This is a genomic window from Pseudomonas sp. URMO17WK12:I7 (genome assembly GCF_003269045.1).
GTDB classification, from domain to species: domain Bacteria; phylum Pseudomonadota; class Gammaproteobacteria; order Pseudomonadales; family Pseudomonadaceae; genus Aquipseudomonas; species Aquipseudomonas putida_J.
Genome location: NZ_QLTL01000006.1, coordinates 55543 through 166324 on the forward strand (window position 1 = coordinate 55543; position 110782 = coordinate 166324).

The following is a 110782-nucleotide window of genomic DNA, read 5'->3' on the forward strand; positions in this document are numbered from 1 at the left end:
CATTCACGGCGAGCCGCACGCCGCCGACACGTTGCGACGGCGCATCAGCCTCGAACTCGGCTGGCAGGTTTGCGTGCCGGAGTATCAGGAAACCGTCGCCATCGACCCAGTGCGCTAGCCGGGCGCGGGAGGTGATTCATGAGTACGCAAGCCAGGGCGAAACTGCGGGCCTGGATGCACAGGCCCAGGGGCAGCTTGGGTTGGATCGTGGCCATCGTCGCTTTGCTCGTCGCCGCGTCCGTCTACCGCGCATTGAGCCCGAGCTGGCGCATGCCCATGCGCGATCCGGCGGTGCTGCTGAGCCTGCTGGCGTTGAGTGTCGCGCTGGGGTGGGCGGTGCAGCGGGGCTTCAAACGCACGGTTGGCAAGGCCATTTTCAACGGCCAGGAAACGGGTTGGCAGGCCAGGCTGGCGTTGCTGCGTTCAATCACCCGGGAATCGAACAGGTTGATGAGCGTGTTGCTGCTCCTGGTCCTGCTCGGTGCTGGCACCCTGTGGCTGGCGGGGCGCTCCGTGGCGCAGATCGTGGAAAATTGCACGGCCAACCTGCAGGCCCAGGTGGACGTCCCTGAAAATGACAAGCTCACTGCGCTGGTTGGCAAACCCGTATGCACCTGCCTGGCTCAGACCTTTCTGCAGCGCAATGGGGTGCTTCGCCTGGCCCTGTTCGAAACGCCCATGCAGGAAGTCAGCGGCCTGAAGGCGCTGACGCCCGCTGATGAGCAGCGTTGCCTCGCGCAGTTCGACCTGTTGCCCGAGGAGGGGCGTGCAGTTACGCCTTGAAGCGATCAGAGCCCCCATCGGATGCTGCAATGACAGGCGCCCACCGCGGCGCGGGAGGTGTTCCCATGTCCCATGATCTTGCCTTGCCAACCTTGTTCGCCGACCGTACCCAGGCTGGACGAAGCCTGGTCGAGCCACTGGCCCGCTACGCCGGCAGGCCCGACGTGATCGTGCTCGCATTGCCGCGGGGTGGCGTTCCGGTGGCCTACGAAGTCGCATCCGCCCTCAACGTACGCCTGGGCCTGCTGGTGGTGCGCAAGCTCGGCATGCCGTTTCACCCTGAGTTCGCCATGGGGGCGATAGCCAGCGGCGGCGTTACGGTCCTCAATGACGACATGCTGCGGGCCTACCCGGTAGAACCGGCGTTATTCGACGCCGTGGTTGCCAGGGAAACCGAGGAGCTGGCGCGGCGCGAACGGGCCTACCGGGGAGGGCGGCCAGCCCTGCAGCTCAAGAATCAGGTAGTGATTCTCATCGATGATGGCTTGGCGACCGGCGCCACGATGAGGGCGGCTATCCAAGCTGCGCGAGCCCAGTCACCGGCGCGGATCGTGGTGGCCGTGCCGGTCGCACCGCCAGAAACGCTCGAAGCCTTGTACGGTGAAGTGGATGAACTGGTGTGCCCGCTGGTGCCTGAGCAGATGGTGTCGGTTGGCTATTGGTATCGGGATTTTCCGCAAACTTCAGACGAAGAAGTCATGACGCTCATGGGGCAAGCCGATCAGCAAGCACTTTGCCGGAATGCACCCCATGACTGGGCACAGGGTTGAAGTTCGCACGCAGACGATGAAGCTGGCAGGCGTCGAGCTTCTGGCGGACGTGCGCGAGCCGGCCAATGCCCGTGCCTTGGTCGCAGGCGCCAACCCTGCACATCGTAGGTAGCCAGGACGCCCTGGTGCTTGAGCTCAATCGTCAGGTGGATCGCTTGCTGCGCTGTGAGCGGCATCTTGAAGGGGTGCCAGGCACTACGCATCTATTCGAAGAGCCTGGCACCCTGGCGAAGGCCGCTGCGCTTGCCGGTGACTGGTTTGTGAAATACCTGCAGCGCGCGTCCGCCTGAAGGGGCTTTGTCGAGGCTCATACCCCGAATGGATAGGTTTCGTCCTCAGGCTCAAGATGCTGTTGTTTCGGCAAGGGCAGGGCAGTGACCGGGCTTGTCTGCTCGAACCACAGCAGCGCATCGAACTGCTCGGCCAGCACGGCCTCGAAGTAATGGCTCAGCCGTTCGCTCTCGGGGCGATAGATGACGCCGATGGCGCGTTCGAGTAGCACCGTGGACAACACATGGCGCAACTCCTTGCGCTGTGGGTCGCGCCAGTCGCTCAGGCAAGCTGGCACGCCTGCGAGGCGGAACTGGTGCTCCCAGCTGTCGCTGCGCGAAGGACGGATTTGCTTGATCTGCATGTCACCGTCCCAGTCATCGGCGGCGGCCACCTGGCCGCAGTCGGTGGCCATGCCGATCAGCACTGCGTCGCGCCCGAAAGCGCTGCGGCAAAGCTGGCCGATGTTGAACTGGCCTTTCCAGCCCATTTCCGTGGCGCCGGCATTGCCGATATGGGAGTTGTGTGCCCAGACCACTGCCTTGGCGTGGGGACCACGGTGTTCCAGCAGCGCGCGCAAGGTATCGAACATGTGCCGGTCGCGCAGGTTCCAGGAAGCCGTCGAACCGCGGTAAATGGCGCGGTAATACTGCTCTGCGGCGATGATTACACGGGCGTTCTGTGTTGCGTTGAAGAAGGCTTCATCATTGCGGACAAGCCCTGACAATTGCTCGGCGAGCATGACATTCAACTGCTGGATCACCGGTTGCTCGCAGGGCATGACGCCACCGCGTTCGACAAAGTGCCCGTACAGCGCGGGGTCGTCCTGCCAAGGTGTCAGGCAGCCGTAGCGGCGACGGGCTTCATGGGCCAGATGCGGATCGACCCGGTCCAGATACGCCAGGACTTCATGGATGGAATTGCGCAGGCTGTAGACATCCAGGCCACGGAATTCCACGCGATGGTCGGCGGGCAGCCTGCGGTTGTGCCCGTGCAGCCATTGGGCGAAGGTTTTGACTTCGCTGTTGCGCCACATCCAGGTAGGAAAACGGCTGAAAATATGGCGTTTCCACGCCGCGTGCGCCAAGCCTCGGACGTACTGATCGACATGCCCGGCATCCGGCCAGTCGGCCTCGACGGCGACGATATTGAAGCCATGCTGTTCGATCAGGCGACGGGTGATCGCCGCCCGGGCGCGATAGAACTCGCTGCTGCCGTGGCTTGCCTCGCCCAGCAGGATGACCCGCGCGTCAGCGTAGCGGTCGAACAGGGCTGCGAATGCCGGTGTATCCAGGTCTGGCAAGGGTTCGGCGTATTGATGAAGCACCGGGGCAATATCGGCAGTGTCGACCTGATACTGCTTGCCGTAGAGTTTTTCCATCAATTTCTTCGAAGGGCCGTTCATGGGGACGCTTCCGTAGTCGGGCCGCCGCGCCTTGACCCGTCAGGGTGCGGCGGCCCGGGGTCAGATCAGGGAAAGCCGGTGAATGACTTGGCTGGGGTCATCCGGGTCAGCGGCGGTGGTGAACCCCGCCGCCTTGGCCAGGTCGCGCATCGCCTGGTTGGCTGCCGCATCGACCGAATACATCTGCCGCAACCCCTTGGCTCGGGCATGATCGATCAGGTGCTTGAGCAGCAGGCGGCCCAAACCATGGTGCTGCCAGCTGTCCATGACGGTAACGGCGCATTCGCACTCATCCTTGCCGCTAGCGGTGGCGTAGCGGGAAATGCCCACTTCCTGCAATTCGCCATCCACGTGGGCGAGAGCGACATAGGCCGCCTGGCGATCCTGGTCGACCTTCATCAGCTGGTCGAGCATTGCCTCAGCGGGCTCCCTGAACTGGCACAGGAAGCGGAAATGCCGCGATTCGGGCGACAGCCGTTCGATGAAGGCTTTTTCGCGTGCTCGGTCCTGGGCTTGCAAGGGCCTGATCAACACGTGAACGCCGTTTTCAAGGGCTTCGATCCAGTATTCACCCGAAGGTTTGGGGAACGAAGGCGTTGTGTGCAGACGGGAAGTTTCGGCGGGCGCCATGGCAATGTCCTCTATGTCGAATGAACAAGGAGGTTCAGTGTCGACAGTGGGCGCTGCGCTGACTTGACAGTTGTCAAATGCTTAACTGATGACCTGTCAAACCGATTGAAGAAGCTCCTCCGATTCAGGGATAGCCAACTGCTGCTGGCGTGCCTTGACGGGGACCACGAGCAAGCTGCATTTCAGGCTGCTTAATAGGTATTCCAGGGTCGCAAACTGCCAGGCGCGGTGAGGGCTGGTGATCACCACAGTGTCGTAGCCGCAGCGATTGGCGTATGCACAGAGGGTGTGCGCGCATGATCCGACGATCAACTGGTGATAGGCGTCAGGGATACCCAGTTGCGCGACGAAGCGTTTGAATGCGCTTGCGAGGGATTCATACGAGGGGATTTCCGCTAGGCTGTAGTGCTCGCTGTGACGCAGGAGGGCGGCCTGGTCATAAACGCAGAAGAGATGCATCTTCGCCTTGCGCGCGTGGGTTATGAGCCTCGTGGCTTCGACGACTGCGGCATTCGCGTCCCCGTCGTCCAGGTCTTCGCAGCTGGCGGGCGCTGCTACGAACAGCTTGGCTTGACTTGACTCTGAACGTTCCCGTGCGAACAACACGGGGCAGGGCGCAAGCCGCATCAGTTCGAGGCCGAAACTGACGCGCCCGTCGGCTTGAGCCTGCAGGATCATCAGGTCGGCGTCGCATGCCCTTGCCAGTTTGACCAATGCTCTGGCCGTGGGCTTGATTCGCCTGACCTCGGACTCCAGTTGGATGCCACTGTCGAGGAAGACCTTGGTCAGGCTTTTCTGTCGGCTCAGGGTATCAACGTGCCTGGCCTGCCCAGCGGGCGCGGGCTGGATGGCAAGGGTCACAGAGGCGCCGATTGCCATCGCCAGCTCCACCGCTTGTTCGATAGCCGGATCGTACCAATCTTCGTCCACTGCAATTACGAGCAATCTCTTGATTTGCATGATCTTTCACCTTTTAGCGGATAGCGCCCCGGCAAACAGTCGGGATTCAACGAAGTTTTCGACGCTTGAGCATGCGGGCGCGGGCAAGGGGTGGCTTGATGTTCATCAAGTTGCCTCGGGTGGCATCCAACCCTTGGTCGGACAGACCGCTAACGTTTTGTGAGGCCGCTAACTTAAATAGATGCCCGCCTGCAAAAAAGCGGAGGCATCGTCATGTCAGGCTCTGCAGAAATGGGGGCAAGGCCCCATGTGAAGTGCCTTGCGTGCTCGTTGAGCCGGCTCTGTCTGCCCGCCAGCCTCAGTGCCGACGAAGTGGACAAGCTGGAGCGGATTGTCCGCCGTAACCGGCCGTTGAAGCGGGGTGAATACCTGTTCAAGGCCAATGATCCCATGGAGCACGTGTTTGCCTTGCGCTCCGGGGCGATCAAGAATTTCCTGCTTGATGCCGACGGCACCGAACGGGTGACTGGCTTCATTCTGCCGGGGGAAATGCTGGGGCTGGACGCTATTGGTGCCAGTCATTATCGAAGCTTTGCCGTAGCCCTTGAAATATCGCTTGTCTGCTCCATCCGGCTGGACCAGCTGGTGGACCTCTCTGGCCAGATTCCGGGGTTACGCTATCAATTGCTGCACATGCTCAGCCTGGGGATCCAGGGCAAGGACGATCACCTGCGCTGCTGTCATGGGCGGGCCGACCAGCGGCTGGCGATCTTCCTGTTGGGCATGTCGGCGCGTTACCAGGCGCGAGGGTTGCGGGCGGACGTGTTCATGCTGCCCATGTCCCGAGGCGATATCGCCAACTACCTGGACCTCACGCTGGAAACGATCAGCCGACTGTTCAGCCGCTTCGTCCATTCAGGTTTCCTGCAATGCGCCGGGCGTGAGGTCAGGCTCATCGATATGCAAGGCTTGGTCAACCTGACACACCTGGAGGAACCCACTTGAGTGCGGCAAGCAATCGGTCATAGCGTTGTACAGGCCAGCGTTCGGGGTATGGCCTGACGCCGGCCGTGCGTGGTACATGATCCGTGCGTATCCAGATGCGCTGCGGCGCTACGCCTGTTTGCCAGCACAGCTGGGCCAGCTGGCGCGCTACCTGTGGCGGTGCGCAGCAGTAGACCGTGTCCGGGTGAAAGGTGGTCAGCAAGCGTCTGGTTTGCCACCAGCCACTGCTGATAACACGCGGCAGTAGCGACAGCGCCGACAGCCAAGTTTGACAATCGTCTGGCAGGAGTTCGGCGGCAATGCCGTCATGTGACAGCTGCAATTGCACCCAAGGCAGCCAGCAGCGAATCTCATCCAGCGCGCCCAGCAAGGGCAGCAGGCCATCGGCGCGACTGATGGCTAACAGCCTTGTACTTTGCAGGGGCAGCGGCCAGGCGCTGCCAAGCGGCCCGGAATAGTCGAACAGTTCCCCCAGTCGACCTAATGGCTGCGCACTCTGAATGCTGACGATAAATTGCCCAGCGACGCCAGGCAGGGTTACGTAGCTGCATGGCCAGCACTCGCTACCACGGCCGAGCATGCAGTACTGGCCTGCCATTGCCTCGCTGGACGGCTGGCGGCAAAGGGCCAGGCGCACGAATTGCTGGATGCCCGGCCCCGGCAACGTTTGCAGCAAGCGGACGCTGGCACCGCCCTCTTGGTTCATGGCTGCCTCGGACTGTAATTAAGTCTTGCTGATATCAGCCTAGGCCGTGGTCAATGCGGCATGTTGACCAGGATCAAACCGGCTGGCGGAAGGGGCGCCACGCTGTTGATAAAGGTCAAACGGGGGGCAGCCCCACGGCGCATGCTCGAGGCGTCTCCCTGGGAGGCATTACTCATTCGAGGAGGTCGCCATGTCAGAAGTTGCCAAAAAAGTGCCTGTTACCCCGGTCGCCACCCAGCCAGCCAAAGCTTCGCCGCCCAGCGTCGAACCTTCGGATCTGTGGCGCCCCTTCCAGCAATTGCGCCGTCAGATCGACAGCCTGTTCGAAGATTTCGGCCGTCGGCCGATGCGCATGCCGTTCAGCCACACACCGTTCGATCTCGAACCCTTCTGGCGGCGTGACTTGTTCACCCACGGTATGCCGGCCATGGATATCAGTGAGCTGGCCGAGGAGTACCGCATCAGCGCCGAGTTGCCTGGCGTGGAAGAAAAGGACATCGAGATCAAGCTCGCCAATGGCAACCTGGTGATCCGCGGCGAGAAACAGGAGGAAAAGGACGAAAAACGCAAGGAATATCACCTGTCCGAGCGCCATTACGGCAGCTTCGAACGGGTTTTCCAGTTGCCCCGCGAAGTTGACGCCGAGAAGATCAATGCCCAGTTCAGCAAAGGCGTGCTGCTGGTGCACCTGCCCAAGCGCGCCGAGGCCATCCATCCGGAAAAGGTGATTCCGATCAAGAACGGTAAATGATCTCACCCATATTCACTGCATCGAGGAGCAAGGACGCTCCGCCTGTGGAGGTAGAGCATGATGTCCATTGGCAAATACTGCAACCGTGACGTGGTCACTGCACCACCCGGTATTTCCATCTATGCCGCAGCGCGCATGATGAATCAGTACCATGTTGGCGACCTAGTGTTGGCCGAACATGTCGACCGCGAGCGTTGTCGGCCCATCGGCCTGATCACCGATCGCGATCTGGCGTTACGCATCATCGCGCGCAATCCACCGGATCAGGAAGACCTGCAGGCGGTCGATGTGCTGCCTCGGCCTCTGATCACCGCGAACCAGAACGAAGACTTGTTCGATGTCATCCTCAACATGCGGCGCGCCAATATCCGACGCATTCCGGTAGTCGATGACTTCGGCCTGCTGGTCGGAATCGCCACGGCCGACGACCTGGTGGGGCTTCTGTCCGACCACCTGCACGAACTGTCACTGCTGATCCGTCAACAGAGCCGGCGGGAGGAAGACCTGCGCGGCGAAGACCTTTGAGCGCACACCCGTGCGCGATGAAGACAGGAGGCTGGCATGAGTGATTTCCCCAGTGCCGAAGAAGTCGAAAGCCTGGACGCCTATTGGCGGGCGGCAAACTACCTCACCGTTGGCCAGATCTATCTGCAGGGTAATGCCTTGTTGACCAGGCCATTGACCTTGGCTGATGTCAAACCCCGATTGCTGGGCCACTGGGGGACTTCGCCGGGGCTCAATCTGATCTATACCCATCTGAACCGGTTGATTCGCCAGTACAGCCTCAATGTGCTGTTCGTCACGGGGCCCGGCCACGGCGGTCCCGCTCTGGTCGCCCAGGCGTACCTCGATGGTACCTACACCGAGCTCAACCCATCGGTCGAGCGCAACGCACTTGGCATGGCCCGGCTCTTTCAGCAGTTTTCCTGGCCTTATGGCATTGGCAGCCATGTCGGTCCCCATGTGCCTGGCTCCATTCACGAAGGGGGCGAACTGGGCTATTCGCTGGCCCATGCGTATGGTGCTGCCCTGGACAATCCGCAACTGATCGTGGCGTGCGTCATTGGTGATGGTGAGGCCGAAACCGGGCCACTGGCTGCGAGCTGGCACTGCAACAAGTTTCTCAACCCCGCCCGCGACGGCGCGGTGCTGCCCATTTTGCATCTGAACGGTTACAAGATCGCCAACCCCAGCGTGCTGTCGGCGATCAGCGAGGAGGAACTGACCAGCCTCATGTATGGCTACGGTTATGATCCCTATTTTGTCGAGGGTGACGAGCCCATGGACGTCCATCGAGCGTTGGCCAGGACGCTGGATGTCATCTACGAGAAGATCAGTCAGATCCAGCGCCTCGCGCGGCATGCCGAAGACCCGCAGGTGGTCGACAGGCCATTGTGGCCGGTCCTGATTCTTCGTACCCCCAAAGGGTGGACGGGGCCCAGGTACGTAGATGGGCAACGCGTAGAGGGCACCTGGCGGTCCCATCAGTTGCCGTTGGCGGACCTTGGCAAACCGTCGCACCTGATGCAGTTGCAACAATGGCTGGAAAGTTACCGTCCCCATGAGCTTTTTGACGCACAGGGTACGTTGGTGCCTGATCTGGCCGCGCTGACCCCGACTGGCCGGCGGCGCATGAGCGCGAGCCCGCATGCCAACGGCGGTCTTTTGTTGCGCTCACTGGATTTACCGCACTACGCCGATTACTGCGTGCCGATGTCGGGGCCGGGCCAGGTGCGGGCCGAGGCGACCAGAGTGCTGGGCGGTTATGTGCGCGATGTCATGAAGAACAGCCTAGCGTCGCAGAATTTTCGCCTGTTCGGTCCTGACGAAACGGCGTCCAACCGCCTGGATGCAGTGTTCGAGGTTACCGACAAGGTTTGGCTGGATGCTCAGGCCAGCGATGATGTACACCTTTCGGCACAGGGGCGGGTCATGGAGATCCTCAGTGAGCATATCTGCGAGGGCTGGCTGGAGGGGTATCTGCTGACGGGCCGCCATGGCCTGTTTTCCTGCTACGAAGCCTTCATCCATATCGTCGATTCGATGATCAACCAACATGCCAAATGGCTCAAGACAGCTGCCGAGGTACCGTGGCGCAAGCCGATCGCCTCATTGAATATCCTCCTGACTTCGCATGTCTGGCGGCAGGACCATAATGGTTTCTCGCACCAGGACCCGGGTTTACTCGACCTGCTGGCAAACAAAAAGGCCAATCTTGCGCGGATCTATCTGCCACCTGACGCCAATTGCCTGTTGTCGGTGGCTGAGCATTGTCTGCGCAGCCGTGGGTACATCAATGTGATCGTCGCCGGCAAGCAGATGGAGTGGCAATGGCTCGATGGCGAAGCGGCCGCCGTGCATTGCCAATCAGGTATCGGACGTTGGGGCTGGGCCTCCCACGATGACGAGATGCCCGAGGTGGTGCTTGCCTGCGCGGGCGATGTGCCGACACTGGAGGTGCTGGCGGCAGTTACACTGCTGCAGGAGCAGGCTCCTGACGTACGCGTGAGGGTGGTGAATGTCGTTGATCTCATGGCGTTGCAACTGTCACAACAGCATCCTCACGGGCTGTCCGACAGCGACTTCAATGGGCTGTTCACCGAAGATCGACCGGTCATCTTCGCCTTCCACGGCTATCCGGCGTTGATCCACCGCCTGATTTACAAGCGCGCCAATCCGCAACGTTTTCATGTGCGTGGCTTTCGCGAAGAGGGCGCAACCACCACGCCGTTCGACATGGCGGTCATCAACAACCTGGACCGCTACCAGTTGCTGCTCGATGTGTTCGAGCGCGTGTCACGCTTGCAGCCTCGGCTCGAGCAGGCCCGCGCCCGCTATTGGGCAATGATGGAGAAGCACAAGCTCTACCTCATCGAACATGGCGAAGACATGCCTGAAGTTGCGCAATGGCGATGGACTTCCCCCCCATGTGCTTGACCCAGCCTTACTTGGCCTTCCAGTATTTCTGCATTTCCAGGAACAGGAAGGACGCGGTCCAGGTGATCAGCACCAGGCCCGTCAAGGCCTGCAGGCCGGTGAGGTACTTGAGATGGCCGGTGGGAGCAATGTCGCCGAAGCCTATCGTGGTATAGGTGGTGAAGGAGAAATACACGCAGTCCAGAAAGCTCCCGTCGAAATTGCCGCTGAGCGTACCCCAGCCTGGGGCATGGGCCATCAGGTAATAGGCCAGGGCAAAGCACCACACCTCCACAGCGTGGGCCAGCAGTGCGCCGAATACGCCTGCCACGATGCGAAAACGGCTCCAGAGCTTGAGCCGAGGGAGCCAGTCGTTCAGGCGCAGCAGGCATTCGTAATGAATGATCACCACCAGGATCACCACCAGCATGTTGATCAGCGTGACAGAGAGCATCGTGGGTACCCTGGCCAGGATCGGCGGTTCATTTCGTGGCATCGACCAACACATAGGTGGCAGGCTCCCTGGCTTGCGGCAGCAGCGCGGGAAACTCCTCGGGGGTGATGGTCTCCTTCGCCAGCAACAGGCGCGCGCCTGTATCCAGATCGTGGCGGCGCTGCTCCAGCAACGACCGGGCGCGGTCATAGGCTTCTTCCAGCAAGCTGCGGATGGCCAGGTCGATCTCGCGCGCGGTCTGTTCGGAGTAGTCCTTGAGCGCCTGGTGTAGTACCGAGTCGCTCAGAAAGCCGGCTTGTTGCCGTTCCAGTACTGCCTGGCCCAACACCGGGTTCATGCCGAATCGGGTGACCAGTTGGCGGGCAATGTCGGTGGCGCGTCCCAGGTCGTCGGCGGCGCCCGTGGAGACCTGGCCGAACGCAAGGCTCTCGGCGGCGCGCCCGGCCATCAGCACCACCAGGCGGTCGCGCAGCATCTGCGCGCTGATCAGGAAGCGGTCGTCGGTCGGCCGCTGCAAGGTGTAACCCAGTGAACCTGCGGCGCGGGGAATGATCGACACCTTGTGGACCGGATCCATTGCCGGCAGGCTGCTGGCGGCCAGGGCATGCCCCATTTCGTGGTACGCCACCACCTGGCGTTCGTCGCTGCGCAACACGCTGCCCTTGCGCTCGACACCGGCCACCAGGCGCTCGACTGCAGCGGTAAAGTCCTGCAACTCGACCCACTGGCTGGAGCGCCGGGTAGCGACGATGGCCGCCTCGTTGACCAGGGTGGCCAGGTCGGCGCCCGTCAGGCCCGGGGTAATCTCGGCAATCCGCTCGCAGTCCAGGTCATTCTTGTAGATGATCTTGTGCAGGTGGACTTTCAGGATCGCCAGGCGGCCCTTGCGGTCGGGCCGGTCGATGAGAATCTGCCGGTCGAAGCGCCCGGCACGCAGCAGCGCCGGGTCCAGCACTTCCGGGCGATTGGTCGCGGCCAACAGCACCACGCCTTCACGTGGGTCGAAACCGTCGAGCTCGGCGAGCAACTGATTGAGGGTTTGTTCTTTCTCGTCATTGCCGCCAAAGCTGCCGACGCCGCGCATCTTGCCCAGGGCATCCAGCTCGTCGATGAAAATGATGCAAGGTGCGGCCTGGCGGGCCTGGTCGAAGAGGTCACGTACCCGTGCGGCACCCACGCCCACGAACATCTCCACGAACTCCGAGCCGGATATCGAGAAGAACGGCACCGCCGCTTCCCCGGCGATGGCCTTGGCGACCAGGGTCTTGCCGGTGCCGGGCGGGCCGACCAGCAACGTGCCTTTGGGTACATGGGCGCCAAGGCGTGCATACCACGCCTTGTTTTTCAGGAAGGCCACGATCTCGGTCAGCTCGCCCTTGACGTCGTCAATACCGGCCACGTCGGCGAAGGTCACCTGGGTGTCATGTTCGACATAAACCCGCGCGCGCGACTTGCCCACCCCCATCAACCCGCCCAGCCCCTGTTTCTGCCCCAGCCCGTGGAACAGGAAGTACCACAGCGCCAGCATCATCAGCAGCGGCATGAATGCGCCCAGCACGGTCGCCACCGTGCTGTCTTCGGCAACGCCGGTGAAGGCCACGCCCGAGCGCCCCAACTGCTCGCTCAGTGTCGGGTCGACGCGCACGGTGGAGAACACCGAATGGCCATCGATCGGCTCCTGCAGCCTGCCGAGGATACGGTCATGCTCGATATGCAGGTCGCTGACCTTCTGCTGATCGAGCAACTGCAGGAACTGGCTGTAAGGGATGGCTTGCACGGCCGGCTGGCTGAACAGGCCGAACTGCACGGCTGCGAGCACCGCCAGGCCGACTGCCAGTAAGTAGAGCTTCCAGGGCTGATCCTTGTTCATGGCCATCTCTCCTCGGCGCGGCGGCGCTAGGCGATCAACAGATAATCTTCGACCTTGCTGACGCCCGGCACCGACCAGGCCGCACGCTCGACCACTTCTCGCTCGCGCAGCAAGTGGACCTTGCCTTCCAGCTTGACCACGCCACCGTTGACCGTGACGCGGATGCCTTCGGCCTGGATTTCGGCGCTGCGCTTGAGAGCGTCTTCAATGTGGCGCTTGATATCGACCGCGTCGGCCCGGGCTTTGAGGGTGATGCGGTTGTGCACGCCGACCACGCCCGACAGGCGCCAGACCGCCTGTTCGATCACTTCCTTCTGGTATTGCCAATCGAGCTGGCCTTCCAGGGTCACCGTCCCTTTCTGCACGGTGACCTTGATGCCCTCCACGTTGGCGTCCGAGCTCCAGGCGATGATGTTCAGGGCACGGCTGGCAATGGTGTCGTCAGCGGTACCTTCGAGTTTGTTCAGGCGTACCTCTATTTCCTCGGCCAGGCCGCGCACGCCTTTCATGGCCTTGACCGTGCGCTCGGCACTGACTTTCTGGGCGTAGCTGTTGACGTGCCCGGAGAGGGTGACTACACCGTCCTGCACCGTCACACCGATGCTGGCAGCGTTGATATCGGGTTTGAATTCCAGCTCTTCGAGCACAAGGTCTCGCAAGTCAAGGTCGTTCATGATCGGCTCCGGTAGCGGACGGGGAGGGGCTGAAGTGCCCTGAGTACTTGTTTCTACACGTGTGCCCCACAGCGCGATTGATAAAGGTCAAACCCGGTGAACAGGCCGTTCGCGGTTGACAAATGTCAGGCTGCGGCGCACGCCGCAATCGATACTCAGCGTGTCTTGGGCATGCACGAGGGTATGGAAATGCGACGTTATGTGCTTTGCGGGTGGGCAAGCCTGCTGTTGATGACCGCGTCCGGCTGCACGGCGTGGCGCGCCGAGGAGTACGATGCGCGCCTGGAATCGGCGGAGAACAATGCCGCCACCGCGCGGTTGCGCGCCGATCAAGTGTGCTACCGCGTCGATCTGGTCGAGCAGACCGCCAACGAGGCGCTACGGCGGGCGACCCAGGCTCAGGTCGAGGTGCAGCAACTGCGCCAGCAGGCCCGGCGCAAGTAGCCTGCCATGCCTCGTCGATGGCTCGACCCCGCACTGTTGGTGGTCTGCCTGCTGGCCTTGCTGACTGGCGGTATGGCCTATGCGGCACAGCGACCTGCCTGGGCCGCGCTGATCTGGGCAACTGGTGGCCTGGTCATGGCCGGGGTCCTGGCGGTAGAAATGCTCAGGCGCCTGGCCAGAGGTGAGGCAGGTATCGACCTGATCGCCTTGCTGTCGATCACTGCCGCCCTGGCCTTGGAGAACATGCTGGTGGCTACGGTGGTTGCACTGATGCTGGCCACCGGACGAGCCCTCGAGGCATTCAGCGTGCGGCATGCCGAGCGCGAACTGCGCGCGCTGATCGACCGAGCGCCGCAACGTGCATGGGTCCAGGAACAAGACGGGCTGCACGAGGTTGCGGTGGATCAGGTCAGGCCAGGTCAGACCGTGCTGGTACGCCTGGGTGAAATCGTGCCAGTGGACGGGCGGCTGCAGAGTCCCCAGGCCACCCTGGACGAGGCGGCACTGACCGGGGAGTCGTTACCCGTCACTCGCCATTGCGGCGAGCCGGTGTCCAGCGGGGTGTGCAACGTCGGCGCGCCGTTGTTGCTGCTGGCCACGCAGACTGCGGCGCAAAGCACCTATGCTGGCATCGTGCGCCTGGCCGAGGCGGCACGCCAGTCACGGGCACCCTTCGTGCGCCTGGCTGACCGCTACGCGTTGGCCTTCATCCCCCTGACGTTGCTGATCGCCGCGCTCGCTTGGTGGGCCAGTGGCGACCCGCAACGCGTCCTGGCGGTGCTGGTGGTCGCCACGCCCTGCCCGCTGATATTGGCGGTGCCGATTGCTGTGCTGTCGGGCATCTCGCGAGCTGCTCGGCGTAGCATTCTGGTGCGCGATGGCGCGGTACTGGAGGCGCTCGCCGGGATCCGCCAGGTCTTTCTCGACAAGACCGGTACATTGACCAGCGGTCATGCCCGGTTGCAATCGATCGAGCTTAACGGGGAGGGCGCTCCGCTGCAGATCTTGCAGTGGGCCGCGTCGTTGGCCCAGGCCTCCACCCATCCGATCGCCCGGGCTATTGTCGACGCGGCCCTTGCGCGGGGCCTGACCCTGGCGGCGCCGCAACAGGTGCAGGAGGCTCCAGGCCAAGGCTTGGCCGGCCAGGTACAAGGCAAAGCCGTGCGCTTGGGACTGCTGGCATTCGTGCAGCAGGGCAGGGATGCGGGCCACTGGGCACAGGCATGCTTGCAGCAGTTGGACTATCTGGCCAGCAGTGGCAGTTTCGTGGCCGTGGACGGCGAATTGAAAGCGATGCTCCGGCTGGCCGACGATGTGCGTCGGGAAACACCCCAGACCCTGCGCCGGCTTCGCGCGCGCGGGATCGAGCAAATTGTCATGCTGACTGGCGATCGCCCCCAGACGGCGCAAATGATCGCGCTGACGGCGGGTATCGATGCGCTTCACTCTGGCCTCTCACCGCAGGATAAGGTCCGCCTGGTTCAGGAAGGTTGCCGAAGAGGCCCCACGCTGATGGTCGGGGATGGCATCAATGATGCGCCTGCACTGGCTGCCGCCGATGTCGGGGTTGCCATGGGCGCGTCGGGCGTGACTGCCTCGGCGCAGTCAGCCGGCGTGGTCCTGCTGGTCGACAGGCTGGATCGTTTGATCGAAGCGCTCGACATCGCCCGGCACGCCGTGCACATCGCCCGGCAAGGCGTGTGGGTGGGCATGAGCCTCTCGCTGCTGGCCATGCTGTTCGCTGCTGCCGGCTACCTGCCTGCGGTGATGGGGGCGGTACTGCAGGAAGGCATCGACCTGTTGATCATCCTCAACGCCCTTCGCGCCCTCGGTCCGGTTACGGGCGATGGCCGCAACGGGTTGCCGGCCGTGAGTCTGCAGCACATGCAGGACGAGCATCGGCAACTGGACGGGTTGTTGACCGAACTGAGCCAGATGGCGCGGGACTTTGCCAGCCGCCCTGCGCAGCAGGCGCGGGCCGACCTCCGGCACCTAGTCGCCGCCCTGCATGAATTGCTGGAACGCCATGAGCGGGACGATGAGCAGCGGCTGTACCCGCTTTTGAGCCGTTACATGGGGGGCGAGGACCCCCTGTCGGCGCTCAGCCATACCCACCGGGAAATGTTCAGGCTGATCCATGTGCTGACACGCATGAACGAGGATTTCGCCCAGGCCGCCGCCACCCCGAGCGCCGACGAAATCCAGCACCAGCTCATACGGCTGGATACCCTGGCGAAACTGCATTTCGACCAGGAAGACGCCTTGTATCGGTACCTCGATAAACATTGAGCAATGCTGCAGGCGTTCGCACGATTGATAAAAATCAAGCGCCAAGGGCGGTCTGAGCCGGATGCTGGCAGTACCAGTCAATCACGCTGCCCTGCACGGGAGCCGAACATCATGCCGCACAGCAAAATCCTCTTTCGATCAACGGCACGGGAGAAGATCCTCAGTGGCGCTACCCAGCTCGCCGATGCCGTGCGCGTCACTTTGGGCCCCAAGTCGAAGTCGGTGCTGATGCAGAGTACCTGGGGTCGCCCGACGGTCTGCAATGACGGCGTGTCCATCGCCAAGCGCGTTGACTTGCAGGACCCTGAGGAGAACCTCGGTGCCCAGATGTTGCGCCAGGCCGCCGAGCGTACGGCGGAGGCGGTCGGCGATGGTACGAGCACGGCGACGGTACTGGCCCAGGCAATCCTTGCCGATGGCGTCAGAAACGTGGTGGCCGGGGCCAGCGCCATCGATCTCAAACGCGGACTGGACAAGGGCCTGGTGTTGGTTCAAGCGGCATTGCTGGCGCAGTCACGCCCGGTCGACACGACCCGGGAAAAAGCCCAGGTGGCCACATTGTCCGCCCACAATGACCCCTTGATCGGCCAACTGGTCGCCGACGCCCTGGAAAAGGTCGGTGTGGAAGGTGTGGTGAGCGTGGAGGAATCCAAGACCACCGAAACCGTGGTCGATATCATGGATGGCATGCGTTTCGACAGGGGGTACGTGTCCCCGTACTTTGTCACCGACACTGAAAAGATGCAGGTCGAACTCACCGATCCGTGTGTACTGCTGTGTGATCACAAGATCGGTGCGCTGGCCGACCTGCTGCCACTGCTTGAACAGGTGGCCAAGAGCGGCCAGCCGTTGATGGTGATTGCCGAGGACATCGATGGCGAAGCCTTGACCACGCTGGTGGTCAATCAGATTCGCGGTGTATTGCGCGCCGTGGCGGTGAAGGCTCCCGGGTATGGTGATCGGCGCAAGGAAATGCTCCAGGACATTGCCGTACTCACCGGTGCCACGGTGGTTTCGGCTGAACTGGGCGTCAATCTCGACCACCTGCAACTGTCCCAGCTGGGCCAGGTGCACCGTGCAGTGGTGCTCAGAGACAGCACCGCACTGGTCGGCGGTAAGGGTACGCGAGAGGCCGTGGCTGATCGTGTCGCACAAATCCGTGCGCAGATCGCATCCAGCACCAGTGATTACGATCGGGAGAAGCTTCAGGAGCGTCTGGCCAGGCTTGCCGGTGGGGTGGCGGTCATCCGCGTGGGCGCACCTTCCGAAGCCGAGATGAAAGCGCGCAAGGACGCCCTGGATGACGCCTTGGCGGCTACCCGCGCAGCGATTGCCGAGGGCATCGTGCCCGGTGGTGGCCTTGCTTTGCTCAAGGCTGTACCGGCATTGCTTGCCGAGGAGCTCAACCAGGAAGGCGACACGCGCACGGGGCTGCAGATCCTGCGCCGGGCACTGGAGTCGCCAGCACGGACGATCGCTGAAAATTCCGCCGTGGATGCTGGCGTCGTAGTAGCTCGCATGCTAGCCGAAACGGGCAGCATCGGCTTCGATGCCGCATCCAACACGTACGTCGACATGTACGAGGCGGGCATCATCGACCCTACGAAAGTGGTGCGCGTCGCACTTGAAAATGCGGTCTCGGTCGCCAGCATTTTGCTGCTGACCGAAGCCACCATGACCGATATCCCGGAAAAGAGCGCACCGCTGATGCAACCCCCGATACCTGAGTGATCAGGCCGGCCTACCGTTGGAGGCAATCATGAGTCACTATCAACGCCTGTTGCTGATCATGCGCCCAATGCTGCACCAGGCGGTCGCCCTGGAGCAGGCCGTTGCATTGGCAAGGTCTGCATCGGCCAGCCTGCACATCGTCGCCTTGCTCGAATCATTGGACAAACTCTGGTTGCTGGAGTCCGGTAAGCATCAAACGGAGCGGGAGGCTTACCGGCAGGCTCAGCAGGAACAGTTGGAAGCCCAGGCAAATGTGCTGCGTGCCTCTGGCGTGCAGGTGACGACCGAGGTGGCCTGGAGCAACGACCTGCAGGATGACATTCTGCAGCACGTGCTGGAGATGCAACCGGACCTGCTGCTCAAGCAGGTCGAGCATGAACCTGCGCTGAAGCGCGCTTTCTTCATGCCGCTTGACTGGCAACTGTTGCGCCACTGTCCGGTCCCGGTCTACTTGCTCGGTGCCAGCCGGCCAGCGTTGCCACGCCAGGTCGTGGCGGCGGTGGACGTGGCTGATACCTCGGATGAGGGGCAAGCCCGAAATGACAGTATCGTCCAGCAGGCCAGTGCCTTGGCCTTGCAGACGGGGGCGCAACTGGACCTCCTGCACGCCTGCGATCTGTCGATGGCCTATATGGGCGATATGGGGTATGCCGCCTGGGCCATCGGGGACATCGCCGGGCCTTTGCGCCAAGCGTTGGAGGATGATTTCAAAAAACTGGCCGATCGCTTCGGAGCGCCACCGGAACGCCGCCACTTCGTGCTGGGCCGTCCGGTCGCGGTGCTCAGCGAATACATCGACTCACAGCCGGTAGACGTGCTGGTCATGGGGCGGCCCATCGCACGGGGACTGGACCGTCTGTTCGGCAGCACCACCGAGCATGTGTTGTACCAGGTGCCTTGCAATATCCTGGTGGTGTAGGGCTGTACGGCTGACCACGTCACGGCATGAGCCGTTGAGCGACCAGGGCGCTGGTGTCGACGATGTCCAACTGAGCCCGGCAACCGGCGGGCAGGCGAAAGGGCGTGATGCTGTCGGCGACCAGGATGCGTTCGAACATCCCGCTTTCGAACAGCGCTCCTGCGGTGGTGAACAGACCGTGGGTGGCGGCAGCCAGAATGCGGGATGCGCCAGCGCCATGGCAGGCTTGTGCGGCCCGCAACAGTGTCTGGCCGGTACTGATGATGTCGTCAAACAGCACGACCGTGGTGCCAGCCACATTACCCACCAGGCACTCCCCGCTGAGCTGCGTGTGTTGCCGGTGCTTTTCCACCATGGCCATGGCGACCGGGCGCGCGAGCAGTTGGGCCAGTGCCTGGCGAAACTGTTCGGCACGCTTGATGCCGCCCATGTCCGGCGACACCACCGTGATAACCTGAGCAGCCAGCAGCGGCGCCAGGCGCTGGGCGAACAGCTGCGCGCAGGCCAGGTTCCAGGCCGGGATCCGGTAGGCGTTGTCGAATGCGCTGGGGTTATGCACATCCAACGCCACCACCCGGTCGATGCCGCAGCTTTCCATCAGGCGAGCCACGTGGCGGGTAATGGTCGAGTCCTGAAATTCCACCTTGCGGTCCTTGCGGCCGTAGCACAGATAGGGCGTCACCGCTGTCACCTGGCTGGCGCCGGCGTCCTTGAGCGCGCCACAGAAGAACAGCAGCCGGCACAGTTTGTCGTGAGCGCTGTGGTGCGTGTCACCGTAAAGCGAGTGGAACACGACGGCGTTTCGCCCCTCGACCGGGTCCATGGGCCAGCACTTGTGCTCGCCGTCCTCATAGTCTCGCTCTTCATGTGCCGACAGCGTGACGCCCAGGCGTCGGGCAACGGCATTGCCGTAGCCCTCGCTGCCTTGCAATGCAAACATCAATGGCGCTGTGGTATTCATTGGCGGTGCTCCCTCGATCGTTATCGTCAACATAAGCGGCGTGGCAGCGCTGGGTTTGACGATTATCAAGTGCAGCGTGGCCCATGGACGGACACTGTGCAGGTCAGCGCATGCCAAGGGCTGCGATTTTCACAATCCGTATAGCGAGTACGCCGATGGACAAGTACCAGAAAAGCCACAAGGACAAATTGTTCAAAACCCGTCCCTTCGACCCCTACGCCATACCCCTTCGCCCAGGCGGCAGTGCGCTTTGCCCGCAATGTGGCGCGGTCTATCACGAGGGTGAATGGCACCCGCACGGAGCTAACGGCCTCGGGCCACTGGGGTCGACTGTATGCCCCGCTTGTCGACGCTTTGAAGACCATGCTGCGGCGGGCCAGGTGCGCGTGTCGGGCCGTTTCGTCACGACCCATGAGCAGGAGATTCGCCAGCTCATGCAGCATGCCGAGCAGCAAGAGCGCCAGACCCACGTGCTCGAGCGGTTGATCGCCATCGACTGCAAGGACGACGAACTGTTGGCGACCACCACGGGCACGCACCTGGCCAATCGTATTGGACATGAACTGGAAGCCGCTTATGACGGCGTCTGCAGCTATCGCTACAGCGACAGTGAGCGCTACCTGAGCGTCGATTGGCATCGCGATTGAGACGGGCTGCCGGTTTGCAGGGCACGGAGCATTGCAAACCGGCGGCCAATCAGCCATGGATTGCCAGGATGCTCGTATGCACCTTGTACAAGGTCTGCTCGGTGGTACTGCCGATGACCTTGGCCAAGCCTTCATGGTAAAGGGTGCCCATGACAACCACATCGAAGCCATGCTGGTTGGCGTATTCGCTGATGACACTCCGGGCAGCCCCGCGTATCAGGTGCAAATGGTCCGGCTTGATGCCGTAGTGGGCCGCGAAGCGGGTCAGGCGTTCCCGCGCTCTACCTGTCACTTCTTCGATCACCTCATCGGTCCATGCCACCGGTGCGGCGGCGTAGGCCATGAAGCTAGGGCTCGGTTCATAGGCCTGGAGCACATGCAGTTGTGCCTTGCAGCGCTGCGCCAGCACCTGTGCAGCTTGCAGGACATGGTCGTTGCACTTGTGCACCGCCGCGTCGTGCTCGACCAGGTCCACGGCCGCCAGCACCCGCGCAGGCAGTGCCGCGTCAGCCTGAGCGACCAAGTGCAACGGAATCGGGCAACGGCGCAGCAACTGCCAGTCCAGCGGCGTGAGAAGGGCACGGCTGACGACGGTTTCGTGGCGGATGTCCTTGATCAGCATTTCCACGCGGTGTAACTGCGCCAGGCGGATCAGGTCCTTGAGTGGATCATCGTCATCCAGCGTTTCGGCATAGGCGGTAATGCCCTGCTTGGCAAGCGCCTGTGCCTGCTCATTCAGCCATGCCTTGCGATGCTCGGCGTCTTGTTTGCGGGCACTGCTGCGCAGTACCTGGTCAAGGGTGGTCAGGCGTGATGGCAGTTGGCTCAGCACCACCAAGTGCAAGGTGGCGCCTGTGGCCTTGGCCAACGCTTGCGCGCGCGCCAAGGCTGGTGAGGGGTGCAGGTCCGGATGGCAGATGAGTAGCAGTCGCGTCAAAGCGTTCATGATGGCCTCCGCAGCGATGGCCGTCGCAATGACGGCTCACGGGCTTACGCGTAGGGTGGCGCGATGGCGCCTGGGGGCCTTGATTTTTATCAAGAACGAACCGGCAACTGCTTCGATAATGACAAACGTACGCTAACCAACAGCCGCGCCGGGAGGTGCCCGATGAACCCGTATCGCCGGATCCTGTTGATCATGACTGAGGTTCAGGCCAATGCCGCGCTGTCCCGGGCTATGGCCTTGGCTGAGGCATCTGGTGCTGCCCTGCACGTGCTGGGTATCCATGAACCGGGCGAGCTACGCCTGCGCCACGAGTTGCAGACAACCCCGCTGCCTTCCGTTTCCTTCATGCACTTCAGCACAGAGCTCAAGGCGCTACTGGACGAACAGCGGGCGAGGGGGGCACGCCCAGGTTTCGAGGCCGTGGAAACCGCCAATCCCCGTGACCAGGTGCCGGCCTGTATCACCCGCTACGCGCCAGACCTGGTGATCAAGGGCTGCCCGGGCTGCTCCCTGACCGACCAGCTGGCCCCGACCTCGCTTGACCAAGTGCTGTTGCATGCGAGCGAGGTGCCGCTGATGTTCGTACCGGCCAATGCCCCGGCCCTGCCAGGTAACGTGCTGGTCGCGGTGGATGTCTCCCATCCCTCGCCACTCAATGACGCGCTGGTGATGGCAGGTCAGCAACTGGCGACGCAATGCCAGGGCCAGTTGCACCTGCTGTCGGCTTACGACCTGCCAATCGCCATGCTGGCCAACCCAGACCTCGCCGGCCCCTGGGCGGACGAAGTGCGCGAATCGCTGCAGTTGCCGTTCGATGCGTTGGCCGATGCCCATGGCATCGCCCACAGCCATCGGTTCTTCAGCGAAGGTGCGCCGTTGCGCGTCATCAAGTCCCATATCGCTACGCTGGGGGCCGATGTGGTGGTGGTCGGCGCCGTGCAGGCCAGAGGATGGGCCAAGCTGATCGGCGATACCACCGAGCGGCTGGTCAGCCATGCGCCGTGCAGCATCCTGACGATCAAGCCCGCACGTGACAGTTGAATCAGGCGGTATCGCCTGTTCGGCCACGGCGCACCACCTCCACGCAGAATTGCGCTTCGTACGGAGGCACATGGCATTCGACGATATCCTGCGTCGCGACCTGTAGGTGAATGCCGACGATATCGGCACGCACCGGTTGGCGGCAGACGTGGCGGTCGACGAGCACTGCGCTGATGAGATGGCGCGCACCCAGTTCGGCGAGGTAGGCGCAGGTACGCAGCAGAGAGTGCCCTTCGTAGAGCACGTCGTCGACCACCAGCAAGGTGGTGCCGGCAAGGTCCAGCTTGGCGAGCTCAGGGTTCTCGGTGAGTTGAGTATGGGCATGCAGGAGGCTGAGGTCATCCGCGTAGCGCTTGACCTTGATCGGGTAGAGCGGCAATGGCGCAGCACCGGTCAGGGCTTGCAGGTGCAGTTGCAGGCGCTGCGCCAGCGGCTCACCACGCCGCTGAATGCCTACCAGCGCCACTGCGGACACAGGCAGACGTGCCAAGGCCTGGCGGGCCATCGAGCGCAGCACAGTGTCCAGATCGTGTTCGTCATACAGGCGGACCCTAGATGCAGCGGTGCGATTCATGGCGTTTTTCCTCTGCTGGATAACACTGTTCGGGAGCTTACCCGGACGCCCTGAGGTGGGCTTGATAAAAGCCAAGTGATAGCTCGCCGAGTCACTGCCAAGTGCGTGAGTTTCCCGGTTCTGATCCAGGTCAAACAGGCGGCTCGAATGCGCGTTACGTTCTGGATGATTGCTTTCGAGGCTGAGCCCTGAATATCCATGAAGCGATTTGCGAGCGACGTTCGACCCGTGCGTTCACCGCCGAGCCTGTCGAGCAGCATCTGATTGTTCGCCTGCTTTGCAACTTTGTCATTGGTTGACAGCACTGCGTTGAGCAACGGGTAAATGTGGAGTGTCTGGAAAGCCCGCGATGCTATTGAGAGAGCATGATGGACAACAGCAAGCTTGACACCGTCGCCGTTCCCGCCATCGCCGCCAGGGGCCTGGGCAAGTGGTTTGGCGATGACGCCGCTCGGGTCAAAGCGGTCGACGACGTGACGTTCAGCGTGCGGTTCGGCGAAATGGTCTACATCGTCGGGCCTTCCGGCAGCGGCAAGACCACGCTGTTGAGCATGCTCTGCGGCATTCTGCGCCCCGACACTGGCAGCGTCGTCATCAATGGCCAGGACATCTGGGCCCTGGATGCTGACCGCTTGGCCGAATTGCGGCTGCAGTAGTTCGGTTTCGTTGCACTTCAAACGGCCCGGGAAGTGCTGGGCATTGTCGGGCTTGCCGAGCGTGCTGAACTGACGCCCGCCAAACTGTCTGGCGGCGAACAACAACGGGTGGCGATTGCACGGGCGATGGTGGGCCAGCCTGGCCTGCTCATTCTGGACGAGCCAACGGCATCGCTTGACGGTGACACCGGCAAACTCATCATCGCCTTCGTCAGGGAGCACGTGCTCAGCCCACGCTGCTGCGTACTGATCGTCACCCATGACACCCGCATCGAGCGCTATGCCGATCGAATCGTGCACATGGAGGATGGCCGGGTCATGGACGGCGATCCAGTGCGGCCGTGAAATGGCCCTGGCTGTTGGCATTGGCCACGCTGGGTGGAGTGGCCGGATTGATCGCAGCATTCCTATTCGCCCGCACGCCTCACCCGTTGCCACCTGCGTTCCCGCCCGCCAGCAGCAGCTTCCAGGCGGCCATCTATGTCGATCCTACGAAAAAAATAACTTCCCTTCTTTCGCGCTAGCTTGAGCGAGGTCTCGCTCATAGACCCTTCGATCGAAACGCTGGCCACCCTCACTCAAAAAGCTCCAAAGCCCGCTGCCTGCTTCAATCGCGGTGGCGAGCAGCATCCTCAACGTGCACTTTTTATCATTCACATGCGATAAGCCGTGATTATTAAGCCTTAGATTTCACTTGAAATTCCCTTTTCATAGGAACAAAATCCCTACGTAATTACATAGTACGTATTATGTTACGAAATCGTAGGAGCAAACATGGCCCGGGGCGGTATCAACAAGGCAGTAGTGCAGCAGGCGCGGCAAGTGCTGATTGCCCGGGGTGAGTACCCCAGCATCGATGCAGTACGTATCGAGTTGGGCAATACAGGTTCGAAGACGACTATTCATCGCTATCTGAAAGAACTGGAAGGGCATAAGCCTGTTGCCCTGCAAGGCCAGGCTGCGCTCAGCGATTCGCTGACCAGGCTGGTATCGCAATTGGCTGCACAGGTACAGGAGGAGGGGGACGCACGGGTCGAGCAGGCCGAAGCCGTGTTCCACGAACAGCGCGAGCAGCTGGAGGCGCAGTTGCAACTGGCACAGCAGGCACTGGCAGCCGCTCACCAGCAACAGCAGATCCAGGCTGCTGCGTTGGCTGCCGAATCGGAGCGCCTGGCGACCGCCCTGAACTCGCTTCAGGCCGAGCAGTTGCGCAGCGCCAGCTTGAACCAGTCACTGGGTGAATTGCAGGTGCGTCTGAACGACAAGGATGAACAGGTGCGCTCGCTGGAAGACAAGCATCGCCATGCCCGTGAAGCACTGGAGCATTACCGCAGCGCCAGCCGCGAACAGCGCGAGCAGGACCAGCGCCGCCACGAAGCGCAGACCCAACAGTTGCAAGTGGAGCTGCGCCAGCTGCAACAGGGCCTGATCGTCAAGCAGGACGAGCTGACCCGCCTGCACCGCGACAATGAGCGAATGCTCGGCGAGCACCGCCAGGTCAGCGGCGAATGCAAGGCATTGAACGAACTGGTCGAGCAGCGCGACGCGCAAATCCAGGGTTTGCGCACGATTCTCGCGCAAGCCCAGGGCGCCAGCGATGAGATGCGTCGGCAGCTGCAGGCGCAAACGCAAATCCTGGAAGACAAACGAGGCCTGTGTGCCGAGCAGGGCAGGCAGTTGCAGCACCTGCAGGACGAACTGTTGAAACGCGACGACGCACTGCAGGCCTGTCGCGCACAGCTCGCTGCAAGCAATTGAATCAAACTTCCCGAGGTATCTGCGTTCTTCCATAGACACTCCCGGGAGAGCGCAACATGAACAAGCCAGAGCAACATCGACAGGGGCCACATTCTTCAGAGCAGGCCAACCGGAAGGATGACCTCGGATTCGACCCTGACTCACCGGACCTGAACGATCCGCAAGTCGATCCGCAAGGGCCGGCGAAGCCGCCAAGGGACGATGAGAAGGCCAAGAGCAAGCACTGATGCGGGCTGCCCCATCGCCGCTAGGCCGGCGATGGGGTGCTGCACCTCAACTCTCCAGTTGCTTGGCTGCCTCGACTCCGGCCGATGACAGCTTGACCGGATAGCTCATGCTGATCTGGTGATCAGCGTCAACCGCCACAGCGCCGTCCTGGATCAGGCCGTGTTCCTGCAGCGTCTTGAGCATGCCGGCCACGGCCTTTTCGCCGCGGTAGTTGTCCAGCAACTCCTTGCCCAGCCCTTGTGGGTGGGCGTGTAGCAGTCGGGTGAGGATTTCGCTTCGCAATGCATCGTTAGTCATGTGTGGCCTCGTGTCGTGGGTCGGTCACTTGCCGTGGGTGGCCTGGAGTGCCTTGGCCTGCTCCAGGTGATGTTCCAGGGTCGGCAGGGTTTCGCTGGCAAAGGCTTTCAGCTCAGGCTTGTCTGAGGAAGCCGCTTCCTTCTTGAACAGCTCCACGGCTTTCTCGTGGGCGTCGACCTGGTTGTTGACGTACGACTTGTCGAACGACTCGTCGCGCCATTCGAGGATCATCTTCTTCACTTTATCGGTCAGTGCGGCCTCGTCCGGCACGCTTATATCCAGTTTGCGGGCGATGTCGCCGAGTTTCTGGTTGGCCTTGGTGTGGTCGGTGACCATCTGCTGGGCGAAGGTCTTGATCTCCGCATTCTGGCTTTTTTCCATGGCCAGGTTGCCGGTGACCGTCTCGGCGATCCCGGCCTCTGTGGCGGCCTCGACAAAATCATCGGAAGTGGCGGCCAGTGCCTGCAGCGATGCCATGCCCAGTACCAGCGACAACCCGGCGCGTTTGATGAACAGATTGCTCATGCCTGACTCCTTGTAACCGTTGGCGCGACCTCAGTGTCGCGTACGGTTGAGCCGGGTCCGGCGGCAAAGGTTTCGTTTTTCTTGTCGCCGGGCGACCACCGTGAGGCACCTCGGCGCTGAACTATAGTCATAGGTGGCATACGCTTGAGGGCAAGGACTTCCATGGGTGCGGCCAGAAAGCAGGACGAGGACGCGCTGTTCACAGTGAGCGGCGAGGGGCGTGCCGTGGCGCTGTTCCGCTTGGTGCTGTCGTTCATGGCCGTGGTGATGCTGGTGTTCGTGCTGGTCGAAGGCTGGCGTACCTGGCGTGACTACCGGCTCGCTTTCAGCGCTGCTGAAAACATGGTCACCAACCTGGCCAGGGCTACCAGCCAGCATGCCGAAGATGCCATACGCCAGGTGGATGCAATTACCGCAGCACTGGCCGAGCGCCTGGAGGGTGACGGCTTCGACCACCTGGACCGCCGCCGCTTGCATGCACTGCTGGCCCAGCAGATGGCGATCATGCCGCAGCTGCACGGTTTGTTCGTCTACGGGCCGGACGGCAGTTGGCTCGTGACCGATCGCGACGCGATCCCGCCCAATGCGAACAATGCTGACCGCGACTACTTCATCTTTCACCGTAACCATACCGATCGCAGCGTGCACATCGGCTCGGTTGTGCGCAGCCGCACCACCGGTGACCTGGTCATCCCCATCTCGCGCCGGCTCGACAACCGCGATGGCAGCTTCGCCGGGGTGTTGCTCGGTACCATCAAGGTTGACTGGTTCGTGCGCTACTACGGCAATTTCAAGATCGATGAACGAGGCGCGTTGGTACTGGCCAAGCGCGATGGCACCATTCTGGTCCGACGGCCGTTCGTGGCGAAGGTGGTGGGGCGCAGCCTGGCCAACAGCGAAGTGTTCCGCAATCACCTGCCTTATACCAACGAAGGCCTGGCCGAAGCGGTGGCGGTGATAGACGGCACCCCGCGCCTGTATGCCTACCGGGCATTGTCGAGCTACCCTCTGGTGGTGGAGGCGGGCTTGTCACGGGAATCGATCATCGCGCCCTGGCGGCACGATGTGATCAAATCGGTCGCGGTACTGTTGCTGCTACTGGTCGGCCTGGCCGCGTTCGGGTGGGTGGTGCTGCGCCAGGTGCGCGAGCGCATCGCCATCGAGCGGGCGCTGCACCAGGCGCACCAGACCCTCAAGTCGCTGGCAATGACTGACAGCCTGACCGGGCTCGGCAATCGCCGGCGCCTGGATGCGGTGTTCGAGGCCGAGTTCAAGCGGGCCCGGCGCCAGGGCTACCCGATCGCGCTGGTGATGCTCGACCTGGATTACTTCAAGCTGTACAACGATCGCTATGGTCATCCCGCCGGGGATCAGTGCCTGCGGCGCTTTAGCGAGTTGTTGAAAACGGCACTTAAGCGCCCGGCAGACCTGGCGGTACGCTACGGCGGCGAAGAGTTCACCTTGTTGCTACCTGACACCGATGAGCCTGGCGCCGAGCTGGTCGTCGAGGACATCATGCAGGCACTGCTTCGGCAGGCAATCGTGCATGCCGCGAGCCCGTTGGGGCGGGTGTCGACCAGCGCCGGGATTGCCGTAGGCCATCCGTCGCGTGATGCCATCACACCGGAAAGCCTGATGGCGGCGGCCGACGCTGCGTTGTACCAGGCCAAGCGGCAAGGGCGCGACGGTTACACGGTGGCAGCGGCCATGGCGGAACGTACCGAGTGAGCGGTCAGGCCAACGGCAGGCGCATTGCGCAGCGCCCTGTTAAACCATGCGCGCGCTCTGTGGCCAGAATGCCCTGCAACCTTGCCCCGAGTTGCGGTTGATCGAGCACTTCGAAGCCGTATCGCGCATAGAAGGGACCATTCCAGGGCACTTGCGCAAAGGTGGTCAAGGTTACCTCCTGCGCCCCCTGATGCCGCGCTTGGGCACACGCCCGGTCCAGCAATTGCCTGCCGATGCCTTGCCCTTGTGAAGCCAAGCGAACCGAAAGCTCGTGAATGTGCAATGCCTGGCCTTCCAGGCGCAGGCACACAAAGCCCAGGACCTGCCCCTGGTCATCCTCGGCCAACCAGCTGCCTTGGCAGTCTATGAAGGCCTTGTGCGCCTTTTCGTCCAGCCCCTCGGCACGTGCCAGCCAGGCCAGATCGGGCAGCCGCGCGAACGCGTGTGCGGCGGATCGCTCGACGGCAATCAGCTCGGCGATGTCATCGGGCTGGGCGGGGCGTATGCGCATTGAATGTCCTCCATGGGCTGGCAATAGTCTGCGGCGAGATGAGTGGGGGTTGCAATGAGCTTGTTATAACGTAACATTTATTGTTTCCAAGCCACGCGAGACTGCCTTGATGACTGAAGAGGAACTGCTGCGTCAGGCGCCTGCAGCCTACATGAACGAGGTTCAACAGCAATTTTTCCGCACCCTGTTGCTTGGCCAGCGCTTCGACCTGCAAGCCCGTATCGATGTGGACTTCCAAGGCTTGCGCGAGCAGGAAGTGCACAGCGACCCGGCCGACATCGGCAGCGCCGAAGAGGAACGGCAGTGGCGGCTGCGCTCACTGGAGCGGGAGAAGAAGCTGCTCGACAAGATCGACCAGGCGCTGGAGCGCCTGGCCCGTGGCGAATATGGCTGGTGCGAGGAAACCGGCGAGCCGATCGGCCTGCGCCGCCTGCTGCTGCGCCCCACGGCAACGCTGTGCATCGAAGCCAAGGAGCGCCAGGAACAGAAGGAGCGCCACCTGCGCGATGAGCGTTAGTCCGCTGCCAGTACCTGTGGCTGCAACTGCCAGCGAACCGAGCTTACGCCTTTTTCCAGGCTCACCCGGCTGACCAGGCGTTCCAGTTGCGCAGGGGCCTGCGGGTTGCCGAGCAGTTCGGCGCGCACTTCCAGGCGTGCCGGGTTGGCCAGGTCCTCGCTGTGCAGCGATTGCAGGCGCAGCTGCGGGTCGCCCAGGCTGTGAAGCATGAGGCTGCGTACCTGGATTTCATCCTCGGCACGGCAGATGATGCGCACTTCGTAGTGCTGTTCGACCTCGTTGGCCGGCAGGACTTCCTGGCGATCAAGACGCTGGGCAATGTCGCGCAGCAGGATGTTGGCACACAGCACCATCAAGCTGCCCAGGGCCGCTTCCAGCAACAGCCCGAGGCTGCACAGCACGCCGACGGCAGCGGTGCACCAGAGGGTCGCGGCGGTGTTCAGGCCGCGCACGTTGAAACCGTCGCGCATGATGACCCCGCCACCGAGAAAACCGATACCCGACACCACGTAAGCGGCAACCCGGGAGGCGTCGGTAGGGGCCATGCCCGGTACTGCCTGGGTCATCAGCACGAACAGGCAGGCACCGGTGCTGACCAGCGCGTTGGTGCGCAGCCCGGTAAGGCGCTGGCGCAGTTGGCGCTCGGCACCGATCAGGGCGCCCAGCAGCAGGGCAATGCCGACGCGCAGCAGAAAAACTTTCCAATCCATAGCAAACCTCTTTCACGGGCACACGCCCGCACGGTTGAATAACCAGAAAATGCGCAGGACCACGAAAGGGAAAGCGGGGGACAGCCTTCAAAGGCTGGGGAAATCCACCGTCTGGCTAATGGCGAGACAGTGGCAGGCAACTGCCGGACTAGCTCGCCGTGTGGGCCTGTCGCAAGCGACTGGGGCTACTGTCCAAAGCAGGGCTCCTGTTAAGGGATGCGAAATTGCGGGGCGGACGTTACGCCGCCAGCTACACCGGGTCAAGGGCAAAAACATGACAAGGGATTCATCCGGAAATGCCCTACACCCTGTGACGCTGCATGGAAATAAACGTGGGTAATCGGTACCCTTGCGCCATTCTTCGCCATACCCCGGACCGTTACATGCTGTTCAATCTCGCAGTGCTGCTCGGCACCCTGGTGGCCATGGAAGGTGTCGGCACGCTGGCTCACAAGTACATCATGCATGGCTGGGGCTGGTGGCTGCACCGATCACACCATGAGCCGCAGCTGGGCATGCTGGAAACCAACGACCTGTACCTGGTGGCGCTGGGCCTGATTGCCACGGCGCTGGTCGCCCTGGGCAAGGCCGGGCATGCGCCATTGCAGTGGGTGGGGGCTGGCGTGGCCGGGTATGGGGTGCTTTACGTGCTGGCCCACGACGGCTTCTTTCACCGGCACTGGCCGCGCAGGCCGCGGCCGGTCAACCGTTACCTCAAGCGCCTGCACCGCGCCCATCAGCTGCATCACGCCGTGAAAGGGCGCACGGGCAGCGTCTCGTTCGGCTTCTTCTACGCTCCGCCGCTGAAGGTACTCAAGCGCCAGTTGCAGGCGCGGTTGCCACGCGACCGCGGCTGACCCACCAGCCAAAACCGGCTGCGGTGAAGAACATGATCAGGCTGTATAGCGCGGCTGGCACGGCCATGGTGGCGTTGTTCAGCAGCGATGGGCTCAGCGCCAGGGCGATGGCCAGTGTGCCGTTGTGGATGCCGATTTCCATACCGATGGCGATGGCCTGCCGCTTGGGGATGCTCAGCAGGCGTGGTACCCAGTAGCCGAGCACCAGGCTGATCAGGTTGAACAGCAAGGCTGCCAGGCCCACCACCGGGGCATATTCGACGACGGTCTGCCAGTCCTTGGCCAGGGCCAGGACAATGGTGAATACCAGGAACAGTGCCGCCACCAGCTTCATCGGTTTTTCCATGCCGGTGGCAAAGCGTGGTGCCCAGCGGCGGATCAGCATGCCCAGGGCCACTGGCAGCAAGACGATGGCGAACACCTGCATCACTTTGGCAAATTGCAGCGGGATGGCTTGGTCCGACGCCATGAACCAGGCCAGGGACAGGTTCACCAGCAGCGGCATGGTCAGGATCGCGATCAACGAGTTGACCGCTGTCAGGGTGATGTTCAGCGCCACATCACCGTGGGCCAGGTGGCTGAACAGGTTGGCGGTGGTGCCGCCGGGGGAGGCTGCCAGCAACATCAGGCCGACGGCCAGCGCCGATTCCAGGCCAAACCCATTGGCGATCAGGAAGCAGATCAGTGGCAACAGCAGGATCTGGCAACACAGGCCGATCACCACCGGTTTTGGGTATTTCACCACGCGGGCGAAGTCGGCCAGCGTCAGGGACAACCCGAGACCGAGCATGATGAAGCCCAAAGCCAGGGGGAGAAACGCAGTCAGCAAGGGTGAGGCGGTCATGGGCAGGCACTCGGGCAAAGGATGCAAGCAGTCTAGGCCGGCCCTACGGACTGGCTAATTGCAATGCGCCAGCACTTGGTAACTGTTTGTTACCGGATTCCCGCCAAACCTTGGCGTACAGCGCTGCCATGCCGCATTGCGACAGGCGCCCGGTCGCAGTAGCATTCCCGCTTTTGCCGAGGATTCGCCTGTCATGCCGTTCCAGCAAGGTCTGCTTGCCACCCCAGTGCCGGCCCATGCCCGTCATCTGTTCTTCGCCCTGCAGTCGCCCGAGGCGCTGCCAGCCGTACTGGATGCACTGCTGCCGCAGGTCGATGGCCAGAACCTGATCCTGGGTATCGGCGCGCCGCTGGTGAAAGCCTTTGGCCGCGACATTCCTGGCCTGCGTGCCTTCCCGCAGCTGGATGCTGCCGTGGAAAACCCTAGCACCCAACACGCCCTTTGGCTGTGGCTGCGCGGCAGCGAGCGTGGCGACCTGTTGCTTCAGGCCCAGGCACTGGAACAGGCATTGGCCCCGGCACTGCGCCTGGCTGACAGTGTCGATGGCTTCCTGCACCGTGGTGGTCACGATTTGACCGGTTACGAAGATGGTACCGAGAACCCGGTGGACCTGGACGCTGTGCAAGCTGCCATTCTTGCCGGCGAACAACCAGGCCTGGCAGGTTCCAGCTTCGCCGCTTTCCAGCTGTGGAAGCACGACCTGGCGTATTTCAATTCACTGCCCCAGGCCGATCAGGACAACATCATGGGCCGCCGCCTGAGCGATAACGAAGAGCTAGACGACGCCCCAGAGTCGGCCCACGTCAAGCGCACCGCCCAGGAAAGCTTCGAGCCGGAAGCCTTCATGGTGCGCCGTTCGGTCGCCTGGGCCGATAGCCGTGGCGCCGGCCTGGCCTTCGTCGCCCTGGGCCACAGCTTCGATGCCTTCGAGGTGCAGCTGCGGCGCATGAGCGGCCTGGAAGACGGCATCATCGACGGTCTCTACCGCTTCAGCCGGCCGCTGACCGGCGGCTACTACTGGTGCCCACCGATGGCCGAGGTGGGTGTAGACCTGAGCGCGCTGCTGCAGGGCTGATCACTTAACATCCAGATACAGAAACACCGGTCAGTGCAGGGTAGAGCGGCTAGCCTTGAAAGTTTCCGACTGATGACGGGAGCTTTGCCATGTACAAGCGTCGCGAAGTCCTACGCGCTGGTGCGACTTTAGGCCTTGTGGCCGTCAGCCCCTGGCTGCATGCCGCTGGCTCCGCCGGGTTGCTGACGCGCAAGGTGCCGTCCACGGGCGAGGCCTTGCCGGTGATCGGCGCGGGCACATCCGGCAGTTTCGAGGTGGAGGCCGGTTCCGCCGAATACCAGCAGCTCAAAAGGGTGCTCAAGGCGTTCTTCGACGGTGGCGGCAAAGTCATCGACACCTCGCCCAATTATGGCGGTGCCGACAGCATCCTCGGGCAGTTGCTGGAGGAGGGCGGGTGGCACCGGCAATGCTTCATCGCCACCAAGATCGCCGCCGATAGCCGGGCCGATGCCCAAGCGCAGTGGGCCGGCACACTCAAAAGCCTGCGTACCGACAAGGTCGACCTGCTGCAGATCCACAACTTGCGCGACTGGCAGACGCAATTGCCCTATGCCCGTGAGCTCAAGCAGCAGGGCAAGGCCCGTTATGTCGGTATCACCCATTACCTGAACAGCGGCCACCAGGATGTGGCGCGCATCGTGCGCAGCGAACCGCTGGACTTCATCCAGATCAACTATTCGGTGAATGCCCCACAAGCAGCGCACGAACTGCTGCCCTTGTGCCAGGACAAGGGCGTCGCGGTGCTGATCAACCGTGCCTTCGACGACGGCCGGCTGTTTGCCAGGGTAAAAGACCAGGCCTTGCCGGCGTGGGCCGCCGAGGCCGGTATAGGCAGCTGGGCGCAGCTGTTTCTCAAGTTCGCCATCAGCCACCCGGCGGTGACTACGGTCATCCCCGCGACCGGGCGCCCGGAACGCCAGCTCGACCAGCTCAAGGCCGGGCATGAACCGCTGCTCAGCCAGGCGCAGCAACAAGCGCTGATCAAGCAGTTCGCCTGAGGCGATGAGCAACTGGCGCAGACGCCTCGATCAGGGGCTGAACATCCAGCCCGGCGAGGGCCCTGCGGTGCTCGCCGGTTTGCTGCTGTTCTATCTGCTGTTCACTGGCTACTTCATGCTGCGCCCGGTGCGCGAAACCATGGGCGTGGCAGGCGGCGTGGAAAACCTGCAATGGCTATTCACCGGCACATTCATCGCTACCCTGGCCTGCCTGCCACTGTTCGGCTGGCTAGCCTCCAAGGTGCCTCGCCGGCACATTCTGCCTTGGACCTATGGCTTCTTCGCCAGCAACCTGTTGCTGTTCGCGGCGTTGTTTGCTGTTGATCCTGAGAACCTGTGGAGTGCCCGGGCCTTCTACATCTGGCTTTCGGTATTCAACCTGCTGACTATTTCCCTGGCCTGGAGCGTGCTTGCCGACCTGTTCTCCACCGAACAGGGAAAGCGCCTGTTCGGGCTGCTGGCCGCCGGGGCCAGCCTGGGCGGGCTGAGCGGGCCGATCCTGGGTACGTTGCTGGTGGCGCCACTGGGGCATGCCGGGTTGCTGCTGCTGGCCGGGCTGTTTCTGCTCGGTAGCATGGTTGCTTGCGGGTTTGTGCAGCGGTGGCGCGAGCGCAACCCGCTACCTGCCGCCACCGAAGTACCAGCATCCAGGCCCTTGGGCGGCAATCCCTTCGCCGGCGCAACGGCCGTGCTGCGCTCACCGTACCTGCTGGCAATTGCCTTGTTCGTCGTGCTGCTCGCCAGCGTCAGTACCTTCCTGTATTTCGAGCAGGCACGCATCGTCAGCGAAACCTTCACCGATCGTACGCGCCAGACCCAGGTGTTCGGCCTCATGGATACTGTGGTGCAGGCGCTGGCGATCCTCACCCAGGTGTTTCTCACCGGTCGGCTGGCCAGGCGCATGGGTGTCAGCGTGCTGCTGGTGGCCGTACCGCTGGTATTGGCTGCCGGGTTCGTATGGCTGGCCCTGGCGCCTGTGTTTGCCGCGTTCGTGGTAGTGATGGTGGTACGCCGTGCCGGGGAATATGCCCTGGTACGCCCGGGGCGAGAGATGCTCTTCACCGTGCTGCCTGCCGAGGACAAGTACAAAGCGAAGAACTTCGTCGACACCGTGGTGTACCGAGGTGGCGATGCTCTAAGCGGCTGGCTCAAGCGCGGGCTGGACCTGCTGGCAGATCATGCCCAGCTGGCGATGCTCATTGGCGCCGGGCTGGCCTTGGGCTGGGCATTGACCGGCACCTGGCTGGGCAGGCGCCAGCGCGAGGCCGAATCGGCTGTCGCACCAAATAAACCGCCGCCGCATATTTAACGCCACCGGTCCGAACGTGTCGCAATAAAACGAATCCCCCGAAATCCCCGAACTCCGACCTTATGTACGGCGCAGCGCCGTGCACACCTAGAAAGCCACAAGAGGTTAGAGACCATGGCCAACAAAGAGAACAGCCGCACCGGCAGCCAGGGTGGCAACAAGAACCCAGGCAACTTCGCCAATGATCGCGAGAAGGCCTCCGAGGCTGGCCGCAAAGGCGGGCAGCAACCCGGAAGCGGCCGCAACAGCACCGAGTCGGGCCGCAAGGGCGGCCGTTCGTAAGTAAGGCACATGCAGTGCCGGGGCGACCTGGCACTGCAGCCAACCACAACAGGAGGTTTTCGATGCGCCTGACACCGCTGATTATCTTGATGGGTAGCCTGGCCTTGGTCGGCGGCTGCTTCGACAGAGACAACAACCACCCGGGCAAGGACAGCGACCCAAGCAAGCCCTCGGTGCAAATGCAGCAACACGATGAAAAACCAGCGCCACAACCTGCGCCAGACCCGGAACCCATGCCGCAGGACAACCAGCGCCAGTAAGTGGACGAGGAGCAAGGCATGACGGCGATGACCTGTGACACCGTAGCACCGGCCCCGACTGGCGATAGCGCGCTGGCCAGGTGCTATCAGGCACTGCTGGCGGGTGACGATGCGGGTATGCGTCAGTGGTTGGCAGCCCGGTTGGCCGAGGTGACTGTCATCGACGATGACCTGCCGGATGCGCCTGGGCAACTTGATGCCTGGAGTGCACGGCATGCCGAGCAAGTTGCTCATGCGTATGCTCATTATTTGGAACAGCGCCGCCAGGGTGCGCCTCGGCGCTACTTTGCCAACCGCTCGCAGGCCCTTTGGTTCCTGCAGCAAGTGGCACCGACCAAGGCCGTGGACGGCGCTTGGCTGCACGCCACCCTGCGCCACTGGCACGACCCGCGGTACCACGGGCTGATCCGCACCTACCTTGAAGAGCTGGGTGATGGCGACCCGCGCTGCAACCACGTGCTGATCTACCAGCGCCTGCTAAGCCGGCTGGGCTGCCTGGAACCGCTCGTACTGGACGACGACCGCTACCTGCAGGGCACCTTGCAGCTTGCCTTGGGTCAATACGGCGACAGCTTCCTGCCCGAGGTGATCGGTTACAACCTGGGCTATGAACAACCGCCACTGCACTTGCTGATCACTACCCATGAGCTGGCAGAGCTTGGCATTGACGGGCATTACTTTCAGCTGCATGTGACCATCGACAATGCCGCCAGCGGCCACGCGCGTAAATCCATCCGCGCCGTGCAGCAGCTGTGCCCGCCGCAAGAGCCCGAGGTGTTCTACCGCCGGGTACGCCACGGCTACCGGCTCAATGACCTGGGCATCGCTACGCCTGACTTGATCAGCCGCTTCGACCTTCAGGCCGAGCTGCTGTCAGCCCTTGAGCGCAAACGCGCGTTTGGCCAGTTCATGCACGCCGACCGTTGCCGCCTGCAGCAGCGCACGGTCAACCAGTGGCTGGCTGAAGCGGGTACGTTGCCGGCGTTTCTGCAAGCATTGCAGGCCCAAGGCTGGATCAGGCGCGGTCAGAACCCGGCCGACAGCCGCTGGTGGTCGCTGATCGAAGGGCCAAGTTCGCCCATGTTCGGCGTGTTCAGTGCCTATGAAAAGCAGCTATGGCATGACTGGATTGCCGCCGATTGGCAGGCGCCGGTGCAGCGCGTACTGCCCGGTAGCTGGTTGCCCGCCCTGCAGGCGCCACCACCCGGTAGCGAGGGGCTGGATGAGAGTATCGATAGCTTGATCGCCCACATGGCCGGTAATGGTCATGCCCAGCCTCAAGGCCTGTGCGCCACGCGCGCCTACCTTCGTGTCACCGGCCTGGCACAGGAGGGCCCGCACTGATGATGCTCAACCCACGACAGGTACAGGCCGACGAGGCCTTGCTGCAGCTTGGCCAGCGCCTGCGCGCCGATGGCTACCGCTTCACGTGCGTCACGCCGGCCACCCAGGCACGCAACAACGCCCGGCCTGGTGCCGAGCAGGCCAGCAACCTGCGCGATGTGTTCGGCTGGAGCAGGCCATTCTTGCCTTCGCTGATCTCCCTGGACGAACTGGAGCAACTGCGCGCCGCACAGGTGCTGAGAGAGGAGGGTGACAGGCTGCGCAGCAACGTACGCTGGTCGAGCCTGGACGACCTGTTGTTGGTGCATTCGGCCTATCCCACCGAGGCCAGCGATGCGGTGTTCTTCGGCCCCGACAGCTATCGTTTCGCCCAGGTCATTCACGATCACCTGCAGCACAGCCCGACCCGGGTCCAGCATGCGGTCGATATCGGCTGTGGCAGCGGCGTCGGGGCCCTGGTGATCGCCCGCGCAGCGCACCATGCGCAGGTCAGCGCCGTTGACATCAACCCCCTGGCCCTGCGCTACACGGCCATCAACGCAGCGCTGGCCGGCGTCGGCAATGTGTCGGTCGAATCGAGCGACCTGCTCGACGGCATCAGCGGTGCATTCGACCTGATCGTCGCCAATCCGCCGTACATGCTCGATGCCGGCCAGCGCACCTATCGCCACGGTGGGGGCGCACTGGGCGCCGAACTGTCGCTGCGCATCGTCGAACAGGCCCGCGAGCGTCTGAGCCCCGGAGGGTCATTGCTGCTGTACACCGGGGTGGCCATCGTCGAAGGCCGCGATGCCTTGCTCGAGGCCATTCGCCTGCGCTTGGCCGGGCCGCAATGGGCCTGGGTGTACCGCGAGGTCGACCCTGATGTATTCGGCGAGCAATTGCTGGAGCCAGGCTATGAGCGGGTAGAGCGCATCGCTGCGGTGTCGCTCACCGTCAACCGCTGCGCCTGAGCCCGTATGTACCGGCCCTGCACGTTCGGCATCGAAGAGGAGTATCTGCTGACGGGTCTGGCCAGTGGCCGGGTGCTGACCACCCCGTCGCCGACCGTCGTCCGGCGATGCCACGACGTGGTGGGCGAGTACCTTGCCGAAGAGATGTTCTGCAGCCAGATCGAAATCGCCTCGCCGGTTTTCACCAACCTGTACCAGGCCCGCCAGTTCTTTCTCGACTACCGCCAGCGCCTCAGCGCGAGCCTGGCCGAAGAGGGCGTGGGCCTGTACTGCGCCGCCAGCCACCCCAATGCGCCCTGGCTGCGCCAGAAGGCCCGGCCGTCGCCGCACTATCGCCAGGTTTTCGACGATTACCAGCACGTAGCCCGGCGCAGCCTGCTCAATGGCCTGCACATTCATGTAGGTGTGCCGCCGGGCTGCGACCGCATGCAGTTGATCAACCGTCTGCTGTACTGGTTACCGTTGCTGCTGGTACTGAGTACCTCATCGCCCTTGTGGGCCGGGCAGGTGACCGGCTACATGAGCTATCGGCGAGTAATCTGCGGCGAGTGGCCACACATGGGGCTGCCGGAGCCTTTACCCGACTGGCAAACCTATGAACGCTACCGGGCGTTGCTGCAACGTACGGGTTCATTGGCAATAGAGGGTGACTTCTGGTGGGCGATCAGGCCGTCGCGGCGCTTCCCCACTGTGGAGTTGCGCATCTGTGATGCCTGCCCCGTGCTTGAGGATGCGCTGTGCCTGGCCGGCCTGTTCCGCCATCTGGTGGAGCACAACGTGCAGCCTCATTATGAGCCCGGCTCACTCAATCGCGAACTGCGCTGGGTTACCCAGGAAAACTACTGGCGCGCCATGCGCCATGGCCGCTTCGCCGAGTTCATCGGCCTGCATGACCAACAGCCGGTCACGGCCTTGGGCTGGCTAAGCCAGTTGCAAGCGCGTTGGCCGACCGACACGATAGACGCTGAGCGCTCGTACCGGCATGCGCAGCACATCCTGCAACAGGGGACCAGTGCCGACCAGCAACTGGCGGTGCTGGAAAAGGCACTGGCCAATGGCGCCACCAGCGCTCAAGCGCTGCACTCAGTGACCGCCCTGGTGCTCGCGCAAGGCTGCGATGGTGCGGCAACGCCGGGAAGGGCGGCGGGGCTTGCAATCAAGTAACGAATGCCGAAAATGGCAGCGCCCCTCGCAAGCCATTCGGACCACCTGCGCCATGATGCTGATCAACCAATCCCCCGACATTTCCCTCGCCGATACGCTGTTCGTCTTCGCCCTGGAAGCAGAAGCAGGCGATGTGTTCGCCCACGTGAATACCGTGTTCACCGGCATTGGCAAGGTCAATGCCGCCATCGCCCTGACCAAGGCCATCCAACAGCGGCGCCCCAAGCTGATCGTCAACCTCGGTTCGGCCGGCAGCCAGCGCCATGGCAAGGGCGAGGTGGTGTGCTGCACGCGCTTCGTGCAGCGCGATATGGATGTAACCCCACTGGGCTTTGCCCGCTATGAGACGCCGCTGTCGAACATTCCCGTGGTGCTCGAAAATGGCCAGGCCATCCCCGGCTTGCCGGCAGAAACCTGCGGCAGCGGTGACAGCTTCGAGATCAACCATGGCGATGTACCCTACGATGTGGTCGACATGGAAGCCTACGTATTCGCATTGATCGCGCGCGATGAGGGTATTCCGTTCGTCTGCCTGAAATACATCTCCGATGACGCCGGCAGCGATGCGGCGGGTGACTGGGCGGTACAGGTGCACCTGGCTGCCGAGGCGTTCAAGCGGGTGTTGTTCGCCGAGCAGGCCTGACCCGCCGATGTTGCCGCAGGGCCAGCCAAGTAAACCTTCAGCGCGCCACGCAGTCATTTCACATAGGTGCCCATTTCGGGCTTGGGAGGTGCCAGCAATGGCCAGGGCTATCTGGAAAGGCGCAATCAGCTTCGGGCTGGTGCATATCCCGGTGTCGCTCAACACTGCCGTGCGCACCGAGCGGGTCGACTTCGACTGGCTCGACAAACGCAGCATGGAGCCGGTGGGCTACAAGCGGATCAACAAGGTCACCGGCAAGGACATCGACAAGGACAACATCGTCAAGGGCGTGGAGTACGAGAAGGGCCGCTATGTGGTGATCAGCGAAGAAGAGATCCGCAAGGCCCGCCCCGAAGCCACGCAGACCATCGATATCTTTTCGTTTGTCGAAGCCACGGACATCCCCCTGCAGCATTTCGACACGCCGTACTACCTGAGCCCCGACAAGCGTGGTGGCAAGGTCTATGCGCTGCTGCGCGAGACCCTGGACAGCACCGGCAAGGTGGCGTTGGCCACGGTGGTGCTGCATACCCGCCAACACCTGGCGCTGTTGCGCCCGCTGGACGATGCGCTGGTGATGATCACCCTGCGTTGGCCAGAGGAAGTGCGTGGGCTGGACAGCCTGGAGCTGGACAAGAGCGTGACTGACAGCAAGCCCGACAAGCGCGAGCTGGCCATGGCCAAGCGTCTGGTGGAGGACATGAGCGGGCCGTGGGCGCCGGATGAATACCACGATGCGTTTCGCCAGACCATCATGGACCTGGTGGAGGAGAAGGCCAGCAAAGGCAAGATCAGTGTGGTGGAAAAAGGCGAGGCTGGGGCCGCCGAGAAAGGTGCCGACATCATCGACCTTACCGAACTGCTCAAACGCAGCCTGGGTGGCAAGGCAACCAACAAACCCGCCCCTGAGAAGAAACCGGCCAAGCGGCCTCGCAAGGCCTCCTGAATCCTGTTCCGGCCTTTTCGCGGGCAAACCCGTGGCACAGCGTTCGCGCGAAAGCTGTGGGAGGGGGCTTGCCCGCGAAGAGGCCGGAACAGGTCACTACAGACTCGCCAGATAATCCCCGAATCCTTCCCGGCACCGGCTGTCGATGCGGCTACTGGTTGCCACGCTATGCCTGGCCGTCCATACGATCCGTGCCCCATCGGCCTCCAGGTCACGCACCAGCTGCACATCTTCATGTGCCGCCAGCGGTTGGAACCCGCCCACCCGCTCATAGGCCCGGGCACACACGCCCAAGTTGGCCCCATGTATATGCCGATGGCCCTCCCGCGCTTCATAACGGCTGAGGTACCGCGTGCGCAGCGCTGCCCGTTGCCAGGGTTGCCAGCGGGCGATATGCACCGTGCCGCACACTACCTCGGCCGTGCAGGCCAGCTGCGACAACAGCCAATGCGCAGGTACCTGGCTGTCGGCGTCGGTGCAGGCCAGCCAGCTTGCACCCCGCTGCAGCATCCATTCGGCTCCCAGACGACGCGCCATACCGACGCTTCCGGCCTCGACCGCAAGCACATCGACATCATACCCAGCGGTCACTTTGGCGCTGCCATCGACACAGCGATCGAGCACCACCAACACGCTCACAGCATGGCCTGCCTGTTTTGCCACGGTTGCCGCTGCAGTCATGGCCTTCAGACAGTGCCCGAGCCGCCGGGCTTCGTTGTGCGCCGGAATCACCACGCCAATCATGTGCAGGTCTCATTCAGGTCGACCACGCTGGGCTGACAAGACCAGTACTCCAGCAGGAAGTCGGCTTCCTCGTGCCGACAGACTGGGAACAGTGGCAAGTGCCTTGCCAGCAACTGGTGTACCTCACGGCCATTTTGCGGGCAGCCGGCTATTGGGTGCTTCCAGTGGCAGGCCAGCAGGCCACCGTCATGGGTCAGGCTGGCCAGCGACTGCTCGATGACCTGCAGCCAATCGGTGGGGTCGAGGTAATAGCCCAGTTCGCTGAGCACGATCAGGTCAAAGCACCCCCCCGGCCAGTCGCCCGGCAACCTGGCCCGTTCCACCACCGCATTCGGCACATCGGCCAGCCGCTCACGGGCGAGGTCCACCGCGGTAGGGTCAAGGTCCTGGCAGAGCAGGTCTGCGCAGCGCTCGGCCAGCAGCACGCTCAACTCGCCATTGGCGCAGGCAGGCTCGAATACTCGCTGGTAGCACTGGCGCGGCAGGCTGGCCATGACCAGCTCGCGTTTGCGTTTTTCGTACCAGCGCGTGCGAAAAGCCCACGGGTCTGCATTGTTGGCGTACAGCTTGGCGAAATACTGCGCATCGAGGCTCATGGCGACTCCGTTTATACAAACACCAGTTCGAAAGGTTGCAGCAGGCAATCCAGCAGCCTGGCTGGCAGAACAGGCGGGCGCGGGCCGTCCGGCTCCAACTGGCTGACATGCGCAGCCAAGGCCTTGCGCTTGCGTGCCAGGGTGGCCTCATCGAGTTCGATACGCTGGGCACGGGGCCAGGGCAGGCGAGGATCGTCCGGTTGCGCCCAATGCCAGGCCCACACCGGCACTTCGACCAGCTGCGCCTTGCGTGCCAGCGCGGCCTGGGCTGCGGCCCTGCCAACGGCTTCGTGGTCGCAGTGGCCGTCGCCACGCCAGGTGGCCATCAGCACATCATCGGGCCGCAGCACCTGGGTCAGGTGGTTGACCAGGAAGGCTTCCTCGCGGGGCAAGGTGCCGTCCTTAAGATTCAGCCTGCGCCAGTCCAGGCGATTCAGGTCCAGGTCGAGCTGCTGCAAGGCCTGGCGGCTCTCCTGAGGGCGTTGCCGGCGCAGGCGATGCTCGGTCCAGTGCTCGGAGCCTGGATGGCTGCCTTCGCCGTCAGTGCTGGAAATCAGCAGCAGGTCGTCTTCGCGTCCGCGAAAATGCGTCAGCAACCCACCGGCCATGAGGATCTCATCGTCCGGGTGCGGTGCGATCAGTACCAGGCGGCGCCCGGGCGGGCACAATTGCTGCGGGGTTATCCAGGTGGCGCGGGCCAGGTGCGCGGACTGTTGCCACTCGGCCCATGGGGTGCCATCACTGCTCTGAATCAGGTTTGTCGTCATAGCTTCCAGGCTCCTGCGGGCACTTGTGTCAGTTGCTTGCCCAGTGCAGCCAGATCGCGCTCAGCGTGGCTCTGGCGAAGGAATACCGGCAGGTCGGCGCTGAGCCTGGCGAAGTGGCTGTTGCGACAGAAGGGTGTCGCGCCCAGCGCGCGACCTACGTGGCTGATCACCTGCTCGACCGCCTGTTCAACCTGGGCGCGGGTACGGCGTACCTCGAAGCTGGCATCGGCATCGGGCTGCCGGTCGATCCACGCCGCGCATTCGCGCAGTGCTGCGCGGGCGCCGAAGAGGGCCGCGTCCACTGCGCCCAGGTGGGCATCGGCATGGGCGTCCGGGCGCGGTGTGCGGCAATGCGCCCGCAGGTAGTCAGCCAAGGCTTCAGCGGCGCCGTACCAACAGGCGGCAATGCCTGCGCCGCCATGCCAGAAGCCAGGGCGTGAGAGGTATTGGCCAGGCCGGCCGATGGCGATGCCAAGGGTGTCGTCGAACTCCACCTCGATACTTGCCGTGGTCGCCATGCCTACGGCCTGCCAGCGGTCGATGCTCAAACCCTGGCTCGGCTGTGCCAGCTCGATGGCCACCAGTTGCGGCTGATCATCATCGGCCCAGGCGGTAATCAATGCCCGGTCGATCTGCAATGCACCGGAGCACCAGGCCTTGCGCCCGGCCAACCGCACCTGATGGCCATCGCGCGCGACAATGCGCGCGCGCGCATCAGGGGGCTCGGCTGCCCAGACACCCCAGGTGCCTTCACCCACCCGATGCGCCGCGCCACACTCGGCGAGTATCGCCAGCGCGTCGGTATGGCCTTCGTAAAGCTTGGCCAGCGCCAGGTCGCAACCGGCCACTCGCGCCAGGGTCTGCCAGCGGCGCAAGGTGCTGCCTTGCCCGGGCAGTGGCAGCAGGTCCAGGTGGTCGGCCTTGAGTGCCTGGATCAGCTGTGGCAGCTGAGTATCGAGGTTAAGAGGCTGCGGTCGCTCGCCAAAGGTGCGTAACAGCCGGTCGAGGTTGTTGAGGTCGAAATCCTGAATGATGCTCATGCCATCCCCATTTGCTTGCGCATGCGTGCGGTGACCGATTGGCGAGTCTTGGCCATGTCGGCCCAGGGGTCGTCGACTTCGGCCAGGCGCTCGCGCAGGTTGCCGATATGCCACTGGTTGGCGCCCTTGAGCTGGGGCAGTTCCTCGCGCCAGATCGGTACCGATACCGGCAACCCAGCACGGGCGCGCAGGGAGTAGGCGCATACGGTGGTGGCGCCTTTGCCGTTGCGCAGGTAGTCGATGAAGATCTTGCCGACCCGGTTCTTGGGCCCCGAGACTGCACTGAGTCGGTCGGGGAACAGCCTGGCCAGGTAGTCGACGATCGCGTGGCTGAAGTCCTTGATTTCATCCCAACCGGCACGGCGGGTGAGGGGCACGACCAGGTGCATGCCCTTGCCGCCGCTGGTCTTGAGGAACACTTTCAAGCCGAGCTCGTCAAGCAGGGTGAGGGCCAGTTGTGTGGCCTCGAGCATGGCTTTCCAGGGCAGCGCCGGGTCCGGGTCGAGGTCGAGGACAAAGCGGTCGGGTTTGTCGAAGTCTTTGTCGGTGGCGTTCCAGGTGTGCATCTCCAGCATGTTCATCTGCACGGCGCCCAGCAACGTGTCGGGGCGGTTGATGACCATTGCGGCCTGGCCGGCTTCGGCTTTGTCGTAGCTGAGCACATGGGGGATGTGCAACTGCTCGGCATTCTTCTGGAAGAACAGCTCGCCAGCCAGGCCGTCCGGTGCGCGCACCAGGGCTACGGGGCGGTCCTTGAGCTGCGGCAGCAGCCATTGGCTGACCTCGGCGTAGTACTCGGCGACCTGTCGCTTGCTTGCGCCAATGGTGGCGTCGATCACCCGCTCGGGGTGGGTCAGGCGCAACTCGCCGAGGTTGTCCGGCAGGTCGGTTTGCTTGCGTTTGGGCACGGTCTTGCCGGGCATGGCGCGCTCCAGGTCGATGGCGGTGGCCGGCTTGTCGTCACGCAGCCCATGGAACACCGCGTGGCGCACCACGCCATCGCGGGTCATCTGGGCGTAGCCAACCTCGGCCAGCAATTGCGGCTTGAGCCAGTGCACGCCCCGGGCCTCGGCGCCGGTTGGCGGTTTGGGCAAGGCGGGCTTGGCGATCTCAAGGGGGGTGAGTCGGGCATGGATAGTGCCAAGCGTGGCGGCGCTGAAACCGCTGCCGACCTTGCCGGCATAGCGCAACTCGCCACGCTCATTGTCGTGCAGGGCCAACAGCAGGGCGCCAAAACCGTTGCGGCTGCCTTTGGGGTCGGTGAAGCCGACGATCACGAACTCCTGGCGTTGCTTGCACTTGAGTTTCACCCAGTCGGCGCTGCGTCGGCCGACATAGGGGCTGTCGGCCCGTTTGCCGATCAGCCCTTCAAGTTCCAGGCGGCAGGCACTGTCCAGCAGCGAGTCGACCGGCTGGTCGAAGTCCTCGGAATACCGCAGAACCTGCGATTCACTGTGATCAAGCAGCTGGCGCAAGGCAGCCCGGCGCTCCTGCAACGGCAGTTGACGCAAATCCTGGCCGCCCAGGTACGGCAGGTCGAAAAGGTAGTAGATGATCTGCTCGTCGTGATTGGTGTCGAAGGCGTTCTGCAGGGCCTGGAAGTCGGCCTTGCCGCTGTCGTCATTGACGACCATTTCGCCGTCAAGCCACGCAGCGTCCACACCCAGAGCGCGCAGCGCGGCCACTTGCCGGGGCATTCTGGCGCTCCAGTCATGGCCGTTGCGCGTGAATAGCCGGATATCGTCGCCTTCAAGCCGAGCGAGGATGCGGTAGCCATCGAATTTCACTTCATACCGCCAGTCGCCGTTGGGGGGCGAGTCGACCAGCGTGGCCAGTTGCGGTGACAGGTGGTCAGGCATCGTGGCTTTCACGGCGCGGGGGCGTGCAGGCGGGCGCTTGGTTTTAGTGGCAGGCTTTGGCGCCAACGTGCGCTCACTGAGCACGCTGCCCGGCTGGGCTTCGACGATGCTGTATTCGGCTTCGCTGCGCGCCTCGCCGTCGTTCGATTTGACCAGCATCCACTGCTCTTGCTTGCCGGCCAGGCGCGTGCGGAACAGGTTCCACACACCGTTGAGCTTTTCGCCCTGCAGGCGAAAGCGCAGTTTACCTTTGGCATACGCCTGGTGAGCGTCGCCTTCCGGTTCCCAGACACCCCTGTCCCAGACGATCACATCACCGGCGCCGTAATGGCCCTCGGGGATATTCCCCTCGAACTCGGCATAGTCCAACGGGTGGTCTTCGACATGAACCGCCAGACGCCGCACTTTCGGGTCGAGCGAGGGGCCTTTGGGAATGGCCCAGCTTTTCAGCGTGCCGTCCAGTTCGAGGCGGAAATCGTAGTGCAGGTGGCTGGCGTCGTGTTTCTGGATGCAAAACTGCAAGGCATGGGCGCGCTTGCCCCGGCTGCGCTGGCCAGCGGGTTCGGGCGTGGCGTTGAAGTCGCGCTTGCGCCGGTATTCGGCTAGGGGCTTGGACATGGCGGGCTCCACAGGGATGCGCTGTCTGTAGAGATTGGGAGGCAGCCCCCCGTTCGGTAGTTCAAAAAAACTCTGAATCATCCGCAGCTTGGTGGAGTCGACTGTCTGTAACTGACTGCTGGAGAGCACCCATGAGCCGCCCTGATGACCCCAAGCACTACACGCCCACTGAGATCGACGACACCGAAGACCGCATGGGTAGCGTCCATGAACTGGATTTCAGTGACCGGCAAGACGACCGTGAAGGCCGGATCGGAGATGAACGGCCAGCCGCTGAGGTTGCCCAGGAGTTCCCTGCGCGTCGGGTTGCCGAAAGCGGCATGACCGGTGGCGAAGCCCTGAGCGATAGCCTGCATGAAGACAACGTGACCTACGATGACCTGAGCCCGGATACCTTGCTGGACGAAACCGGCGCCCGCGACCCGTATGAGCCAGGCGACGGCGACGGGCCGGCGGACCAAAGCCTGCGCCGCGTGGAGGCCGATGAAATTGGTGGGGGGGTCGGCCTGGACGAGGCGGAACTTGCACGTTCCGCACCGCTGGACGGTGAGCCGTGGACCGACGACGTGATCGAAGATGACGAGGGAAACAGCGCTTGAGCGTGTGAAACCGGGCGCGCTGCGCGGGCCGCGCCCGATTATGCCTGCCTTGAACGCTCAGGGCAGGCAGCAGGCTCAGTGACCGCCCTTCATGCGCCTGGCCACCAGGTAGATCACCAGGCCTGCCAACGCGGTGGCCGCGCCGATGTAGCCGGTGCTGGTCCAGCCCAGGCCGGCGCTGATGGCCATGCCGCCAAACCATGGGCCCAGGGCGTTGGCCAGGTTGAATGCGGCATGGTTGGAAGCGGCCGCCAGGCTTGGCGCTTCATGGGCGATGTCCATCAGGCGGATCTGAAGCGGCGCGGCCAGGGCGATCATGGTGCCGACCAGGCCGATCCCCAGCAGCACTGACCACAGTGCGTGGGCGGCGAAGCTGAAGAACAGCAGCACGGCCGCCGACCACACCAGGACGATGCCCACGGCGCGGAACTGCAGGCGGTCGAACAGCTTGCCGCCGGCAATGTTGCCGATGATGCCGCCCGCACCGAAGGCAGCCAGGCCGAAGGGGATCCATTCCGGCGCCACTTGGGTCACCTGCAGCATGGTCGGGGCCAGGTAGCTGAACACACAGAACATACCGGCAAAGCCGATCGCGGCAATGCCCAGCGCCATCCACACCTGCGGCAGGGTAAAGGCTTGCAGCTCCTTGCGCGGGTCGCTGCGCGGCTCATCGTTGCGCTGCGGTACGTAACGCCAGACCAGCGCGATGGTGCACAGAGCGATGGCACCGACCAGCACGAAAGCCGAGCGCCAGCCGAAGAACTGGCCGAGGAAGGTCGCGACCGGGTTGCCCAGCAGCATCGCCAGGGTCAGGCCCATCATTACCCTGGCCACGGCACCCGCGCGCTGGTTGCTGGGTACCATGCTCGACGCCACCACGGCGGCGATACCGAAGTAGGCGCCATGGGGCAGGCCGCTGATGAAGCGGAAGGCAACCATGCTGGCGAACGACGGGGCAAAGGCGGTGGCCAGGTTGCCAATGGCATACAGTGCCATGAGCAACAGCAGCATGTGCTTGCGCATCAGCTTGGCACCGAGGATGGCCAGGGTGGGGGCACCGACCACCACACCCAGCGCATAAGCGCTGATGGCATGGCCGACTTGCGGCTCGCTCAATTGCAGGTTGCTGGCGATATCGGGCATCAGGCCCATGATGGCGAATTCGCCGGTGCCGATGGCGAAGCTGCCCAGTGCCATGGCAGCTTCCATCTTGCCGACGTCGCCCTTGGAAACGGCGAGCGGCGGTAATTCCTGAACAGACATTGCGGTCCCTTATGAAACATACTGAAACGTTTAATGAGGGATCATACCATTCAAGGGGTAGGGCGGAAGCTTTGCAGCGCCTGTGAGGTCGAGCGCCGCCCGCGCGGCGCGTCGCGGATGAATCCGCTCCTACAGTTGTTGCAACGTACCGAACCCGTTACGCCATGGTTGCCAGCCTTGGCGCATGTCTTGAGCCTTGTAAACAAGGCTGACAACCATGGCCTCATAGGCATGGCCACGTTGCAACAAACTGTAGGAGCGGATTCATCCGCGATGCGCCGCGCGGGCGGCGCTCGACCTCACAGGCGCAGAAACTCTCGCGTCAAGCGCCCAGTCATTCGGCCATCTGCAATTCTGGCAGCTTCACCCGAAACGCCTTGGTCAGCCCGAGCAGGCAGATGAACCCCACGCCCATCCAGCACAGGCCAATCGTGAAGGACATGCGCGACAGGCTGGTCCACAGCCAGATCGTGCTGAGGAACCCGAGAGCCGGAATGGCGCCGTACAGCAGGCAGTTGCGCATCCCTCGCAACCGCAGGTCCACCAGGTAGTGCTTGACCACCGCAAGGTTCACCGCCGAGAAGGCGAACAGGGCGCCGAAACTGATCATGTTGGCCACGGTATCCAGGGTGATGAACAGCGCCACCAGCGACAACAGGCTGACCAGCATGATTGCCGTTGCCGGCACGCGTTTCTTCGTTACCAGCTGGCCGAACACCCGCGGCAGCGCACCATCGCGCCCCATGGCGAACAGCACCCGCGAGACGCTGGCCTGGGACACCATCGCCGAAGCGAAACAGCCAGCCACATAGGTCGCTGTGAACGCCGTCACCAGCATTTCCCCGCCAACGCGGCGCATGACATCCACCGAGGCCGAGTCGGGGTCGGCGAAGCTGGCCCAGTCGGGGAAGACCATCTGTGCGAAGTACGACACCACCAGGAACAGCAGGCCGCCGATCACCGATACCGCCATGATCGCCTGGGGAATGCGCTGGGTCGGGTTGCTGGTTTCCTCGGCCATGGTCGACACCGCATCAAAGCCGAGGAACGACAGGCACAGCACGGCAGCCCCGGTCATGATCAGCGGCACGCTGAAACCTTCATGGTGGAACGGCGTCAGCAGCGAGATCGGCGCGGCTTGGCCGCCCAGGTGGCGCACCGACAGCGCGACGAACACCACGATGAACACCAGTTGTGCCACCACCAGGATCCAGTTGACCCGGGTGATCGACTCGATACCGATCAGGTTGAGGAAGGTCACCAGGGCAATTGAGCCGGCGACCCACACCCAGGCATGGATGGCCGGGAAGTATTCGGACATGTAGATGCCGATCAGCAGGTAGCTGAGCAACGGCAGGAAGATGTAGTCGAGCAGCAATGTCCAGCCGGCGATGAAGCCGAAGTGGCTGCCGAACGCCTTGCGCGTGTAGGTATAGACAGAGCCGGAGTAGGGATGGGCCTGGACCATGCGGCCGTAGCTGTAGGCGGTCAGCAGCATGGCGGCGAGGGTGAGGATGTAGGCGATGGGCAGGTGGCCCTTGGTCATCTGGGTGACCAGCCCGTAAGTAGTGAAGACGGCAAGCGGGACCATGTAGGCGAGGCCGAACAGCACCAGCGCGGTCATGCCCATGGACTTTCTGAAACGACCGGTAACGTGGTTGGGCGACGCAGGCTGGTGGGGATGGGGCTGGGCTGTATTTGTTGTTGTATGCATTGCTGACTCCTGAAATGGGATGCAGGAAGCTGCAGTAGGCGAGCGGGCTCGCTACTGGTGAGGGCGTTCGATCGGAGGCGTGGCTGGGGTGGGGCGGCTCGAATGCTCCCACACTCGGGGAGGCCTCGAAATCACCCTTTGGGGGGAGCATTGTGCGCCAGTCACGTAATCCCTGGCGCCCGCTGCTGGCGAGTATTTTCCTCTGCAAGAGGCAGCAAAAAGCTGGTTTCGCCAGCCCTGCAGCTGCGCCAAGAATGGCGGCCAGACCCATAACAATCGGACCGCAGGGACGGTCGTCAGGAGTGTGTATGTACGATCTCGGATACTGGCAACAGCGCGCGGCAGGCCTGAGCTTGCGAGACAAGGCCTTGATCGGCGCCCGCCAGGTCGGTGCAGCCAGCGGTGCGACGTTCGACGCCATAAACCCCGCGACCAACCAGGTGCTCGCCCGTGTCGCAGCGTGTGGCCAGGCCGAAGTGGACCTTGCCGTCAGCACGGCGCGCAAGGCGTTCGAGCAAGGGCCGTGGCCGCGCATGGCGCCCGCGCAGCGCAAGCAGGTGCTGCTGCGCCTGGCCGAGCTGATCATGGCCCACCGAGAAGAGCTGGCGCTGCTGGACTCGCTGAACATGGGCAAGCCGGTCATGGATGCCTACAACATCGACGTACCGGGTTCGGCCCACGTCTTCGCCTGGTATGGCGAGGCGCTCGACAAGCTCTACGACCAGGTTGCACCGACCGCCGCCAACGCCTTGGCCACCATCACCCGCGAAGCGCTGGGCGTGGTCGCGGCGGTGGTACCGTGGAACTTCCCGCTCGACATGGCCGCCTGGAAGCTCGCCCCGGCACTGGCGGCGGGTAACAGCGTGGTCCTCAAGCCCGCCGAGCAATCGCCGTTCTCGGCCTTGCGCCTGGCCGAGCTGGCACTGGAAGCGGGCCTGCCGGAGGGTGTGCTCAGCGTGGTCCCAGGCCTTGGCGAAACCGCAGGCCGCGCGCTGGGCCTGCACCCCGACGTGGATTGCCTGGTCTTCACCGGCTCCACCCAGGTGGGTAAATACTTCATGCAGTATTCGGCGCAGTCCAACCTCAAGCAGGTGTGGCTGGAGTGTGGCGGCAAGAGCCCGAACCTGGTGTTCGCCGATTGCCAGGACCTGGACCTGGCGGCCGAGAAAGCCGCCTTTGGCATTTTCTTCAACCAGGGCGAAGTGTGCTCGGCCAACTCGCGGCTGTATGTGCAGCGCTCGATCCATGACGAGTTCATCGAACGCCTGCAGGCCAAGGCCCGCCAATGGCTGCCAGGCAACCCGCTGGACCCGGCCAGCCGTGCTGGGGCCATCGTCGACGCCGAGCAGGCCACGCGCATTGCCCGGGCCATCGGCCAGGCCACGGAGCAGGGCGCGCGGCTGGTCTGTGGCGGGCAACGCCTGACGATCGGGGCATCCGACAACTTCATCGAGCCAACCATCTTCGCCGGCGTCGACAACCGCATGAGCCTCGCCCGGGATGAAGTGTTCGGCCCAGTGCTGGCGGTCAGCGCGTTCGACACCGAAGAACAGGCCATCCAGTTGGCCAATGACAGCATCTACGGCCTGGCGGCGTCGGTGTGGAGCGATGACCTGAACCGTGCGCACCGGGTTGCCCGTGCGCTCAAGGCGGGTACGGTGTCGGTCAATACGGTGGATGCGCTGGACGTGACCGTGCCGTTTGGCGGTGGCAAGCAATCCGGGTTTGGCCGCGACTTGTCGTTGCACGCGTTCGACAAGTACTCGCAGTTGAAGACCACCTGGTATCAGCTGCGCGGCTGATCTACAGATTGCCCAGGAGCATCCCGAGCTGGCGGTGCTCCCAGGTGCTCAGCCATTCCACCGGGTTGCTGCCAAAACCCTGGGTGGCGTCGAACACGTAGGCCCGGCCGCACGGGCTGAGGCAGCTGACGCAATAGGCCAGCGCGTTGTTGTCGTTGAACAGCGTGACGTGCCAACCGTCACTTTCCAGTGTCATCGGCCCACAGCCGATTTCCGCCCAGCGGGCGTTGCCCTGGCGCTGCATGTTGCGCACGCCCAGGGCGATTTCGCGCAGTAACTGGCTGACTTCGCGGTGGGTGAGGGGGCCTGGAGCGAGCATCATGTACCCGGTGTGGTGGATTGCTGCATCATACCAGCCTCAGCCCCTTGCCTACCCAGGAGACACCGATGATCAAGCCCGGCGAACAACTGCCCGACGTTACGCTCTACGCGTACAACAACAGCGAGGGCGCATGCCCGATCGGCCCGAATGCGTTTTCCGTGCGCGAGCGCTGCAAGCAGAAGAAAGTGGTGATTTTCGGTTTGCCTGGTGCGTTCACGCCCACCTGCTCCGAGCGTCATGTGCCTGGGTATGTGGCTGCAGCACAGGCGCTGTTCGCCGCTGGCGTTGACGAAATTTTCTGTGTTTCGGTCAACGATGCCTTTGTCATGAACGCCTGGGGCAACAGCCTGCAGGTGGGCGAGGCAGTCAGGATGATCGGCGATGGCAATGGCGAATTCAGCGAGGCGCTGGGCCTGATCCAGGACCTCTCGGCCCGGGGCCTGGGGCGGCGTTCGCAGCGCTATGCCATGTTGGTTGACGATGGTGTGGTCAAGCACATTGCGGTGGAGGCGCCTGGCAAGTTCGAGGTCAGCGACGCGGCAAGCATGCTGGCCGTGGTGCAGGCGTAACGTGAACAGAATCTGGGTGGAGTACATCTGTACTCCACCCAGTAGTTTTTACCATGAAGGCCTTTTGATATCACTGCTGACTCCCTAGAATGCTGGCCACCTTTCGAAAGAAGGGTGCCCTGCAATTTTCCAAGGAAGTCGAAATGCGATTTGCAAGTGTTATAGGCTTGGCTCTTGTCCTGAGCCTCGGAGGCTGCGCCAGTTTCACCCAGGACGAAGTGGCCCAGGTCGACCTGCCTTCGATGGCAGGCTATACCAACAAACCCAGCGTCTACGTGGATTTTGATTTCTATCAGGGTGACCCCGCTAGCGCCAACGAAATGCCGCAAGCCCGGGACATGCTCAAACCGGAACTCAAGCGCGCTTTCAACGAGTCAGGCTTGTTCGGCCGCGTCACCTTCGACGAATTCGAAAAGCAGCCAGGCGACTATAGCCTGCGCCTGAAAGTCTACAATCACGCGCCCAATGGCGGGCAACTCGCGCTGGCCTTCATCAGTGGCCTGACCTTCACCGTCATTCCTGCCCTGGCCACCGACAAGTACACCATGAGCCTGGAAACCCTGGATGAGCACGGGGCATCGATCGCCAAGAACCAGAATCACGACGCGATCAACACCTGGATGGGCATCTGGTTCCTGCCACTGGTAGGCAACACCCCGAAAGCGGCCGTCACAGATACCTTCAACCGCCAGGTCAATGCGCTGCTCAAGGACTGGGTGGACAACAACCGCTTGAAGTATTCGGCTGGCGAAACACGCATCCCTCGCGCTTGAGCCAGAACAGACAGAGCCGCAAGCGCGGCTCTGTTTTTTTGCTTACTTCAATGCCTGTACAAATTGCGGATCGCTGTACAGCGACTTGAGCAATGCCTGCAGCATGGGGTTGTAATTGTTGGCCGCTGTCGGGATCGCAATCGGCCCGAAGAAGCTGCTGTCCCAGTCACGCGTCACGTCCTTGGTCGACTCGTAAAGCACCTGGTCGCCCTGGCGCAGGGTGAAACGCGCTGCCAGCTCGCCATGCCCGTTGGCCACGCCGGAGTTGAGCTGGCTTTTCACCAGTTGTACCTGCAATTGTCGATCAGCCCGGGGATCGAGCAAGCCTGCATGGCGCAGCTCATCGTTGATGGCCGCCTGAATGTGCAGCGGAATGTTACCTGCTGGTGAAGAAATCGGGTTCAGGCGCACCATCAACGAACCTTGCCCGGCGTCGGCCTGCACTTGCGTTTCACGCACCGCTTGCAGCGGGGCGTTCTGCTTCAATTGCTGAACGTTCTGGTAGTTGGCTTCGTAACGGGCCATTGTCACACCGCAGCCTTGCAGCAACAGGACAAGTGGGGCGACCAGGTAAAGCTTGTTCACGGCGGATCCTTGCGTGTTATGAAAGTGCGTGATTATCGATGAGTGGCACTATGCCATCAAGCTCTTGGCGGTTATCTACGCAAGGTTGAACGCTCTGCTTAATTTTCCTGTGCCTCAGAGGGAGTCACCATGAGCGATCATGTGATGTCAGTTCGGGCAGTGGCTGGCGCAGCGTTCATAGCCGATGTGGGCCCGACCCGTTTCCTGCAAGTACCCTCCGGCCAGCCGCTCACGCCAGCCCAGGCCATATCAGCGGCGGCCTGGGCCTGCGGCATGCGCAGGCTCGCCGCCAACCTGGCGTTTTCGGCCTTCATTGCCCAGTGATCACGACGCAAGCAGTGTGTGCAGGCTGGCCAGAATGGCATTGGCATCGTAGGGCTTGCGTACCACCGCCACCTGCTGCAGATGCTGCGGAATGCTGACGCCCTCGCCATAGCCGGTGGCAAACAGGAACGGAATGCCTCGGCGCACCAGTTCATCGGCCACGCAGATCGATGTACCAGGGCCCAGGTTGATATCCAGTATCGCGGCATCCGGTGTCCGGTTGGCCAGCAGCCTCATGGCTTCATGCTCGGAGCCAGCGGTGATGACATTGGTGATCTGGGCGTCATTGAGTATCTGTTCCAGCCCCACGGCAATGACCAATTGGTCCTCGAGAATCAATACACAGGCATCCGCGCGCGCGGCAAGCACATTGCCCGGTTGCGCCAACGACGCGGCGGGGTGTTGCGCTTCAGGCGCCGGGACCACCGAGAGGTGCCGGGCGGGGATTCTGAAAAAGCCCTGAAGCCCCTCAGGCCGGTATTCGACGCGGCTGGTGCCGCCCAGGTCGAACGGTATGCTGCGATCGATCAGCACCGTGCCGAAGCCACTGCGGCTTGGCGGGCGAACCGTTGGCCCGTCGCTCTCGCGCCAGGTGATGTCGCAGGCATTGCCCGCGTCCAGCGCCCAGCTGACGCAGAGCCGGCCGCCAGCCCTCGACAGCGCGCCGTACTTGGCCGCGTTGGTCGCCAATTCGTGCAACACCAAAGCCATCACCGAGTAGGCGCGTGCGTCGAGGATCACATTGGGCCCGGCCAGCTCGATGGCCTCGGCCGACGTGCGATAGGGTGACAGTTCAGCCTCAAGCAACGTGGCCAGGCGCCCGCCGCCGTCACCGCGCACGACCTGGTCGTGGGCCAGGGACAGCGCGTGGATGCGGCCTTTGAGCGTCGCCACGTAGTCCTTGAGCGTCTGGCTCTCGGACGTCGGGTGGGCAACCAGGGCACCGATCAATGAAAGGATATTCTTGACCCGGTGATTGAGCTCTTCATTGAGAATGCGCTGGCGCACTTCAGCCTTCGAGCGTTCGTTGGCCAGCAGTTCGCTGTTGTGCAAGGCCACCTCGACGATGGCCGTGCGAATGGCTTCGCCGAACTGCCGGTCCTGTTCGCTCCAGGGCAATGACTGCTGGTGCACGGTCTCTTTCCAGATCGCGAAGCTCTTGCGCGGTGTCAACCGGTCGCCCAGCGCGCCACTTTCGTAGGTCTTGTTCGGGTCGCCGGCCCAGTCCAGCGTCTCGACCACTTCCTTGCGGAACAGCATGAGGTAGTCCCTTGGCTGCTGCGACATGGGGATGATCAGTACGCCGGAGACTTCCGTGTAGTAGTCCTGGGCCGCAGGGAGCGCCATGGAAAGCCGGTTGGACGCCCAGGTCCTGCCTTCGGTGACCCCCTGCGCAAGCCCCAGCAAGTCTGCAATGGCAGCCTTGGGCGGCGTAAGGCCGGTCGACGTCCAGCGCCCCTGCATCGACATGCCGATGCCGTCGCACGGGATCAGCGACTGGAATTGGCCCAGGCGCGAATGGAAGAACGCTTCGATGTCGTGGGCATGGTTGGCGTCCCGCAGCAGCGAGTCCAGCGCCTTGTGGACATTGACGGCCGCTTCGAGGTTCTGCCGGGTACGCAGGGTTTCGATGTGCAGCGAGAAGAATTCGCCGAACATCTCCGCCGCCACCCGTTGCCCCATGGCCAGGGTGCGCGGTGCGTAATGGTGGCACGCGATCAACCCCCAGAGCGCGCCATTGACGATGACCGAGATCGACATCGAAGCACCTACACCCATGTTGGTGAGGTATTCGCAATGGATCGGCGAGACGCTGCGCAAGTGGGCGTAGGAGAGGTCCAGAGGTTCGCCAGACGGGTCCAGTACCGGGTCGATGGCGACAGTCTTGAACTGGGTGTCTGAGATGATCCGGATTGGGTTGCGCAGGTACAGGGCGCGCGCCTGCTGGGGTATGTCGGACGCCGGGAAGTACTGGCCGAGGAAGCTCTCCAGGTCGCCTCGCTTGGCTTCGGCTACGACTTTGCCGGCGCCGTCAGCCCCCAGCTGGTAGATCATCACGCGGTCATAAGCGAGCACTGCACGCACGAAACGGGCCGCGTCGCGGAACAGTTTGTGGGTCTGGTCCACTTCGCGCAGCTGGGCGATCAGCGTGCGGGCCAGCTCGATGGGTTCGGCAATGCTGGCGCCGGCGGGCTCGAACTCGATGATTGCGGTGCCCTTGAACAGGTGGGCCGAGACATCGAACGCCTGGCCTGAAGGCAGCTGCACGCTGAACATCTGCGAGGGCCGCGAGCCTTCGCGGGTGCGGGCCAACGAGTTGCGCAGGGTGTGTGCCACTTCATCACCCAGCACGGCGTTCAGCTTCTGGCCATTGATTGTGCCTGCCACGCCAAGCATCTGTGGCAGATTCAGCGAATGGCGCAGCACGACAGTCGCTGATGCATCGCAGGCCAGCAAGCAGCCGTGGGGTTGGATACTGCCTGGAATCTGGATCGGCTCGCGATCACAGTTGGTCAGGTTTACCTGGGGGTCGAAGGTCATTGGGCCCGCACCTGAAAATGGAGAGAAATACCTGACTTACAGTAGAGCATCAACCCGCAGAAACGGGGACGAGCCACCATGCTAGCCCGACACTGGCAATTGCCACTGGGGGTTCGACAGCCGTTCGACGAAAAAGTCAGCCAGCGCCTGGACCTTGCGCGGCCGTGTGCGTGCGGACGGCGTCACGAAGTACAACCCACCTTGCGTCATCCGCCATTCCGGTAGCAGCCGGGCAAGGCGCCCGTCGGCCAGGTACTCGGCAGCGATGAATTCCGGCAGTTCGGCAATCGCCATGCCCGCCAGCAAGGGTGCGATCAGGGCATCCGAGTTGGTCACCCGCAGCGGCCCGCGGGGCGTCACGTCGTGTTCGCTGCCGTCGCCATGGCTGAAGCGCCATACCTGGCTGCGGGCGCGATAGGCGTAACTCAGGCAGGCGTGGCCAGCCAACTCCCGCGGGTGCATGGGCTGGCCGTGGCGGGCAAGGTAGGACGGCGCGGCCACCAGGTACTGGCTGACCGAACAGATACGCCGCGCCACCAGCGAGGAATCGGGCAGGGCAGCGATGCGCAAGGCAGCATCGAAACCATCGGCGACCAGGTCGACGGTCGAGTCGGACAAATGCAGGTCGAGTTCCAACCCGGGGTATTGCGCCAGCAGTTCGGGCAGCAGCGGCGCGACCCAACGCAAACCGAAGGCCATCGGCACCGCCAGGCGCACCAGGCCGCGCGGCTGCACCGACAGCTCCTGGGCCTCGCTTTCCATTTCCTCGGCCTGGCGATACAGGGCGCTGGCTTGCTCGACCATGCGCTGGCCAAATTCTGTCAGCGAGAGCTGGCGCGAGGTGCGGTTGAACAGGCGCGCGCCCAGGCGCTCTTCAAGGCGCGCCACCGCCCGCGACACCGTGGGCACCGACACGCCCATGGCCCGTGAAGCGGCGGCGTAAGAGCCTTCTTCGGCCACTTTGGCGAACATCGCCAGGCCTTCGAAATCCGGAATTCTTGGCATTTCATTTCTGCAATGATGGCTTTCTAATGATTCTATTTTGAAATGGTTCGCCGGTCGATACGCTTCTCCCCACAGCCACTCACCACCTCAACGGGAGAAACACCATGAGCAACAAACTGCAAGGCAAGATCGCACTGGTCACCGGCGGCACCACCGGTATTGGCCTGGCCACGGCAAAACGGTTTGCCGAGGAGGGTGCCCATGTCTACATCACCGGGCGCCGCCAGGCGGAGCTGGACAAGGCGGTAGCGCTGGTGGGCAATGCCACCGGTGTTGCGGTCGACTCAACCCGGCTGGAGCAACTGGATGCGCTCTATGCCCGCATCGCCCAGGAAAAGGGGCGTCTGGATGTGCTGTTTGCCAACGCTGGCGGCGGCTCCATGCTGCCACTGGGCGAGATTACCGAGGCCCACTACGACGATACCTTCGACCGTAACGTCAAAGGCGTGCTGTTCACCGTGCAAAAGGCGCTGCCACTGCTGGCGCGCAATGCATCGGTCATTCTCACCGGCTCCACGGCCGGTAGCTCAGGCACGGCGGCATTCAGCGTGTATTCGGCGTCCAAGGCTGCCGTGCGGGCCTTCGCCCGTAGCTGGATTCTGGACTTGAAGGATCGCGCAGTCAGGGTCAATACCCTCAGCCCTGGCGCCACCCGTACACCCGGGCTGGTCGACCTCGCCGGGCCGGATGCCGCGCAACAGCAGGGCCTGCTGGATTACCTGGCCGCTCAGGTGCCGCTGGGGCGGGTAGGGGAGCCGGTGGAGATCGCCAACGCGGCAGTGTTCCTCGCCAGCGACGATGCCAGCTTCATCAACGGTGCCGAGCTGTTCGTGGACGGTGGCCAGGCGCAGATCTGAGCATCATGAAGCCAGGTTGCAGGCAGGAGTACAAATGTACTCCTATCTGTAACCCGCCTTTGAGCTGACAAGCGAGACCGTGGCCATCTTTAGGTGCATCATGGTCGTTTAGCCATCCAGAGCAGCTGCCAAGCAGTATTGAACATGAATCGTCCGCTATTTGTTGCGCTAGATGGCCCGAAGGGCACAGGCAAGACCACGCTGCTGGAAGCCGTTACCCAAGCCTTGAGGGCAGACAGCCGGAAAGTGATCCGCCTTTGCGAGAAGAAGAGCGACCCCTTCAGGGGGGAAACCATGGCGCTGGTCAACCAGCTCGTGAGAAACCCCTGTCGGGAGCTGGAGTTGAAGGTTTGTGCGCGCCTGGCCGATAGCCGTGCGTGGATTTCCCAGAACGTGCTGCCCAGGCAACCTGCCGACAGCATCATCCTGATCGACCGCTGGTACCCCTCCGATGCCGCGTTCCGCCGCACGGTCCCGTTTGCCGAGATTCTGCGGATGAACCGCGAGCGTGGTGTGCAAGTGCCGGACCTGCATGTCGGGGTTGTCACATCACCCGATACGTCTTGGGCGAGGGCGGCGGCACGCACACGCGGGCTGGGCAGTACGGTGATGTACAAGCTGGATGAACAGGTCGCCTGTACCGAAGCGTTCGAGCGGGCGGTTGCGGAGCACGGCTGGGTGCTGTGCCGCAATGAAGGCACGATTGCCGAAGCGACCCGCCAGGTGGTTGCCGAAATCCAGCGAGTGCTTCAGCTTTTGCGCCCTTGAGCTGCCTGGCCCTGATTTTAGGATTTTTTCCTTAGGGTGTGCTCAACGCAGGCGAAGCGATTGACCGAGAGCAGATGTTCCAGGCCTACACCCTCAATTGCGCCCAAGCCATGCGCCTGGACCAACAGGTGGGTTCGCTCAAGGTCGGCGCATTGCCCTGCATGTTTTTTCGCTTGGCAGCCAGGGTACGAGAAAGCCGGCGTGGCTAGAAATGCGACCTGCCTGTTGCGCCCTGATACCTATGTCGCGCTGGCTGACCCTGAAGGGGATACAGCCAATTTGAGCCGGTATTTCAAGGCGCACGGCGTCATCCTGCCCGCTTGAAGCGTCGGGTACAGCGGCTGCCTGTACCTTGGAACAGGAATTGCTGTGAACCTGCAAACTCTACACAGCGGGTAATACGGCAATGCTCCATCAAGACCACTGCTTGGTGTTCCTGGTCGCCGTAGCCGTGCTGGTCTTGGATGCGGTAGCCATCTTCTTGGATCTGCAAGAACGGCCATGGCGCCCATGTTCGGGTTTGCGGCACCCTATATCGGGTTTTTTCACATGGCGGGGTGCTTGGCCTGGCGGAAGCGGTGGGACCGGTGGGACTGCAGGGATGCAGAGCCAGTCAGTGCTCATCGGCGTGCATGCCGGCCGGGTGCTGGGTCGCGCAGGCGAACCATCAGCGGTATGCAGTTGTGACGCAACGATCTTCCCGGCCTGGCCGACGATGCATCTGCGGCGCCTAGGGAAGGCTCGCGAAGCCGCGAGCCTCTTTTTATCTAGAGGATAGGTTTACCGCCAGTGACTGCGTAACGTGAGCCACTGATATAGCTTGCCTCATCGGAGCCCAGCAGCACGTAGATCGGCGCGACTTCGACGGGCTGCCCGGGACGCCCCATGGGGTAACCAGAACCGAAGTTCTTCACGGCTTCATCGGGCATGGTGGACGGGATCAGTGGCGTCCAAATAGGGCCAGGTGCAACGCTGTTGACCCGAATGCCTTTCTTGCCCAGCAGCTGGGCCAGGCCTGCGGTGAAGTTGGCAATGGCGCCTTTGGTGGCGGCATACGCCAACAGGCTGGGTGATGGGTCGTCTGAGTTGACCGAGCTGGTATTAATGATCGAACCGCCTTTGGGCATTGCTGGCAAGGCGCGCTGGCAAATGCGGAAAATGGCGGTGATGTTGGTATCGAATGTCTTCACCCATTCATCATCGTCAATCTCGTCCAGTCCATCATGAGCCATCTGGAACGCGGCGTTGTTGACCAGAATATCGATTCGACCGAACTGCGCCACGGTCTTGTCGACGATGTCGTAGCAGTGCTGTTTCTGCGCCAGATCGCCCGGTAGCAGAAGGCATTGCCGGCCTGCAGCTTTGACCCACCGCGCAGTTTCCTGCGCATCTTCATGCTCATCCAGGTAGGAAATGGCAACGTCAGCGCCTTCGCGAGCATAGGCGATTGCTACCGCACGCCCGATGCCGCTATCGGCGCCGGTGATCAAGGCGATTTTGCCTTTCAGTCGGTTGTTGCCGGTGTAGCTCTGCTCTCCGCAGTCCGGGCAGGGCTCCATCTTGCGTTGTGATCCGGGAACACTTTGCGGTTGGGAGGGAAAAGGAGGGGTTGGGTAGTCGCTCATCGGGAAGACTCCTGCAGTTGAGTGCGCGTGTTAGCGTTCGAACGGAACTTGAGTCCGGCGTTGAGATGAGTTCAGGGTTTGAACGACAGGCGGTCGCGCCTTCCATTTCCATTGAATTATTGGGAATTGGTCAGCTCTACCGCTGACCCTGTGTCGCGCTTTCAGTGCGAGGCACCACCATTAACCGGAGGGTCAAGTGCCTCGAATCATCACCCCCAGCACGCCTGAACATGAGATCGATCAGCAGAATGCGAAGATGTTCGGTACCCCAAAAGAGCGCCTGGATTTCTATCGGCGCGAAATTCAGTACGAGACAACCATCCTGGCCAATCGTACAGATGCCTATCTCGCTGCCCAGTCGTTCCTGGTCATCGCTTTCGTTTCTTCGATGGGCAACCTCAATCAGAGCTGGGGCGAGATGTTTACCGTGATGGTACCGGCGTTTCTCGCACTGCTCGGCGTGTTGAGTTCGCTGAACGCCTGGCCAGGCATCCGCGCCGCCTTCCGGATCATCGAACACTGGCAACTGAAGCAAAGCCATTTGCTGCGTAGTGAGCCCATGATGGGGTTGGCGTATGACGAATCGCCGTTGTTCTGCGAAGCGGAAACCTCGCGGGCGGGACACCGCAAATCGCTGCTGTTCTCCCTACGCACGCCTTGGATTTTTCTCGGCTTCTGGGTCTTGCTGGGCACCTATTCGGTTTATATCCAGCTGGCGTAACCCGAGCCCTCCAGGCGCCTTGAGGCAGGACCGGAGGGCAGGGCGCAGGAAGCTTTACTCAACTCGTCAGTGCCTTGATCAACTGTTGGTTGAAGGCCGGAATATCGTCCGGCTGGCGGCTGGAGATCAGGTTGCCGTCCACCACAACTTGCTCATCCACCCAGTCGCCCCCCGCATTGCGAATGTCGTCTTGCAATGTCTTGTAGCTTGTCATCCGCTTGCCTTTGGCTAAGCCACTGGACACCAGCAGCCAGCCTCCGTGGCAGATGACGGCCAGCGGCTTGCCAGCCGCGTCGTGGCTCTTTACCAGGTTTTGGGCACCGGGTATCAAGCGGATCGTGTCAGCGTTCTGCACGCCGCCTGGCAGCACCAGAGCATCATACAGATCGAGTTGGGCACTTTCGAAGGTTGCATCAACGGCAAATTCGTCGGCTGGCTTGTCGTGATTCCAGCCACGCACCTTACCCTCCTTGTCAGCGAGGATGTCGATCTCGGCACCCGCTTTCTGCAAAGCCTCACGAGGCCCGGTGAGCTCGATCTGCTCAAAACCATCGGTCACCAGGAAGGCCACGCGTTTGCCACTCAGTTGTGCATTCATCATTGAATCTCCATTTTCGATAAGCCTGAAAGGGAAGGCATTTGGCCAGGCGCGAAGTTCAAAGGCGACGCCTCAACGCCGTCGACGTTGGGCATGAGAGATGAGAAGTCCCGCGAGCAAACCGATGACCGCCGCACTCAGCAACAGCGGTATCTTGTCTTTTGGGGTGAGGCCGATGCCCTCCATGCTTGCTGGCCTACCTGTTGGCGTGAACAGATGCTCGGAGCAATCCAGCGCGCCGGAACTGCGGTTCAATGGTGTATCCGGATTGGATGGATCGACGAACTCAACGTCCTCAGTCGTGGCGTGGACGTCCAATGGGTTCAGCTTCAGTGCTGTGCCGTCCATCAAGGTCAGTGTCAGATTTTCAATGTCTCCCGCTGCGCGACCTGGAAAAATCGGTTCGCCTGCAGCATCGAGGTTGTCGTAAATGAAGCGCTTGCCCTCCAGCCACCCAACGGCTGTGAGTGGCTCGGGGCCGAGGTAGTATTTTCCATCGAGGAAAAAGCCTGGAAACTGGTGAGCGCGTTCGACGTTCCCAACGGAGTAACGCTCACCCGCCTTCATGCCTGTTGTTGGATCGATCATGACTACGACCTCCTTATGCGGGTATAGCCATGGAGGTCGCCGAGACAGCACGTGTTCCTGAGGGATGACCAATGGACGTCAGTTCACTCCGTTGGGGGTGTGGTCGGTGGTTGCGGCGGCAGAGTTATCAATTAGTTGATCAATGAAGCGAGATTGGTGATTTGCGAGGGTTTGGGAAGAAATACTGTCCGAGCAGACAGCAAGCCGGTGTCGATCACCATGTCGGCCGAAGTCAGAATCACGGGCAGGGCAGGCCACCTCCGCCAGATCTCGTGCGCCAGGCCTAAGCCGTCCATGCTTCAGGCATATGAATATCTGTCATCACCCAACTCGTGAGTTCTTGATTGCAAAGGCGGTGCAACGCCTCGTCAGCATTTGCGCAGGACATTACGATGACGGCGTAAAGTGACGTGAGACGCTCGGCGGTAAGGTCTCTTAGGAGGTCGTCGTCTTCCACGATCAGGATAGTCTTTGGCATGTAGAGTCTGCTCGCTTCTCATGTGCGTTAGGGCTCCGGGTCTCTCTAGGGCGTTGCTTCTAAGCGATGAGTGGTGCGCTAGGCGCCGTCATGGATTAGCGGCTATGGTAGGAAAGCGGTGAGCGAATCGCCTTTACGCCCTGAAAGGATTTTGGGCGTTTCCCGTTAATCCGGAAGGGAAGACTATGCATCAGCTACCAGTGGACGAAACAATCCGAGCGGCCTTGAAGAAGACTCATGCGCGCTTGCACCGCCAACATGAGCTTGTGGTCGAGTTTGGCGTAATGTCCCTGAAGGCTGTGGACTTGGATCTATTGCTGACCCATGCATGTGCAGTAGTCGCAGAGGGGATGAGCACTCGCTTTTCCAAGGTGCTCCAGCCAGCAGAGGAGGGTGAAGGTTTTGTTCTGACCCACGGGGTTGGCTGGGATGCATCTGATATCGGGCGGGCTACCGTCGGCGCAGATGTGGCTAGTCCAGCTGGCTACGCATTGGCTACTTACAGGCCTGTACTCTCGAATCATTTGGGTATGGAAAACCGCTTCCGTACGCCGGAGCTGCTGAAAAAATATGGAATCGAGCGGGCTATCAATGTCCCGATCCGGGGCGTGCTGAGCCCGTTTGGTGTACTCGAAGCCGACAGCAGCAACGGAGACGATTTTGTAGAGAGCGATCTGGTTTTTCTGGAAGGTATCTCGAACGTTATCTCCATGGCTGTCGAAAGAATATCGGCGGGCGTAGATGTCCCACTTCCCGATCCTTATTCCGAGACCATTCTGAACGCCAGTCCTGACTGGGTAGATATCCTGGCCCCGAGCGGCGAGATTGAGTTCATGAATGAAGCCGGGCTGACGTTCATGAATACCCAACTGGCCAGCGTTAAAGGTCAGCTATGGTATGACCTTTGGCCCGAAGCATCGCGATCACTCGTTTGCGAGGCGGTAGCCAAAGTCAGTGCCGGGGAAACATTCAGGTTTGAAGCGAATTGCCCCATCGCGCCTGATGAACCGAAATGGTGGGATGTGACGGTTGCTCCGATCCTGGGCACAGACGGCCAGGTCGAGCGGGTCATTGCTGTATCAAGGGATATCACTGAGAGGCACCAGTACGAAGCTCAACTGCTCTCACTCATTGAGGCGCAGGACAGCAGGCAAAGTCGAAGCGACCTCTATCTCGAAGAAATCCATCATCGAGTCAAAAATAGCCTTCACTTGGTAAACACCCTGTTACTACTTCAAGCCAACCTCACGCCCGACGCGGCTGTGAAAATGCAGCTTGAAACCGCCGCAGGACGAGTGGTGACCATTGCCAGCGTTCACGAGCGGCTGTATCAGTCTGCCGAAGACCAAGAGGTTCGCGCCCGCGATTACCTGGAGGCTCTGCTGGGTGATCTGGGCAAGGCGTTGGCCGACCGAAAAATTCTGTTGGAGGCTGACGACTTCGTCTTGCCACAAGAAAGAATGGCGCCTTTGGGATTAGTGATCTCCGAGTTGATCACCAACGCCCTCAAGTACGGCAAGGGTTGCATCGATGTAATCGTCAAATATGCCGGCGACCATGCCCAGCTTACCGTCAGGGATGAAGGTGAAGGTTTCCCAGATAATTATCCTAAGCCGACGGGAACAGGTCTTGGTATGCGCTTGGTCAAAAGCTATTCCGGCTACGGCAGCGCGGCAGTGGTGGTTGATCGCCAAGATAGCAAAAGCTGTATCCATGTTCGCTTTAAGCTCTAGATGCGTGAGGGGCGCCGCATGCCCCAATAGCAGCGTCAGCAAGACTGCGAACGCTACGCGCTGATTTCTGAGCTAGGAGAGGTCTAGGAAACCAGGGGCGATTCAATCTTTTACCAACAAGAAAATGTTGAGCTGGCTCAAATGCTCGGTTTTGATCTGAGTCAGGCAATCCGTTGGATTCCGAAACCCGGGAGGTGAAATGGGCATCTGGGCACGAGGAGAAACCCTAGGGTTCACTGGTCACATTAGTGGTCGCGAGGACATTCCACTCAAAACGCGATTGGTGCAGATTCTTGATTGTGACTGTTATCCATAAATGATAAAAACGTATATTCAAGAAAATCAGGTCGTTAGCAGAAGTGAAACCCATAAAGGATAAATAATTAGCAAAATCTTAGGGATTTATCCTTTTTGAGCTGCAGAAGATGCGCATTGTAACGTCATATATCGTAAGGTTATAAAAAGCATCTGAAAAACATTTTTTTGTCATTTTTCGTGTATCCGTTACACGGTTTTAGAAAATAATAAAAATTGGCATGCAATCATATTTCTTAAGAAAATCATCAGCTTATGAGAGATAATTCCTTTGATTTTTGGCTGGTTTGCCAATGGTGGTTTTGCGGTGCTTTTTTCTTTGCTATATGGAGATTTTTTCACACGGAAAATCTAAGGTCATGCATATCGAGATTGAAGAAGGGATGCATGTTGTAGCTCGCGGAAAAGCTGCATTAATTGTGGGGCCGGTTGATGCAGATTCAGTTGAGGTACTTCTGCTTTCTACTCGACAAAAGATCACTGTTGGACTGAATGAGATAGAGTTTATCACGGTGCCCAAGAGATCTACTGGCGGCCCCGAACTTCTTTATTTGACTAGATTGGAATCTGAATCAAATGACCAGGAAATTCAGCTGGCATTGAGGCGCTACGAGGTATTGTCGAGATTGCACCGTAAGGAAATTTCTGTGGCTCAAGCAGCAGAGGAAATAGGTGTTACTCGATCGCATGTTTATAAGTTGCGTGCCAAGCATGATGAAAGTATGGGGTATTGCACGCAGTTGGTTCAGCGAAGAGGTAATAAGAAAAACTCACGACATTTAGATCCTGCTCTCGAAAAAGAAATAGAGGCGGTGCTCGAGACATTTCGTGAACGTGCAGGAGTTACATTTGCAGAGGTGTGGCGTGCTGTCCAAAAAGCTTGCATGTCACTTAACCTAAAATGTCCTGTACGCCGAACGATTCGAAATCGTATGAAAAGTAGTTTTACTCGCAAAGAAGTCACCCGTTTGAAATATGGGCGGGAGGTGGCTGCACAGATGCATGACTCTCGACCAGGAAAGTACAAGGCTACCAAACCCTTAGAGTGGGTGCAGACTGACCACACGCTCGTTGACTACGAGGTCCTCACGGACGACCGTAGTGACATTATTGGTCGCCCTTGGCTGACTCTGTTTATTGATGTCTATACGAGGGTGATACTAGGCTACTATCTTAGCCTTCATCCACCTAGCACTTTGTCGGTTGCTTGTGCCTTAGCTCATGCGGTGATGCCAAAGGAAGACTTTTTACGTAGATTGAACTTATCAGGCTTCAAGTATCCGATGTATGGCCCCCCGTCCATGGTCTATATGGATAATGCGAAAGAGTACAGGAGTCATAAGTATCTCTCTTCTTTAGATCGTGCGCATATCGGCTACGACCACCGTCCGCTTGGGAAGAAGCACTTTGGTGGTCATGTCGAAAGGCTGATAGGTACGATGATGAATAAGGTTCATTTGTTGAGCGGCAGCACAATGTCAAATACAGTTATTAGGAAAAGACTGGCTAGAGATAGGAAACCCACCCAAACGTTCACGGAGTTTGCTAGGTGGTTTGCGTTAGAGGTAATGGAATATCATTCAACCGTGCACAGCGAAATTAAAAAGACACCTTTGCAAGCATGGCAGGATTACTATGGTCCGCATGGTGTAGTGCCTTTTCCTCCGCAAATAACAGATGCGCACCAGTTTCGCTTGAACTTCATGCCTCAAGAATATAGAAACATTCGGCCCGGTGGCATTGAATTCAAGACTCGTTTTTATTGGGATCCTGTGCTCGACCCCTTCATTGGAGAGAAAAAGGTTCTGATGAAATACGACCCTTTTTCACTTAAGCAAATCTGGGTCCAGTTAGATGGGCAATTCATTGCGATTCCTTTTGCCGACATGACGTTGCCTGATATTACTCTGGAAGAGCATAGAGCGAAAGTTCTCTCTAGTCACTCACTGGAGCCAGGATCTTTTGGTGATGCTCAAGCAGCAGAAGCACACAGTGAAGCAGGCAGGATAGAAAGTACAAGCATAAAGAAGACGCGCGCCGCCAAAAAACAACTAGCTGCGAAAGTTGAGTATCAGAAAGAGTTCTCGTCTGCGGTGGTTGTCAAAAAAGAGAAGAAAGTTGCTCCCGATTATTCTTTGCCGCCAAAGCCTTTCAAGGGGGGTGTGTAAGATGGGTTATGATCATGTGCGCCCTGACCGGGAGGCGTTGCTCGACTTGGATGTTGAAAGTAGAATTAAACTGATGCTCGGTGATATTTGGGTGGATATAGCGCCAAGTGAAAGCGTATTCAAAGTTATGAACAATATGGCGAATGTTCCTAAGAGAATCACAGCGCCCGCGCTTTTGGTGACGGGCCTAGGGGGAACTGGAAAGAGTGCAATAGTCAAAGAGATTCCAAATCGAGTAACTCGGAGCGAAGGACTTCTAACGATAAGCATGGCCTCTGATCCAGACTTAATGAAAAGAAAAGAGTTTAGGACTGAGATTTACCAAAAACTGGAGCTTCCCTGTCCGCCAATTCACCGCAAGTCCTCTGTAGCCGACTTAGTTACTAGAGAGCTGTCAGAGATCTTAAAGCTTAGGAAAATATGGGGCTTAGTGATTGATGAGATTCACGACATGCTATTGTGCGGAAAGGTGGAACAGAGGATTAATAGCTCAATGCTGAAGGCTTTTCTTGGGGAGTCATATGGAATTAGCCTATTCGCGTTTGGTACTCCTAAAGCTAACAGCTTTATATCCGCCATAACCGAAACGCAGCGTCGTTTTTCGGTAATCGAATTAGAGGACTGGAAAGAAGATGAAAGCTTCAGGACGTTTTTACTGGGAGTCGAGGAATTGCTTCCTCTTAAAAGGTCATCACGACTGTACGACCAAGACAAAGTTTTTGCCATTTTGGCTGCCACTTCAGGGCGAATGGATAACGTGATGAATTTGATCAGGTCTGCAGGATGCTACGCGCTCAGAGATGGAACCGAAGCTATTAGTCTCGAGCATCTTGCAAAAGCATCTGCCAGTCCTTGGGGTTTTTGATGAGTACCGTTGCAGGTATGCCCCATATACTGCATGATGAAACGATATCTTCTTGGCTGTATAGATCTACGCTTAGGTCTCGATACAATAATCAGTATTTGGCTGGTCAGTCATTTATGATCCCGCCACCAGTTTCCTGGGGCGGCCCGCTGGTCGAGAGTAGTGACTGGGACTTTGATCCAAACACAGATTTTTTAAAAACGGCCATGGAGAATTTATCAATTGATGTTAATTATGCCGCTGCATTATTTTTCAACCCCCACGGGCGTGTTGTGGACTGGGCTCGACGCTGGTGGTTCTGTGCCCAGTGCTTGCGTGCAGACATTGCTAGGGGGCAAGCCCCAGGCTGGCGTAAGCATTGGTGCTATAGAGATTCGATCGTTTGTTCGACCCACGGGGCGGATCTGCAAAGGTTACAGGCCCAACCTCAACTGAGTCGTGGATGGGACGCCTTTATTCAATGTCTGCAGGACAGATTGATTGATCCAGCCTGGCAGAGCCAAAACTTTCAGCGCTTCCGCGTCAGTGTTGTGAACAGATTGGCAAGATGGAAGTTGAAGCAAAGAAAAGTCACCCTTAATATATTCGACAACTTATATAGTGTTATGCTGCTTGCGCCTGTGTATAACGGCAATCAGGGCATGGCGTATGAATTATTTGGCGAGCCTGGCCCTTTGGTCCGCCTTGCGATGCCTAATTATCTTGCTGGCATCAAATACGGTGCAGAATTTGCGAGTATGAAGGCAAGATTTGCGAGTCTTTTGCTTGCTGGATACTTAATGGGAATTGTAGGTGGCCGAGATCTAGAATTTGTCGCAGCCAAGGATGAGAGATTTGAGACTTGGAGGAGCTATAATTTGGATATAGTGAACTCTATGCGATTTGGGTGTGCAAGTCAATTGGACGTCAAGTTACTTGAATCGCTTCTCTTTGGGCGTGAGGGGCTCCAGTGCGATATTCTTAATCGTGCGCTTCGTACTTATTTTTTTAAGCTTAGAATGCAGTAGGACTTTTCACGCTCATGCTGGGCTATAGCCGTGCCGTAAAGTATGTGTATCGTGCGCTGCTAGTTTTGACTTGGTTTGGCAAATGTTGCCCAGTGAATATCTTTGTTCACTCATGACGCTTTTTCATGGATTATTTATAGAAAACTAATTGGTGCGCAGGGCGAGGCGTTCCACATGTGTGAGCGTGGCACCAACCAGTATGCTTTGGGGCTGTGCTCACAAGCCTCTGCTTAGGTCCATTCTCCGGGTTATTTCTTGAAAACTACGTGAGAAGTGTTCCAAGGTTTTCTTAGTCAGCACCATGTATTGAGATGGGTGGGCCTTCCGCTGCCCGAAGTCAGATTAGGATGAGGCAGAGTGGGATTTCAATAGCGATCTTGATTTCTTATATGGAATGGGGCAAGTGCTAGGTAGCCTACCGCACTGTCAGACTGGGCTTGCAGAGTGCCAGATTGGTAAGGCCAAGGCCCTGTTTTTTTGCTAGAATTACCCAAGCTTGGATGATTTTCTTCAGTAGGCAAAGAAAATCTTCAGTTCTGAAGTTTTTCTACAATTTTTCTTCAGTCACGTTTAACTCGCGTGACGCATTCAAGGTGTTTTCGTGATCTTGACAATGTTCGCTAGCTTCAACGCTTGTACAGTAGGTGGCCGATGAGCGATCAAATAGCCCCCCTGAGTTCCGATTCGACGAGGTTCGTTTTCCGCTCCTGCTATGCCACAGTGCTCAGAAGGGTGGACGCCCGATACGACGTTCGGGGTTACCTATTGGCTCAGATGGTAAAGCTCTGCCTTCAGAATCGAGGCAGGCTGCCTCGTGTTAGCCGCGACTTTTACACGCAGTACGCTCAAGCCGAGGCGATTGCATTCTTGGAAATATGTGCCACCAACTTGCTGTTAGGTCCGGCAGGTCGCTTTTCGCTGCAGGAATATCATTACCAGGCAGATGCGCACGCGGACCTGGGCTAGGCTCTGTACGAAATCCCAAGAAACTGAATCGAAGCCCCTCGGGGGCTGAAATTCTGTAGGGTTCTCCGCCATCTACGGAAAGGAATTCTGTGATGGCAAAGCGGTACGAACTCTCGGACGAGGCCTGGGATGTGGTCTCCGATCTCTTCATCGAAACCCATGGCCGGGGGCGACCGCGTCTGAGCGACCGCCTGATGCTCGATGGCGTGCTCTGGGTGCTCTGCTCGGGTGCTGCTTGGCGAGATATGCCGGATCGATTTGGCCCGTGGTCAACGGTGTATCAACGATTTCGGGGCTGGCGAAATCAGGGGACATTCGATCAGATGCTCAAACGCTTGCACCTGAGGCTGAATGAGCAAGGCTTGATCGATCTGCAAACCTGGATGATCGACTCAACTGCAGTACGTGCAACCCGAGCCTCATCTGGCGCCGGGAAAAAAGGGGGCCTGACGAGCCTGCCGATCACGCTCTAGGTCGCAGTCGCGGCGGCCTGACAACCAAAATCCACATGCTCTGCGACGCCAACGGGACACCGTTGCGCTTTCTTCTCTCTAGCGGTCAAGCCAGTGACATTAGCTACGCCCAGCCTCTGTTGGACGAAGTCAGCATTCCATCAAGCCAACGTGGCCGCCCGCGCAAACGCTGTAAATGGCTGCTTGCCGACAAGGGCTATGACGCCGAAGCGCTACGCCGCTATTGCGACCAGTATCGAATGCAGCCCGTCATCCCTCTGCGCTCGATGAAGCGCAAGCCTAAACCAGGATTACCCAGACTCTTTGATCGGCCCAAGTACCGACAATGCAACATCATCGAGCGCATGTTTGGCTGGCTGAAAGAGAACCGCCGGATCGTAACGCGCTTCGACAAACTCGCGAAAAGCTACGCCGCCATGGTCTCACTGGCTTGCTCCATGCGGTGTTTGAGACATCTCTTTTCGTACAGAGCCTAACCCTTAGCCCGTTCAGCAGCATTAGATGCTCACGTATAAACGTCGTACTCAAGACGGTAGAGGAAGGCCCATACCTGCTCATACCTTTCTTGATGCCAAAGCAGGGTGCATGGGGTGTGGTTGCCAAGACCTATTGCAGGATTGATCATCCAGCGCTGCGCCAGTTCTACTTTTCCGAGCACTTCGATAGCTTTTCGAAAAATTTCTCCGTGCCTTGTTAAAAACGCTCCATGTGCAGAGGTCCAACAGCTCGTTGAGGGCTGTTCGCTAAGTCCGTGGATCGTGAAACTGTTCATTGGCAGGGGTCCGAAATTGGCAGTCGAGAGACTCTATTAACACTATGACATTAGGAGGGGGGGCACGCCACCGATCCTGTAGCCACGGGCAGCGGACCGCTATGTGAAGAACCCCTGATTTTATCGAGTTGCGATGGGTGTCGGCTAAGCCAGTCGGTCATCAGGGTATCGGCTCAGTGCCTCATAGCTGGTGTTTAGGTTGTGTGGTGCCCGGTGTCTTTGCCTTATGATGCTCAAGATCACGACCAGTGCAGGTGAGGCTCCCCAGCGCGAGCGCGATCCACGGGCGCCGCCGCAGGTCCGGCCTGTTCTGGCTAGGGTTGATCCTCCGCAGGCAGGGTGGCGGCCGGTGCGGGATCGACTGGCGGCTCAATCGAAAACAATTGGCTCGCGCGACTTCCCAGCAGCGAACCGGCCTGAAAGTAGCCCATCACCGTGCTGACACTGCGGTGCTCGGTCATCGCCATACCTCGCCAAGCGGCACGCCCTGGCGTCCGGCCTCTGTGACGAAGCCCAAGCGAAGGCTGTGCGCCGCCCAGTCGCCGTCGAGGCCGGCCAGTGCCGCGCGACGTTTGACGATACGCGCGACCTGGTCAACGGACAGCCCAGCAGCCGCGACGCGGCCCCCTTTGTACCAGCGGCGAAACAGCGGGCCCTCGCAGGTCGGTGCTACAGCGAGCCAGGCGTTCGACGCCTGGGCCGCCGGTCCTTCCAGCGGCTTTCCCGCCGCACGCCGCTGCTGCCGGTTTTGCATACAGCCAGGTGTCGGCGTCCAGACGTCGCAGGTCTCCGATCTGCAAAGCCACGATTTCCGAGCGGCGCCGGCCACCGCCGCCCCAGGCCAGCAACAGCAGGGCGCGATCGCGCGTGCCACGGACGCCGTCAGTGCAGGTGGCGAGCATCGCCTGCAGCGGCTCCAACACCACCGCGGTTTTCTTCCGCACGGATACGCCTTGGCGCGCCTGGGCCTTACGTGCCTCGCGAAGAGGCGTCTTCACCGCAGGAACCTCACTTGGGTTATCCCAGCGTCGCAGTCGATGCCATTTAGCCAAAACTGCCAAGCGATGGCTAACTGTGCTAAACGACAGTGGCCCTTGGTTGCCCTTGATATTAGCCGCCACCAGCGCGGCGTCGACGGCCGGCGGCAGCAGATGTGTCCAGCCGCCACTGTTATCGGGCCTGGCCAGGTGGTCGACAATAAACTGCACGGCAACCTCGGGTGGCAGCGCGCCGTCGCCGAGCGATCGACGATAACGCAACCGCAGCCACGCGGACCAAGAGGTGAGGGCGCTCTGGTAACTGCGCGCGGTATTGGCTGCGGTGCCGGTCGTAATGAACGCCTCGGCCGCGGCGCGGGTGCTGTCGTCCAACTCCGCCAGCACCAACGGCTTGGCGGAGGGCAGCTGCACCGGCTCTGTCAATTTCGTCTCGCTCAACGCTGCAATAGGTTCGGATAACCTGTGGCTTATCAGACCTAATATAGCGAAGAGGTAGGCATGACGATATCCATGATCGTGAAGAGCAGCAATCGCCCCTTTGCGACCGCTGAGCGCTAACGGCTTTACCAAGTGCGACGGGCACTCTGTGGGGAGCGGGTTTTCCCGCTAAGCAGACGACGCGGTGGATGTCACCGGCTTTGCCGGTGTTGGCGGGTTAACTCGCTCCCACAAAGTCCGCTATCAGAGGCAAGGGCCGGCAAAGGCTCGCGCCCCACAGCGGGCCTCGGTCATTGATGATCGCGGTCGTAGCGGGTGCTTCAGGGCGATACAACGCGTTAACCCGGTCGCCTATGGCGTAGCCGAAGATCAACCCATTTTCGGAGTTCCTGATCATTCTGCCCGTGACGTCCCTAAATTCGATTTGTGGATGATCGCCGCGCGTTCACAGCGCCGACATTACCTTGGGAGCGTTGGGCGTGAGAGGCGCCGATGCAACGGACGCAGCGGACGCCGACGAAGACATTCAGGACGACGGTCAAGTCATTTACGCATGAGGAGAAAGGCAATGGACAACTACCACCTGAGCCTAACCGCTGATGGCTGGGAGCTGAAGAAAACCGGTGCGGAACGAGCCGCCAAGCGCGCCGCTACGAAGCAGGGGTTGGTTGGTTCGCTGTCTGACTTCTTTGATGGCAAAACAGCTTCGGTGAAAATTCATAAAGCTGACGGCACTATCGAAGAAGAGCGTACCTACCCACGTTCGGCTGACCCGAGGCGTTCGAAGGGGTGATACCAGTTACCGCTGCAGGCCTGGGTATCAGTGTCAGCGATTCGACCGGGCATGGGCTGTACAAGTGGCTGCTCGCGAGCTTCCTGATCGGGAAGAGGATTCGTTCCTCCTTCGCCGTGGAGGAGTACCGGAACTTGGTTGATCGGCATGGCCTGGATACGCCGGAGAAGTTGGCCCGCTGTTCCCATCGGGATCTCGTAAGACTCCTAGGCCAGGCAGGTTACGCGCGATACGACGAGTCCACGGCGAAGCGGCTTCATGCTTTGAGTGTTCGGGCCGCTAGCGAACTCGATGTTCAGTTGATCTCGCTGAAAAAGAACGAGTTGGACACCTCTGCCTTCCAGGCCTGGCTTTTGAGCTTCGAAGGGGTTGGCCCTAAAACTCTCGAGATTTTTATGCGTGAAGCAGCAGCCCTCCTTGAGCACCGCTCTACAGCGGGATCGTCACGCTGAAGCAGGTGCCGCTCTCTTCAGAGGATGACACGTCGATTTTCCCTCCATGACTGGCGACGATTTCAGCTGCGATGAAAAGGCCTAACCCCAGGCCTTGGGAAGCTTTGCTACCCGTCTCGGTATAACCAGAGTATCGACGACCAGGATCAAACAAGGATGGCATAGCGGCTGGAGAGATGGGCTCTCCGGCGTTTCTGACTTCGAAGGTCATTGTGTTGTGGCTGCCTTTGAGGGCGACCTGGATTGGCTGCTGCAGGTCACCATGCCTGACTGCATTACCAATCAGGTTGGTAAATACCTGAGCCATTCGCTCTGGATCAAAACCACCCACGACCGGATCGGTATCATTGAATATAATCGTCGCGTTTGGCTCCCCAGAACTCAGTTCCTTGATTGTCGTGCGGCAGATCAAATTCAGCTCGGTGGGACTTTTGACAACCGGAATACCGGTGCCAAGGTTGCATCGTGCGAGGTCGACCAAATCGTTGACCATACGATTGGCTCGGCGGGCGCTGACCCCAACCTGAGCAGCAATGTCTTTTTCTCGATCCGAGAGCGTTTGGCTTTTTCTCAGTAAGTCAGCGCCCATCAGTATCGCTGTCAGGGGGGCTCGCAAATCATGTCCCAGCACGCCTAAAACCATTTTTCGGGTCGTTTCGACAGCTTGACCGTAGGCGCTGATTGACTCCACCAGCGCCTGGTCAATGGCCTCGTTAAAACGCACCATGTCCTCGATTTGCGAAGGTGAGCTGAACGCTTCCTCTGCCAGCCACAGTCGTAACACGCTGGATCTCAAGGCGCGAAATTCCGACACCATTTGATCCATGGAGAACCCGTCTATAAGCCTGAGAATGGCGTGCGTTTGTGCTGCAGTTTCTTGGTCAATCTGCGGCGCCAGGCCTTGGGATTTTCTTATTTGCTGTCGTTGTGTTTGCGGAGTTCGCATGTCCAGGGCGGCAGCCTTGAGTAGCTGTTCTGCATGGTTTCTTAGCGCACTGGCCGCCAGATCCTGTCTAGGGACATCAATGTCTCTGGCAAAGCGCTCCCACGCTTGGAGGATCAGTTCAAGATTCGCTTCGATGAAGTCGGGGAGTCGCATCGTCTACCTCTTCTTTGGCTACTGCCACCCCAGGTCAGCCGTGAACTATAGCCGGTAAGCCAGCACTCCGCCCCGTGCGACAACGGCCAGAACGGAACCTCAAGCCTACTCTTTTGACCGTAGGAGTGGGCCACGTCTGTCGCCAAAAATGTTGTACATATTCTTGTTTTTGTACAAGCTTTAGTCGTGAAACTTTTTGAATTTAATGCAGTTACGTCGGCTCCATATCTTATCGACAGGAGCCTGAATCATATGTCTTCACTGAAACTTTACGTCATTGACTATCAGCTTCGCGGAGCGTCCAAGCAATTTGTCATCCGCTTGGAAAATATGTCCAATGCGGAGGCCTGGCATTGGGCGAGCTGTGACGCCGGGATTGGAGTGATCCCAAGGTTCGCACAGCAAAACATTCGCAAGGTGGGCCGTCTCATGGCGGAGCGTTACGGTCTTTCTGACGTTCGTTGGAGACTTTCAAGCAGCGTCTCGGCATGATTGTCGAAACGGCCAACGGCCTTGAGCGAACCGCTCCGCTGATCGCGGCACGCTCAGTCTTCTCATGGCGGTGGTTCAAATGAGGTTAGAAGCTGACGGACTATCGTTAAGCGGGCACCATGTGCTGATCGTGGAAGACGACGAAACCCTCAATATGGTGCTGGCCCAGATTCTCACTGAGCTGGGCGCTTGTGTAGCGAGTTTTGGCAACGCCGAGGATGCGCTGATTGGTCTTCTTGAAAATCACGGCGCTTGTTCATTGGTGATTGCCGATCACGGCGTTCCTGGAGCCCTCAAGGGCTTGGAATTTTTGCAGATGGTCGCTGAAAAATGGCCTCATATTCCCGCCATTCTCACTTCTGGGTATCAGTTGCAGCCCACCGGTGCACCTCCTGTGACATTCCTGTTCAAGCCGTGGTCGGTTGAGGAGTTACTATCCGCGATTGGCCAAGCAATGGCAGGGGACTCGATCATGGGTGTTCTGGATCAGTAAAACCATCAGAAAGGTGATGATCGTTGTGGAGGTGTTGATGATGAGCTGCCAGGTATCGTTGGAGTGAAACCATGGCCCCGAGGCTGCCCACATTCCAATCAGTACGATGGCGATGAGGAAAGTAGTTGGCCTGCCAGCATGGTTGGAAAGCCATTGGCAGAACTGCGCGAATTTCATGATGCTTTTCCTTTTGAACACGTTGCACATGTTCCATTGACCCTCAAACTGTTCAGAAATCTTTTTTTACATTTGCTCGGCCTGACTAACAGCCGCATGTTTGGGCTTCGAGCTTTGGAGTCAGTCATGTTGGGGGTGGAAGCCGGTGTGTTGTGTCCTGCGGGTACGACTCGACTGCCTCGTGCCTGGCCCACGGAACATAGTCAGTCCTCGAGCGCCACGGTTAATGCGGGTCTGCAGCGGCAAGCAGTTCGCTGATGGTGTCTCCGAGCGCATCAAGGGTGCACGGCTTGGTGATGTACCTGGCATTAACAGGGAGGCAGCCTGGAAGTAAAACCGTGCGCCCAGAAATGATGATGACGGGAAGGTCGCGGTTGGTTGACCAGAGCGTTTTGGCGAGCCCGAGCCCATCAGTGGTGCCTGGCATGTTCACGTCCGTAATGACGAGAGCAAACGGCTCGGCGTTTAACCTACGAAGGGCGTCGTCGGCGTTGCTGCACTCGACGACCTGGTAGCCGAAGTGTGTCACGGCGTCGGCCATCAGGCAGCGCAGGATGTCATCGTCTTCAACCAACAAAACCTTCTGTGCCATAGAGCTCGATCCTTGTTGTTGTACTCGTTAGTGGATCCTCCGAGCACAGCGTTGCTTGCTCCTGACCAATGGTGACCAACCCGCTAACAGATCTCGATTGAGTCGAAGTTCCGACGCCGCTGTCTTCGCTTTAGGTCATTCGTAGCCACAAGGCTGCCAAGGAGCGAGTGTGAGGATCGGTTGCTTGGGATGGGGATCACTGATTTGGATACCTGGGGAGCTTCGTCTGGCGGGAGACTGGCGAGCGGACGGCCCAGCACTCCCTATCGAATTTTCAAGGGTCGCTGATGGGGGGGAACTGGCGACAGCAATATGCCTTGGCGCCGCTACGGTCGATGTACTGTGGGCTCCCCTCATAACGAACTCACGCCAGGGATTACCTGAACAAGGTGCCCGCACAGATCCGTACCGCATACCGGCAGTTTTTTGCCGAGCGCCTCGGATGGTGATTCAGCCCGGCTGTGCTTTCGTTGAAGCACGGCCTAGCACTTCCTGTGAATGGTTTCTTCATCCTCGAGCAGGGGAATACAATGCGTAGATCTGGTTGGTTTCTTATGGTGCTTGGCAGTGCAGGGCTCGTCGGTACGCTGGTACTGCTGACTATCACGTTGATGGATTTTAGTAATGCCCCTCGCGCCTCGATGGTGGGGAGCCTGTTCATGATGGCAGCGTCAGCGCTTCTTCTCGTCATCGGCAGACGGCTTCGGGCAAGAGGAAGGCCGCTGCTGCCTATTTTGCTTTGATGCTGCGGTCGTCAGTAGGCCTACAGTCTGTTTCAAAGATGCCAGGGTGACGCTCACCCTGGCAAAGCTCATCAAGGCTTAGCGGCTTTCGCTGTTGCGGCCACCGCCATGGCTGTTCTGTCCACCTTTGGGGCCAGCCTCAGAGGCTCGCTCACGGTCATTGGCGAAGTTGCCGCTCGAGGATTGTCCGCCCTCGCGCCCGGCTTCGGACGCTTTCTCGCGGTCGTTGGCAAAATTGCCTGGGTTGTTCTGTGCGGTGCCGCCTTGATTGCCGCGATCACCTTGATTGTTAGCCATGATCTTTCACCTCATGTGTCACACAGGAAAGTCTGTGTTCAATTCGGAGGGGTAAAAGCCACTGTTTCGCACACCTGAATTTCGCTTTGCCCGACGGGTTGCGTTAAGAAAGCTGCTTCACGGACTGTGGCGAGCCAACTCTTAGCATCCCAGTAGAACAGCTCGAGACCTTGCCCATTCGGCTCTCACGCTGAACTGAAGTTCTTTTTGCCTCCTCGAATTTGGACATGGTCTCAGAGAGGATTCGGTGAATGGACGACACGGCCCTGGCATTCATGATCTTCGCGACGGAACACCCGGACGCGCTTGCCCAAGTCCAAGGCTTGAGTGAAGCGGAAGCGCTGGAGGCTGGCGAGCCGCTGTCGGCCCTGCGTGACACCATGGTTGTCCAGACCCTCACGGCTGAAGCCAGCAAGCAAGGCGTTTCCCTCGATGAGCTGGTTCAGACGCTTATCGGAAGGGACGACGTGGAGGAGGGCGATGCGACCATCCCAGGCTTGGAAAAATACAACCGGATGCGTGATTTCAACGCCTCACCGGAACCATCGGGAGCAGGGAAATCCGCTCGGCGTTCGAAGCGCGCAGCTGCTCATGCCTTGCAGTTTTGCGTTCAAAAGCACGATGCCACACGACTGCACTACGACTTCCGCCTGGAGCTCGACGGCACGCTCAAAAGCTGGGCGATACCCAAAGGCCCATGCCTGGATCCCAAGGTAAAGCGCCTCTCGGTGCATGTCGAAGATCACCCTCTCGATTACGCTTCATTTGAAGGCACGATACCGGAGGGTCACTACGGTGCCGGGGATGTGATCGTTTGGGATCGTGGAATATGGCTTCACCAGGGCGATCCGGCTGAGGCCTACAAGAAAGGTCGTATGAAGTTTGAGCTGCAGGGTGAAAAGCTCTCGGGCCTGTGGAACCTTGTCCGGACGAACATCGAGGGTAAGCAGGAGCAATGGTTTCTGATCAAGCATCAGGACGAGGCCGCTAAGCCGCTCGCTGATTTCGACGTTGTGGTCGAGATGCCTAACAGCGTGCTCAGCGACCGCACCATCATCCCCAAGAAACCCGGTCGGGCCAAGGCGGGGTCATCCAAGCCGAACCCTCCCGCCAGCGCCACCGGGCCGAGCACAGAGGGCGCCGTGGCTGCAGCGCTGCCAGAGAAGCTCTCTCCACAGCTAGCGACGCTGGTCGAATCCAGCCCTCGAAGCGAGGAGTGGCGCTACGAAATCAAGTTCGATGGCTATCGCATGCTGTGTCGCGTCGATGGGGATGACGTCCGGCTGTTTACCCGCAATGGTCATGATTGGACTGCGAAGTTGCCCAAGCAGGCGGCTGCAATCGCCTCGCTCGGGCTCGAAACGGCTTGGCTGGATGGCGAGATTGTCATCCCGGATGAAAACGGCGTGCCCGACTTCCAGCTGCTACAGAATGCATTCGACGCCGGCAAGAGCCACGGCATCGTCTACTACCTGTTCGACCTGCCGTATCTCAACGGCGCCGATCTTCGACAGGTGCCGGTTGAGAGCCGCCGTGGACTGCTAAAGCAGATTCTCTCTGACTCGACCGACCCGCTGCTGAGGTTCTCCGAAGACTTCACCGAAGACGTCGACGCATTGATGAACAGTGCCTGCCAGATGCGCATGGAAGGACTGATTGGCAAGCGATTGGGCAGTCCTTACGTATCCCGGCGCAGTGACACGTGGATCAAGCTCAAGTGCAAGCATCGCCAGGAGTTCGTCATCGTCGGCTACACCGACCCGAAAGGAGCGAGAACCGGTTTTGGCGCACTTGTCCTTGCGCTAACCGACCAGGATAGCGGCGATCTGAAGTACGCCGGCAAGGTCGGGACGGGCTTCACGGAATCGACACTCGCCACGATCCTGCAGACACTGCTGCCGTTGGAGCAGAAAAAGGTGCCGGTAGTGAATCCACCGAAAGGTGTTGATGGTAGAGGCATCCACTGGCTGCAGCCGACACTGCTGGCTGAGGTCAGCTTCGCGGAGATCACCTCGGACGGTGTAGTCAGGCACGCGGTGTTCCAAGGTATCCGGACGGACAAGCCTGTCCAGGACATAACGGAGGAGAAGCCGGCGCCTGCGCCGAAAGAGCGAAGGTCAGCCAAAGCGAAATCGGACGACAAGGCCGCCACGACCAAGGTACGGATTACCCACCCTGAACGTGTGATTGATCCCAGCAGTGGTCTTACCAAACGAGACCTGGCCGAATATTACGCGCAGGTCTCACCCTGGCTTCTGCCTCACCTGAAAGATCGACCCATCGCGCTGGTCAGGGCGCCCGAGGGGATTTCCGGTGAGCTGTTTTTCCAGAAGAACGCTGACCGCCTCGCCATCCCGAACATCACGATGGTGCCGAAAGCAGAAGCAGGCAAAGCGGGCATGGTCATCAACAGCGTCGAGGCTCTGGTCGGTGCCGTGCAGATGAGCACCATCGAGCTGCATTCCTGGAATGGCACGACCGAGCACATCGAGCAGCCAGACCGCTTCGTGTTGGATCTCGATCCTGATCCCGCGCTGCCCTGGAAGGCCATGGTCGAAGCCACTCAGCTGACCTTGGTGGTGCTCGATGAATTGGGGCTGCAGTCGTTTCTCAAAACCAGTGGGGGCAAGGGCATCCACATCATGGTACCGCTCACGCCTAAAGCTTCGTGGGAAGAAGTGAAGCACTTCAGTCAGTCCATCGTGAAGTACATCGCCAAGCTGATCCCGGATCGATTCTCTGCCGTGTTAGGCCCAAAGAATCGTATCGGTAAGATCTTCATCGACTACCTGCGCAACGGCAAAGGGGCCACCACTGCCAACGTCTTCTCGGCGCGGGCGAGGGAGGGACTGCCGGTATCGGTGCCGATTTTCAAGGAGGAGCTCGTCGAGCTACAATCGGCGGCCAAATGGAACATCAAGAATGTTCAGGAGCGTCTGGATGAACTGGGTGGCGATGACCCGTGGGATGCTATGCCGACAATTGAGCAATTGATCACCCTGGAAATGAAAACGCGGATCGGAATGAAGTAGCCGCTGATGCGATGCAGAGAAGGGGAAGGCGCTTGGCACATTTCGTCATGCCTGGATTCGCGGCGTCGAGCTTCACCAAGCCCTAATGCTGCAATCGCTGGCTTCACTCATTCCTTTGGAATTATCGAGATTTTTCCGTTCCGCTCCACAATCGCAAATTTGATTTGCTCCACCGATTCTATTCCCTGGCTATCTCGTGCTGATTCGAGAATGTCATCCTCGGTTAGACGAGATCGGCGCATTCGCTGATGCAAGAACTGTCCGTGCTCAACCACCAGGGTTGAGTGGCCATCGAGAAAGCGGGCCAGCGGTCGGGAGTTCAGCTTGGCAAGAGACAAGCCCACATCGACCACGATCAAGGTGGCGATCACCAGCACGGCGTTGGTAAACGAGAAATCCTCGCCCAGAAGAGCCTGCTGCGTGGCTTCCCCGATGATCAGCAGCAAGACGAAATCGAAGGTGGTCAGATCGGCCAGGGAACGCCGCCCGGCTACGCGGAACAGCAGCATAAGGGCGACATACATCCCAGCAGCTCGCAGGATCGAATCCATGACGCCCTCCTAGGGGTAGAGAAATGTGGAAAAGTGGACTTCGGTGTTCGAGCCCGACCTCACAACCCCTTCCAAGCTACCCACGTGCCCACTTCGCAGTGTCAGGTACAAGGTGGCCATACCACCCTTGCTGGTACCCAATTGCAGCCGCAGGGCTGGGCCATGGGAGATCGACACCAGGGGTTCGGGCTGCATAGTCTCGATACTGGCCTCGCGCAGTAGCGGCCCCTCAAGTTCAACCATCACTGGCTGACCAGGGCTCCCCTGAATTGTGATGAAAAGATTGTCGGTGGTGCCACTGCGACTGAGGCGTTGATATTCAACTTTTAATCGACCATCCTGGCTCACCACCTCGGCATCGCTTAGTGGGCCGTCGCCGAACAGCCCTGCCAAGGCTAGCAATACGATGATCACCAGCACATACCACCCCACACGTTCGAAGCGCCAAACGCGCTTCTGCATGGGCATGTTCTCCTGGATCGGGTGACTTCTGGATATCATCTCATCGTTCGGCATTTCATGTGCCCTCAGGCGCGTTCGCCGCGAAGCCAGCGTTGATGGTAATGAGCAAGGCGCGTCAGACCGAACAGCGCGCCTTGTTGCATCACCTCCGCTCTCTCGCCGAAGAAACGCTGAGTACATGTAAAAACCGCAGCAGGCTCGCCAGCAAAGGCCCAAGCAAAGCACATCGTCCCTGGAGGTACCCCAGATTCGTCGGTAGGCCCCGCTACTCCTGTTGTTGCGATTACCACATTGGCATCGCTGTCTCGCAATGCACCCAACGCCATTTCCCACGCCACAGGCTCGCTAGTGAGCCCGTAGCGCTCGATGGTCTCGGAACTGACCCCCAGCAAACGCTTTTTCGCACTCGGTGAATAGACGACATAACCACTCTCCAGTACCTCCCCAGTGCCAGGTACCGTCGCCAACAGCGCCACCATGCAGCCTGCAGTACAAGATTCGGCGGTGGAAAGAATCAACTGATTGTCCTTGAGGTAGCCGAGCGCGGCCAGTACAGGTTCGGTTGCCATGAGGGTATCGACTCGCTTGTTCTTTAGCGGTGGACGCAACCCTCGGGCAATTGGTTCAGCGCTTATTTAGCCGCCTGTCCCATGCCGAAAAAATCGTCTGAACTTTGTCCAGATTTCCACCTTCCCTTATGTATAGGGGCAGCAGACCTACCGTGTTATCGCTGCGGCTATCCAATTGGACATCGGGAGAAACGGAAATGGGTGATCTCGCAACGTACTTCTGGATTGCCGTGGCGGCCATCATTCTGCTGGTTGATCTCTGGGTAATGGTCAGCGTTTTTCGAAGCGACAAGTCAGATGCAGTCAAGGTGCTGTGGGCTTTGATACTGCTCGTGTTGCCGGTGGTTGGCTTGGCTATATGGGGCGTCGCAGGGCCACGGGGGATCAAGCGCGGCACTGGGCCGACATCTCCTGAACACAGCAAAGGGTAGGAGCGGCAGCATGACCAGAGAAGGGCATTATAAGGAACTAGACCTACGGAAATCGCACGGCGAGGAAGAGCGAGATAACGATGCTCATCGCCCGGATGGTGCTGTGGGCTCATCGCACGATTCTACCGCTCAGAAAGCGGCACCTAATCAGGGGCGTCACCAGCGGTGAAACTATCCTCGAAGGCTTGGGGATGAGGCTCGCCGTGAGGCGAGCTTTTTTTTGACTGGACTATGCTCGCACATTGGCTGAATAATGAAGACCCGACAATGTATTCAACGGTGCTGTATGCGGCAGGCGCTTAATCAGGGCGAATTGAGATGAGTGGTCGGGGACGAGCGCGTTTAGGATAGCGAGGGGCGCCTTATTTTCTAATCAAGGGCTGCTAGAGTTCGGCTCGTTTCGGCGTAAAAAGTTAGGCCATTCCGATTCTGGGCGGCTTTCACCGCAGGCGACGCATACGTAGTCTTCGCCAGGCAAACCAAGATAATAAGCCTTTCTTATATACTTGTGAGGGCACGGGTTCGCAATGTGTGGCTTGCCGCTTTTGATTTTCATTATTCTGCTCCAAGCGCTGCCACAGCAATGCTTTATCTATCTGCTAGCACTGGGCCAGTCCTGGCTTGTTTCACTCCATTTTTCTATTCCTTTTCGAAGTAACGTATCGATGCGTTATGTCCCTAGGCAGTGGTTGAGTGACGTCAAGAACTCAGGAAGTGTCGTTTAACTATCATGAATTCAATTATTCTCAAGTAAGTTCTCTTAGAAGAGCGAAAAATCCTGTAGCAATGCTGTCAGTTTTTTTCGATTCGCCGCCATATTCGTTCGTGAAAATAAAAAGCGATGGTGTTACAAGTGGGCTCAATAACCGCGATTAGCCCGCCTGTGAGAGCCGAGCCTGTAAGTAGATAGGCGACCGCAAAGGCAATACTGAAGTGGAGTATGCTAAAACTTAGGGTTTTGGGTAGGGGGCCTTTAGTTTTTGAGTGGCAGCAGTGTACGTCAGATGCGCTTTTCATTGTTGTCCCTTAGCTCGGATTGTTGTGAGCCGCACGTTGTGACATACGGCTCACAGAACTGATCACCGTTTTGCTTCTTCACCGGGAGCAGCCGACCGGCTCAAGAAAGCTCGAGTTATCTCGGGAAGGTGATCTTTCAGCCAATCGGCCATGGCGACCTCCTCTTTCAATATCGACCGGCAGGCCTCGGCAGTGAGTTCATCCCCTGCGAACGTCGCTGCTTCAATAAGTACCGTGTAGGAAGCAATTTCAAAATTTTCAAATACGTATCCAGACATCGCACCTTTAACCACTTCATCGCTCATCGCCATGCCACCCACTGCTTGGCCGAAGGCCATGAGCTTGCCTGCTAAGTCTTTCAAGGTCGAGGTGCTCCTTCCTAGGCGCTCTATGCATTCAACCAATTTCCGTTGTTGTCCTTCCGTTTCGGTGATGTGCTGCGTAATTCGCTCACGAAGATCGGGATAATGCTCCAACCGTTCCGCTTGCGCTTTAAGCATTTTTTCGGCTTGCTGCTCCATCGCGTGAGCATCGCGCAGCCAATCCAATAAATTTTCTGCAGGCTTAGTCATGAGTGCTCTCCATGTAGTGAATTTATTCAGAGCTGAATTCAATTCACTGCGTTCGGCTAGGTTGATGAACGGTTGAGTGCGCAACCTATTTGTCTGCAGTTATTTGGAAAATGATTTTGAACTTTCACATTGTGTCCATTCGTCTTGAGAGCTCTTTGGCGATTTGCACCATTGATCCCTCCGTTAACTCCCACAAAGGACACAGGACGTATTTGCGTGCTGGTTCAACCGTTGGGAGATTTAATATGTTTATCCATAACAAGCGTCTTCAATATACCGTGCGCGTCGCGCAGCCCAATCCCGGCCTTGCCAACTTGCTTTTGGAGCAGTTCGGCGGCGCTCAGGGTGAGCTGGCCGCTGCCAGTCGATACTTCACCCAGGCCCTGGCCGAGGATGACCCAGGCCGCAAAGACCTGCTGATGGACATCGCCACTGAAGAGCTGAGCCACCTGGAGATTGTAGGCTCGATCATCGTGATGCTTAACAAGGGCGCCAAGGGCCGACTTGCTGAGGGGGTCGAAGAGGAGGGAGAGCTGTACCGAGCAATCAATGGCGCCGGTAACGATTCCCACATTACCAGCATCCTCTACGGCGCCGGCGCTCCGCTTACCAACTCGGCAGGGGTGCCCTGGAGTGCGGCCTATGTGGACACCATCGGTGAACCGACAGCTGATTTTCGCTCCAACATCGCTGCCGAAGCGCGGGCGAAGATCGTGTACGAGCGCCTGATGAACGTGACGGACGACCCAGGCGTGAAAGAGGCGCTGGGTTTCTTGATGACGCGAGAAATCGCACACCAGCTTTCTTTCGAAAAAGCACTGCACGCCATCCAGCCTAACTTCCCTCAGGGCAAGCTCCCAGGCATGCCGGAGTTCACCAACAAATATTTCAACATGTCGGGTGAGCCGAATGTGCGCGGCCCTTGGAATGAAGGCGAGGAGTGGGAGTACGTCGAGAATCCATCGGCTGCCGTTGATGGCGGAGATGGCACCGCTTCGGTAGAACTGGCCGCTCCTGATCTGGCGGTATTGGAAGCCATGAAGCTGCGGACGATGTCCGATCCAGCCAGCAACCCGGTCACCGGCGCGGATCTTGGTTCAGGCTTGGTCAACGGTAAAGATGACTGAATTTCGGGAGGCCGCAATGAGCACTTTGAAAAGGAGGGATAAGGCTCAGGTCGGCATCGGCTTTGAGCATTTGATGAGCGCGGCGGTAGCAGAGTTTGAGGCCGACTCGCGCCTGGCTTGCCGAGCGATGCGAGTAAAGATGGCCACAAGCATGTTCGGCGTTGGCTCCCTGCTGCCCAACGATCTGCCCCCAAAGCTTCCCATTGAATCCTTACACGAGAGCTTGGTCAGCCACACCCTGCAGTGAAATCGATTTTCAAACCCAAGGAGAATGACGATGGTTGCTCGCAAAACAGTTGAAGACCTGTTCATCCATGAGCTTTCGGATGTGTACAGCGCTGAGAAGCAGATCACCAAAGCATTGCCGCGTCTGGCTAGGGCATCTACCAATCCGCTGCTGGCGGATGCGTTCACTTCACACCTAGCGGAAACCCAGGGGCAGATAGAGCGCATTGACCAGTTGGTAGAGTCCGCTGGATTGAAACTCAAGCGGATGAAGTGCGTAGCCATGGAGGGTTTGGTTGAGGAGAGTAAAGAGCTGATAGATGAAATCGAGAAGGGGGCGGTGCTCGATGCGGCGCTCATCGGGGCATGCCAGAAGGTTGAGCATTACGAGATCGCCAGCTACGGCACCCTAATTGCGATGGCCAAGCACCTCGGTATGGAAGAGGCGGCCTCGCTGTTGGCCGACACGCTTGCAGAAGAAAAAGCTGCAGACGAGAAGCTGTCAGCGATTGCCGAAGAAGGCGGCAACCAGGCCGCCACCCTCGAGAAGTAACGGGTCGGGCCCAGCCAAGTACGTGCTGGGCCTTCTAGGAATTTGTCATTTCCGCGATTTCTTTCTCGCAACGCGCGTCTTCTTATACAAAAAAAAATTCTTGTGGAGCATTTTGACCCGCCGGTCCGGTATCTCACCGGCGCGGTGGAAATCGGTCGCTATTCGGAGGTGATGCGCCCATGGTGGATAAATCCTTCAGCATAGACCTAGCGTCGTAGGAGAACGACATGCGCATTCGCGGTAAGGCTTTTTGGGCATGGGCTGACCCCACGCTCCACCACCAGATCCATGATGAATCCCTCGCCGATGGTACAACCATTGACGTGCAAAGCAGGCTCTCTCGAGCTGGAGGAACTCAACTGTTCATCGGCGTGTACGCGCCAAGCGGCCTGGTTCTTGATGAACAATTTTTCGATTCACGACCGGGCCAGTCGATGACAACGGCTCTTTCCTGGGGCGTAGATATGGCCCTCCAGAGGGCGCGCGAGGCTTCATCTTCACTTTCTCAAACGGCTGACGTGTCGGATCGGTCTAAGGAGAAAGTGGAAGACTATGTCCGTATCCAGTGAGTCAGAAATTCAAGTTCAGCAAGCGCTGCTGCCAGTGTTTTCCGCAGCCGAGCAACTGAGGCTAGACCCTGAGGTCCTACGGCTCGTGGCGATTGGTGGATTGACGCAGGACTCCCCTCCGGAATGGGTGACTCCGATTCTTCAACCAGAGGTCATTGAGTGGTTCCGCCGGCAAGCGAGATTTGCTGATCGGGACTGGCTCGAAGCTGCGCCTCGATGCCCTTGAGTTTTTGCATTTGCTGTTTCAGCTTTTCGACTTTAGTGCTGAGTAGCCACGACGCGGCATTACGACAGGCACTCATCGCGTCTGTTCCTCGATGGAGGACCGCCTGTTACTGCAGTGCTACTGGTTTTCAGGATGCCGGAGTTGCTCCATGCAGAAGCAGTGTAAGACCGATAAAGAGCGGCGACTCAAGCGCTGCGAGCATGAAGCAGTAGGCGAGAGGGGCAAATCCGATTGGAGCAAGATCCGGAGATGATGAAGGTTCGCCTGGTGGAGCACACCTTTGGAACGAACAGATTCTGGAAGGGAAGCAACCAGTTCGTGACCAAAACCCTGCCGAGGTTAAGCACCGAAATGAGCCTTCACGTGCTCGCCTCCACAAACGCATGGTGAGCATTTTCGGCATCGCAGGACTACTTGAGGCGATCAGGGCGTAACCCCGCCGTTTGCTGGCCCGTAAACAGCTACATGGGCCGCTGACGCGGCCCGTGTAGCACTACAAATGTCTATTTTTCTGGGTGAGGGTATTTACGCTCTCGCCTGATGATTCCGCAGGTAATCTGCTCGGTTCTCAGTTATCGATGCGATTACTGCGTTTTTCCACAGCCTGGATCGATAGCGGTCAGTCGTTAAGGGCTGCCAGCAGCCAGAAATGATCACACTGAGTCCTCTACCGAGCTTCCCGTACTCAGTTAACCCTCGTAATCGCTCTTCTGTCAGTTCTCCTGCGGCAACCGCTTCGGCTTCAAGCTGCACTCCATCGGTATCAGTGGCTATGAAGCGAGAGGGGTTAACCACGGGAATCAGCTGGATACAAGCCCTGACCACCGGTCACCAAACAGGGCGATTGCCAAGCCTCCGAGCATCACGATTACCCCGGCCAACTTGAAACCAGATACCGGCCTCTCGACTGCCCCGAGCAGTCCGAAGTGATCGATAACTAGGGACGAAATGATCTGCCCGGCGATGGCGAGGCCAAGCAGCGCTGAAAGGCCTATTTTTGGCGCGAGTACCACGTAGCTGAGCAACGCGCCGGCACCTAGCAGGCCACCTAGAAGGCTCCACAAAGGCTGGGCAGGGATAGCCGCGATTGAAGCCACTATCCCGCCACGCATCAACGAAAAGATGCCCAGGCATAGCGCACCGGCAGTAAAAGAAAACAGTGCCGCCGCTACGGAATCTCCACCCACACCTTTAGCGAGTTGGCCATTCAGCGTGGTCTGCAGGGTGATACCAAGCCCCGCGCAGATAGCCAGTAGGTAGTAGGCTGCATTCATTTAACGCCTCCTTACTTGGCTGACTCAAGCGGCAAGAATGCCTCGGCAAACATATCCGGCTGATAGCCAGCAGCAGCAAACAGATGCTCACGCGACTCGTCGATCGCCGCGCGCAGCTTTTCGCTATTCACACCCAGAACCTTGCCGCCCTGCTTGACGATACGCCCGCCGATCATGACAGTGTCGACATTGCTGCGCTCTGCCGCATGTACCACGGTGCCGAAGGCATTACCTGACGGATAAAGGTTGATGTCCTGCGCGTTGATAAGGATCAGGTCAGCCTGTTTGCCGGGAACCAGGCTGCCGATTTTGTCATGCAAGCCAGCGCAGGTGGCGCCGTCGACAGTCGCGGCTTTGAGCAGAACATGGGCGGGCAGGGTCACCACCGGATGATGGTCTTCGCTGCAGCAGCGCTGCTGATGCATGCCCAGGACGCGCTGCAGATAAAACGCTACCCGCATCTCCATGAACATGTCGCCGCTGTAGGACGTTTCGTTATCGACGCTCAGCCCAGGGCTGATGCCATGACGCTGAGCCGCCTGCATGGCGAACATTCCATCTTCAATGCCGTAGTGGGCATCTGAACGCGGGCATACGTTGACCCGCACGCCAGCCTCGCGAAGGATCTTCCACCCGGCGTCCGGCAGCGCGGTGCAGTGGTTGAAGATGTTGTCAGAGCGCAGCAGCCCCTCGCGATGCAAGCCTTCCAATTCAGCTGCCATGTCCCCACCAAAAAACTCGGTGATGATCGGTAATCCCAGGCGCCTGGCCTCAGCCCACAGCTCAGGTTCCAGCTGCGCCATCACTGCCAGTGAGAGCAGCGGGTTGTCACCGTTCTTGATGTATTTGTCCTGCAGACGCTCGAGGTTGCCCGGCCAGTGGGCTTTGTCCCACTCACCCGCCACCGGCGCTCCCGAAGCATGTACGGCGCGTATGCCTGCATCGAGCAGCGCCTCTACTGCGGCATCGGAGTGCGCACCGGTGCGGCTGTTATGCGAGTTGTCGACAAGGGTCGTGATACCAGCATCGATACAGCCCAATGCACTCAGCAGGTTGCCGATATACATGTCCGCCGGACGATAATATTTGGCGAACGAAAAGTGGGTGGCGTTGCAGTAATCCTCCAGGGTTGCGGCGTTCGGATTAATTCGCCGTAGTTGCCCCTCCCAGGAGTGACGGTGGGTATCGACCATGCCCGGCATGGCGATCATGCCGGATGCCTCAATCACAAGAGCGTCGCCGGCTTCGAGATTTTCATCGATGGCCGAGATGGTGCTGCCTTCTATGAGGATATCGCCACGCGCCAGATTGCCGATGTCGCCGTCCATGCTCAGCACAGTTGCGCCGCGGATAAGTGTGCGTCCGGCCGGAGCGGCTGGAGCCTGCACTATGCTGCGGGTGTATTCACCCATTTCAGTACCCCTCTTCAAATTTCGTTGGAAGCAATGTACGCAATTCGATACTGCGGGAAAAAGATGGTAGAACTGTTTTTATTATTCAATTTATGCGAATAATAATGCCTCCTTTCACCGCTCCAAGGCTGTTACCCGTCATGGACCGTATTCAAGCAATGCAGGTTTTCGTCCGTGTGGCTGAGGCAGGAAGCTTTAGCCAGGCGGCGCAGACGCTCTCTCTACCGGCCTCAACGGTGACCAGCAGCGTTAAAAATCTTGAGAAGTACCTGCAGGTGCGCCTGCTGAACAGAACAACGCGGCGGGTTAGCCTGACGCCTGAAGGCGCCCAATATCTGGCGCAATGCAGGGAAATATTGGGACTGATCGAACGCACGGAGACCAGCCTGACGGATTCCGTGAAACGGCCGCAGGGGCGTTTGCGCGTCGATATGCCGGGCGGCATTGCCCACTTCATCGTCATTCCAAACCTGCAAGACTTTTACCGGCGCTACCCGGATATTTACCTGATGATAGGCGTCAACGATCGGCAGGTTGACCTGCTTCAGGAGGGAGTCGACTGCGTCATTCGTACAGGCGAGCTGGATGACTCAACGCTCGTTGCGCGACCACTAGGCCGTTCTCGCTGGGTGACCTGTGCATCTGCTGCCTATCTCGAAGAGAACGGTACTCCGCAGACTCCGCGAGATTTGTCTCGTCACCGGGCCATCCATTACTTCTCGGGCCGTGCAAGGCAAGCAGGTGAGATGCGCTTCGCCCGTGGCGACGAGAAAATCTCAGTACCGGTCAAGGGCACAGCAGCCGTCAACGAGACTGGGCTCTACATCAAAATGTGCCTTGAAGGCTTTGGGCTCGTGCAACTCGCCGAGAATGTTGTTTCCGAACATCTACGAGAAGGGCGGCTGGTCGAAGTGCTTGCTGACTGGCAGCCTGACCGGGTTCCTGTGCACTTGTTATATCCACATCAGCGCTTTCTATCACCAGCTGTGCAGGCGTTCGCTGACTGGATCGCTGGGCTAGTTCACGACGGCGGTTCGCCTGCTGGCTGATCAGGAGATGAAAGCTTCTCCGGACTAAAATGCCAATCACTATTGGCGTTTATAGGATGGTTGAATGGTGCGCCTGGCTTGGCCCAGCAGTAGTGGACCGTGGCTGCAATTAAAAAATCGACGCATTCCGCTGCTCCTGAAAGTGAGCGGTGTCGTCAGCTTCATTTGCACGCAAACCGATGAACGTCAGGCCGAGCATTATGCTGGCGCCCGAGCCGAAGCGCAGGAAGGAGGCCCTCAACATGGCGTAGCCTGGCGCGTAAATGATCCTAATGAGGAGTTAGGTAATTTTGCCCGTCCATTTTGGCTCGGAAGCGGCTCATTCTATGACCGTGCCATGCGGGCGCGTATACCCTTGCCGTGCTGCGCAGACTGCGCGTAGCGCAGCCCGGCCAGCAATACCCGCCGACGTATGCTGCTAGCCCCTTTATGACTTGGCCTCCGTGACTACCCCTGATCTGCAATAGCCTTATCTGCGCAAGGTTTCAAATAGAAATGCCCTGAACCATTGATTGCCGGCATCAGCGTCGTAGGCACCATGCCAATGAACGGTAGACTCGACCCCCGGCATCTCCACTGGCAGCGGGTAAATCACGAAATCATTCGAATGATTCAGCGCATGTGCGACGCCTTCAGGTAGGGTGACCATCCACCCTGTATGCCTGAGTATCTGCGGCACAACTGTAAAGTGGGGTACCCTCAAAGCGATGTGTCGATTCAGGCCACGTGAGGCCAGAGTGTCCTCGATGGCTAAGTGGCTGCTGTCAGTGGAGGTGACACTGACATGGGAGAGGGCAAGAAAATCCTCCACGCTGATTTTCCCGGCCGGAAGTCCGTCACGCTTGCGAGTCATGCAGGCGTATTGTTCTCGGAACAGGGATTGGTACCGGGTGGTTGTTTTCAGTGTGGGCAGGTTACCAATTGCGAAGTCCAGTTGCCCCATACGCATCCGCTCGACCACCATGGCGACGGGTACCAGCTCTGATGAGAGCTTAATGGCCGGCGCAAGCGTTTGAAGCCGTTCACAAAGCGACGGCAGGAACACCTGTTCGCCGATGTCTGACATACACAAACGGAACTCCCGGTCGCTAGTACCAGGATCGAAGGGTTCGGTTTCATTCAGAGCATCGCGTATTGCCGTGAGTGCCCGTCCGATCGGTAGGGCAATCCGCTCGGCGGTCTGGGTCGGCATCATGCCTTCCGGCGTGCGTACGAATAGCGCATCATCAAAAAGCTTGCGAAGTCGACCCAAGGCGTAACTTACAGCAGGTTGTGTAATCGCCAGGCGTCCAGCCGCGAGTGTCAAGCTGCGTTCCTCCATTATGGCCTGAAAAACCCTAAGCAAATTTAGATCGACATCATTCAAGTTGCGCATTCGTATAAATACCGTTTATCAATTGTATAATTGCCATGAATTTGACTTATAGAGTACAGGTTCATAGACTTCGGAACAACAGCGAGGCGATACAACAATCTGAGGCTTTGAGTGATGGACACAGGTTTTTGCAAACAACAAGCAGTTGGCGGGGCATTAACACTTCCGGTGCTGCTGTCGAAACGTATTGAACGCAGCCCTGAAACGGCGCTTTTTTCCGACCGAAGCTGCACTTGGACTGCTGCGCAACTTGTCGACGTGATAGGACGGCGTGCCACAACACTAGCGGAATATGGGATAAAGCGTGGAGATCGGGTTGGATTGATGTGCGCCAACCGCGCCGAGTTCCTTGAAGTGCTGTTGGCATGTGGTTGGCTGGGCGCGGTTGCGGTGCCTATTAATACCGCCTGTCGGGGCATGCAGTTGAATCATGTGCTGGCTAATAGTGGGGCGCGCTTGTTGGTCAGTGACGAGGTCAATCTGGATGTGCTCGCGGCACTTGATTACTCTGCGCTTGCTGTCGAAGCCCTGTGGGTCCTTTCGCCGCAAGGCGATGTCAACGCGGTTTGGCAGGAGCGGTTAAGGGTGCGGTCGATGCCCCCTCGCAGTGCGTCCATGGCCCCACCTGCAGTGCTCGAGGATGGCGACCCGCTGGTTATCCTTTACACCTCCGGGACTTCCGGGTTGTCCAAGGGCGTGATCTGCCCGCACGCCCAATTCTTTTGGTGGGGGCTGAATACCGGTGGCGACCTACAGGTGCGCCCCGGGGATGTGCTGTATACATGCCTGCCGTTGTTCCATACCAATGCATTGAACGCCTTTTTCCAGGCCTTGCTGCACGACGCACAGCTGGTGGTAGACAAACGTTTTTCCGCTAGCGGCTTCTACCAGGCGCTGGCGGAAACCGGGGCCACAGTGACGTATCTGCTGGGAGCCATGGTGCCTATCCTTCTCAGCCGTCCGCACAATGAGCTCGAGCGCGCGCATAACGTGCGTGTCGCGCTAGCCCCAGGCGTCCCTGAACAGTTCCACGCCCCGTTTATTCAACGCACAGGCATCGGCCTCATCGATGGTTATGGGGCTACCGAAACCAATGCCGTGATTGGAGGGACTCTGGAGAATCAGCGGCCTGGTTTTATGGGCCGATTGGCCAAAGGCTTCAGTGCCCGGGTGGTAGACAGCCAGGATCAGCCGGTAGCGGATGGCGAACCAGGAGAGCTTGTATTGCGCGCTGAGCAGCCCTTCGCTTTCGCCTGCGGCTACTTTGGTATGCCGGAAAAGACTGTCGAAGCCTGGCGCAACCTGTGGTATCACACCGGCGACCGGGTTGTGCGCGATAGCGACGGCTATTTCCGCTTTGTTGACCGCTTGAAGGACACAATCCGTCGCCGTGGAGAGAACATCTCGTCTTTTGAGGTGGAGCAGGTTCTGTCGAGCCACCCCGCGGTGGAGCTCGTGGCGGTATATGCGGTGAAATCTGAACTGGCGGAAGATGAAGTCATGGCATCTATCGTCATCAAGGAGGGGACTAAGCTCGATCCATTGGAGCTGACGCAATATTGTGAGTCACGGTTGGCGTATTTCGCCGTGCCGCGTTACTTAGATTTTGTTATCGAGTTGCCGAAAACCGAAAACGGCAAAGTTCAGAAATATAAATTGAGAGAACTCGGCGTTACCGCCAGTACATGGGACCTAGAGTGCTCCGGCTACAGGCTTAAACGCGCCTAATCATTTAGCTTTGACTGCCGTGCAATAAAAAACGATGCAATAACAATAAAAATAGCGTTCATAAATATTCAGTCATTGACGGAGACGGCCATGACGGGCACGCATTCGCTTGAACTATCAGATAACCAGTCGGAGCACAGTCATGTTTCCGCTGCAGTTGATAACCGAGTACCGATCGACAGCAAGACCTTTCGCAAGATCGTCTTGGCTTCTGTCACTGGCACGGCGTTGGAATGGTACGACTTCTTTCTCTACAGCACAGCGGCGGCGCTCATATTCGGGGAATTGTTTTTCCCCAAGGGCACCGATCCACTGGTGGGTACGATCGCGGCACTGGCCGGGTTTGCGTTGGGTTTTCTCGCGCGGCCTTTCGGTGGGGTGATATTCGGCCATATCGGGGACAAGTACGGTCGCAAAAAAGCCTTGGTATGGACGCTCTCTATCATGGGCGGGGCAACTTTCTTGATCGGATTGTTGCCCACCTACGCTCAAGCGGGCATGTGGGCGCCCGCGTTGCTACTGCTGTTACGTATCTTGCAGGGCATCGCAGCAGGAGGCGAGTGGGGCGGTGGCGTGCTGATGATCAGCGAGTCGGCGCCACCTGAGCGCCGCGGCTTCTACGCTTCGATTAGTCAGATCGGAGTGGGCGGTGGGTTCGTCTTGTCCGCAGCGGTGTTCTATCTAGTCCAGTTGTTGCCGGAGCGGGATTTCCACAGCTGGGGTTGGCGCATTCCGTTCCTTATCTCGATCGTCATATTCGTCCTGGGCGTCTACATTCGCCGGACATTGCCAGAGAGTCAGGATTTCCAGCGAGCTGAGGCAACGGGCAAGACGGCGCATATGCCCGTGCTGGATGTGTTGCGCAGATATCCGCGGGAAGTGCTGATGGCCATGGGGTTGCGAGTGGCTGAAAACGGCGGCTCCTACATCATGCTGGCGTTCGCTCTTGTCTACGGCAAGTTTCTTGGCGTGCCCAATAGTGTGATGCTTGCGGGAGTCACGTTCTCCACGTGCGTGGAGTTGGTGGCCATGCTGTTCTGGGGGCGTTTGTCGGACCGCATAGGTCGCAAGCCGGTATATATGGTGGGTGCCTTAGGGATGGTGCTAATGGCATTCCCATTCTTCTGGTTACTCGAGACCCGAGAGCCTGCCTGGATCTGGCTCGCCTTCCTCATTGGCAATGCCATCTGCCACGGGGCCATGATCGGTACGCAGCCTAGTCTTATGGGCGAACTGTTCAGCACTGAGGTCCGCTATTCCGGAATGGCTCTCGGGCACGAAGTCGCCTCGGTATTCTCCGGTGGCCTGACGCCGATGATCGCTACCGCCTTGCTGGCGCATTACCAGGCTAGTTGGCCAGTTTCTCTGATGATGATGGCGCTGGGGCTGATCACAGTCATCTCTCTTTGTTTCACCAAGGAGACCCGCGTGCGGGCCAAAGGAGGGCGGTCATGAACCGGTCAGCAAGCAATGACGCCGTGGCGCTGATCGCCGGGGCCCTGGAAGTACCCTACAACCGGCGCGGCACGGGTGAGTCGACGTCGCAACTGCTCGGCAGGGCGGTGCAGCAATTGCTGCGCCAGGCAGGCGTGGCAGCGCATGAGGTCGACGGCCTGGGCGTGGCATCCTTCACCCACCGGCCGGACAACGCCATCGATCTGGCGTGGCGCCTCGGGCTGACCCTGACCTGGTGCATGGATGACCGCAATGGCGGGGCTAGCGCGATCAATATGCTGCAGCATGCCGTGCGTGCCATCCAGCACGGTGATGCCAACGTGATCGTACTGGTGGCCGGTGATACGTTCACCCCGGAGGATTTCAAGACTCTGGTCGACCATTACAACCGGACCACCGAGGAGTACCTCAAGCCGCTTCAGCACGGCGGGCCCAATGGGGTGTTCGCGATGCTCACCCAGCGTCATGCGCAACGCACCGGCCTTGGCCGCGAAGACTATGCAGAGCTGTGCATTGCCCAGCGAGCCTGGGCGCAGCGCAACCCGCTGGCGGTCTACCGCGAGCCGCTGACCATCGAGCAGTACCTTGAGGCGCCCATGGTGGCCGACCCGCTGTGCCGGTTTGACTGCGTACCGGTAGTCAATGGCGCCAACGCCATCCTGCTGACCCGCGCCGACCTCGCCCGCAACACGGTCAACGTGGCGGTGCGTGCAGTAAAGGCGCTGCACAACGATGACCACCAGGCTGGCGATGGCCTGCAGACGCCGCTGGCAAAGATTGCCGACACGCTGTGGGACCGCGCCAATACCGGGCCTGATGCCATGGACCTGGCGTGCGTGTATGACGACTATCCGGTCATGGCCCTGATCCAGCTCGCCGACCTGGGCTTCGTCCCCGACGACGATTACCGGCGAGCGCTGCGGCGGATAGGCCGTTTCGAACTGCCGGTGAATACCTCGGGCGGGCAGCTCTCGGCCGGCCAGGCGGGCGCGGCGGGGGGTATGCATGGGTTGGTCGAAGCCATTACCCAGCTGCTTGGCGACGCCGGTCAACGCCAGGTCAGCGATGCGCGCCTGGCGGTGGTGACCGGCTATGGCATGGTCCAGTATCGCTACGGCATGTGCGCCAACGCGGTGGTGCTCGAACGGTGGCAAGGGGGTGTGGCATGGCGTTCATGATCCAGCAATGTGTCGGTTGCGGCCAGGCCAGTTTCCCGCCGCGTTACAGCTGCCCGCGCTGCGGTGAGGCGCAGTGGCAGGAAGTCTCTGCCGGGGTCGCCCGGATTGCTCAGGCTACCGTGGTGCGCGCGCGGATCGGGATCGCTGCCGCAGAGCTCCTGCACCTGGCTAGTGTCGAGCTGAGCGATGGGCCAGTGGTAATTGCCCAGACAGCAGAGCCTTTGCCTCCTGGCACCTTGGTAGAGCTCGCCATAGATGAATATCGGCGAATCGTAGCCCACCCGGCCGACCGCGACTTGTAATCAACAACTGTTCGAGCCGACCTCGATCGCCGAAGCGTGCGTCGTCGGCCGACCCCCCAGCTAGTCATTCCCTGACCATGCATGGCCTCAAGGCCTTGCGCGTGGTGCACGTGAGTACCCAGGAGTGTGGTTATGCCTGCAGTGATCGATTACCGACTAGTGTCTGGCTTAGGGCTGGCGCTGGCTTGCCAACAGGCCTTGGCAGATGAACTATGGGCCGATGCTTCAACATATTTTCAGCAGGGAAGCTTGTCCGGTTTAACCCGGAACTTTTATCTCAACCGCGACTTCCGCAACGGTGGTGCCAACCGCCGATCAGGCACCGTTAACGGTTATCGCGCGGAGTTGGCCCAAGGCTTAACTCTGGACTACATCTCCCCGTTCACGACTGGTGTTGTCGGCTTGGGATTCGACGCGCATCTGTATGCGGGATTGAAGCTTGACAGTGGTCGTGGCAAGACCGGCACCAACCTGCTTCACGTCAACAACGACGGTGATGTGGCGAATGAGTACAGCGTGGGCGGCGGTGCGCTCAAGCTCAAGTACCGTGAAACGGTGCTCAAATACGGCTCCATGGAATTGCGCACCTCTCCGGTGTTCCTCACCGATGGTGGCTCCGGGCGCCTGTTGCCGCAAACGGTGACAGCATGGCAGCTCATCAGTCGCGATCTGCAGCCGCTAACCTTCGATGCCGCCCACATCACCGCCGGCAAGGCGCCTTCGGAGAACCGCAACGACAGCACGCTACGTTCCCTGTATGGCGCTACGGAGACGGATACGGTCGATTATCTCAGCCTGAATTATGAGCAGGGCGCAGTCAAAGGCTACCTCAGCACTCAACGTGCCGAAGATCTTTGGCGCCAGGATTACCTGGGGTTTCGCTACTTGCCTGCCCTCGTCGAGGGGCTGACCCCAACCTTGAATTTCAGCATGTACCGAACGGTCGACATCGGTGCCGCCCATGGCGGGCCCATCGACAACTTAACCTGGTCCTTTGCTCCGGGCGTCAAGTTCGGTGCCCACTCCCTCATGCTTGCATACCAGAAGGTGCAGGGCGACACGCCCTTCGATTATATGGCGTTCCGAGACGGGCAAACCACCGTGGCACAGCTGGCTAACAATGTACAGCTCAGTGACTTCAACGCGCCCAACGATCGGTCCTGGCAGGTTCGTTACGACTATGACTTCAGTGCGCGTGGCGTGCCTGGCCTGAGGTTCATGATTCGCTACATGCAGGGACAGGGTGGCAAAGGCTCCGATATCGAACCGGACAGTTCCTACTATCCCCTCGGCTTTCGAGATGGGGGGCGCCACTGGGAACGCAATATCGAGATGCAATATGTCGTGCAAGACGGGCCGGCAAAAAACCTCAGCTTGAGAGCGCGGTACGGCGTGCACCGCGGTAATTCGGCTGAGCCACGCGGTGACATGGATGAGATTCGCCTGATCACCGAATTCCCTTTCAAGCTGCTGTAGATGGCGCCGTTGGCAATGCTTCATCAAAGCTGCTTCGCCAAGAATTCATGTAGAGCAATGTCTGTCCGCTTACCGTAGAAGGAGTAATGAGATGAGCAAATACATCGATATTCAGGCACGAGACCAGGCTGGAAGTTTCAAGGGATATCTGGCGCTGCCGCCTGAAGGCAAGGGGCCAGGCATCGTGTTGGGCCAAGAAATATTTGGCGTGAACGCCAACATGCGCGAGGTGGCGCAGATGTATGCCGAGGAAGGTTATGTGGTTCTGGTGCCCGACTTGTTCTGGCGTCTACAGCCGGGTATCGACCTGGGCTACACCCCCGCAGATTTCGATAAGGCTTTGAGCCTCTACACCGCACTGGACCTGGACAAGGCCGTAGACGACATCGCCGCCGCCTTCGACACGCTGCGGGATCTGGCCGAGGTCACCGAGCCCGCCCTGGGCTTCGTGGGCTATTGCCTGGGAGGCAAACTGGCCTACCTCACCGCCACCCGTACTGATGTCGCGGTTGCGGTGGGCTACTACGGCATGGGTATTGAGCAATACCTGGATGAAGCCGATGGCCTGAGCGGTGGGCTGGTGCTGCATCACGGCGAACTGGACGGGCTGTGTGACGCCACGACCCGTGCGCGTATCGCCGAGGTGCTGCGTGGCCGCCCAGGCGTAGAGCTGTATACCTACGAGGGTGCTGACCATGCCTTTGCCCGCCTGGGCAGCGATCACTTTCACAAACCCTCGGCCCTCATGGCTCATGGGCGCACCATTGGCGCATTGAAGAAGTACATCGGGCCGGCCTACAACCTTTCAGACCTGTGGGACGAGCACATCCACCATGAGTTCGTTACCCGAGACGTGCCGGCCACCCTGAAGACCATGGTCGCCGAGCCTTACGTGAACCACATTCCGACGCTGACCGGCGGGGTGGGCAGCAAGCAACTCGGACGCTTCTATCAGCATCACTTTGTCCACGCCAACCCCGAGGACACCAAGATGATTCCGGTTTCTCGCACGGTCGGCGCCTACCAGGTCGTCGATGAATTCATCATGTCTTTCACCCACACCTGCGAAATGGACTACATGCTGCCTGGGATAGCACCTACCGGCAAATACGTGGAAGTACCCATGGTGGCGGTGGTCAACTTCCGCGGCAACAAGCTATACCACGAGCATATCTACTGGGACCAGGCCTCTGTGCTGGTACAGATCGGCCTGCTCGATCCAGAAGGGCTACCGGTGGCGGGCATCGAAACGGCCAAGAAATTGCTCGATGAATCGCTGCCTTCGAACACGCTGATGGCCCGCTGGGCCAAAAGTGAGCACCTGTGAGCGCCATCACGACTGTGGGCAAGGAGGTCCTGATCACCGGCGCCAACGGAGGGTTGGGCCTTGCCTTGATCGAAGCGTTTTTGGCTGCGGGGGCAAGTCGTGTCTACGCCGCTTGCCGTAACCCTGAGCGTCTGCTGTTCGATCATCCGCAGGTGGAGGCGGTGGATCTGGACGTCACCGACCAGCAGCAAGTCGCGCAGGTGGCGAGCAGGGTACGGGTCGATATCCTGGTGAACAATGCTGGCCTCAATAGGCAGCAGAGGTTGCTGGGCACCGAGGACCCCGAAGCCGCTGCCCAGGAAATGGCCGTCAACTACTTCGCCACGCTCGCGATGATGCGTGCCTTTGCGCCGACGCTTGTCGAGCGAACTGGCGCCATCGTCAACGTGCTGTCGATTCTGGCGCGGGTGGCGTTGCCAGCCATGGGGTCGTTGTGTGCGTCCAAGGCGGCCGCGTTGCGCCTGACCGAGGCCGCCCGGGCGGAGCTGGCCGGCCAGGTGCAGGTGATGGCAGTGCTCCCCGGTGCGATCGATACCGCGATGAGCCGTGGCGTTGCGGGTGCCAAGGCCAGTCCTCGGGACGTGGCCGACGCGATCGTAGCGGGGTTGGCCAGCGGTGCCACCGAGGTCTATCCCGACCCCATGGCACTGGACGTTGCGCACAAGCTCGCGGCCAACCGGGCAAGTACGCAGGCCTACTTCGCCCGGTACCTTTAAAAGGGCCGCAGCGGGAGTGCTGCTCAAGCGTGCAGCACCACCGCAAGCGATGCTGCACGCTCGGGCTGACTGCAACGCGCTGGCCTGCTGGCTGAGATGAAAAGTCGCGGCGGCTTGAGCATCACCTGCAGGCTTACAAGCAAAATCCGAAGATGTTTGGTGCCGCAATTAAGTTGCGGGCATCGTTAACATGAAAGTTGCAGTGAATTACTAAAGCGCATTCACATCCATAGCTTTGCCTGAAATTCATGTATTCCGAGTTCTAATACATGAAGACGATATTTCGATTATTAATTTATATATGACCTCACTAGACTCATTGAAAACATCCTGCTCAGGAGGGCGCTGTGTCCAAACATTTGCTACGTCACTATATCGCTGGGACTTTCGTCGAGAGCAGCCGCAGGTTCGACAACATCTCTCCTGTCAATGGGAGCCTATTGGGCCAGGTATGTGAGGCTGGTGAAGATGAAGTGAATGCTGCCGTCGAAGCGGCGGCAGGCGCTCAGTCGGGGCCGTGGGCTGGATTCAGCACTGCCCAGAGGGCTGATCTGCTAGAGCGGATCGCCGATGGCATCGAGCGTCGATTTGAAGACTTCGTGGCTGCCGAAGTCGCTGATACTGGTCGGCCCGTGCATCAGGCGCGCAGCCTGGATGTTGCACGGGGCGTGCAGAACTTTCGTACCTTCGCTGATTTAGTGCGACAAGGCGGTAGCGAGCTTTTTGAAATGCGCACCGGCGATGGCACGGATGTGTTCAGTTATACCGTGCGTAAGCCGCACGGCGTCGTGGCCATCATCTCGCCGTGGAACCTACCGCTGTTGCTGCTTACCTGGAAAGTCGCGCCAGCGTTGGCCTGTGGTAATTCTGTGGTTGTCAAACCGTCGGAAGATACGCCTTCCAGTGCCACGCTGTTGGCCGAGGTCATGCACGAGGCCGGTGTGCCCGCCGGTGTATTCAATCTTGTGCATGGCTTTGGCCCTGATTCTGCCGGTGAGTTTCTTACTCGCCACCCTGGCGTCAATGCCATCACCTTTACCGGTGAGTCGCGCACCGGCTCGACCATCATGCGCGCTGCTGCCGAGGGCGTACGTGAGGTGTCTTTCGAACTGGGTGGCAAGAATGCCGCAGTCGTTTTTGCAGATTGCGATTTTGATGCGGCAGTTGCCGGTGTGCTGCGTTCCAGTTTCACCAATTCTGGCCAGGTCTGCCTATGCACGGAGCGGGTCTACGTCGAGCGGTCGATCTACGAGCGCTTTGTCGCGGCGCTCAAAGCAGGCGCCGAGAAGCTGAAGATCGGCTATCCCGACGAAGACGGCGTGAACATGGGGTCGCTGATTTCCCATAAACACCGCGACAAGGTGTTGGGCTACTTCCAATTGGCTGTGACAGAGGGCGCGACAGTGGTCAGTGGCGGCGGTGTGCCGACATTTGGCGACGAGCGCGACCAGGGCGCTTTTATCCAGCCGACTATCTGGACCGACCTTGCCGATGACGCTCGCTGCATTCGCGAAGAAGTGTTCGGTCCGGTCTGTCATATCGCGCCCTTCGATGGCGACGAGGAAGTGCTGCAACGCGTTAATGATTCGGCCTACGGCCTGGCTGCTTCTCTGTGGACTCGCGATCTGAAGCGGGCCCACCGTCTCTCTCGACGTATCCATGTCGGCATGGTGTGGGTCAATACCTGGTTCCTGCGCGATCTGCGTACGCCTTTTGGTGGCGCACGCTTGTCTGGGCTTGGCCGCGAAGGAGGGCGCCACTCGCTGGATTTCTATTCCGAGCTCACCACCATTTGTGTCAATCCGTAAGGACAGGAGAACTCCATGCATCCAGCAATCGCTGAAGCAGCAGCGTGTCTGCGCCAGGCTCGTGAACAGGGCAGGCCCTGTGCGCCAGTACGCGATCTCATCGAGCGTGCGGCTGCCGAGCAAGATGAACCCGCGCTAAAGCAGGCCTACGCCGTGCAACAGCACAACAACGCCGCCGACATTGCCGCAGGCTGGAACCCGGTAGGTCACAAGATCGGTTTGACCTCCAGTGTTGTCCAGCGCCAGTTGGGGGTTGACCAACCGGACTTTGGTCGGCTGTTTGCCCAGATGGCCCGAGGTGACGGCCAGCTTATCAGCTGGAGTGAATGCCAGCAGCCCAAGGTAGAAGCAGAGATCGCCCTGGTTCTGGAGCGCGATCTGTGCAATGAGCGCCACACCCTGGCCGACATTATCCGTGCCACTGCTTTCGCCCTGCCGGCCATCGAAATCGTCGGCAGTCGAATCGCCAACTGGGACATCAGTTTGCTCGACACGGTCGCCGACAATGCTTCGTCCGGGCTGTTTGTCCTGGGCAGTCAGCCGGTATCCCTGGGGCAATTGGACCTGGTCAATTGTGGCATGCGCCTGACTTCACGCGGCGAACCGGTATCGGTCGGAGCCGGCGCAGCCTGCCTGGAAAACCCACTGAATGCGGCGGTGTGGCTGGCCAATACCATGGTCCGTCTCGGCGAGCCATTGCGTGCCGGTGACGTGGTGTTGACCGGTGCCTTGGGACCTATGGTGCCGGTGAGCCCGGGCGATGTGTTTACCGCTGAGATCCAGGGCTTGGGCCGCGTCACTGCGTCCTTTGCTCAAGCCGAGTAAGGGGGCCCTAAATGAGCCAGAAACGCAAAGTAGCCATCATCGGTTCCGGCAACATCGGCACCGACCTGATGATCAAGATCCTGCGCAACGCCAAGCACCTAGAGATGGCAGCGATGGTCGGCATCGACCCGGCCTCCGACGGCCTGGCCCGCGCCGCCCGCCTGGGCGTGACCACCACCCACGAAGGCGTGCAGGGCCTGACCCGCCTGCCGGTGTTCAGGGACATCGATTTCGTCTTCGACGCCACCAGCGCTGGTGCCCATGTGAAGAACGACGCCTTCCTGCGCCAGCACAAGGCCGACCTGCGCATCATCGACCTGACCCCGGCGGCCATCGGCCCGTACTGCGTGCCGGTGGTAAACCTCGAGCAGCACCTGCAGGCGACCAACGTCAACATGGTCACCTGCGGTGGCCAGGCGACCATCCCAATGGTCGCGGCGGTATCGCGGGTGGCCAAGGTGCACTACGCCGAGATCGTTGCTTCGATTGCCAGCAAGTCCGCCGGCCCCGGCACTCGCGCCAATATCGACGAATTCACCGAGACCACCAGCAAGGCCATCGAAGTGATAGGCGGCGCGACCAAGGGCAAGGCGATCATCATCATGAACCCCGCGGAACCGCCGCTGATGATGCGCGACACGGTGTACGTGCTGAGCGAGACCGCCGACCAACAGCACATCGCGGCGAGCATCGAGGAAATGGCTCGCGCAGTGCAGGCCTACGTGCCGGGCTACCGCCTCAAACAGCAGGTGCAGTTCGAACCCGTGTGCGGCCTGAGGTTGCCTGGGCAGGGCACCTTCACCGGTCTCAAGACGTCGGTGTTCCTTGAAGTGGAAGGCGCCGCCCATTACCTGCCGGCTTACGCCGGCAATCTCGACATTATGACCTCCGCCGCGCTGGCCACCGCCGAGCGCATGGCACAAGCAATGGGGGCGTCGGCATGAACGGCAAGAAGCTCTATATCAGTGACGTAACCCTGCGCGACGGCATGCACGCCATCCGTCACCAGTATTCGCTGGATGACGTGCGTGCCATCGCCACGGCGCTGGATCGCGCCAAGGTCGACTCCATCGAAGTCGCCCATGGCGATGGCCTACAGGGTTCCAGCTTCAACTACGGTTTCGGTGCCCACACCGACCTCGAATGGATCGAAGCAGCGGCCGACGCGGTCAACCACGCCAAGATCGCCACGCTGCTGCTGCCAGGGATTGGCACCCTCCATGACCTGAAGAGCGCCTATGACGCCGGTGCTCGCATTGTTCGCGTGGCCACCCACTGCACCGAGGCAGATGTTTCGCGCCAGCACATCGAATATGCCCGTGAACTGGGCATGGACACCGTTGGCTTCCTGATGATGAGCCATATGCACACACCTGAAGGGCTCGCGCAGCAGGCCAAATTAATGGAGGGCTACGGCGCCACTTGCATCTATGTGGTGGATTCGGGCGGGGCGATGAACATGGACGACATCCGTGCGCGCTTCCGTGCGGTCAAGGCTGTGCTCGACCCAGCGACGTCGACCGGTATCCATGCCCACCACAACCTCAGTCTGGGCGTGGCCAACTCCATCGCCGCCGTGGAGGAGGGCTGCGACCGCATCGACGCCAGCCTCGCCGGCATGGGCGCCGGCGCCGGCAACGCACCGCTGGAAGTGTTCATCGCCGCTGCCGACAAGCTTGGCTGGCAGCACGGTACCGACCTGTACGCGCTGATGGATGCCGCCGACGACCTGGTGCGCCCGCTACAGGACCGCCCGGTACGGGTGGACCGTGAAACGCTGGCCCTGGGTTACGCCGGGGTCTATTCGAGCTTCCTGCGCCATGCCGAAGTGGCCGCTGCCCGCTATGGCATCAAGGCCGTGGACATCCTCGTCGAGCTGGGCAAGCGGCGGATGGTCGGTGGCCAGGAAGACATGATCGTTGACGTCGCACTCGACCTATTGAAGCCATCGCTGGAGAAGCGTGCATGAATACCGATATTGCTCGTATCGCCGAAGCCCTTGACCGGGCGGCGCGAAGCGCCGAACCACTGGCACAGTTCAGTGGCAGCACCGCCTTTTCCCTGGATGACGCCTACCGGATCCAGCGCGCCTCCATGCAGCGTCGTTATGCCGATGGTGAGCACAGCATCGGCATCAAGCTGGGCTTCACCAGCCGCGCGAAGATGATGCAAATGGGGGTGGATAGCCTGATCTGGGGGTGGCTCAGCAACACCATGGTGGAAGAGGACGGCGGCCTGATCGACTTGGCGCGCTACATTCATCCGCGTGTCGAGCCGGAGGTCTGCTTTCTAACGCGCCGTGCGATCGATCGCCCGCTGACCCTGCTGGAAGTGAGCAACCATGTCGAGGCCGTGGCGCCGGCGCTGGAGATCATCGATTCACGCTACCAGGCGTTCAAGTTCAGCCTGGAGGATGTGGTGGCGGACAACTGCTCCTCGGCCGGCCTCACCATTGGCCCTTGGTCGAGCAACTTCTCTGGGCTGGACAACGCCGGCGTAGTGATGCGCCTGGATGGGCGTGTGGCTCAGGCCGGCTCCACGGCTGCAATCCTCGGCAATCCGCTGCGCAGCCTGGTGCACGCCTCACGCCTGCTGCACGCCGCCGAACTCGAATTGCCCGCGGGTAGCCTGGTGATGGCAGGCGCCGCCTGCGCTGCGGTGGCGTTGTACCCAGGCGTGCATGTCAGTGTCGATGTCCATGGCGTTGGGCAGAGCAGCTTCAGCGTCCGCGGTGACCACGGAGGCGTCAGCCATGAGTGACCTCAACGCCACTGTCGTTGCTGGCAAGGCCACACCGCGTGGGCGCTTTCCGCATATCAAGCGTGCGGGTGACTTCCTGTTCGTATCCGGTACCAGCTCACGGCGCCCGGACAACAGTTTTGTCGGCGTAGAGGTGGATGCCATGGGCACCACCCAGCTAGACATTCGGGCGCAGACCCGCGCAGTGATCGAGAACATGCGCGACATCCTCGCCTCTGCAGGTGCAAGCCTTGCAGACGTGGTGGAGATCAGCAGCTTCCTCGTCGATATGAACGACTTCGGCGGATACAACGACGTCTACGCCGAATACTTTGACGAAAGCGGCCCGACCCGCACCACCGTAGCCGTACACCAATTGCCACACCCCCATCTACGTATCGAGATTAAGGCCATAGCGTACGCGCCGCGTCGTCGCTGAACCGTAGGGAGAAAACAACCATGGACAAGCATCACTTCAGCGCCCCTTTCAACTTCAACCGCTGGATCGACGAGCACGCGCACCTTCTCAAGCCGCCGGTGAACAATCAGCAGATATGGCAGGACAGCGATTACATGGTCACCGTGGTGGGTGGGCCTAATCAGCGCACCGACTTCCATGACGATCCGGTGGAGGAGTTTTTCTACCAGTTCAAGGGCAATGCCTACTTGAACGTCTGGGACCGAGGTCGCTACGAGCGCGTCGACCTTAAGGAAGGCGACATCTACCTGATGGCCCCCCACGTTATCCATTCGCCGCAGCGTCCTGAGCCCGGCAGTCTGTGTCTGGTGGTGGAGCATCGCCGCCCGGAAGGGCAGTCCGACGCCTTGCAGTGGTCCTGTGCGCACTGCGGCACCGTGGTCCGGCGCTATGAGTTGAGGCTCAAGAGCATCGTTGCCGATCTTCCACCGGTATACGACCAGTTCTATACCACCACCGATGATGAGCGTCGTTGCCCTGGTTGCGGCGAAATCCACCCAGGCCGCGATTGGCAGACCTGGCACAAGACGCTGCGTGAGGTCCACGGCTTATGAAAATCGATATCCATTCGCACTTTTTTCCCCGCATTACTCAAGCCGAGGCCGCCCGCCTGAGTCCTCAGCGTGGCCCTTGGCTGCATACCGAGGGGCGTCAGGGGCAGATCATGCTGGGAGATAAACCGTTCCGTCCGGTACATGATGTGCTGTGGGATCCGCAGCGCCGCATCGAACACCTGGATGAGCAGGGCTTGGACGTGCAAGTGATGTGCGCAACGCCGGTGATGTTCGGCTACGACCAACCTATCGCGCAGGCGCTGCCGTGGGCACAGATGATGAACGATCGGGCCCTGGAGATGACGGCCCTGATACCCGATCGTCTCAAGGTGCTGGCCCAGGTACCCCTGCAAGATATCGAGGCGGCCTGCCTTGAGGCCAGCCGGGCAAAGGCCTGTGGCCATGTCGGCGTGCAAATCGGCAATCACGTGGGCCACCACGATCTGGACGAAGCGGGCCTGATCACCTTCCTGCACCACTGTGCGGTGGAAAATATCCCGTTGCTGGTGCACCCGTGGGACATGATGGGCGGCGAGCGCATGAAGAAATGGATGTTGCCTTGGCTGGTCGCGATGCCGGCGGAAACACAGCTGGGTATCCTGTCGCTGATCCTGTCTGGCGCTTTCGAACGCTTGCCGGCGTCCCTGCGCATCTGTTTCGCCCATGGCGGCGGCGGCTTCGCCTTCCTCCTGGGACGGGTAGATAACGCCTGGCGCCATAGAGATATTGTCCGAGAGGATTGCCCGGAACTGCCGTCTAGCTATGTCAAACGTTTCTTCGTCGACTCGGCGGTCTTCGACCCTCGTGCGCTGCGTTTGCTGGTGGACGTGATGGGGGCAGACCGCGTCATGCTCGGCTCCGACTCTCCCTTCCCGCTAGGCGAACAGGCAATTGGCGCTGGTGTACTGGAGCATCCGCAGTTGAGCAAGCAGGACAAGTCGCGTATCTGCGCCGAGAACGCCCGGGGATTCTTCGGCATCTGATTGGCCATCGCGAACGAGCGGCAACCTGATCGGAAAAAAGTCGTGGTTGCCGAGGAGCGTCATGAAATCAAGCGTACTCACGGTTTCGCGCAAGCTGAAGTTCTACCAACTGGTGGTATTTGACCAGGTCGTGCAGAGCGGCTCACTACTGCGTGCCGCTCAGATATTGAACATGACTCAACCTGCCGTCACCAAAGTTATCCATGAGATAGAGTCGTACTTCACCGCGCCGTTGCTGGTACGTAGCAATCGCGGCGTGCGCCTGACGGAGCTGGGCGAGGTAGTGCTGCGCAGAGCCCGTGCAATGCTGGCAGAGCTTAGGGCGCTAACTGATGAAGTGCAGGCTCATCACGAGGGGGGGGCAGGCCATGTGGTTGTAGGCACGCTAATTTCAGCTTCGGCATCGTTGTTGCCGCTCGCGCTACGGCTGCTCAAGGAGCGCGCCCCGCAGGTGCTGGTGTCGGTGCGGATCGGGCAATTCGATCAACTCTTCCCCGCCTTGATAGTGGGTGAGGTGGACCTGGTGATCGGGAGGATCCCTGACGACTGGCGGGGGCGGGAGGAGAGCCGGACGTTGGGCGTTGACTCGCTTTACGTGGAGTCTTTGTCGATCGTTGCCGGAAGCCGACACCCGCTACACGATCAGGCCGTGTCGAGCTTGGCCGATTTGCAGGCCTATCCGTGGATTTTGCCGCCACCCGGCTCGTCACTACGTCGTACCGTCAATGGGCTTTTTGCCGAGGCTGATTTACCGCTGCCAGCCAATGTAATCGAGTCGCTGTCGGTGCTTACCAACGTAGCGTTGATGCAGGACCAGAAGACTGTGGGTTTGCTGCCGATGGAGACGGCTCGGCAATTGTCTGGTCAGGGCGGGATTCGAAGCTTCACCTTCGGCACGCCCTTACGTTTCGGCGGGATCGGCTGTTTTTATCCCCATAACCGTGACCCCGGGCCTGCCGCCAAGCTTTTTAGGGAATGCACCCGACTTGCCTGCGAGCGGCATGTCATCAGCGACTGACAGTCGCCCCCCGGTAGAACCAGTGATGGTTATTCCGCCAAAAGGCGAGAGCGGCCAGTCAGGGCTGACCGCTATCGGTTCAACGCCAGCGCGGGATATTCAAACGCATCAAGACGTGGGCCGCGAGCCGGATCCAGCTTTAGCTCGTTCGTCGCTGGCGCCTCGGGCCATGCTGGAGAAAACACCGTCTCTTAGTACCCAGGCATGCATCAATGCGGCGCCCAGATGTCCCAGGATGATCGCGAACAGCAGCCACGCCAGAGCGCCATGTGCCAGCCGAAGCCATGCGTAGAGCACCGGGTTTTCCGGAACCAGCGCAGGCAAGCTCCAGTCGCCCAGAAGGATGACGGGCCAGTTGCCTGCCGAACGCACCGCCCAGCCGAGCACTGGCAACCCCACCATCAATAGGTAGAGCAAGCCGTGCAACAGGTGGGCGGCTACGGCTTGCCAGCGGGGAATACTTGCGGGCAGTGCCGGCACAGGCCGGCAGAAGCGATTGGCCAGGCGCACCAGTGCGAGGCAAAGGATGGCGATGCCCAACGGCTGATGCACGTCGATCAACACGGGACGGAGGGCTAATGAGCTCATCATGGCTACCCCGATGAACAGCATGGCCATGATGGCGATCGCCATTGCCCAGTGCAGTAGCCTGGCGGTCAGGTTGAAGTGCCGGGGACTGCGCGTACGGGTAGTTGGTACGTCTTGCATCACTTGTGCTCCTGCTGGCCAATGGCGTCGGTTGCCCTGCCGAACGCGATTTCGCGCAGACGTGCATTGTAAGAGTGCGAGTAAATACCCGCGCGCGCTGCTAGCACAGGATCGTTCGACAGCGCGATACCGGATGGCACCAAGGTGGGGTCGAAGTTGATATCGCGACAGCCCCCTTCGCGCTGATCGCGAACGCTGGTCACTTCCAGCGTGCCGGCGACCACTTGCTGTCGCTCGGCGGGCCAGGGTTGTGACGGATCATCGACCGGATCTCCCGCCTGCGCCAATTGCAGTACCAGATCCCAGCGAACGGGCGCTTGTGCCACCCGCTTCTTGATATCGTCGAACAGGAAATCACGGCTGGATCGCGCCCGCTCTTCCGGGGAGAGGCCATGGAAGGGAGCGTGGGGCCGCATGAACCAGCGCACGGGCTGGCGTGTGCCATCTGCCGCAAGCAGGATAAATGCGTTGATGACGTTGTACTGGGCCTGCGCAAAGCTGCTCGGCCAAGGCGCAGTCGCCTTGTACTCCACCGCCTTGCGAGCCTCTGGGTACTTTTCGAAGAACGCCCCGACTCGCGCGGGGTCAGGCTGTCCGGTGGTCGGGTCGGGCTCGAATGCGTGCCTTTGTGCCAGGAACCCCTCGGCATCACGCGTAGGGAAGTAGGGGGCATTGTTCAGCTTCATCCGCCATTGAGATCTGTCGTCTGCACTCAACAACAAGGCCATGCTCACCGTGGCGGTAGAGGCGTCCGGCGCATGGGGGTCGGCGGACCCGATCGAGAAACGTCCGATTGCCGGGACTTCATCCTGGGCGAACACTCGAGCGGTCGAGAGCGACGCCGCTGCATTGCTGCTGCGAAAAACTCCTGCGAAACAGATGCCCTTACCATGCGCTCGACGATAGCCCGGTTCGAAGTGCTGCAGCGAGTCACCGAGAAACGTTCGAGTGGTGGTTCGGCCCCCGACCAGCCCGGCGGCCCAGGCGAATGACAGTGCCAGTGCGCCGACGATGGCTGCGATGACCAGCACGGGCATCCAGCGTTTGTTGAATGTGGGACGTTGCAAAGCGCTCACCCTGACCTTGACCGATGATTGGCACGCACTATAAGTTTGCTACCCCA

114 protein-coding genes and 4 pseudogenes (1 of these 118 cut by a window edge) are annotated in these 110782 nt (G+C 60.1%); 70 read left to right on the forward strand and 48 right to left on the reverse strand.

What is annotated here, in order from left to right:
• From H040_RS09685 to H040_RS09700, 4 genes are all read left to right on the forward strand, one after another.
• Nucleotides 1-118, forward strand: the final stretch of a protein-coding gene (locus tag H040_RS09685; protein ID WP_027917269.1) for an MBL fold metallo-hydrolase RNA specificity domain-containing protein. 1250 nt of this gene lie to the left of the window's left edge; the window shows 118 of its 1368 coding nt (coding positions 1251-1368); the start codon falls outside the window, past its left edge; the stop codon is at nucleotides 116-118.
• 56 nt (nucleotides 119-174) lie between these two features.
• Nucleotides 175-783, forward strand: a complete 609-nt coding sequence (locus H040_RS09690; RefSeq protein ID WP_235200583.1) for a hypothetical protein — start codon at nucleotides 175-177, stop codon at nucleotides 781-783.
• 65 nt (nucleotides 784-848) lie between these two features.
• The gene (locus H040_RS09695; RefSeq protein ID WP_027917271.1) at nucleotides 849-1553 is read left to right on the forward strand and encodes a phosphoribosyltransferase; all 705 of its coding nucleotides are present in this window, start codon (nucleotides 849-851) and stop codon (nucleotides 1551-1553) included.
• Between the two features lie 65 nt (nucleotides 1554-1618).
• A complete protein-coding gene (locus H040_RS09700; RefSeq protein ID WP_027917272.1) occupies nucleotides 1619-1843 on the forward strand; it encodes a hypothetical protein in 225 nt (74 codons plus the stop codon).
• A gap of 17 nt (nucleotides 1844-1860) precedes the next feature.
• On the opposite strand, the gene H040_RS09705 is transcribed toward H040_RS09700, so the two are convergent.
• From H040_RS09705 to H040_RS09715, 3 genes are all read right to left on the reverse strand, one after another.
• Complete coding sequence (locus H040_RS09705) at nucleotides 1861-3228, reverse strand: erythromycin esterase family protein (RefSeq protein ID WP_027917273.1); 1368 nt, start codon at nucleotides 3226-3228, stop codon at nucleotides 1861-1863.
• A gap of 60 nt (nucleotides 3229-3288) precedes the next feature.
• Nucleotides 3289-3858 (reverse strand): GNAT family N-acetyltransferase, encoded by a 570-nt coding sequence (locus tag H040_RS09710; protein WP_027917274.1) that lies wholly within the window; start codon nucleotides 3856-3858, stop codon nucleotides 3289-3291.
• Nucleotides 3859-3954: 96 nt separating this feature from the next.
• Nucleotides 3955-4818, reverse strand: a complete 864-nt coding sequence (locus H040_RS09715; RefSeq protein ID WP_027917275.1) for a universal stress protein — start codon at nucleotides 4816-4818, stop codon at nucleotides 3955-3957.
• 213 nt (nucleotides 4819-5031) lie between these two features.
• On the opposite strand from H040_RS09715, the gene fnrB reads away from it, so the two are divergent.
• The gene (fnrB, locus tag H040_RS09720) at nucleotides 5032-5763 is read left to right on the forward strand and encodes a Crp/Fnr family transcriptional regulator FnrB (protein ID WP_033695968.1); all 732 of its coding nucleotides are present in this window, start codon (nucleotides 5032-5034) and stop codon (nucleotides 5761-5763) included.
• On the opposite strand, the gene H040_RS09725 is transcribed toward fnrB, so the two are convergent.
• Nucleotides 5732-6469 (reverse strand): hypothetical protein, encoded by a 738-nt coding sequence (locus H040_RS09725; RefSeq protein WP_027917277.1) that lies wholly within the window; start codon nucleotides 6467-6469, stop codon nucleotides 5732-5734. The two genes, fnrB and H040_RS09725, sit on opposite strands and share 32 nt — an antisense overlap.
• 190 nt (nucleotides 6470-6659) lie before the next feature.
• Here H040_RS09725 and H040_RS09730 point away from each other — a divergent pair, with 190 nt between their 5' ends.
• Genes H040_RS09730 through H040_RS09740 form a run of 3 tightly spaced genes read left to right on the forward strand, consistent with a single transcriptional unit; the run spans nucleotide 6660 to nucleotide 10157 of the window.
• The gene (locus tag H040_RS09730; protein WP_027917278.1) at nucleotides 6660-7220 is read left to right on the forward strand and encodes an Hsp20/alpha crystallin family protein; all 561 of its coding nucleotides are present in this window, start codon (nucleotides 6660-6662) and stop codon (nucleotides 7218-7220) included.
• Nucleotides 7221-7280: 60 nt separating this feature from the next.
• The gene (locus H040_RS09735; protein ID WP_033695979.1) at nucleotides 7281-7745 is read left to right on the forward strand and encodes a CBS domain-containing protein; all 465 of its coding nucleotides are present in this window, start codon (nucleotides 7281-7283) and stop codon (nucleotides 7743-7745) included.
• A 36-nt stretch (nucleotides 7746-7781) separates the two neighbouring features.
• Nucleotides 7782-10157 (forward strand): phosphoketolase family protein, encoded by a 2376-nt coding sequence (locus tag H040_RS09740; protein ID WP_027917280.1) that lies wholly within the window; start codon nucleotides 7782-7784, stop codon nucleotides 10155-10157.
• Between the two features lie 7 nt (nucleotides 10158-10164).
• On the opposite strand, the gene H040_RS09745 is transcribed toward H040_RS09740, so the two are convergent.
• From H040_RS09745 to H040_RS09755, 3 genes are read right to left on the reverse strand one after another with little or no spacing between them, the layout of a single operon-like run.
• Nucleotides 10165-10590 carry a potassium channel family protein gene (locus tag H040_RS09745; protein WP_027917281.1) on the reverse strand — a complete coding sequence of 142 codons (426 nt, stop codon included), beginning with the start codon at nucleotides 10588-10590 and terminating at the stop codon, nucleotides 10165-10167.
• A 28-nt stretch (nucleotides 10591-10618) separates the two neighbouring features.
• Nucleotides 10619-12460, reverse strand: a complete 1842-nt coding sequence (gene ftsH, locus H040_RS09750; protein WP_027917282.1) for an ATP-dependent zinc metalloprotease FtsH — start codon at nucleotides 12458-12460, stop codon at nucleotides 10619-10621.
• A 26-nt stretch (nucleotides 12461-12486) separates the two neighbouring features.
• The gene (locus tag H040_RS09755; protein WP_027917283.1) at nucleotides 12487-13134 is read right to left on the reverse strand and encodes a BON domain-containing protein; all 648 of its coding nucleotides are present in this window, start codon (nucleotides 13132-13134) and stop codon (nucleotides 12487-12489) included.
• A gap of 189 nt (nucleotides 13135-13323) precedes the next feature.
• Here H040_RS09755 and H040_RS09760 point away from each other — a divergent pair, with 189 nt between their 5' ends.
• The 4 genes from H040_RS09760 (at nucleotide 13324) to H040_RS09775 (ending at nucleotide 18517) form a co-directional block, all read left to right on the forward strand.
• Nucleotides 13324-13578, forward strand: a complete 255-nt coding sequence (locus tag H040_RS09760; protein ID WP_027917284.1) for a hypothetical protein — start codon at nucleotides 13324-13326, stop codon at nucleotides 13576-13578.
• Between the two features lie 6 nt (nucleotides 13579-13584).
• Nucleotides 13585-15867, forward strand: coding sequence for a heavy metal translocating P-type ATPase (locus tag H040_RS09765; RefSeq protein ID WP_027917285.1), 2283 nt, complete (start codon nucleotides 13585-13587; stop codon nucleotides 15865-15867).
• A gap of 111 nt (nucleotides 15868-15978) precedes the next feature.
• Nucleotides 15979-17598: a chaperonin GroEL gene (gene groL, locus H040_RS09770; RefSeq protein ID WP_027917286.1), complete on the forward strand. Its 1620-nt coding sequence runs from the start codon at nucleotides 15979-15981 to the stop codon at nucleotides 17596-17598.
• Between the two features lie 28 nt (nucleotides 17599-17626).
• Entirely contained in the window at nucleotides 17627-18517 is an 891-nt protein-coding gene (locus H040_RS09775; protein ID WP_027917287.1) for a universal stress protein, read from the forward strand.
• A 19-nt stretch (nucleotides 18518-18536) separates the two neighbouring features.
• On the opposite strand, the gene H040_RS09780 is transcribed toward H040_RS09775, so the two are convergent.
• Entirely contained in the window at nucleotides 18537-19478 is a 942-nt protein-coding gene (locus tag H040_RS09780) for a ribose-phosphate diphosphokinase (protein ID WP_027917288.1), read from the reverse strand.
• A 155-nt stretch (nucleotides 19479-19633) separates the two neighbouring features.
• Here H040_RS09780 and H040_RS09785 point away from each other — a divergent pair, with 155 nt between their 5' ends.
• Nucleotides 19634-20125 carry a BCAM0308 family protein gene (locus tag H040_RS09785; RefSeq protein WP_027917289.1) on the forward strand — a complete coding sequence of 164 codons (492 nt, stop codon included), beginning with the start codon at nucleotides 19634-19636 and terminating at the stop codon, nucleotides 20123-20125.
• Nucleotides 20126-20174: 49 nt separating this feature from the next.
• Here H040_RS09785 and H040_RS09790 read toward each other — a convergent pair whose 3' ends face one another.
• On the reverse strand, nucleotides 20175-21071 hold the full coding sequence (locus H040_RS09790) for a universal stress protein (RefSeq protein ID WP_027917290.1): 897 nt from the start codon (nucleotides 21069-21071) through the stop codon (nucleotides 20175-20177).
• A 162-nt stretch (nucleotides 21072-21233) separates the two neighbouring features.
• On the opposite strand from H040_RS09790, the gene H040_RS09795 reads away from it, so the two are divergent.
• Nucleotides 21234-22112 carry a universal stress protein gene (locus tag H040_RS09795; protein WP_027917291.1) on the forward strand — a complete coding sequence of 293 codons (879 nt, stop codon included), beginning with the start codon at nucleotides 21234-21236 and terminating at the stop codon, nucleotides 22110-22112.
• Nucleotide 22113: 1 nt separating this feature from the next.
• Here H040_RS09795 and H040_RS09800 read toward each other — a convergent pair whose 3' ends face one another.
• Entirely contained in the window at nucleotides 22114-22686 is a 573-nt protein-coding gene (locus tag H040_RS09800) for a bifunctional pyr operon transcriptional regulator/uracil phosphoribosyltransferase PyrR (RefSeq protein ID WP_027917292.1), read from the reverse strand.
• A gap of 368 nt (nucleotides 22687-23054) precedes the next feature.
• Between H040_RS09800 and H040_RS09805 the strand changes: the two are divergent.
• From H040_RS09805 to H040_RS27465, 3 genes and pseudogenes are all read left to right on the forward strand, one after another.
• Nucleotides 23055-23687 (forward strand): annotated as a pseudogene (locus H040_RS09805) (ABC transporter ATP-binding protein).
• 429 nt (nucleotides 23688-24116) lie between these two features.
• Nucleotides 24117-25100 (forward strand): DNA-binding protein, encoded by a 984-nt coding sequence (locus tag H040_RS09810; RefSeq protein WP_027917293.1) that lies wholly within the window; start codon nucleotides 24117-24119, stop codon nucleotides 25098-25100.
• A gap of 56 nt (nucleotides 25101-25156) precedes the next feature.
• On the forward strand, nucleotides 25157-25327 hold the full coding sequence (locus H040_RS27465) for a DUF6021 family protein (RefSeq protein WP_177326670.1): 171 nt from the start codon (nucleotides 25157-25159) through the stop codon (nucleotides 25325-25327).
• Nucleotides 25328-25373: 46 nt separating this feature from the next.
• Here H040_RS27465 and H040_RS09815 read toward each other — a convergent pair whose 3' ends face one another.
• Together H040_RS09815 and H040_RS09820 are read right to left on the reverse strand one after the other, a co-directional pair.
• Nucleotides 25374-25625: a hypothetical protein gene (locus H040_RS09815; RefSeq protein ID WP_027917294.1), complete on the reverse strand. Its 252-nt coding sequence runs from the start codon at nucleotides 25623-25625 to the stop codon at nucleotides 25374-25376.
• A 24-nt stretch (nucleotides 25626-25649) separates the two neighbouring features.
• Complete coding sequence (locus tag H040_RS09820) at nucleotides 25650-26150, reverse strand: DUF4142 domain-containing protein (protein ID WP_027917295.1); 501 nt, start codon at nucleotides 26148-26150, stop codon at nucleotides 25650-25652.
• 162 nt (nucleotides 26151-26312) lie between these two features.
• Here H040_RS09820 and H040_RS09825 point away from each other — a divergent pair, with 162 nt between their 5' ends.
• Nucleotides 26313-27878, forward strand: coding sequence for a sensor domain-containing diguanylate cyclase (locus tag H040_RS09825; RefSeq protein ID WP_027917296.1), 1566 nt, complete (start codon nucleotides 26313-26315; stop codon nucleotides 27876-27878).
• A 4-nt stretch (nucleotides 27879-27882) separates the two neighbouring features.
• Here H040_RS09825 and H040_RS09830 read toward each other — a convergent pair whose 3' ends face one another.
• Nucleotides 27883-28389 (reverse strand): GNAT family N-acetyltransferase, encoded by a 507-nt coding sequence (locus H040_RS09830; RefSeq protein WP_027917297.1) that lies wholly within the window; start codon nucleotides 28387-28389, stop codon nucleotides 27883-27885.
• Between the two features lie 109 nt (nucleotides 28390-28498).
• On the opposite strand from H040_RS09830, the gene dksA reads away from it, so the two are divergent.
• Nucleotides 28499-28906 (forward strand): RNA polymerase-binding protein DksA, encoded by a 408-nt coding sequence (dksA, locus tag H040_RS09835; protein WP_027917298.1) that lies wholly within the window; start codon nucleotides 28499-28501, stop codon nucleotides 28904-28906.
• Here dksA and H040_RS09840 read toward each other — a convergent pair.
• On the reverse strand, nucleotides 28903-29616 hold the full coding sequence (locus H040_RS09840; RefSeq protein ID WP_027917299.1) for an MgtC/SapB family protein: 714 nt from the start codon (nucleotides 29614-29616) through the stop codon (nucleotides 28903-28905). The two genes, dksA and H040_RS09840, sit on opposite strands and share 4 nt — an antisense overlap.
• 383 nt (nucleotides 29617-29999) lie before the next feature.
• On the opposite strand from H040_RS09840, the gene H040_RS09845 reads away from it, so the two are divergent.
• On the forward strand, nucleotides 30000-30473 hold the full coding sequence (locus H040_RS09845) for a sterol desaturase family protein (protein WP_027917300.1): 474 nt from the start codon (nucleotides 30000-30002) through the stop codon (nucleotides 30471-30473).
• Here the strand turns inward: H040_RS09845 and H040_RS09850 are convergent.
• Complete coding sequence (locus tag H040_RS09850; protein ID WP_027917301.1) at nucleotides 30430-31317, reverse strand: bile acid:sodium symporter family protein; 888 nt, start codon at nucleotides 31315-31317, stop codon at nucleotides 30430-30432. The two genes, H040_RS09845 and H040_RS09850, sit on opposite strands and share 44 nt — an antisense overlap.
• A 193-nt stretch (nucleotides 31318-31510) precedes the next feature.
• Between H040_RS09850 and H040_RS09855 the strand changes: the two genes are divergently transcribed.
• From H040_RS09855 to ku, 10 genes are all read left to right on the forward strand, one after another.
• Entirely contained in the window at nucleotides 31511-32392 is an 882-nt protein-coding gene (locus H040_RS09855) for a Dyp-type peroxidase (RefSeq protein ID WP_027917302.1), read from the forward strand.
• Between the two features lie 89 nt (nucleotides 32393-32481).
• On the forward strand, nucleotides 32482-33390 hold the full coding sequence (locus H040_RS09860; RefSeq protein ID WP_027917303.1) for an aldo/keto reductase: 909 nt from the start codon (nucleotides 32482-32484) through the stop codon (nucleotides 33388-33390).
• Between the two features lie 4 nt (nucleotides 33391-33394).
• Complete coding sequence (locus tag H040_RS09865) at nucleotides 33395-34699, forward strand: NTP/NDP exchange transporter (protein ID WP_033695969.1); 1305 nt, start codon at nucleotides 33395-33397, stop codon at nucleotides 34697-34699.
• Between the two features lie 114 nt (nucleotides 34700-34813).
• Complete coding sequence (locus H040_RS09870) at nucleotides 34814-34981, forward strand: general stress protein (protein ID WP_027917304.1); 168 nt, start codon at nucleotides 34814-34816, stop codon at nucleotides 34979-34981.
• A gap of 62 nt (nucleotides 34982-35043) precedes the next feature.
• Entirely contained in the window at nucleotides 35044-35241 is a 198-nt protein-coding gene (locus H040_RS09875) for a hypothetical protein (protein WP_027917305.1), read from the forward strand.
• An 18-nt stretch (nucleotides 35242-35259) separates the two neighbouring features.
• The gene (locus H040_RS09880; protein ID WP_027917306.1) at nucleotides 35260-36585 is read left to right on the forward strand and encodes an iron-containing redox enzyme family protein; all 1326 of its coding nucleotides are present in this window, start codon (nucleotides 35260-35262) and stop codon (nucleotides 36583-36585) included.
• Nucleotides 36585-37538: a methyltransferase gene (locus H040_RS09885; RefSeq protein WP_027917307.1), complete on the forward strand. Its 954-nt coding sequence runs from the start codon at nucleotides 36585-36587 to the stop codon at nucleotides 37536-37538. The genes H040_RS09880 and H040_RS09885 overlap by 1 nt, the downstream gene beginning before the upstream one ends.
• 6 nt (nucleotides 37539-37544) lie before the next feature.
• Nucleotides 37545-38702 (forward strand): carboxylate-amine ligase, encoded by a 1158-nt coding sequence (locus H040_RS09890; RefSeq protein WP_027917308.1) that lies wholly within the window; start codon nucleotides 37545-37547, stop codon nucleotides 38700-38702.
• A 52-nt stretch (nucleotides 38703-38754) separates the two neighbouring features.
• The gene (locus tag H040_RS09895) at nucleotides 38755-39345 is read left to right on the forward strand and encodes a phosphorylase family protein (RefSeq protein ID WP_027917309.1); all 591 of its coding nucleotides are present in this window, start codon (nucleotides 38755-38757) and stop codon (nucleotides 39343-39345) included.
• Between the two features lie 97 nt (nucleotides 39346-39442).
• Nucleotides 39443-40291 carry a non-homologous end joining protein Ku gene (gene ku, locus H040_RS09900; RefSeq protein ID WP_027917310.1) on the forward strand — a complete coding sequence of 283 codons (849 nt, stop codon included), beginning with the start codon at nucleotides 39443-39445 and terminating at the stop codon, nucleotides 40289-40291.
• A gap of 96 nt (nucleotides 40292-40387) precedes the next feature.
• Here the strand turns inward: ku and H040_RS09905 are convergent, their stop codons facing one another.
• The 5 genes from H040_RS09905 to ligD (H040_RS09925) are packed head-to-tail and all read right to left on the reverse strand — an operon-like array spanning nucleotide 40388 to nucleotide 45915.
• Nucleotides 40388-41035, reverse strand: a complete 648-nt coding sequence (locus H040_RS09905) for a glycosyltransferase (RefSeq protein ID WP_027917311.1) — start codon at nucleotides 41033-41035, stop codon at nucleotides 40388-40390.
• Nucleotides 41032-41631, reverse strand: coding sequence for a class I SAM-dependent methyltransferase (locus H040_RS09910; protein ID WP_027917312.1), 600 nt, complete (start codon nucleotides 41629-41631; stop codon nucleotides 41032-41034). The genes H040_RS09905 and H040_RS09910 overlap by 4 nt, the downstream gene beginning before the upstream one ends.
• Before the next feature lie 11 nt (nucleotides 41632-41642).
• Nucleotides 41643-42398 (reverse strand): PIG-L deacetylase family protein, encoded by a 756-nt coding sequence (locus H040_RS09915; RefSeq protein ID WP_027917313.1) that lies wholly within the window; start codon nucleotides 42396-42398, stop codon nucleotides 41643-41645.
• Nucleotides 42395-43438, reverse strand: a complete 1044-nt coding sequence (locus H040_RS09920) for an acyl-CoA dehydrogenase family protein (protein WP_027917314.1) — start codon at nucleotides 43436-43438, stop codon at nucleotides 42395-42397. Before H040_RS09920 ends, H040_RS09915 begins: the two co-directional genes overlap by 4 nt.
• Nucleotides 43435-45915 (reverse strand): DNA ligase D, encoded by a 2481-nt coding sequence (gene ligD / locus H040_RS09925; protein WP_027917315.1) that lies wholly within the window; start codon nucleotides 45913-45915, stop codon nucleotides 43435-43437. The genes H040_RS09920 and ligD (H040_RS09925) overlap by 4 nt, the downstream gene beginning before the upstream one ends.
• Before the next feature lie 131 nt (nucleotides 45916-46046).
• On the opposite strand from ligD (H040_RS09925), the gene H040_RS09930 reads away from it, so the two are divergent.
• On the forward strand, nucleotides 46047-46514 hold the full coding sequence (locus H040_RS09930) for a hypothetical protein (protein WP_027917316.1): 468 nt from the start codon (nucleotides 46047-46049) through the stop codon (nucleotides 46512-46514).
• Nucleotides 46515-46589: 75 nt separating this feature from the next.
• Here H040_RS09930 and H040_RS09935 read toward each other — a convergent pair whose 3' ends face one another.
• Both H040_RS09935 and H040_RS09940 read right to left on the reverse strand, forming a co-directional pair.
• Nucleotides 46590-47777, reverse strand: coding sequence for an MFS transporter (locus tag H040_RS09935; protein ID WP_027917317.1), 1188 nt, complete (start codon nucleotides 47775-47777; stop codon nucleotides 46590-46592).
• 334 nt (nucleotides 47778-48111) lie between these two features.
• Nucleotides 48112-49491, reverse strand: coding sequence for an APC family permease (locus tag H040_RS09940; protein WP_027917318.1), 1380 nt, complete (start codon nucleotides 49489-49491; stop codon nucleotides 48112-48114).
• Between the two features lie 308 nt (nucleotides 49492-49799).
• Between H040_RS09940 and H040_RS09945 the strand changes: the two genes are divergently transcribed.
• Complete coding sequence (locus H040_RS09945; protein ID WP_027917319.1) at nucleotides 49800-51293, forward strand: aldehyde dehydrogenase; 1494 nt, start codon at nucleotides 49800-49802, stop codon at nucleotides 51291-51293.
• Between the two features lies 1 nt (nucleotide 51294).
• Here H040_RS09945 and H040_RS09950 read toward each other — a convergent pair whose 3' ends face one another.
• On the reverse strand, nucleotides 51295-51612 hold the full coding sequence (locus tag H040_RS09950; RefSeq protein ID WP_027917320.1) for a DUF7693 family protein: 318 nt from the start codon (nucleotides 51610-51612) through the stop codon (nucleotides 51295-51297).
• Nucleotides 51613-51680: 68 nt separating this feature from the next.
• On the opposite strand from H040_RS09950, the gene H040_RS09955 reads away from it, so the two are divergent.
• Both H040_RS09955 and H040_RS09960 read left to right on the forward strand, forming a co-directional pair.
• Entirely contained in the window at nucleotides 51681-52184 is a 504-nt protein-coding gene (locus H040_RS09955) for a peroxiredoxin (RefSeq protein ID WP_027917321.1), read from the forward strand.
• A 143-nt stretch (nucleotides 52185-52327) separates the two neighbouring features.
• Complete coding sequence (locus H040_RS09960) at nucleotides 52328-52957, forward strand: hypothetical protein (protein ID WP_027917322.1); 630 nt, start codon at nucleotides 52328-52330, stop codon at nucleotides 52955-52957.
• Nucleotides 52958-52999: 42 nt separating this feature from the next.
• On the opposite strand, the gene H040_RS09965 is transcribed toward H040_RS09960, so the two are convergent.
• On the reverse strand, nucleotides 53000-53542 hold the full coding sequence (locus H040_RS09965; protein ID WP_027917323.1) for a hypothetical protein: 543 nt from the start codon (nucleotides 53540-53542) through the stop codon (nucleotides 53000-53002).
• A 129-nt stretch (nucleotides 53543-53671) separates the two neighbouring features.
• Between H040_RS09965 and H040_RS09970 the strand changes: the two genes are divergently transcribed.
• Complete coding sequence (locus H040_RS09970; protein ID WP_027917324.1) at nucleotides 53672-53866, forward strand: hypothetical protein; 195 nt, start codon at nucleotides 53672-53674, stop codon at nucleotides 53864-53866.
• Here the strand turns inward: H040_RS09970 and H040_RS09975 are convergent, their stop codons facing one another.
• Together H040_RS09975 and H040_RS09980 are read right to left on the reverse strand one after the other, a co-directional pair.
• The gene (locus tag H040_RS09975) at nucleotides 53867-56407 is read right to left on the reverse strand and encodes an HWE histidine kinase domain-containing protein (RefSeq protein ID WP_027917325.1); all 2541 of its coding nucleotides are present in this window, start codon (nucleotides 56405-56407) and stop codon (nucleotides 53867-53869) included. It abuts the gene before it with no gap.
• An 81-nt stretch (nucleotides 56408-56488) separates the two neighbouring features.
• Nucleotides 56489-57412 carry a LysR family transcriptional regulator gene (locus H040_RS09980; protein ID WP_027917326.1) on the reverse strand — a complete coding sequence of 308 codons (924 nt, stop codon included), beginning with the start codon at nucleotides 57410-57412 and terminating at the stop codon, nucleotides 56489-56491.
• Nucleotides 57413-57516: 104 nt separating this feature from the next.
• Between H040_RS09980 and H040_RS09985 the strand changes: the two genes are divergently transcribed.
• Nucleotides 57517-58269, forward strand: coding sequence for an SDR family NAD(P)-dependent oxidoreductase (locus tag H040_RS09985; protein ID WP_027917327.1), 753 nt, complete (start codon nucleotides 57517-57519; stop codon nucleotides 58267-58269).
• Nucleotides 58270-58413: 144 nt separating this feature from the next.
• Nucleotides 58414-59037 carry a dTMP kinase gene (locus H040_RS09990; protein ID WP_027917328.1) on the forward strand — a complete coding sequence of 208 codons (624 nt, stop codon included), beginning with the start codon at nucleotides 58414-58416 and terminating at the stop codon, nucleotides 59035-59037.
• Nucleotides 59038-59804: 767 nt separating this feature from the next.
• Here the strand turns inward: H040_RS09990 and H040_RS09995 are convergent.
• Complete coding sequence (locus H040_RS09995; protein WP_027917329.1) at nucleotides 59805-60662, reverse strand: glucose 1-dehydrogenase; 858 nt, start codon at nucleotides 60660-60662, stop codon at nucleotides 59805-59807.
• Between the two features lie 196 nt (nucleotides 60663-60858).
• On the opposite strand from H040_RS09995, the gene H040_RS10000 reads away from it, so the two are divergent.
• Nucleotides 60859-61383: a hypothetical protein gene (locus H040_RS10000; protein ID WP_027917330.1), complete on the forward strand. Its 525-nt coding sequence runs from the start codon at nucleotides 60859-60861 to the stop codon at nucleotides 61381-61383.
• 58 nt (nucleotides 61384-61441) lie between these two features.
• Here the strand turns inward: H040_RS10000 and H040_RS10005 are convergent, their stop codons facing one another.
• The 3 genes and pseudogenes from H040_RS10005 to H040_RS28080 form a co-directional block, all read right to left on the reverse strand.
• The gene (locus H040_RS10005) at nucleotides 61442-61981 is read right to left on the reverse strand and encodes a type 1 glutamine amidotransferase domain-containing protein (RefSeq protein WP_027917331.1); all 540 of its coding nucleotides are present in this window, start codon (nucleotides 61979-61981) and stop codon (nucleotides 61442-61444) included.
• 321 nt (nucleotides 61982-62302) lie between these two features.
• Nucleotides 62303-62569: pseudogene (locus H040_RS27700) on the reverse strand (SDR family oxidoreductase); the annotation flags it as partial.
• A 283-nt stretch (nucleotides 62570-62852) separates the two neighbouring features.
• Nucleotides 62853-63047, reverse strand: a complete 195-nt coding sequence (locus H040_RS28080; RefSeq protein WP_177326671.1) for a response regulator — start codon at nucleotides 63045-63047, stop codon at nucleotides 62853-62855.
• 185 nt (nucleotides 63048-63232) lie between these two features.
• On the opposite strand from H040_RS28080, the gene H040_RS10020 reads away from it, so the two are divergent.
• From H040_RS10020 to H040_RS10045, 5 genes are all read left to right on the forward strand, one after another.
• Nucleotides 63233-64780: a sensor histidine kinase gene (locus H040_RS10020; RefSeq protein ID WP_027917333.1), complete on the forward strand. Its 1548-nt coding sequence runs from the start codon at nucleotides 63233-63235 to the stop codon at nucleotides 64778-64780.
• Between the two features lie 674 nt (nucleotides 64781-65454).
• The gene (locus tag H040_RS10025) at nucleotides 65455-67263 is read left to right on the forward strand and encodes a Mu transposase C-terminal domain-containing protein (protein WP_158541495.1); all 1809 of its coding nucleotides are present in this window, start codon (nucleotides 65455-65457) and stop codon (nucleotides 67261-67263) included.
• 1 nt (nucleotide 67264) lies between these two features.
• Nucleotides 67265-68128, forward strand: a complete 864-nt coding sequence (locus H040_RS10030) for a TniB family NTP-binding protein (protein WP_027609184.1) — start codon at nucleotides 67265-67267, stop codon at nucleotides 68126-68128.
• Nucleotides 68128-69135: a hypothetical protein gene (locus H040_RS27260; RefSeq protein WP_141099599.1), complete on the forward strand. Its 1008-nt coding sequence runs from the start codon at nucleotides 68128-68130 to the stop codon at nucleotides 69133-69135. The genes H040_RS10030 and H040_RS27260 overlap by 1 nt, the downstream gene beginning before the upstream one ends.
• 1058 nt (nucleotides 69136-70193) lie before the next feature.
• Nucleotides 70194-71050 (forward strand): IS5 family transposase gene (locus H040_RS10045; protein WP_088537540.1). Its coding sequence is split into 2 segments (ribosomal slippage): nucleotides 70194-70535 and nucleotides 70538-71050, totalling 855 coding nucleotides; the frame shifts between segments, so codons are not numbered across the junction.
• Nucleotides 71051-71079: 29 nt separating this feature from the next.
• On the opposite strand, the gene H040_RS10050 is transcribed toward H040_RS10045, so the two are convergent.
• The 3 genes from H040_RS10050 to H040_RS10055 all read right to left on the reverse strand — a co-directional run bounded on the left by H040_RS10050 (nucleotide 71080) and on the right by H040_RS10055 (nucleotide 72755).
• Nucleotides 71080-71346 carry an antitoxin Xre/MbcA/ParS toxin-binding domain-containing protein gene (locus H040_RS10050; protein ID WP_081717255.1) on the reverse strand — a complete coding sequence of 89 codons (267 nt, stop codon included), beginning with the start codon at nucleotides 71344-71346 and terminating at the stop codon, nucleotides 71080-71082.
• A gap of 314 nt (nucleotides 71347-71660) precedes the next feature.
• The gene (locus H040_RS28085; protein ID WP_371105086.1) at nucleotides 71661-71807 is read right to left on the reverse strand and encodes a hypothetical protein; all 147 of its coding nucleotides are present in this window, start codon (nucleotides 71805-71807) and stop codon (nucleotides 71661-71663) included.
• A gap of 132 nt (nucleotides 71808-71939) precedes the next feature.
• On the reverse strand, nucleotides 71940-72755 hold the full coding sequence (locus H040_RS10055; RefSeq protein ID WP_371260232.1) for an integrase: 816 nt from the start codon (nucleotides 72753-72755) through the stop codon (nucleotides 71940-71942).
• Nucleotides 72756-73350: 595 nt separating this feature from the next.
• Here H040_RS10055 and H040_RS10060 point away from each other — a divergent pair.
• Nucleotides 73351-73575, forward strand: a complete 225-nt coding sequence (locus H040_RS10060) for a DUF2188 domain-containing protein (protein WP_027609189.1) — start codon at nucleotides 73351-73353, stop codon at nucleotides 73573-73575.
• Between the two features lie 429 nt (nucleotides 73576-74004).
• Here the strand turns inward: H040_RS10060 and H040_RS10070 are convergent, their stop codons facing one another.
• Complete coding sequence (locus H040_RS10070) at nucleotides 74005-75126, reverse strand: sensor histidine kinase (protein ID WP_027609191.1); 1122 nt, start codon at nucleotides 75124-75126, stop codon at nucleotides 74005-74007.
• A 252-nt stretch (nucleotides 75127-75378) separates the two neighbouring features.
• Here H040_RS10070 and H040_RS10075 point away from each other — a divergent pair, with 252 nt between their 5' ends.
• Both H040_RS10075 and H040_RS10080 read left to right on the forward strand, forming a co-directional pair.
• Nucleotides 75379-75618: a DUF6555 family protein gene (locus H040_RS10075; protein WP_027609192.1), complete on the forward strand. Its 240-nt coding sequence runs from the start codon at nucleotides 75379-75381 to the stop codon at nucleotides 75616-75618.
• 130 nt (nucleotides 75619-75748) lie between these two features.
• Nucleotides 75749-76111 carry a response regulator gene (locus tag H040_RS10080; protein WP_312203977.1) on the forward strand — a complete coding sequence of 121 codons (363 nt, stop codon included), beginning with the start codon at nucleotides 75749-75751 and terminating at the stop codon, nucleotides 76109-76111.
• On the opposite strand, the pseudogene H040_RS10085 reads toward H040_RS10080, so the two are convergent.
• The 3 genes and pseudogenes from H040_RS10085 to H040_RS10105 form a co-directional block, all read right to left on the reverse strand.
• Nucleotides 76085-76288, reverse strand: a pseudogene (locus H040_RS10085) (low affinity iron permease family protein); the annotation flags it as partial. The gene H040_RS10080 and the pseudogene H040_RS10085 overlap by 27 nt on opposite strands.
• A gap of 223 nt (nucleotides 76289-76511) precedes the next feature.
• Nucleotides 76512-76880 carry a response regulator gene (locus tag H040_RS10090; protein ID WP_027609194.1) on the reverse strand — a complete coding sequence of 123 codons (369 nt, stop codon included), beginning with the start codon at nucleotides 76878-76880 and terminating at the stop codon, nucleotides 76512-76514.
• An 821-nt stretch (nucleotides 76881-77701) separates the two neighbouring features.
• Nucleotides 77702-77920: a general stress protein gene (locus tag H040_RS10105; protein WP_027609196.1), complete on the reverse strand. Its 219-nt coding sequence runs from the start codon at nucleotides 77918-77920 to the stop codon at nucleotides 77702-77704.
• 251 nt (nucleotides 77921-78171) lie between these two features.
• Between H040_RS10105 and ligD (H040_RS10110) the strand changes: the two genes are divergently transcribed.
• Complete coding sequence (gene ligD / locus H040_RS10110) at nucleotides 78172-80952, forward strand: DNA ligase D (protein ID WP_256208020.1); 2781 nt, start codon at nucleotides 78172-78174, stop codon at nucleotides 80950-80952.
• Nucleotides 80953-81059: 107 nt separating this feature from the next.
• Here the strand turns inward: ligD (H040_RS10110) and H040_RS10115 are convergent, their stop codons facing one another.
• From H040_RS10115 to H040_RS10125, 3 genes are all read right to left on the reverse strand, one after another.
• Nucleotides 81060-81503 (reverse strand): DUF421 domain-containing protein, encoded by a 444-nt coding sequence (locus tag H040_RS10115; RefSeq protein WP_027609198.1) that lies wholly within the window; start codon nucleotides 81501-81503, stop codon nucleotides 81060-81062.
• A gap of 9 nt (nucleotides 81504-81512) precedes the next feature.
• On the reverse strand, nucleotides 81513-81965 hold the full coding sequence (locus tag H040_RS10120) for a hypothetical protein (RefSeq protein ID WP_081717266.1): 453 nt from the start codon (nucleotides 81963-81965) through the stop codon (nucleotides 81513-81515).
• A 65-nt stretch (nucleotides 81966-82030) separates the two neighbouring features.
• A complete protein-coding gene (locus H040_RS10125; RefSeq protein ID WP_027609200.1) occupies nucleotides 82031-82534 on the reverse strand; it encodes a CinA family protein in 504 nt (167 codons plus the stop codon).
• A gap of 197 nt (nucleotides 82535-82731) precedes the next feature.
• Here H040_RS10125 and H040_RS10130 point away from each other — a divergent pair, with 197 nt between their 5' ends.
• On the forward strand, nucleotides 82732-82965 hold the full coding sequence (locus tag H040_RS10130) for a PLD nuclease N-terminal domain-containing protein (protein ID WP_027609201.1): 234 nt from the start codon (nucleotides 82732-82734) through the stop codon (nucleotides 82963-82965).
• 792 nt (nucleotides 82966-83757) lie between these two features.
• On the opposite strand, the gene H040_RS10135 is transcribed toward H040_RS10130, so the two are convergent.
• Complete coding sequence (locus H040_RS10135; protein ID WP_081717257.1) at nucleotides 83758-83982, reverse strand: DUF2061 domain-containing protein; 225 nt, start codon at nucleotides 83980-83982, stop codon at nucleotides 83758-83760.
• 62 nt (nucleotides 83983-84044) lie between these two features.
• Nucleotides 84045-84554 (reverse strand): ferritin-like domain-containing protein, encoded by a 510-nt coding sequence (locus H040_RS10140; RefSeq protein ID WP_027609202.1) that lies wholly within the window; start codon nucleotides 84552-84554, stop codon nucleotides 84045-84047.
• A gap of 245 nt (nucleotides 84555-84799) precedes the next feature.
• Between H040_RS10140 and H040_RS10145 the strand changes: the two genes are divergently transcribed.
• The 4 genes from H040_RS10145 to H040_RS10160 all read left to right on the forward strand — a co-directional run bounded on the left by H040_RS10145 (nucleotide 84800) and on the right by H040_RS10160 (nucleotide 87028).
• The gene (locus H040_RS10145) at nucleotides 84800-85681 is read left to right on the forward strand and encodes a manganese catalase family protein (RefSeq protein ID WP_027609203.1); all 882 of its coding nucleotides are present in this window, start codon (nucleotides 84800-84802) and stop codon (nucleotides 85679-85681) included.
• Nucleotides 85682-85697: 16 nt separating this feature from the next.
• The gene (locus tag H040_RS10150; RefSeq protein ID WP_027609204.1) at nucleotides 85698-85928 is read left to right on the forward strand and encodes a hypothetical protein; all 231 of its coding nucleotides are present in this window, start codon (nucleotides 85698-85700) and stop codon (nucleotides 85926-85928) included.
• A gap of 30 nt (nucleotides 85929-85958) precedes the next feature.
• The gene (locus tag H040_RS10155; RefSeq protein WP_027609205.1) at nucleotides 85959-86459 is read left to right on the forward strand and encodes a YciE/YciF ferroxidase family protein; all 501 of its coding nucleotides are present in this window, start codon (nucleotides 85959-85961) and stop codon (nucleotides 86457-86459) included.
• 227 nt (nucleotides 86460-86686) lie between these two features.
• The gene (locus tag H040_RS10160; RefSeq protein WP_027609206.1) at nucleotides 86687-87028 is read left to right on the forward strand and encodes a hypothetical protein; all 342 of its coding nucleotides are present in this window, start codon (nucleotides 86687-86689) and stop codon (nucleotides 87026-87028) included.
• A 152-nt stretch (nucleotides 87029-87180) separates the two neighbouring features.
• Here H040_RS10160 and H040_RS27355 read toward each other — a convergent pair whose 3' ends face one another.
• Entirely contained in the window at nucleotides 87181-87330 is a 150-nt protein-coding gene (locus H040_RS27355) for a hypothetical protein (protein ID WP_155738207.1), read from the reverse strand.
• Between the two features lie 9 nt (nucleotides 87331-87339).
• On the opposite strand from H040_RS27355, the pseudogene H040_RS27715 reads away from it, so the two are divergent.
• Nucleotides 87340-87688: pseudogene (locus tag H040_RS27715) on the forward strand (IS5/IS1182 family transposase); the annotation flags it as partial.
• Nucleotides 87689-88054: 366 nt separating this feature from the next.
• On the opposite strand, the gene H040_RS10170 reads toward H040_RS27715, so the two are convergent.
• Both H040_RS10170 and H040_RS10175 read right to left on the reverse strand, forming a co-directional pair.
• A complete protein-coding gene (locus H040_RS10170) occupies nucleotides 88055-88528 on the reverse strand; it encodes a DMT family transporter (protein WP_027609207.1) in 474 nt (157 codons plus the stop codon).
• Nucleotides 88529-88539: 11 nt separating this feature from the next.
• Nucleotides 88540-89940 (reverse strand): amidohydrolase family protein, encoded by a 1401-nt coding sequence (locus tag H040_RS10175; protein WP_027609208.1) that lies wholly within the window; start codon nucleotides 89938-89940, stop codon nucleotides 88540-88542.
• Nucleotides 89941-90080: 140 nt separating this feature from the next.
• Here H040_RS10175 and H040_RS10180 point away from each other — a divergent pair, with 140 nt between their 5' ends.
• Entirely contained in the window at nucleotides 90081-90989 is a 909-nt protein-coding gene (locus tag H040_RS10180) for a LysR family transcriptional regulator (RefSeq protein WP_027917335.1), read from the forward strand.
• A 469-nt stretch (nucleotides 90990-91458) separates the two neighbouring features.
• On the opposite strand, the gene H040_RS10190 is transcribed toward H040_RS10180, so the two are convergent.
• Entirely contained in the window at nucleotides 91459-92364 is a 906-nt protein-coding gene (locus H040_RS10190; RefSeq protein ID WP_027609210.1) for a LysR family transcriptional regulator, read from the reverse strand.
• Nucleotides 92365-92478: 114 nt separating this feature from the next.
• On the opposite strand from H040_RS10190, the gene H040_RS10195 reads away from it, so the two are divergent.
• The 16 genes from H040_RS10195 (at nucleotide 92479) to H040_RS10270 (ending at nucleotide 108951) form a co-directional block, all read left to right on the forward strand.
• Entirely contained in the window at nucleotides 92479-94092 is a 1614-nt protein-coding gene (locus H040_RS10195; RefSeq protein ID WP_033693252.1) for an ATP-dependent acyl-CoA ligase, read from the forward strand.
• Nucleotides 94093-94182: 90 nt separating this feature from the next.
• Nucleotides 94183-95547 (forward strand): MFS transporter, encoded by a 1365-nt coding sequence (locus tag H040_RS10200; RefSeq protein ID WP_025754668.1) that lies wholly within the window; start codon nucleotides 94183-94185, stop codon nucleotides 95545-95547.
• Nucleotides 95544-96725: a thiolase family protein gene (locus H040_RS10205; protein WP_027917336.1), complete on the forward strand. Its 1182-nt coding sequence runs from the start codon at nucleotides 95544-95546 to the stop codon at nucleotides 96723-96725. The genes H040_RS10200 and H040_RS10205 overlap by 4 nt, the downstream gene beginning before the upstream one ends.
• Nucleotides 96713-97027 (forward strand): Zn-ribbon domain-containing OB-fold protein, encoded by a 315-nt coding sequence (locus H040_RS10210; protein WP_025754666.1) that lies wholly within the window; start codon nucleotides 96713-96715, stop codon nucleotides 97025-97027. The genes H040_RS10205 and H040_RS10210 overlap by 13 nt, the downstream gene beginning before the upstream one ends.
• Nucleotides 97028-97159: 132 nt before the next feature.
• Nucleotides 97160-98503: an OprD family outer membrane porin gene (locus H040_RS10215; RefSeq protein WP_027609213.1), complete on the forward strand. Its 1344-nt coding sequence runs from the start codon at nucleotides 97160-97162 to the stop codon at nucleotides 98501-98503.
• 91 nt (nucleotides 98504-98594) lie between these two features.
• Nucleotides 98595-99830 (forward strand): dienelactone hydrolase family protein, encoded by a 1236-nt coding sequence (locus tag H040_RS10220; RefSeq protein WP_025754664.1) that lies wholly within the window; start codon nucleotides 98595-98597, stop codon nucleotides 99828-99830.
• Nucleotides 99827-100546 carry an SDR family NAD(P)-dependent oxidoreductase gene (locus H040_RS10225; RefSeq protein ID WP_218185883.1) on the forward strand — a complete coding sequence of 240 codons (720 nt, stop codon included), beginning with the start codon at nucleotides 99827-99829 and terminating at the stop codon, nucleotides 100544-100546. The genes H040_RS10220 and H040_RS10225 overlap by 4 nt, the downstream gene beginning before the upstream one ends.
• Before the next feature lie 347 nt (nucleotides 100547-100893).
• Complete coding sequence (locus tag H040_RS10230) at nucleotides 100894-102354, forward strand: 2-hydroxymuconic semialdehyde dehydrogenase (protein WP_027609215.1); 1461 nt, start codon at nucleotides 100894-100896, stop codon at nucleotides 102352-102354.
• Between the two features lie 15 nt (nucleotides 102355-102369).
• Complete coding sequence (locus H040_RS10235) at nucleotides 102370-103179, forward strand: 2-keto-4-pentenoate hydratase (RefSeq protein WP_027609216.1); 810 nt, start codon at nucleotides 102370-102372, stop codon at nucleotides 103177-103179.
• Nucleotides 103180-103190: 11 nt separating this feature from the next.
• Nucleotides 103191-104123: an acetaldehyde dehydrogenase (acetylating) gene (locus H040_RS10240; protein ID WP_027609217.1), complete on the forward strand. Its 933-nt coding sequence runs from the start codon at nucleotides 103191-103193 to the stop codon at nucleotides 104121-104123.
• Nucleotides 104120-105148, forward strand: a complete 1029-nt coding sequence (gene mhpE, locus H040_RS10245; RefSeq protein WP_027609218.1) for a 4-hydroxy-2-oxovalerate aldolase — start codon at nucleotides 104120-104122, stop codon at nucleotides 105146-105148. The genes H040_RS10240 and mhpE overlap by 4 nt, the downstream gene beginning before the upstream one ends.
• Complete coding sequence (locus H040_RS10250; protein ID WP_027609219.1) at nucleotides 105145-105939, forward strand: 2-keto-4-pentenoate hydratase; 795 nt, start codon at nucleotides 105145-105147, stop codon at nucleotides 105937-105939. Before mhpE ends, H040_RS10250 begins: the two co-directional genes overlap by 4 nt.
• Nucleotides 105932-106357 (forward strand): RidA family protein, encoded by a 426-nt coding sequence (locus H040_RS10255; RefSeq protein ID WP_025754657.1) that lies wholly within the window; start codon nucleotides 105932-105934, stop codon nucleotides 106355-106357. The genes H040_RS10250 and H040_RS10255 overlap by 8 nt, the downstream gene beginning before the upstream one ends.
• A 20-nt stretch (nucleotides 106358-106377) precedes the next feature.
• On the forward strand, nucleotides 106378-106950 hold the full coding sequence (locus H040_RS10260) for a 3-hydroxyanthranilate 3,4-dioxygenase (protein ID WP_025754656.1): 573 nt from the start codon (nucleotides 106378-106380) through the stop codon (nucleotides 106948-106950).
• A complete protein-coding gene (locus H040_RS10265; protein WP_025754655.1) occupies nucleotides 106947-107933 on the forward strand; it encodes an amidohydrolase family protein in 987 nt (328 codons plus the stop codon). Before H040_RS10260 ends, H040_RS10265 begins: the two co-directional genes overlap by 4 nt.
• 61 nt (nucleotides 107934-107994) lie before the next feature.
• Entirely contained in the window at nucleotides 107995-108951 is a 957-nt protein-coding gene (locus H040_RS10270; RefSeq protein WP_025754654.1) for a LysR family transcriptional regulator, read from the forward strand.
• 108 nt (nucleotides 108952-109059) lie between these two features.
• Here the strand turns inward: H040_RS10270 and H040_RS10275 are convergent, their stop codons facing one another.
• Nucleotides 109060-109659, reverse strand: coding sequence for a cytochrome b (locus tag H040_RS10275; RefSeq protein WP_025754653.1), 600 nt, complete (start codon nucleotides 109657-109659; stop codon nucleotides 109060-109062).
• Complete coding sequence (locus tag H040_RS10280; protein ID WP_027609220.1) at nucleotides 109659-110735, reverse strand: catalase family peroxidase; 1077 nt, start codon at nucleotides 110733-110735, stop codon at nucleotides 109659-109661. The genes H040_RS10275 and H040_RS10280 overlap by 1 nt, the downstream gene beginning before the upstream one ends.
• Nucleotides 110736-110782: the final 47 nt, after the last annotated feature.

Bases quoted from the DNA above. Each gene is read 5' to 3' on its own strand.
- H040_RS09690 (WP_235200583.1), top strand. From the start codon at position 175: ATGCACAGGCCCAGGGGCAGCTTGGGTTGGATCGTGGCCATCGTCGCT.
- H040_RS09695 (WP_027917271.1), top strand. From the start codon at position 849: ATGTCCCATGATCTTGCCTTGCCAACCTTGTTCGCCGACCGTACCCAG.
- H040_RS09700 (WP_027917272.1), top strand. From the start codon at position 1,619: ATGCCCGTGCCTTGGTCGCAGGCGCCAACCCTGCACATCGTAGGTAGC.
- H040_RS09705 (WP_027917273.1), bottom strand. From the start codon at position 3,228: ATGAACGGCCCTTCGAAGAAATTGATGGAAAAACTCTACGGCAAGCAG.
- H040_RS09710 (WP_027917274.1), bottom strand. From the start codon at position 3,858: ATGGCGCCCGCCGAAACTTCCCGTCTGCACACAACGCCTTCGTTCCCC.
- H040_RS09715 (WP_027917275.1), bottom strand. From the start codon at position 4,818: ATGCAAATCAAGAGATTGCTCGTAATTGCAGTGGACGAAGATTGGTAC.
- fnrB (WP_033695968.1), top strand. From the start codon at position 5,032: ATGTCAGGCTCTGCAGAAATGGGGGCAAGGCCCCATGTGAAGTGCCTT.
- H040_RS09725 (WP_027917277.1), bottom strand. From the start codon at position 6,469: ATGAACCAAGAGGGCGGTGCCAGCGTCCGCTTGCTGCAAACGTTGCCG.
- H040_RS09730 (WP_027917278.1), top strand. From the start codon at position 6,660: ATGTCAGAAGTTGCCAAAAAAGTGCCTGTTACCCCGGTCGCCACCCAG.
- H040_RS09735 (WP_033695979.1), top strand. From the start codon at position 7,281: ATGTCCATTGGCAAATACTGCAACCGTGACGTGGTCACTGCACCACCC.
- H040_RS09740 (WP_027917280.1), top strand. From the start codon at position 7,782: ATGAGTGATTTCCCCAGTGCCGAAGAAGTCGAAAGCCTGGACGCCTAT.
- H040_RS09745 (WP_027917281.1), bottom strand. From the start codon at position 10,590: ATGCTCTCTGTCACGCTGATCAACATGCTGGTGGTGATCCTGGTGGTG.
- ftsH (WP_027917282.1), bottom strand. From the start codon at position 12,460: ATGAACAAGGATCAGCCCTGGAAGCTCTACTTACTGGCAGTCGGCCTG.
- H040_RS09755 (WP_027917283.1), bottom strand. From the start codon at position 13,134: ATGAACGACCTTGACTTGCGAGACCTTGTGCTCGAAGAGCTGGAATTC.
- H040_RS09760 (WP_027917284.1), top strand. From the start codon at position 13,324: ATGCGACGTTATGTGCTTTGCGGGTGGGCAAGCCTGCTGTTGATGACC.
- H040_RS09765 (WP_027917285.1), top strand. From the start codon at position 13,585: ATGCCTCGTCGATGGCTCGACCCCGCACTGTTGGTGGTCTGCCTGCTG.
- groL (WP_027917286.1), top strand. From the start codon at position 15,979: ATGCCGCACAGCAAAATCCTCTTTCGATCAACGGCACGGGAGAAGATC.
- H040_RS09775 (WP_027917287.1), top strand. From the start codon at position 17,627: ATGAGTCACTATCAACGCCTGTTGCTGATCATGCGCCCAATGCTGCAC.
- H040_RS09780 (WP_027917288.1), bottom strand. From the start codon at position 19,478: ATGAATACCACAGCGCCATTGATGTTTGCATTGCAAGGCAGCGAGGGC.
- H040_RS09785 (WP_027917289.1), top strand. From the start codon at position 19,634: ATGGACAAGTACCAGAAAAGCCACAAGGACAAATTGTTCAAAACCCGT.
- H040_RS09790 (WP_027917290.1), bottom strand. From the start codon at position 21,071: ATGAACGCTTTGACGCGACTGCTACTCATCTGCCATCCGGACCTGCAC.
- H040_RS09795 (WP_027917291.1), top strand. From the start codon at position 21,234: ATGAACCCGTATCGCCGGATCCTGTTGATCATGACTGAGGTTCAGGCC.
- H040_RS09800 (WP_027917292.1), bottom strand. From the start codon at position 22,686: ATGAATCGCACCGCTGCATCTAGGGTCCGCCTGTATGACGAACACGAT.
- H040_RS09810 (WP_027917293.1), top strand. From the start codon at position 24,117: ATGGCCCGGGGCGGTATCAACAAGGCAGTAGTGCAGCAGGCGCGGCAA.
- H040_RS27465 (WP_177326670.1), top strand. From the start codon at position 25,157: ATGAACAAGCCAGAGCAACATCGACAGGGGCCACATTCTTCAGAGCAG.
- H040_RS09815 (WP_027917294.1), bottom strand. From the start codon at position 25,625: ATGACTAACGATGCATTGCGAAGCGAAATCCTCACCCGACTGCTACAC.
- H040_RS09820 (WP_027917295.1), bottom strand. From the start codon at position 26,150: ATGAGCAATCTGTTCATCAAACGCGCCGGGTTGTCGCTGGTACTGGGC.
- H040_RS09825 (WP_027917296.1), top strand. From the start codon at position 26,313: ATGGGTGCGGCCAGAAAGCAGGACGAGGACGCGCTGTTCACAGTGAGC.
- H040_RS09830 (WP_027917297.1), bottom strand. From the start codon at position 28,389: ATGCGCATACGCCCCGCCCAGCCCGATGACATCGCCGAGCTGATTGCC.
- dksA (WP_027917298.1), top strand. From the start codon at position 28,499: ATGACTGAAGAGGAACTGCTGCGTCAGGCGCCTGCAGCCTACATGAAC.
- H040_RS09840 (WP_027917299.1), bottom strand. From the start codon at position 29,616: ATGGATTGGAAAGTTTTTCTGCTGCGCGTCGGCATTGCCCTGCTGCTG.
- H040_RS09845 (WP_027917300.1), top strand. From the start codon at position 30,000: ATGCTGTTCAATCTCGCAGTGCTGCTCGGCACCCTGGTGGCCATGGAA.
- H040_RS09850 (WP_027917301.1), bottom strand. From the start codon at position 31,317: ATGACCGCCTCACCCTTGCTGACTGCGTTTCTCCCCCTGGCTTTGGGC.
- H040_RS09855 (WP_027917302.1), top strand. From the start codon at position 31,511: ATGCCGTTCCAGCAAGGTCTGCTTGCCACCCCAGTGCCGGCCCATGCC.
- H040_RS09860 (WP_027917303.1), top strand. From the start codon at position 32,482: ATGTACAAGCGTCGCGAAGTCCTACGCGCTGGTGCGACTTTAGGCCTT.
- H040_RS09865 (WP_033695969.1), top strand. From the start codon at position 33,395: ATGAGCAACTGGCGCAGACGCCTCGATCAGGGGCTGAACATCCAGCCC.
- H040_RS09870 (WP_027917304.1), top strand. From the start codon at position 34,814: ATGGCCAACAAAGAGAACAGCCGCACCGGCAGCCAGGGTGGCAACAAG.
- H040_RS09875 (WP_027917305.1), top strand. From the start codon at position 35,044: ATGCGCCTGACACCGCTGATTATCTTGATGGGTAGCCTGGCCTTGGTC.
- H040_RS09880 (WP_027917306.1), top strand. From the start codon at position 35,260: ATGACGGCGATGACCTGTGACACCGTAGCACCGGCCCCGACTGGCGAT.
- H040_RS09885 (WP_027917307.1), top strand. From the start codon at position 36,585: ATGATGCTCAACCCACGACAGGTACAGGCCGACGAGGCCTTGCTGCAG.
- H040_RS09890 (WP_027917308.1), top strand. From the start codon at position 37,545: ATGTACCGGCCCTGCACGTTCGGCATCGAAGAGGAGTATCTGCTGACG.
- H040_RS09895 (WP_027917309.1), top strand. From the start codon at position 38,755: ATGATGCTGATCAACCAATCCCCCGACATTTCCCTCGCCGATACGCTG.
- ku (WP_027917310.1), top strand. From the start codon at position 39,443: ATGGCCAGGGCTATCTGGAAAGGCGCAATCAGCTTCGGGCTGGTGCAT.
- H040_RS09905 (WP_027917311.1), bottom strand. From the start codon at position 41,035: ATGATTGGCGTGGTGATTCCGGCGCACAACGAAGCCCGGCGGCTCGGG.
- H040_RS09910 (WP_027917312.1), bottom strand. From the start codon at position 41,631: ATGAGCCTCGATGCGCAGTATTTCGCCAAGCTGTACGCCAACAATGCA.
- H040_RS09915 (WP_027917313.1), bottom strand. From the start codon at position 42,398: ATGACGACAAACCTGATTCAGAGCAGTGATGGCACCCCATGGGCCGAG.
- H040_RS09920 (WP_027917314.1), bottom strand. From the start codon at position 43,438: ATGAGCATCATTCAGGATTTCGACCTCAACAACCTCGACCGGCTGTTA.
- ligD (WP_027917315.1), bottom strand. From the start codon at position 45,915: ATGTCCAAGCCCCTAGCCGAATACCGGCGCAAGCGCGACTTCAACGCC.
- H040_RS09930 (WP_027917316.1), top strand. From the start codon at position 46,047: ATGAGCCGCCCTGATGACCCCAAGCACTACACGCCCACTGAGATCGAC.
- H040_RS09935 (WP_027917317.1), bottom strand. From the start codon at position 47,777: ATGTCTGTTCAGGAATTACCGCCGCTCGCCGTTTCCAAGGGCGACGTC.
- H040_RS09940 (WP_027917318.1), bottom strand. From the start codon at position 49,491: ATGCATACAACAACAAATACAGCCCAGCCCCATCCCCACCAGCCTGCG.
- H040_RS09945 (WP_027917319.1), top strand. From the start codon at position 49,800: ATGTACGATCTCGGATACTGGCAACAGCGCGCGGCAGGCCTGAGCTTG.
- H040_RS09950 (WP_027917320.1), bottom strand. From the start codon at position 51,612: ATGCTCGCTCCAGGCCCCCTCACCCACCGCGAAGTCAGCCAGTTACTG.
- H040_RS09955 (WP_027917321.1), top strand. From the start codon at position 51,681: ATGATCAAGCCCGGCGAACAACTGCCCGACGTTACGCTCTACGCGTAC.
- H040_RS09960 (WP_027917322.1), top strand. From the start codon at position 52,328: ATGCGATTTGCAAGTGTTATAGGCTTGGCTCTTGTCCTGAGCCTCGGA.
- H040_RS09970 (WP_027917324.1), top strand. From the start codon at position 53,672: ATGAGCGATCATGTGATGTCAGTTCGGGCAGTGGCTGGCGCAGCGTTC.
- H040_RS09975 (WP_027917325.1), bottom strand. From the start codon at position 56,407: ATGACCTTCGACCCCCAGGTAAACCTGACCAACTGTGATCGCGAGCCG.
- H040_RS09980 (WP_027917326.1), bottom strand. From the start codon at position 57,412: ATGCCAAGAATTCCGGATTTCGAAGGCCTGGCGATGTTCGCCAAAGTG.
- H040_RS09985 (WP_027917327.1), top strand. From the start codon at position 57,517: ATGAGCAACAAACTGCAAGGCAAGATCGCACTGGTCACCGGCGGCACC.
- H040_RS09990 (WP_027917328.1), top strand. From the start codon at position 58,414: ATGAATCGTCCGCTATTTGTTGCGCTAGATGGCCCGAAGGGCACAGGC.
- H040_RS09995 (WP_027917329.1), bottom strand. From the start codon at position 60,662: ATGAGCGACTACCCAACCCCTCCTTTTCCCTCCCAACCGCAAAGTGTT.
- H040_RS10005 (WP_027917331.1), bottom strand. From the start codon at position 61,981: ATGAATGCACAACTGAGTGGCAAACGCGTGGCCTTCCTGGTGACCGAT.
- H040_RS28080 (WP_177326671.1), bottom strand. From the start codon at position 63,047: ATGCCAAAGACTATCCTGATCGTGGAAGACGACGACCTCCTAAGAGAC.
- H040_RS10020 (WP_027917333.1), top strand. From the start codon at position 63,233: ATGCATCAGCTACCAGTGGACGAAACAATCCGAGCGGCCTTGAAGAAG.
- H040_RS10025 (WP_158541495.1), top strand. From the start codon at position 65,455: ATGCATATCGAGATTGAAGAAGGGATGCATGTTGTAGCTCGCGGAAAA.
- H040_RS10030 (WP_027609184.1), top strand. From the start codon at position 67,265: ATGGGTTATGATCATGTGCGCCCTGACCGGGAGGCGTTGCTCGACTTG.
- H040_RS27260 (WP_141099599.1), top strand. From the start codon at position 68,128: ATGAGTACCGTTGCAGGTATGCCCCATATACTGCATGATGAAACGATA.
- H040_RS10050 (WP_081717255.1), bottom strand. From the start codon at position 71,346: ATGAACAGTTTCACGATCCACGGACTTAGCGAACAGCCCTCAACGAGC.
- H040_RS28085 (WP_371105086.1), bottom strand. From the start codon at position 71,807: ATGACCGAGCACCGCAGTGTCAGCACGGTGATGGGCTACTTTCAGGCC.
- H040_RS10060 (WP_027609189.1), top strand. From the start codon at position 73,351: ATGGACAACTACCACCTGAGCCTAACCGCTGATGGCTGGGAGCTGAAG.
- H040_RS10070 (WP_027609191.1), bottom strand. From the start codon at position 75,126: ATGCGACTCCCCGACTTCATCGAAGCGAATCTTGAACTGATCCTCCAA.
- H040_RS10075 (WP_027609192.1), top strand. From the start codon at position 75,379: ATGTCTTCACTGAAACTTTACGTCATTGACTATCAGCTTCGCGGAGCG.
- H040_RS10090 (WP_027609194.1), bottom strand. From the start codon at position 76,880: ATGGCACAGAAGGTTTTGTTGGTTGAAGACGATGACATCCTGCGCTGC.
- H040_RS10105 (WP_027609196.1), bottom strand. From the start codon at position 77,920: ATGGCTAACAATCAAGGTGATCGCGGCAATCAAGGCGGCACCGCACAG.
- ligD (WP_256208020.1), top strand. From the start codon at position 78,172: ATGGACGACACGGCCCTGGCATTCATGATCTTCGCGACGGAACACCCG.
- H040_RS10115 (WP_027609198.1), bottom strand. From the start codon at position 81,503: ATGGATTCGATCCTGCGAGCTGCTGGGATGTATGTCGCCCTTATGCTG.
- H040_RS10120 (WP_081717266.1), bottom strand. From the start codon at position 81,965: ATGCAGAAGCGCGTTTGGCGCTTCGAACGTGTGGGGTGGTATGTGCTG.
- H040_RS10125 (WP_027609200.1), bottom strand. From the start codon at position 82,534: ATGGCAACCGAACCTGTACTGGCCGCGCTCGGCTACCTCAAGGACAAT.
- H040_RS10130 (WP_027609201.1), top strand. From the start codon at position 82,732: ATGGGTGATCTCGCAACGTACTTCTGGATTGCCGTGGCGGCCATCATT.
- H040_RS10135 (WP_081717257.1), bottom strand. From the start codon at position 83,982: ATGAAAAGCGCATCTGACGTACACTGCTGCCACTCAAAAACTAAAGGC.
- H040_RS10140 (WP_027609202.1), bottom strand. From the start codon at position 84,554: ATGACTAAGCCTGCAGAAAATTTATTGGATTGGCTGCGCGATGCTCAC.
- H040_RS10145 (WP_027609203.1), top strand. From the start codon at position 84,800: ATGTTTATCCATAACAAGCGTCTTCAATATACCGTGCGCGTCGCGCAG.
- H040_RS10150 (WP_027609204.1), top strand. From the start codon at position 85,698: ATGAGCACTTTGAAAAGGAGGGATAAGGCTCAGGTCGGCATCGGCTTT.
- H040_RS10155 (WP_027609205.1), top strand. From the start codon at position 85,959: ATGGTTGCTCGCAAAACAGTTGAAGACCTGTTCATCCATGAGCTTTCG.
- H040_RS10160 (WP_027609206.1), top strand. From the start codon at position 86,687: ATGCGCATTCGCGGTAAGGCTTTTTGGGCATGGGCTGACCCCACGCTC.
- H040_RS27355 (WP_155738207.1), bottom strand. From the start codon at position 87,330: ATGAGTGCCTGTCGTAATGCCGCGTCGTGGCTACTCAGCACTAAAGTC.
- H040_RS10170 (WP_027609207.1), bottom strand. From the start codon at position 88,528: ATGAATGCAGCCTACTACCTACTGGCTATCTGCGCGGGGCTTGGTATC.
- H040_RS10175 (WP_027609208.1), bottom strand. From the start codon at position 89,940: ATGGGTGAATACACCCGCAGCATAGTGCAGGCTCCAGCCGCTCCGGCC.
- H040_RS10180 (WP_027917335.1), top strand. From the start codon at position 90,081: ATGGACCGTATTCAAGCAATGCAGGTTTTCGTCCGTGTGGCTGAGGCA.
- H040_RS10190 (WP_027609210.1), bottom strand. From the start codon at position 92,364: ATGCGCAACTTGAATGATGTCGATCTAAATTTGCTTAGGGTTTTTCAG.
- H040_RS10195 (WP_033693252.1), top strand. From the start codon at position 92,479: ATGGACACAGGTTTTTGCAAACAACAAGCAGTTGGCGGGGCATTAACA.
- H040_RS10200 (WP_025754668.1), top strand. From the start codon at position 94,183: ATGACGGGCACGCATTCGCTTGAACTATCAGATAACCAGTCGGAGCAC.
- H040_RS10205 (WP_027917336.1), top strand. From the start codon at position 95,544: ATGAACCGGTCAGCAAGCAATGACGCCGTGGCGCTGATCGCCGGGGCC.
- H040_RS10210 (WP_025754666.1), top strand. From the start codon at position 96,713: ATGGCGTTCATGATCCAGCAATGTGTCGGTTGCGGCCAGGCCAGTTTC.
- H040_RS10215 (WP_027609213.1), top strand. From the start codon at position 97,160: ATGCCTGCAGTGATCGATTACCGACTAGTGTCTGGCTTAGGGCTGGCG.
- H040_RS10220 (WP_025754664.1), top strand. From the start codon at position 98,595: ATGAGCAAATACATCGATATTCAGGCACGAGACCAGGCTGGAAGTTTC.
- H040_RS10235 (WP_027609216.1), top strand. From the start codon at position 102,370: ATGCATCCAGCAATCGCTGAAGCAGCAGCGTGTCTGCGCCAGGCTCGT.
- H040_RS10240 (WP_027609217.1), top strand. From the start codon at position 103,191: ATGAGCCAGAAACGCAAAGTAGCCATCATCGGTTCCGGCAACATCGGC.
- mhpE (WP_027609218.1), top strand. From the start codon at position 104,120: ATGAACGGCAAGAAGCTCTATATCAGTGACGTAACCCTGCGCGACGGC.
- H040_RS10250 (WP_027609219.1), top strand. From the start codon at position 105,145: ATGAATACCGATATTGCTCGTATCGCCGAAGCCCTTGACCGGGCGGCG.
- H040_RS10255 (WP_025754657.1), top strand. From the start codon at position 105,932: ATGAGTGACCTCAACGCCACTGTCGTTGCTGGCAAGGCCACACCGCGT.
- H040_RS10260 (WP_025754656.1), top strand. From the start codon at position 106,378: ATGGACAAGCATCACTTCAGCGCCCCTTTCAACTTCAACCGCTGGATC.
- H040_RS10265 (WP_025754655.1), top strand. From the start codon at position 106,947: ATGAAAATCGATATCCATTCGCACTTTTTTCCCCGCATTACTCAAGCC.
- H040_RS10270 (WP_025754654.1), top strand. From the start codon at position 107,995: ATGAAATCAAGCGTACTCACGGTTTCGCGCAAGCTGAAGTTCTACCAA.
- H040_RS10275 (WP_025754653.1), bottom strand. From the start codon at position 109,659: ATGCAAGACGTACCAACTACCCGTACGCGCAGTCCCCGGCACTTCAAC.